General features: G+C 46.7%; 101 protein-coding genes and 1 riboswitch. Of the genes, 78 read left to right on the top strand and 23 right to left on the bottom strand.

Features of this window, described 5'->3' with window-relative positions:
• Window positions 1–1,127 precede the first annotated feature (1,127 nt).
• The 4 genes from AC6CIF_RS28555 to AC6CIF_RS28540 form a co-directional block, all read right to left on the bottom strand.
• Window positions 1,128–2,780: a methyl-accepting chemotaxis protein gene (locus tag AC6CIF_RS28555; RefSeq protein ID WP_498202433.1), complete on the bottom strand. Its 1,653-nt coding sequence runs from the start codon at window positions 2,778–2,780 to the stop codon at window positions 1,128–1,130.
• A 26-nt stretch (window positions 2,781–2,806) separates the two neighbouring features.
• Window positions 2,807–3,820 carry a BMP family lipoprotein gene (locus AC6CIF_RS28550; RefSeq protein WP_498202432.1) on the bottom strand — a complete coding sequence of 338 codons (1,014 nt, stop codon included), beginning with the start codon at window positions 3,818–3,820 and terminating at the stop codon, window positions 2,807–2,809.
• Window positions 3,821–4,186: 366 nt separating this feature from the next.
• Window positions 4,187–5,797: a gamma-glutamyltransferase family protein gene (locus AC6CIF_RS28545; RefSeq protein WP_498202436.1), complete on the bottom strand. Its 1,611-nt coding sequence runs from the start codon at window positions 5,795–5,797 to the stop codon at window positions 4,187–4,189.
• Window positions 5,798–5,920: 123 nt separating this feature from the next.
• Entirely contained in the window at window positions 5,921–6,820 is a 900-nt protein-coding gene (locus tag AC6CIF_RS28540; RefSeq protein ID WP_036607429.1) for a glucose 1-dehydrogenase, read from the bottom strand.
• 157 nt (window positions 6,821–6,977) lie between these two features.
• Between AC6CIF_RS28540 and fosB the strand changes: the two genes are divergently transcribed.
• Together fosB and AC6CIF_RS28530 are read left to right on the top strand one after the other, a co-directional pair.
• On the top strand, window positions 6,978–7,397 hold the full coding sequence (fosB, locus tag AC6CIF_RS28535; RefSeq protein ID WP_498202431.1) for a metallothiol transferase FosB: 420 nt from the start codon (window positions 6,978–6,980) through the stop codon (window positions 7,395–7,397).
• Window positions 7,398–7,534: 137 nt separating this feature from the next.
• The gene (locus AC6CIF_RS28530; protein ID WP_143760385.1) at window positions 7,535–7,729 is read left to right on the top strand and encodes a hypothetical protein; all 195 of its coding nucleotides are present in this window, start codon (window positions 7,535–7,537) and stop codon (window positions 7,727–7,729) included.
• A gap of 26 nt (window positions 7,730–7,755) precedes the next feature.
• On the opposite strand, the gene AC6CIF_RS28525 is transcribed toward AC6CIF_RS28530, so the two are convergent.
• Window positions 7,756–9,006, bottom strand: coding sequence for a helix-turn-helix domain-containing protein (locus AC6CIF_RS28525; protein WP_179088573.1), 1,251 nt, complete (start codon window positions 9,004–9,006; stop codon window positions 7,756–7,758).
• A gap of 188 nt (window positions 9,007–9,194) precedes the next feature.
• Here AC6CIF_RS28525 and AC6CIF_RS28520 point away from each other — a divergent pair, with 188 nt between their 5' ends.
• The 29 genes from AC6CIF_RS28520 to AC6CIF_RS28380 all read left to right on the top strand — a co-directional run bounded on the left by AC6CIF_RS28520 (window position 9,195) and on the right by AC6CIF_RS28380 (window position 37,647).
• Complete coding sequence (locus tag AC6CIF_RS28520; protein WP_498202429.1) at window positions 9,195–9,431, top strand: hypothetical protein; 237 nt, start codon at window positions 9,195–9,197, stop codon at window positions 9,429–9,431.
• 116 nt (window positions 9,432–9,547) lie between these two features.
• Entirely contained in the window at window positions 9,548–10,555 is a 1,008-nt protein-coding gene (locus AC6CIF_RS28515; protein ID WP_498202428.1) for a 3-oxoacyl-[acyl-carrier-protein] synthase III C-terminal domain-containing protein, read from the top strand.
• Window positions 10,491–11,885 carry a preATP grasp domain-containing protein gene (locus tag AC6CIF_RS28510; RefSeq protein WP_498202427.1) on the top strand — a complete coding sequence of 465 codons (1,395 nt, stop codon included), beginning with the start codon at window positions 10,491–10,493 and terminating at the stop codon, window positions 11,883–11,885. The genes AC6CIF_RS28515 and AC6CIF_RS28510 overlap by 65 nt, the downstream gene beginning before the upstream one ends.
• Window positions 11,886–13,175, top strand: a complete 1,290-nt coding sequence (gene lysA, locus AC6CIF_RS28505; RefSeq protein WP_498202426.1) for a diaminopimelate decarboxylase — start codon at window positions 11,886–11,888, stop codon at window positions 13,173–13,175. It abuts the gene before it with no gap.
• Window positions 13,176–13,190: 15 nt separating this feature from the next.
• Entirely contained in the window at window positions 13,191–13,451 is a 261-nt protein-coding gene (locus AC6CIF_RS28500) for an acyl carrier protein (protein ID WP_215074751.1), read from the top strand.
• A 116-nt stretch (window positions 13,452–13,567) separates the two neighbouring features.
• On the top strand, window positions 13,568–14,323 hold the full coding sequence (locus tag AC6CIF_RS28495) for a hypothetical protein (protein ID WP_143760384.1): 756 nt from the start codon (window positions 13,568–13,570) through the stop codon (window positions 14,321–14,323).
• Window positions 14,324–14,342: 19 nt separating this feature from the next.
• Complete coding sequence (locus AC6CIF_RS28490) at window positions 14,343–15,290, top strand: ketoacyl-ACP synthase III family protein (protein ID WP_498202425.1); 948 nt, start codon at window positions 14,343–14,345, stop codon at window positions 15,288–15,290.
• Between the two features lie 25 nt (window positions 15,291–15,315).
• A complete protein-coding gene (locus AC6CIF_RS28485) occupies window positions 15,316–16,050 on the top strand; it encodes a hypothetical protein (protein ID WP_498202424.1) in 735 nt (244 codons plus the stop codon).
• Window positions 16,050–17,207 carry an acyl-CoA dehydrogenase family protein gene (locus tag AC6CIF_RS28480; RefSeq protein WP_498202423.1) on the top strand — a complete coding sequence of 386 codons (1,158 nt, stop codon included), beginning with the start codon at window positions 16,050–16,052 and terminating at the stop codon, window positions 17,205–17,207. The genes AC6CIF_RS28485 and AC6CIF_RS28480 overlap by 1 nt, the downstream gene beginning before the upstream one ends.
• Entirely contained in the window at window positions 17,200–18,153 is a 954-nt protein-coding gene (locus AC6CIF_RS28475) for a hypothetical protein (RefSeq protein ID WP_498202422.1), read from the top strand. Before AC6CIF_RS28480 ends, AC6CIF_RS28475 begins: the two co-directional genes overlap by 8 nt.
• Before the next feature lie 19 nt (window positions 18,154–18,172).
• A complete protein-coding gene (locus AC6CIF_RS28470) occupies window positions 18,173–19,552 on the top strand; it encodes an MATE family efflux transporter (RefSeq protein WP_498202421.1) in 1,380 nt (459 codons plus the stop codon).
• A 33-nt stretch (window positions 19,553–19,585) separates the two neighbouring features.
• A complete protein-coding gene (locus AC6CIF_RS28465) occupies window positions 19,586–20,719 on the top strand; it encodes an arginase family protein (RefSeq protein WP_498202420.1) in 1,134 nt (377 codons plus the stop codon).
• Window positions 20,716–21,693, top strand: a complete 978-nt coding sequence (locus AC6CIF_RS28460) for an LpxL/LpxP family acyltransferase (RefSeq protein WP_498202419.1) — start codon at window positions 20,716–20,718, stop codon at window positions 21,691–21,693. Before AC6CIF_RS28465 ends, AC6CIF_RS28460 begins: the two co-directional genes overlap by 4 nt.
• Before the next feature lie 25 nt (window positions 21,694–21,718).
• Window positions 21,719–23,026, top strand: coding sequence for an insulinase family protein (locus AC6CIF_RS28455; protein ID WP_498202418.1), 1,308 nt, complete (start codon window positions 21,719–21,721; stop codon window positions 23,024–23,026).
• A gap of 15 nt (window positions 23,027–23,041) precedes the next feature.
• Window positions 23,042–24,259 (top strand): M16 family metallopeptidase, encoded by a 1,218-nt coding sequence (locus AC6CIF_RS28450; RefSeq protein ID WP_498202417.1) that lies wholly within the window; start codon window positions 23,042–23,044, stop codon window positions 24,257–24,259.
• Between the two features lie 135 nt (window positions 24,260–24,394).
• Window positions 24,395–25,045 (top strand): 4'-phosphopantetheinyl transferase family protein, encoded by a 651-nt coding sequence (locus AC6CIF_RS28445; protein ID WP_498202416.1) that lies wholly within the window; start codon window positions 24,395–24,397, stop codon window positions 25,043–25,045.
• Window positions 25,046–25,169: 124 nt separating this feature from the next.
• Complete coding sequence (locus AC6CIF_RS28440) at window positions 25,170–26,981, top strand: S9 family peptidase (protein WP_498202415.1); 1,812 nt, start codon at window positions 25,170–25,172, stop codon at window positions 26,979–26,981.
• A 323-nt stretch (window positions 26,982–27,304) separates the two neighbouring features.
• Window positions 27,305–28,435, top strand: a complete 1,131-nt coding sequence (locus AC6CIF_RS28435) for a homocitrate synthase family protein (protein ID WP_498202413.1) — start codon at window positions 27,305–27,307, stop codon at window positions 28,433–28,435.
• A 14-nt stretch (window positions 28,436–28,449) separates the two neighbouring features.
• Complete coding sequence (locus AC6CIF_RS28430) at window positions 28,450–29,733, top strand: 3-isopropylmalate dehydratase large subunit (protein ID WP_076215629.1); 1,284 nt, start codon at window positions 28,450–28,452, stop codon at window positions 29,731–29,733.
• Window positions 29,723–30,220: a LeuD/DmdB family oxidoreductase small subunit gene (locus AC6CIF_RS28425; protein ID WP_498202412.1), complete on the top strand. Its 498-nt coding sequence runs from the start codon at window positions 29,723–29,725 to the stop codon at window positions 30,218–30,220. Before AC6CIF_RS28430 ends, AC6CIF_RS28425 begins: the two co-directional genes overlap by 11 nt.
• On the top strand, window positions 30,213–31,217 hold the full coding sequence (locus AC6CIF_RS28420) for an isocitrate/isopropylmalate family dehydrogenase (protein ID WP_076215624.1): 1,005 nt from the start codon (window positions 30,213–30,215) through the stop codon (window positions 31,215–31,217). The genes AC6CIF_RS28425 and AC6CIF_RS28420 overlap by 8 nt, the downstream gene beginning before the upstream one ends.
• Entirely contained in the window at window positions 31,210–31,779 is a 570-nt protein-coding gene (locus AC6CIF_RS28415; protein WP_498202411.1) for a hypothetical protein, read from the top strand. The genes AC6CIF_RS28420 and AC6CIF_RS28415 overlap by 8 nt, the downstream gene beginning before the upstream one ends.
• A 12-nt stretch (window positions 31,780–31,791) precedes the next feature.
• Window positions 31,792–32,817 carry a type II glyceraldehyde-3-phosphate dehydrogenase gene (locus AC6CIF_RS28410; RefSeq protein ID WP_076215620.1) on the top strand — a complete coding sequence of 342 codons (1,026 nt, stop codon included), beginning with the start codon at window positions 31,792–31,794 and terminating at the stop codon, window positions 32,815–32,817.
• 16 nt (window positions 32,818–32,833) lie between these two features.
• Window positions 32,834–33,754 carry a phosphoenolpyruvate mutase gene (aepX, locus tag AC6CIF_RS28405; RefSeq protein ID WP_076215617.1) on the top strand — a complete coding sequence of 307 codons (921 nt, stop codon included), beginning with the start codon at window positions 32,834–32,836 and terminating at the stop codon, window positions 33,752–33,754.
• A complete protein-coding gene (locus AC6CIF_RS28400; protein ID WP_076215614.1) occupies window positions 33,751–34,257 on the top strand; it encodes a phosphoribosyltransferase in 507 nt (168 codons plus the stop codon). The genes aepX and AC6CIF_RS28400 overlap by 4 nt, the downstream gene beginning before the upstream one ends.
• Window positions 34,250–35,134, top strand: a complete 885-nt coding sequence (locus AC6CIF_RS28395) for a ribose-phosphate diphosphokinase (protein WP_076215612.1) — start codon at window positions 34,250–34,252, stop codon at window positions 35,132–35,134. The genes AC6CIF_RS28400 and AC6CIF_RS28395 overlap by 8 nt, the downstream gene beginning before the upstream one ends.
• Window positions 35,131–35,799 (top strand): ribulose-phosphate 3-epimerase, encoded by a 669-nt coding sequence (locus AC6CIF_RS28390; RefSeq protein ID WP_083657325.1) that lies wholly within the window; start codon window positions 35,131–35,133, stop codon window positions 35,797–35,799. Before AC6CIF_RS28395 ends, AC6CIF_RS28390 begins: the two co-directional genes overlap by 4 nt.
• Window positions 35,800–35,813: 14 nt before the next feature.
• Window positions 35,814–36,416: a non-canonical purine NTP pyrophosphatase gene (locus tag AC6CIF_RS28385; protein WP_498202410.1), complete on the top strand. Its 603-nt coding sequence runs from the start codon at window positions 35,814–35,816 to the stop codon at window positions 36,414–36,416.
• The gene (locus tag AC6CIF_RS28380; RefSeq protein ID WP_076215607.1) at window positions 36,394–37,647 is read left to right on the top strand and encodes an MFS transporter; all 1,254 of its coding nucleotides are present in this window, start codon (window positions 36,394–36,396) and stop codon (window positions 37,645–37,647) included. The genes AC6CIF_RS28385 and AC6CIF_RS28380 overlap by 23 nt, the downstream gene beginning before the upstream one ends.
• 127 nt (window positions 37,648–37,774) lie before the next feature.
• Here the strand turns inward: AC6CIF_RS28380 and AC6CIF_RS28375 are convergent, their stop codons facing one another.
• Both AC6CIF_RS28375 and AC6CIF_RS28370 read right to left on the bottom strand, forming a co-directional pair.
• Window positions 37,775–38,809, bottom strand: a complete 1,035-nt coding sequence (locus AC6CIF_RS28375; RefSeq protein ID WP_498202409.1) for a phosphotransferase family protein — start codon at window positions 38,807–38,809, stop codon at window positions 37,775–37,777.
• A gap of 21 nt (window positions 38,810–38,830) precedes the next feature.
• Window positions 38,831–39,805: an SMI1/KNR4 family protein gene (locus AC6CIF_RS28370; RefSeq protein ID WP_498202408.1), complete on the bottom strand. Its 975-nt coding sequence runs from the start codon at window positions 39,803–39,805 to the stop codon at window positions 38,831–38,833.
• A 378-nt stretch (window positions 39,806–40,183) separates the two neighbouring features.
• Between AC6CIF_RS28370 and AC6CIF_RS28365 the strand changes: the two genes are divergently transcribed.
• Window positions 40,184–40,372, top strand: a complete 189-nt coding sequence (locus tag AC6CIF_RS28365) for a hypothetical protein (RefSeq protein WP_498202407.1) — start codon at window positions 40,184–40,186, stop codon at window positions 40,370–40,372.
• Window positions 40,373–40,378: 6 nt separating this feature from the next.
• On the opposite strand, the gene AC6CIF_RS28360 is transcribed toward AC6CIF_RS28365, so the two are convergent.
• From AC6CIF_RS28360 to AC6CIF_RS28350, 3 genes are all read right to left on the bottom strand, one after another.
• Window positions 40,379–40,972 (bottom strand): hypothetical protein, encoded by a 594-nt coding sequence (locus tag AC6CIF_RS28360; RefSeq protein WP_498202406.1) that lies wholly within the window; start codon window positions 40,970–40,972, stop codon window positions 40,379–40,381.
• 280 nt (window positions 40,973–41,252) lie between these two features.
• A complete protein-coding gene (locus AC6CIF_RS28355; protein ID WP_036607380.1) occupies window positions 41,253–42,284 on the bottom strand; it encodes a ribonucleotide-diphosphate reductase subunit beta in 1,032 nt (343 codons plus the stop codon).
• 209 nt (window positions 42,285–42,493) lie between these two features.
• The gene (locus AC6CIF_RS28350) at window positions 42,494–44,812 is read right to left on the bottom strand and encodes a ribonucleoside-diphosphate reductase subunit alpha (protein WP_076215595.1); all 2,319 of its coding nucleotides are present in this window, start codon (window positions 44,810–44,812) and stop codon (window positions 42,494–42,496) included.
• Window positions 44,813–45,586: 774 nt separating this feature from the next.
• Between AC6CIF_RS28350 and AC6CIF_RS28345 the strand changes: the two genes are divergently transcribed.
• Window positions 45,587–45,913 (top strand): MTH1187 family thiamine-binding protein, encoded by a 327-nt coding sequence (locus AC6CIF_RS28345; RefSeq protein WP_076215593.1) that lies wholly within the window; start codon window positions 45,587–45,589, stop codon window positions 45,911–45,913.
• Between the two features lie 180 nt (window positions 45,914–46,093).
• On the opposite strand, the gene AC6CIF_RS28340 is transcribed toward AC6CIF_RS28345, so the two are convergent.
• A complete protein-coding gene (locus AC6CIF_RS28340; protein WP_498202405.1) occupies window positions 46,094–47,002 on the bottom strand; it encodes a hypothetical protein in 909 nt (302 codons plus the stop codon).
• 410 nt (window positions 47,003–47,412) lie between these two features.
• Here AC6CIF_RS28340 and AC6CIF_RS28335 point away from each other — a divergent pair, with 410 nt between their 5' ends.
• The 6 genes from AC6CIF_RS28335 to AC6CIF_RS28310 all read left to right on the top strand — a co-directional run bounded on the left by AC6CIF_RS28335 (window position 47,413) and on the right by AC6CIF_RS28310 (window position 52,490).
• Window positions 47,413–47,517 (top strand): hypothetical protein, encoded by a 105-nt coding sequence (locus AC6CIF_RS28335; RefSeq protein ID WP_017690880.1) that lies wholly within the window; start codon window positions 47,413–47,415, stop codon window positions 47,515–47,517.
• 43 nt (window positions 47,518–47,560) lie between these two features.
• Window positions 47,561–47,668 carry a sporulation protein YjcZ gene (locus AC6CIF_RS28330; protein WP_201028111.1) on the top strand — a complete coding sequence of 36 codons (108 nt, stop codon included), beginning with the start codon at window positions 47,561–47,563 and terminating at the stop codon, window positions 47,666–47,668.
• Between the two features lie 263 nt (window positions 47,669–47,931).
• Complete coding sequence (locus tag AC6CIF_RS28325; protein WP_076215587.1) at window positions 47,932–48,243, top strand: hypothetical protein; 312 nt, start codon at window positions 47,932–47,934, stop codon at window positions 48,241–48,243.
• Window positions 48,244–49,210: 967 nt separating this feature from the next.
• Entirely contained in the window at window positions 49,211–49,807 is a 597-nt protein-coding gene (locus AC6CIF_RS28320; protein WP_036607374.1) for an RNA polymerase sigma factor, read from the top strand.
• On the top strand, window positions 49,804–50,787 hold the full coding sequence (locus tag AC6CIF_RS28315; protein WP_498202403.1) for an anti-sigma factor domain-containing protein: 984 nt from the start codon (window positions 49,804–49,806) through the stop codon (window positions 50,785–50,787). Before AC6CIF_RS28320 ends, AC6CIF_RS28315 begins: the two co-directional genes overlap by 4 nt.
• Window positions 50,788–50,978: 191 nt before the next feature.
• Window positions 50,979–52,490 carry an HD domain-containing phosphohydrolase gene (locus AC6CIF_RS28310; RefSeq protein WP_133386881.1) on the top strand — a complete coding sequence of 504 codons (1,512 nt, stop codon included), beginning with the start codon at window positions 50,979–50,981 and terminating at the stop codon, window positions 52,488–52,490.
• Window positions 52,491–52,494: 4 nt separating this feature from the next.
• On the opposite strand, the gene AC6CIF_RS28305 is transcribed toward AC6CIF_RS28310, so the two are convergent.
• Complete coding sequence (locus tag AC6CIF_RS28305) at window positions 52,495–53,148, bottom strand: phosphatase PAP2 family protein (RefSeq protein WP_498202402.1); 654 nt, start codon at window positions 53,146–53,148, stop codon at window positions 52,495–52,497.
• Window positions 53,149–53,625: 477 nt separating this feature from the next.
• On the opposite strand from AC6CIF_RS28305, the gene AC6CIF_RS28300 reads away from it, so the two are divergent.
• The 4 genes from AC6CIF_RS28300 to AC6CIF_RS28285 all read left to right on the top strand — a co-directional run bounded on the left by AC6CIF_RS28300 (window position 53,626) and on the right by AC6CIF_RS28285 (window position 57,851).
• Window positions 53,626–55,041, top strand: a complete 1,416-nt coding sequence (locus AC6CIF_RS28300; RefSeq protein ID WP_498202401.1) for a sensor histidine kinase — start codon at window positions 53,626–53,628, stop codon at window positions 55,039–55,041.
• Window positions 55,042–55,249: 208 nt separating this feature from the next.
• The gene (locus AC6CIF_RS28295; RefSeq protein ID WP_498202400.1) at window positions 55,250–56,407 is read left to right on the top strand and encodes an MFS transporter; all 1,158 of its coding nucleotides are present in this window, start codon (window positions 55,250–55,252) and stop codon (window positions 56,405–56,407) included.
• Window positions 56,408–56,671: 264 nt separating this feature from the next.
• Window positions 56,672–57,328, top strand: a complete 657-nt coding sequence (locus tag AC6CIF_RS28290) for an oxidoreductase (protein ID WP_498202435.1) — start codon at window positions 56,672–56,674, stop codon at window positions 57,326–57,328.
• A 148-nt stretch (window positions 57,329–57,476) separates the two neighbouring features.
• The gene (locus tag AC6CIF_RS28285) at window positions 57,477–57,851 is read left to right on the top strand and encodes a RidA family protein (RefSeq protein WP_017690870.1); all 375 of its coding nucleotides are present in this window, start codon (window positions 57,477–57,479) and stop codon (window positions 57,849–57,851) included.
• Between the two features lie 104 nt (window positions 57,852–57,955).
• Here the strand turns inward: AC6CIF_RS28285 and AC6CIF_RS28280 are convergent, their stop codons facing one another.
• Complete coding sequence (locus AC6CIF_RS28280; protein WP_498202398.1) at window positions 57,956–58,714, bottom strand: TspO-related membrane protein; 759 nt, start codon at window positions 58,712–58,714, stop codon at window positions 57,956–57,958.
• 226 nt (window positions 58,715–58,940) lie between these two features.
• Here AC6CIF_RS28280 and AC6CIF_RS28275 point away from each other — a divergent pair, with 226 nt between their 5' ends.
• Window positions 58,941–59,906: an arsenic resistance protein gene (locus AC6CIF_RS28275; protein ID WP_498202397.1), complete on the top strand. Its 966-nt coding sequence runs from the start codon at window positions 58,941–58,943 to the stop codon at window positions 59,904–59,906.
• 360 nt (window positions 59,907–60,266) lie between these two features.
• Here AC6CIF_RS28275 and AC6CIF_RS28270 read toward each other — a convergent pair whose 3' ends face one another.
• A complete protein-coding gene (locus AC6CIF_RS28270) occupies window positions 60,267–61,895 on the bottom strand; it encodes a response regulator (protein WP_498202396.1) in 1,629 nt (542 codons plus the stop codon).
• Between the two features lie 5 nt (window positions 61,896–61,900).
• On the bottom strand, window positions 61,901–63,730 hold the full coding sequence (locus AC6CIF_RS28265) for a cache domain-containing sensor histidine kinase (RefSeq protein WP_498202395.1): 1,830 nt from the start codon (window positions 63,728–63,730) through the stop codon (window positions 61,901–61,903).
• Between the two features lie 143 nt (window positions 63,731–63,873).
• Between AC6CIF_RS28265 and AC6CIF_RS28260 the strand changes: the two genes are divergently transcribed.
• The 11 genes from AC6CIF_RS28260 to AC6CIF_RS28210 all read left to right on the top strand — a co-directional run bounded on the left by AC6CIF_RS28260 (window position 63,874) and on the right by AC6CIF_RS28210 (window position 78,838).
• Entirely contained in the window at window positions 63,874–64,755 is an 882-nt protein-coding gene (locus AC6CIF_RS28260) for a carbohydrate ABC transporter permease (protein WP_036607341.1), read from the top strand.
• A complete protein-coding gene (locus tag AC6CIF_RS28255; RefSeq protein WP_498202394.1) occupies window positions 64,755–65,591 on the top strand; it encodes a carbohydrate ABC transporter permease in 837 nt (278 codons plus the stop codon). The genes AC6CIF_RS28260 and AC6CIF_RS28255 overlap by 1 nt, the downstream gene beginning before the upstream one ends.
• Window positions 65,592–66,124: 533 nt before the next feature.
• Complete coding sequence (locus AC6CIF_RS28250; RefSeq protein WP_036607334.1) at window positions 66,125–67,423, top strand: ABC transporter substrate-binding protein; 1,299 nt, start codon at window positions 66,125–66,127, stop codon at window positions 67,421–67,423.
• Between the two features lie 434 nt (window positions 67,424–67,857).
• Window positions 67,858–68,424: a TetR/AcrR family transcriptional regulator gene (locus tag AC6CIF_RS28245; protein WP_498202393.1), complete on the top strand. Its 567-nt coding sequence runs from the start codon at window positions 67,858–67,860 to the stop codon at window positions 68,422–68,424.
• A gap of 60 nt (window positions 68,425–68,484) precedes the next feature.
• Entirely contained in the window at window positions 68,485–70,437 is a 1,953-nt protein-coding gene (locus AC6CIF_RS28240) for an alpha/beta fold hydrolase (protein ID WP_498202392.1), read from the top strand.
• Between the two features lie 93 nt (window positions 70,438–70,530).
• Window positions 70,531–71,478, top strand: a complete 948-nt coding sequence (locus AC6CIF_RS28235) for an aminopeptidase (protein ID WP_498202390.1) — start codon at window positions 70,531–70,533, stop codon at window positions 71,476–71,478.
• A gap of 601 nt (window positions 71,479–72,079) precedes the next feature.
• Complete coding sequence (locus AC6CIF_RS28230; protein WP_081595056.1) at window positions 72,080–72,523, top strand: chemotaxis protein CheW; 444 nt, start codon at window positions 72,080–72,082, stop codon at window positions 72,521–72,523.
• Window positions 72,524–72,750: 227 nt separating this feature from the next.
• The gene (locus tag AC6CIF_RS28225) at window positions 72,751–75,954 is read left to right on the top strand and encodes a DEAD/DEAH box helicase (RefSeq protein WP_498202389.1); all 3,204 of its coding nucleotides are present in this window, start codon (window positions 72,751–72,753) and stop codon (window positions 75,952–75,954) included.
• A 46-nt stretch (window positions 75,955–76,000) separates the two neighbouring features.
• Entirely contained in the window at window positions 76,001–76,813 is an 813-nt protein-coding gene (locus AC6CIF_RS28220) for a hypothetical protein (protein ID WP_498202388.1), read from the top strand.
• Between the two features lie 426 nt (window positions 76,814–77,239).
• Entirely contained in the window at window positions 77,240–78,208 is a 969-nt protein-coding gene (locus tag AC6CIF_RS28215; protein ID WP_498202387.1) for a M15 family metallopeptidase, read from the top strand.
• Between the two features lie 228 nt (window positions 78,209–78,436).
• Window positions 78,437–78,838: a RidA family protein gene (locus AC6CIF_RS28210; protein ID WP_498202386.1), complete on the top strand. Its 402-nt coding sequence runs from the start codon at window positions 78,437–78,439 to the stop codon at window positions 78,836–78,838.
• A gap of 627 nt (window positions 78,839–79,465) precedes the next feature.
• Here AC6CIF_RS28210 and AC6CIF_RS28205 read toward each other — a convergent pair.
• Window positions 79,466–80,530, bottom strand: a complete 1,065-nt coding sequence (locus AC6CIF_RS28205) for a copper amine oxidase N-terminal domain-containing protein (protein ID WP_498202385.1) — start codon at window positions 80,528–80,530, stop codon at window positions 79,466–79,468.
• Window positions 80,531–80,779: 249 nt separating this feature from the next.
• Between AC6CIF_RS28205 and AC6CIF_RS28200 the strand changes: the two genes are divergently transcribed.
• Window positions 80,780–81,256, top strand: coding sequence for a GNAT family N-acetyltransferase (locus AC6CIF_RS28200; RefSeq protein ID WP_017690853.1), 477 nt, complete (start codon window positions 80,780–80,782; stop codon window positions 81,254–81,256).
• 47 nt (window positions 81,257–81,303) lie between these two features.
• Window positions 81,304–82,374 carry a Gfo/Idh/MocA family protein gene (locus AC6CIF_RS28195; RefSeq protein WP_498202434.1) on the top strand — a complete coding sequence of 357 codons (1,071 nt, stop codon included), beginning with the start codon at window positions 81,304–81,306 and terminating at the stop codon, window positions 82,372–82,374.
• A gap of 90 nt (window positions 82,375–82,464) precedes the next feature.
• Here the strand turns inward: AC6CIF_RS28195 and AC6CIF_RS28190 are convergent, their stop codons facing one another.
• Together AC6CIF_RS28190 and AC6CIF_RS28185 are read right to left on the bottom strand one after the other, a co-directional pair.
• Window positions 82,465–82,833, bottom strand: a complete 369-nt coding sequence (locus AC6CIF_RS28190; protein ID WP_124117824.1) for a hypothetical protein — start codon at window positions 82,831–82,833, stop codon at window positions 82,465–82,467.
• A 149-nt stretch (window positions 82,834–82,982) separates the two neighbouring features.
• Window positions 82,983–85,565 carry a UvrD-helicase domain-containing protein gene (locus AC6CIF_RS28185; RefSeq protein ID WP_237177723.1) on the bottom strand — a complete coding sequence of 861 codons (2,583 nt, stop codon included), beginning with the start codon at window positions 85,563–85,565 and terminating at the stop codon, window positions 82,983–82,985.
• Window positions 85,566–85,914: 349 nt separating this feature from the next.
• Between AC6CIF_RS28185 and AC6CIF_RS28180 the strand changes: the two genes are divergently transcribed.
• Both AC6CIF_RS28180 and AC6CIF_RS28175 read left to right on the top strand, forming a co-directional pair.
• Window positions 85,915–86,730, top strand: coding sequence for a zinc ribbon domain-containing protein (locus AC6CIF_RS28180; RefSeq protein WP_498202384.1), 816 nt, complete (start codon window positions 85,915–85,917; stop codon window positions 86,728–86,730).
• A gap of 73 nt (window positions 86,731–86,803) precedes the next feature.
• Window positions 86,804–87,610 (top strand): TrmB family transcriptional regulator, encoded by an 807-nt coding sequence (locus AC6CIF_RS28175; protein WP_101315035.1) that lies wholly within the window; start codon window positions 86,804–86,806, stop codon window positions 87,608–87,610.
• A 268-nt stretch (window positions 87,611–87,878) separates the two neighbouring features.
• Here AC6CIF_RS28175 and AC6CIF_RS28170 read toward each other — a convergent pair whose 3' ends face one another.
• Window positions 87,879–88,574 (bottom strand): NUDIX hydrolase, encoded by a 696-nt coding sequence (locus tag AC6CIF_RS28170; RefSeq protein ID WP_498202383.1) that lies wholly within the window; start codon window positions 88,572–88,574, stop codon window positions 87,879–87,881.
• A 79-nt stretch (window positions 88,575–88,653) separates the two neighbouring features.
• Between AC6CIF_RS28170 and AC6CIF_RS28165 the strand changes: the two genes are divergently transcribed.
• Window positions 88,654–88,956 (top strand): hypothetical protein, encoded by a 303-nt coding sequence (locus tag AC6CIF_RS28165; protein ID WP_017690846.1) that lies wholly within the window; start codon window positions 88,654–88,656, stop codon window positions 88,954–88,956.
• 241 nt (window positions 88,957–89,197) lie between these two features.
• On the opposite strand, the gene mscL is transcribed toward AC6CIF_RS28165, so the two are convergent.
• Complete coding sequence (mscL, locus tag AC6CIF_RS28160) at window positions 89,198–89,692, bottom strand: large conductance mechanosensitive channel protein MscL (protein WP_036613199.1); 495 nt, start codon at window positions 89,690–89,692, stop codon at window positions 89,198–89,200.
• Between the two features lie 270 nt (window positions 89,693–89,962).
• Window positions 89,963–90,062: riboswitch (purine riboswitch) on the top strand.
• 297 nt (window positions 90,063–90,359) lie between these two features.
• Between mscL and AC6CIF_RS28155 the strand changes: the two genes are divergently transcribed.
• The 3 genes from AC6CIF_RS28155 (at window position 90,360) to AC6CIF_RS28145 (ending at window position 93,859) form a co-directional block, all read left to right on the top strand.
• Complete coding sequence (locus AC6CIF_RS28155; protein WP_036613196.1) at window positions 90,360–90,947, top strand: xanthine phosphoribosyltransferase; 588 nt, start codon at window positions 90,360–90,362, stop codon at window positions 90,945–90,947.
• Between the two features lies 1 nt (window position 90,948).
• A complete protein-coding gene (locus AC6CIF_RS28150) occupies window positions 90,949–92,310 on the top strand; it encodes a nucleobase:cation symporter-2 family protein (RefSeq protein ID WP_498202382.1) in 1,362 nt (453 codons plus the stop codon).
• 457 nt (window positions 92,311–92,767) lie between these two features.
• Complete coding sequence (locus AC6CIF_RS28145; protein WP_498202381.1) at window positions 92,768–93,859, top strand: DUF418 domain-containing protein; 1,092 nt, start codon at window positions 92,768–92,770, stop codon at window positions 93,857–93,859.
• 96 nt (window positions 93,860–93,955) lie between these two features.
• Here AC6CIF_RS28145 and AC6CIF_RS28140 read toward each other — a convergent pair whose 3' ends face one another.
• Entirely contained in the window at window positions 93,956–94,294 is a 339-nt protein-coding gene (locus AC6CIF_RS28140) for a DUF4870 domain-containing protein (RefSeq protein WP_498202380.1), read from the bottom strand.
• A gap of 197 nt (window positions 94,295–94,491) precedes the next feature.
• Window positions 94,492–94,767 (bottom strand): transposase, encoded by a 276-nt coding sequence (locus tag AC6CIF_RS28135; protein ID WP_076215507.1) that lies wholly within the window; start codon window positions 94,765–94,767, stop codon window positions 94,492–94,494.
• Window positions 94,768–95,166: 399 nt separating this feature from the next.
• On the opposite strand from AC6CIF_RS28135, the gene AC6CIF_RS28130 reads away from it, so the two are divergent.
• From AC6CIF_RS28130 to AC6CIF_RS28090, 9 genes are all read left to right on the top strand, one after another.
• On the top strand, window positions 95,167–95,355 hold the full coding sequence (locus AC6CIF_RS28130; RefSeq protein WP_017690840.1) for a hypothetical protein: 189 nt from the start codon (window positions 95,167–95,169) through the stop codon (window positions 95,353–95,355).
• 133 nt (window positions 95,356–95,488) lie between these two features.
• Window positions 95,489–96,250 (top strand): type I methionyl aminopeptidase, encoded by a 762-nt coding sequence (map, locus tag AC6CIF_RS28125; protein ID WP_498202379.1) that lies wholly within the window; start codon window positions 95,489–95,491, stop codon window positions 96,248–96,250.
• 565 nt (window positions 96,251–96,815) lie between these two features.
• A complete protein-coding gene (gene coxB / locus AC6CIF_RS28120; protein ID WP_047840266.1) occupies window positions 96,816–97,868 on the top strand; it encodes a cytochrome c oxidase subunit II in 1,053 nt (350 codons plus the stop codon).
• 71 nt (window positions 97,869–97,939) lie between these two features.
• The gene (gene ctaD / locus AC6CIF_RS28115) at window positions 97,940–99,790 is read left to right on the top strand and encodes a cytochrome c oxidase subunit I (protein ID WP_371129104.1); all 1,851 of its coding nucleotides are present in this window, start codon (window positions 97,940–97,942) and stop codon (window positions 99,788–99,790) included.
• Window positions 99,787–100,413, top strand: coding sequence for a cytochrome c oxidase subunit 3 (locus AC6CIF_RS28110; RefSeq protein WP_047840264.1), 627 nt, complete (start codon window positions 99,787–99,789; stop codon window positions 100,411–100,413). The genes ctaD and AC6CIF_RS28110 overlap by 4 nt, the downstream gene beginning before the upstream one ends.
• Before the next feature lie 3 nt (window positions 100,414–100,416).
• Window positions 100,417–100,737 carry a cytochrome C oxidase subunit IV family protein gene (locus tag AC6CIF_RS28105; protein ID WP_036613178.1) on the top strand — a complete coding sequence of 107 codons (321 nt, stop codon included), beginning with the start codon at window positions 100,417–100,419 and terminating at the stop codon, window positions 100,735–100,737.
• 108 nt (window positions 100,738–100,845) lie between these two features.
• Window positions 100,846–101,769: a cytochrome c oxidase assembly factor CtaG gene (gene ctaG / locus AC6CIF_RS28100; protein ID WP_498202378.1), complete on the top strand. Its 924-nt coding sequence runs from the start codon at window positions 100,846–100,848 to the stop codon at window positions 101,767–101,769.
• A 34-nt stretch (window positions 101,770–101,803) separates the two neighbouring features.
• Complete coding sequence (locus AC6CIF_RS28095; protein WP_036613174.1) at window positions 101,804–102,268, top strand: DUF420 domain-containing protein; 465 nt, start codon at window positions 101,804–101,806, stop codon at window positions 102,266–102,268.
• A gap of 142 nt (window positions 102,269–102,410) precedes the next feature.
• Window positions 102,411–102,782 (top strand): hypothetical protein, encoded by a 372-nt coding sequence (locus AC6CIF_RS28090; RefSeq protein WP_498202377.1) that lies wholly within the window; start codon window positions 102,411–102,413, stop codon window positions 102,780–102,782.
• 110 nt (window positions 102,783–102,892) lie between these two features.
• On the opposite strand, the gene AC6CIF_RS28085 is transcribed toward AC6CIF_RS28090, so the two are convergent.
• Entirely contained in the window at window positions 102,893–103,222 is a 330-nt protein-coding gene (locus AC6CIF_RS28085; protein WP_091018642.1) for a hypothetical protein, read from the bottom strand.
• A gap of 209 nt (window positions 103,223–103,431) precedes the next feature.
• On the opposite strand from AC6CIF_RS28085, the gene AC6CIF_RS28080 reads away from it, so the two are divergent.
• The 6 genes from AC6CIF_RS28080 to AC6CIF_RS28055 all read left to right on the top strand — a co-directional run bounded on the left by AC6CIF_RS28080 (window position 103,432) and on the right by AC6CIF_RS28055 (window position 109,112).
• Complete coding sequence (locus AC6CIF_RS28080; protein WP_076215682.1) at window positions 103,432–104,145, top strand: hypothetical protein; 714 nt, start codon at window positions 103,432–103,434, stop codon at window positions 104,143–104,145.
• A gap of 89 nt (window positions 104,146–104,234) precedes the next feature.
• On the top strand, window positions 104,235–104,624 hold the full coding sequence (locus AC6CIF_RS28075) for a GntR family transcriptional regulator (RefSeq protein WP_036613231.1): 390 nt from the start codon (window positions 104,235–104,237) through the stop codon (window positions 104,622–104,624).
• A gap of 14 nt (window positions 104,625–104,638) precedes the next feature.
• On the top strand, window positions 104,639–105,535 hold the full coding sequence (locus tag AC6CIF_RS28070) for an ATP-binding cassette domain-containing protein (RefSeq protein ID WP_076215484.1): 897 nt from the start codon (window positions 104,639–104,641) through the stop codon (window positions 105,533–105,535).
• Window positions 105,536–105,555: 20 nt separating this feature from the next.
• Complete coding sequence (locus AC6CIF_RS28065; RefSeq protein WP_036668607.1) at window positions 105,556–106,458, top strand: ABC transporter ATP-binding protein; 903 nt, start codon at window positions 105,556–105,558, stop codon at window positions 106,456–106,458.
• Window positions 106,451–107,746: an ABC transporter permease gene (locus AC6CIF_RS28060; protein ID WP_498202376.1), complete on the top strand. Its 1,296-nt coding sequence runs from the start codon at window positions 106,451–106,453 to the stop codon at window positions 107,744–107,746. Before AC6CIF_RS28065 ends, AC6CIF_RS28060 begins: the two co-directional genes overlap by 8 nt.
• Before the next feature lie 145 nt (window positions 107,747–107,891).
• Window positions 107,892–109,112, top strand: coding sequence for a TraB/GumN family protein (locus tag AC6CIF_RS28055; protein ID WP_498202375.1), 1,221 nt, complete (start codon window positions 107,892–107,894; stop codon window positions 109,110–109,112).
• The last annotated feature ends 440 nt before the right edge of the window (window positions 109,113–109,552 follow it).

The following is a 109,552-nucleotide window of genomic DNA, read 5'->3' as shown; positions in this document are numbered from 1 at the left end:
GCTGCATCGAAAATTCCGCCGTTTAGTGTATGGATTGAACAAGCATAAAAATGTGGCCGTTACCGCAGTGGCCAGGGAATTGACCGGGTTTATTTGGGCGGTTGCCCGAACGTTGGAGCTACCGAACGCTCAGTAAACTGTTTTTCATCTTAAAGAGACGGATGGTTTAAAAGGAAAAAGGGGAAAACCCGGAGCCTTAGGCCCGGGAGTTCATGGAAGGTTCGGGAGAGAATGTACGAGATTCGTTTGCACTAGGCTTCTAATGGGCTGAACGTGCGTGGCTAGCTTGTAACAGCTCTCCTTGACGAAGGCATACCATGTGGTAACCAATCCACGGATAGCAGCGTGCCAACCGTCGCTCGCATATGGACTCCCGCGCTTAGGGCTTCGGAGAAAAGCAGCTTTTTGTGATGGGCTTGACAAAAAACGTTCATAGCAACGAATCTCATCCACGTTATTTCTGTGTATTTCAGAGAAAACACCTGAAAAACCAGACTAAATTAGGAAATAGAGTGCCTGAGATTCGTTAGATTTTATAATCTGCAATTAATGGCCCAATAAGGTTTGCACGGTTCGTTAAACGTTTGGATCTGAAACGCTGATGCCTTGTTATCTATATAAGTTGAACTAAAGAATATTTACTCTGGACACTCCGGTGACAGAACAACCTTCCGATCGCTGTTATCCCAAGTTTTTTATAAATTAGGAAATCTGGGATAGCGTATGCTTCCGAAGCAGCTTTCTTTCAAAAAGCTCTTAGGCGAAGCGTATGCTTCCGAGGCGGATTTCTTTCAAAAAGCTTTTAGGCGAAGCATATGCTTCCGAGGCAGCTTCTTTCAGACAACTTTTAGCTCCGCTTCTTCAGGTTATTTCTGTCCTCTCCGTTTTGTGTAAATGTTTAGTTCAATTTATATACTTTCATATCTTTGAAACGAATTAATGGTTAGATGAAACAATGATTAGTTACTGAAAAGGGGAGCCCTGTCATGATTCATGACGGAGGCTCCCCTTTATTTTTTTGTTTGTATGTTCACGCTACCTGATCCTGGCTCGCCTATAACCTGCATCTAACCTGCATCTCAACGACATCCGAACTACGCCCGGTCCGAATTCTCCCGGCACCCTGCTTACAACCGGAATCGCAGCAGTTCTTGATGCATCTCTGCACTGATATCACGCAATGACTTCACCTTGATACTTGCATCAGCGAAGGAACGTTGTTGTTCCGACGTGGAGGCGGTGATCTCTTCACTGCTGGCAGCCGACTGCTCGGTGATGGCACTGATATTTTCGATGGCCTGTTGCACCTGTGTACTGAGTTCATTAGAGTGTTGCATGTCCTCAGCAAGCTGATGGATGCCGGTACTAATGCGCTCCACACTTTCACGAATAGCAGAGAAAGATTCGCGAGTCTGGCCAGTGGCTTGTTCTTGTTCGCCGAATAACTGCATGCTTTGTGCTACAGAGTTCTTCACCTTGTCCATGGAGGTTGTGATCTCGCCAACAGCCGCATAGATATGTTTGACCGATTGCGCAGATTGTTCGGCGAGTTTGTTCACCTCGCCCGCAACAACAGCGAAGCCACGTCCTGCTTCTCCAGCACGAGCAGCCTCTATGGAGGCATTTAACGAGAGCATGGTCGTTTGTTTGGCAATCTCCGATACATATGCCGTCATCGTAGTGATTCGAACCGCGCTTTCTTCCAGTTCCCGCACCGTTTGTTCCACCTCGGCCATCGCCATACGATTCACTTCGGCCAGGCGGAGTTGCTCTGCTACAGCCTTATTACCTTCCTCAACGGTAGTTAATACTTCACGACCATCGATCACCGATTGGGAAGTGGACTCCAGATTGCTATTGAAGGTAGACTGCATTTTGTCCACAACCATCACCGTCTCACTCAGATCCTCGGCAATCTTTTGACTGCCAATCGACAGTTCCTCCGTGGTGCGGGATACTTGCTGCACGATCGCTTGGGCTGTATCGTTACCGCGGTCAATATCTTGTGCCATTAGATCGACACGATGACCCGCTTCACCAATCGATTGAATAATGCCGCGGATATTATGAGTCATGATACCGAAGGAGCGACTCAGGTCATCGAGTTCATCTTTGCCCCGAGATTCCGGTAATTGTCCGGTCAGGTCACCGTCCGCAATTTGTCCCGCAGCGTCTTTGAGTGTTCGAATACGCTTGGCGATCTGACGTGAAGTATACATATTAAACAGCATTACGGCGACAAGCAATACGATGGCTCCTACCAGAGCGGTTTGCCACGTTTGCTGAATGTCATGTTCCAAATCGACGGTGTATTGATCATAACGATCCCGAGTCATCTCATCTAACGAATAGATATCATTCTGTATGCCCCGAACCCGAGTGCTGTAACGTTTCGCTTCCGCACTGTTCATCGCACTCATCGCTTCGGTGGCTCCCTGGTTGAGAGCTTCTAATTTTGTTTCGATGGACTGAATAAGTTGTAACTGCTGATCTGTTTCGAGCAATCCGTCCGTAAGTTCCTGAATCGTCGTTTGACCTTCATCCAGCAAGCGAAGTACGGCGTCCTGGTTTCCTGCTGTCATGGAGAACGAGTAGACATCCAGCGCCTGCTGGGTCTGAATCTGATTGGCGTTCAGTTCACTCACCTTGAGCATGGCAGGTACCAGATTTTGATTTTTGGCGTTCATACCGAGCAATTGCATGATGATATAAGCGACCAGCGCAAGGCATAGAAGTAGTGAAATTAGAGCATTAAGTATCAGTTTTCCCTGTAGTTTCATGTGCGTACCTCCTTGTATCCGATGGGTTATTGATCAAGCGTAATTTTGATTTGACCGGAAGAGATCCTTGCCTTCAGATCTTCGAAGGTTTGCTGTTGTTCATCACTGAGCGTGATATTATGTAGAGCAGTCAGACCCACGGCGTTCTCCGCTAGCCCCTCCACGATTTCCTTTTGAGGGAAGGTATGATTGTTTTGAATAAACGTGTTAACGGCATTATAGATAGAGACATCCACATTTTTTAGCATGGACGTAAGAATGGCTTTTTCCGCCAAAAAGAATTGATCGGTATCTACACCGATGGCGTATTTCCCTAATTTCTGAATCTCCGTCAGTGCGCCTACGCCTGTGAGACCGGCAGCTACGTAGATCACGTCAGCGCCCTTTTCCTGAATCATCTGTGCAGCCAGTTGTTCACCGAGCTCGGCATTACCGAAGTCCCCTGCGTAGACGGCATCAACGGTTGCATCCGGCTTGACAGCCAGAACACCTTGCTTAAAACCCTGCTCGAAATTACGAAGGACCGGTATCTCCATTCCACCAAGAAAGCCCACATGATTTTCCGTTGAAGCCATAGCGGCAATAACGCCTGCCAGATAACTTCCTTCTTCCGCCCGGAATGAAATGGAGGCAATGTTGGGAAGTTCAGACTTACTGTCAATCATGAGGAACTGCTGATCAGGATATTTGGCTGCAACTTTCTCCATATCCGCTTGGACCGTATCACTCAGGCCGATAATCAGATCGAATTTGGCTTCTGCAAACTCTTCAAATGCAGCTTCGGCAGTTGAATTCTCGCCCGGTTCACGATAGTCAAAGACAATGCTTTTCTCATTTCTGGCCTGAACCAGTCCATCAAAAGCAGCATCATTAAAAGAGCGGTCACCCAGACCCACTTCCGTAAGCACGATCCCAACCTTTGTTCTTGTGTCTGTTGCCGTTGTTGTATTATTGGCTGAACATGCCCCCAGGATCAGTACCGTCAGGATCATCATTATGGTGAGACCTAGACCTGCACGTCTGTTCTTGTTTGTTTTCATGTGTGGTACCCTCATTTCCGTAGTCACATTTTTCTGTTTTGAATGGTTCTTTAGCTCTAGGGAAGTACGTGTACATCATGACACGTATGGTTAGCATTTCCCTTTATCTATATCGGTCAGAAAGGCACTGTGATTTATGATATGTAGTGAAAATTTACGAAAAAATAAGTATTTTTCATGAATTATACATTATTTTTACATTTCTCTGGTTAAAAGGGTACATAAATAACTACAGTATGCTGTTTACTGACGTTAAAAGTCGAAAAAAAACACAACAGTGATGATGACATGAATCATCTCTGTTGTGTCTTTGAATATGAACATATACGGATCAAAGGGTGATCCCTATATGGAGATGACATGAGTTTACCAAGCCGCAATCGAGCCATCGGCTCGGGTTTCCGTACCCCCGCATAATACGCCATTGTCCGGGTTGCGCCAGATGATCTGACCACGTCCAAACTGGGATGGATCAAGTGCCACTTGAATATCATGTCCTTTGCGGGCGAGTGCCTGAGCGATATGCTGCGGGAAACCCGGTTCCACGAGAATTGTTTTGCCCTTCGTCCACTGCCAGCGCGGAGAATCCAAGGCGGCCTGTGGGTTCAGGTGATAATCGATCGTATTCATGACCACCTGCACATGACCTTGCGGTTGCATGAAACCACCCATGACACCGAATGGCCCAACCGCTTCGCTGCCACGGGTAAGGAACCCCGGAATGATCGTGTGATACGTTCGTTTGCCCGGCTCCAAGGCGTTGACATGATTCGGGTCCAGTGAGAAGTTATGTCCACGATTCTGCAATGCAATGCCTGTCCCCGGAACAACCAATCCAGACCCGAAGCCCATATAGTTACTCTGGATAAACGAAACCATATTGCCTTCACCATCCGCCGTAGCCAGATAGACTGTTCCACTTGCACGTGGATCACCTGCCTCAGGTGCTCGTGCGGCATCACCAATGAGTTTGCGCCGTTCTTCCGCGTATGCCTCGGACAGCAGTTCCTCCACCGTCACACCCATTTTGCGTTCTTCAGTAATATATTTCTCCCCATCGGCAAATGCCAGCTTCATTGCTTCTAGTTGCTGATGATATGCCTGAACAGATTCTTTCTCGTCGAACTCGTAACCTTTCAACAGATTAAGCGCCGCGAGAGCAATCAATCCTTGTCCATTCGGCGGAATCTCCCATACATCGTAACCACGATAGGAGACGGAGATGGGATCAACCCACTCCGGCTGAAAAACCTTCAGATCTTCGCGAGTCAGATAACCACCGTGCTCTGCCATAAAGGAATGAATGCGCTCTGCCAGTTCTCCTTCGTAAAAGTCTCGTGCTTCGCTCTCGCCAATCTGGCGCAAAGTCGCCGCATGATCCGGCGAGCGCCACATCTCTCCAGCTGCGGGAACACGCCCGCCTGGAGCAAATGTCTCAAACCACGCACGCCCTGCCTCCGCATCACCCTGGCGTGCATAGATCTCGGCTGCCCTTGCCCAGTGGCGGGCCAGCCCAGGCGCAAGCGGATAACCTTCCTCCGCGTAGCGGATGGCCTGTTCCAGCGCTTCCGCCAGCGTGAGCCGCCCAAAACGGCGGCTCAGCTCAGCCCACCCCGCCGGTGCGCCAGGCACCGTCACCGGAACAACCCCAAGCTTCGGCATCTCCGTATAGCCTGCCGCTTGAAGCGCCTCAATGGATATGCCCTGAGGCGCAGGGCCGCTGGCATTCAGGCCATGCAGTTTGCCCTCGGTCCAGACGAGGGCAAAAGCATCGCCTCCAATGCCATTAGACGTGGGCTCCAGCACCGTGAGTGCTGCCGCAGTTGCAATGGCGGCATCAATGGCATTGCCGCCTTTTTTCAATACATCGAGCCCAGCTTGTGCAGCCAGCGGCTGAGACGTGGCGACCATGCCTTGCTTGGCATACACAGGCACGCGGTAAGATGGGTACGGTTGGTAGAGTGGATCGAAGTTCATCAGGTTGTTCAGCTCCTTGTCGCTAGATGTCAGGCTCCGGTATAACCGGATCATACTCCTAACCCTCTTCGCAATGGGACAACCGATATCCTGCCACACTGCCAAATCCAACCTGACATCAGCCTATGTCGTTACCATATCGCCGCCATTTACATGAATGCATTCACCTGTGACGTAGGATGAATCGCGGGAAGCGAGATAAACGTAGGCTGCCGCCAGTTCGTAAGGCTGACCAGCCCGCCCCATGGGCGTATCTGTTCCAAATACCTGTACATCCTCCGCAGAGAAACTGGCAGGGATGAGCGGTGTCCAGATGGGTCCCGGGGCAACGGAATTCACACGGATTCCCTGTGCAGCGAGCGATTGGGCGAGTACACGAGTCAGCGATACGACGGCTCCTTTGGTAGAAGAGTAGTCGATCAGCTGGGTATTGCCTTTATATGCCGTAATGGAAGCTGTATTGATGATGGAGGCACCTCTGCACAGATGGGGGAGAGCGGCCTGAATCAGAAAGAAATAGGCGAACACATTGGTCTGAAAGGTGTGATACAGTTGTTCTTCTGTAATATCAACGATGCTTGGCTGCACATACTGTACGCCATGATTGTTGACCAGAATATCGATCTTCCCGTACGTTTCCATGGTTGTGCGAATGACGGCTTCACAGTTTTTCTTTAAGCGGAGATCAATCTCGATTAAGAGACAGCGCTGTCCCAGTTCTTCGATCCGTTCACGAGTCCTTTCGGCATCTGTCCGTTCATATAGATAAGCAATGACGATATCCGCACCTTCCTTGGCAAAAGCGATGGCGGCCGCCCGGCCGATTCCACTGTCACCACCCGTAATAATGGCAACTTTACCTTGGAGTTTGCAGCTGCCGATATAGGCAGGATCTTCACTGATCGGTTCAGGCACCATCAGAGTTTCCAGACCGGGTTGCTGGTCCTGATGCTGGGGTGGAAATGCCAGCTTTTGCTCCTTGCATACCGTTTTCTCACCATAAAAAGGATAGACAGGATTCATTCGCTTTACATCCTCCTCGAACGTTCATTGATACGGATAACCTATGCATTCGCCCAGAAGAAGGTGCGGGAGGAAACAGCAGAGCGGTTGTTTTTATTGCACAGAATATACCATAATAAGGATAGATCCTTAAATTGATGGAGGTGTCAGGAGCCACATGAATATTCAAGGAATTAATCATTTGTGTTTTTCCGTATCCAATCTGGAGCGGGCCATTACCTTTTATGAGCAGGCTCTCGGTGCCCGAATTCAGGTGAAAGGACGCAAACTGGCTTATTTTGAGCTGTCCGGTCTGTGGATTGCCCTGAATCAGGAGGATGTTATTCGCAACTATACGGAACGAACCTATACCCATATTGCATTTACCGTTACAGAAGAGGAGTTCGACGCGTCTGTGCAGCAGCTGCGAGCAGCGGGGGCAGACATTCTTCCCGGAAGGCCAAGAGATCCGCGGGATGCATTATCCGTTTATTTCACCGATCCGGATGGTCATTTGTTTGAACTGCATACAGGTACGATGAAGCAAAGGCTGGATTATTATCGCGAAGACAAAGATCATATGACCTTTTATACATGAGTTTCATGTGCAAGTAGAGGTAAATGGTAATTAACGTATTTAAAGTCATTGCAATTATCCGTACAATACATCTTAGGTTCGCTGAAGTGTACACGGTATGTTCGGCTGCCAAACCATATGCACAAGGAGAGATGGACGTGGATAATAAAAGATTCAAGCTTCGGATTGTTGCGAGCGGGTTGTCTATGGCCATTGTCATGTTGTTTTCATTGTACAATGGACATCTTCAAAATTCAGGGGAAGCTCTTCAGTCCCGTGTATCATTGGGCTATTCGTCAGATAAACAAATAACGGTGCACCCGCTTGATCTGAATGATCCTGTTCCTGAATAGTTGTTAGGAGAAGATGGGGGCCGTATTTATTTGATATAGGATTTATAGTCATCATAATTCATTTTCTGTTCTTGTCCGCTAAGAATTAAAAGTTTGTGGCTAATATCAGCCTCACGATCTGCATGGATGCGTTTAAGCAGATCGTAACTCATTCGAAGGAAGTAATAGCCTTCATTGGTGTTGTCTTTCTCATGAAATACAATGCCGAGAAGACGATATAGTTTTGCACGGAGCATGCCTTCATCTCGTTGATCCAGCAGTTGAAGAGCTTCCTTGATGGCTGTTTCAGCCAGTAAAGGTTGCCGTTCTTCGAGATAGATTTTGCTGATTTCCTCTAATATAGAAGCCTTCTTGTGAGGCAGATTGCGTTTGTCGTAGATATCGGCGCATTCTGACAGCAAGGGAAGGGCTTCTTTTTTTTGTCCCATATGAAGTTGAATGACAGCCAGATTGTGAAGAGCAAGTACATAGGATTTACTATTTGCCTGTTTATATGAATCTACCGATTTCTTGGTCCAGTCATAACTTAAGAGCAAGTGTCCGTCCTGTTCGGACATATAATAGGCCTTGCCCAAACCCAACGTAATTTCGCCATATAACTCCGGTTGCCCGATCATTTGGGCTTCTTTTTCGGCTTTGAGATAATAATCCAGTCCCTTATCCACGTTACCGAGCCGCAAATGGGTTGTTCCGAGAAAGGTTAACGAACGGATATGTTTATCTTGCAGATGTTTGAGTTTGCTGCTGTACGTATAAGACTGTTCGTAGTATTTTCGGGCAGCGTGAAACAGTTCTGCATGAAATGCAGCTCTTCCCATTTCCAGGTAATAGTCGACAATGCGCTCCCGGTCTCCTGTTCGGGTGACTGTAAAAGCCGCAGTTTCCCCATCATCCAGAGCTTGGCGGTAATCGCCAAGCCTATTGTGGCTTCGCATGATGAGCAGATAGGCTTCCGTTTGATCCAGTGAGTCTTCCGTCAGAGTCAGAACTTTGTGAGCCATACGGATACAGGCAGGATCATTCTGCTCAGCATAGTAGGCTTTGGCTTTGTCCAGGACAGCTTCACCAATATCGGTGTCCGTTGTTGCACTTCCTCCCAAGAAGTACTCCATTGGTGTATTGAGTCTGCGAGCAATGATTTTCAACATACGCTGAGAGGGAACGGCTCTGCCTTTTTCGATGAGGCTGATGTATGAGCGTGTCATATCCTCACCTGCCAGTTGTTTCTGAGACAGTCCAAGTTGTTCCCGGATTTCCCGAATTTTGGGTCCGATCATGATCATTCACCGTCCCTTGAATTAGTTTGTAATTACGTTGTGAAATGTGAGTTGTATATTGAATGCTGGGATTTGGTATGAGCAAGGGGTAAGGCGTGCGAGAAATCCATTTACCTCCTTTTACAGTTTAAATCCAAATTGGGAGATTATAGAATGATAGTATCCAAGACGAAAGGAGGAATAAATCAATGATCATTAAAGCGACTCCCATTACATTGGAACAATTGAAGAACAAAGAGTTGGAAGCAGTACAATCGGAAGTGAACGTGCTGGGCGAAACGCGTGAAGTTAGTGCTCGTGCAGTCTCTGCTCGTGCAGTCTCTGCTCGTGCAGTCTCTGCCCGTGCAGTAGCAGCTCGCGCAGTATCGGCTCGCGCAGTAGCAGCTCGTGCGGTATCTGCTCGTGCAGTAGCGGCTCGTGCATAATCCCTTGTATCTACTATGGCATTATGGTTAGTCCAATAGATGAGAGCTTCGGATGAAGCTCTCTCCCTATATTGAGAGTGCTCCGTATGATGGGTATAACGAGGTGTCCTAAACCGATGCATATCAAGCAAATATGGTCATACATTCCCAAGTTCTTCGTTCCTGTCCGGGAGTTAAACGAACATCTGGGACTCAAACAAGCCCAGACCAAAGTGTTGGAGAAAATTCACGGTCTGAAACAGGTTCCGCAAGACAAAGACGGTGATCTGACTAAGCTGTTAGGACGTGTACTCGCCCAGGTGGTAAACAGTCCGACAGTTGTTCCATCTTCTATTAAGTATATCATTTATTGCCACACAATTCAGGAAAATTTCCCCTTTCCAATGAAGGTATTGCAAGGTCTGAAGCAGGCTTACGGTATGCATCATGCCATTGCGTTTTCACTGACACAGCAGAACTGTGCCTCCGGTCTGATTGCGCTAGATGTTGCTGCAACTTTGCTGCCCTCTTTGGAAGAGGATGATCATATTTTAATCGTAACAGGTGAAAAAACATTCAGTCCCATTGTACAGCTCATCCCCAATACAACTGTTATGGGCGAAGCTGCGGCCGCCATACTGGTTGGTAAATCCGGCCCGGGAAGCAGGATGATGGGGCTTACGAACGTAACCCTTGGACAATTCTGCAACGTGCTGACAGGTGATCCCGAGACGCTCAAGGAATTTCAGGAAATCTATACACCCCAGCTCTGTGATGTCATTCACGAGGCAGTAGATGGGGCGGGCCTGACGTTGGAGGATATCCGTTATATTGTCCCGCACAATGTGAATCTGTCTTCATGGAAAAAGGTTGCTGCACGATTGTCCTATCCATTGGAGCGGGTGTACACATCCAATGTGGGAGAAATCGGGCACTGCTTCTGTTCCGATCCCTATATTAATCTGAAAGAGATTTCAGATCAGGGGCTTTTGCAGAAGGACGACTACTATTTGCTTGTCACGGTTGGGCTGGGAGCAACATTCAGCGTGGCGGTGATGCAGTTCGCAGAAGAACGAGGTGATGAGATTGACCACACTGTTGACCGGATTTTCGAGAAAGCTGAAGCGGGCGCTTACAGGTCATGATGAAGCTGTTTTTATTTATATAAACAATTTTGAAGTCGAAGAATATTGGAATGAGCAGGGGGTACTGAAGTTGCCTTCCCTGAGTGTTGGTTCGGCTGCTGACGTTGTAAACCGGATGGAGGAGCTGGGGATTTTCCTGGCAGGTGAACAGGATGTCGTATTGCTCAAGGAACTGCCGGATTCCGGGTTTATAGCAGATGCACAGGCCATCGGTTTTGGTCGATCACGTTTAATTGCTACTGAATATAATGAACCAGGATTGAACATTACAGCTAACATCCTGCATTGTCAGCGTACGCTGGACAGGCTGCGTGAACTTGCAGATAGACAGGATATACAGGCTTATCTGGTTCCCTTCGGAGCCTCGGGTCAGGAAGAAGAACTATCCCAACGCACAGGTATTCCCCTTGCCGTACCACCGGCTGACATTTTCCGCAAAGTCAATGATAAGGGCTACTCCCGAAGGCTTAATGCCGAACTGGGTATCCGCCAGATTCCTGGCTGTGAGTGTTACTCCCTGGAGGAACTTACGTCCGGATTTGAACGTATGAAATCCGTGTTGGAACAGGGCGGGCGCATTGTCATGAAGGATTCGATGGGCGTCTCGGGCAAGGGAATCACCGTCATTGCAGATGAAGCCCGTTTCCACAAATGCATGAAATTACTGGAGAAACAGGCAAGCAAGAATGGGACAAGAGCTGTGAATTATGTGCTGGAGCAGTGGATCAACAAAACATGTGATCTGAATTACCAGATTTTAATTCATCGGAGTGGTGAGGTTGGATTTCTTGGTGTAAAGGAATCATTGGTCGAACAAGGCGTTCATCAGGGGCATCTCATGCCACCACATCTTGGTGATTCGCAGATCGCGGTAATCCGGGACGCTGCGTTGCAAATAGGTGCTGCGCTCCATCGGGATGGATACTACGGTGTAGCCGGTATCGATGCCATTCTGGATGAAGACGGAAGTGTGTGGCCTAATCTGGAGATCAATGCAAGGTTTAACATGTCGACGTATCAGACTGAGATCCAGAACCAGTGGATTCCTGAGGGGATGTTAGCTTTGGCCAAAAAATATACACTTCGTTTGAATCACCGCCTGGATTATGAAAAGTTAAGGTCAACACTTGGTCCTCTGTTATTTGATCAGCTGAAGGGCGAGGGGATACTTATCAACAATTTTGCAACGGTCAATGCGGCCTTCAAAGGTGAAGATCGTGTGTTCTCTGGTCGTCTCTATGGTGTCATTATTGCTCATTCGGCTGAGCAGCTACGGGCGACGGATGCTGCGGTTGAAGCCAAGTTATCATTCATAAACGAGGTGAAGTAGATGTCTGGAGATTATCAGATTCAAGGGCTTGCGATTTCGGCCATCGCTGCACGATTCGGTACACCATTATACGTCTATGACGCTGAGGTATTAGAGCGAGTATATGAAGAACTTCGCAGCCTGCTGACTCCAAAGGTGGAATTGTTCTACTCATTAAAGGCTAATCCCAATATTTCAATTGTTCACCTGCTTCAGGGGCTTGGAGCCCAGGCAGAGGTCTGTTCCATGGCCGAATTACATACCGCACTACAGGCGGGTACAAATCCGGAGCGTATAATCTTCCTCGGACCAGGCAAGACCGACGCGGAGATAACCGCATGCATTCGTCATGGCATTTACGCAATCGTCTGTGAATCGTTTCAGGAGCTTAACCGTATTGAAGCCATTGCAGCTGAAGAGGGACGGATTGTCCCCGTGGCACTGAGAATCAATCCTTCTTTTACCGTGAAGGGCTCACGGCTCACGATGGGTGGCAAACCACGCCAGTTTGGCATGGATGAGGATACTGTGATGCAGGGGCGACAGCAATTGGAACGATTCTCACATGTGGATATTATCGGTCTGCATGTATACATGGGGACCCGTATGCTTGACGTGGAACCTATTGTGGAGAACACACGTCACATTTTGGAGCTTGCCGAACGGCTGGAGGAGAAACTGGGTATTCGGCTGCAGATGGTAGATGTGGGCGGTGGTCTTGGAGTTCCGTATTACGAGGGAGAACAGCCGCTGTCTGTGAGTGCCCTGTCTGCACAGTTGAACCCTTTGTTCGAACAATTCAAGGAAAAGCATCCTGACATCAGACTGTTCATGGAACTGGGAAGGTATCTGGTGGGAACCAGTGGGATGTTGGTTAGCCGAGCCTTATATGTTAAGGAGTCGTATGGAGAGACGTTTGTCGTGACCGATGGTGGTACCAATTGTCATATGGCTGCGGTCGGAATCGGTTCGTATGTGAAGCGCAATTTCCCGATTGCATCTTTGTCACGATACGGAGAATCCCCGGTTGCAGAGTTTAATATTACTGGCCCTTTGTGTACCCCGAATGATGTTATTGGCAAAAAAGTAAACCTGCCTCCCGTTGAACAAGGGGATTTAATTGGTGTATTTCATTCCGGTGCCTACGGCCCTACTGCTTCACCGACCCATTTTCTCAGTCATGGAAGTCCGGCTGAAGTGATGATTAGTGGTGGAGAAGCCCATCTGATTCGGGAAAGGGATACTCCCGAAGATCTACTGGGCAAACAGCGTTTGATTCCTGTTTCACATTCCGCAGTAACCAACAGATGAGGAGAGATGATGATCATGACAACCGCAGTATTGCTTGAAGAAATCAAAGGTGCCCTTGCCGAAGTGCTGAATATGGAAGAGAACCAAGCTGTTACATGGGACACATCCTTATTTGATGAACTTCATCTGGATTCAACGTCTGTTCTGGAACTATTGATGACGTTGGAAGACCGTATTGACGGGCTGGAGATCGACCCGGATGAACTGGAGCCAGATGTATTTAACACAGTGGGTTCGCTAGCTGTATATATCGAAAAGCAACTCGTTGCTGCCTGATGGCGGCGCCTGTTACCATCCGGGACATGAAGGTCAGGCTGTTTAAGGACAAGCAGCCTCCGTTCGAACATCCGGAGTTGTTAAGATTTCACAGTGATTTGTTGGCGGGGTCCCCCGTGGTACCCCGGTTTCATCTGCTGGAGGGTCGTTATAACAATGCCTATCATGATATGAGTGTACTACTGCTCGAAGAGTCGGGGCTGGATCAGATCATGGGAGACGTGGATGTTCTCCTGCTGGCCTATCATTTTCCCAATATTCGTCCAGATATCTCCATTGTCAACTATCTGATGGACCGTTATCAGGCACGGTTCCTGAGTTTTGCCGTGAACGATATGGGGTTCGGGGCACCGTTCGCGGCACTTCATATGCTCCAGCATTATCTGAACAGCGGCAACTACGATCGGGGAATGTTGCTTGTGCTTGATCAGACGTCTCTTCCCTACGAGACGGAAGGAGTGGGCGAGATTGTAGAACCCGACACGGGAGCTGTTCTGGTTCTGGATCGGTTGGCAGAAGGCGGTTCATCCCTTGTCGGTGTGGAAATACAATATGCCGAGAGTTCGATTGCCGAGACAGCAGAATTGCTGCTGGACAGGCTTTGCGTTCAGGTATCCGTTAATCTGGCTCAGATCAGTCTTCTTGTCCATCCGCTGTTGGAGCAGGAAGTGTCCGGTACCGAATGGTTTCATGCTACAGGCTGGCAAGGGAGTTACGATCCTGCTCACTGGAGCGCTGCACCATTCTTTGGTCTGAAGCAACTTCTTGAAGATCGGTGCACAGATGAATACATATGTCTGATGCACCTGGAGCCAGATGACAAGTTTATCTATGCACTTCTCATTCATGCAGGTGGATACGAAGAGCTGTAATCAGGAGGAGGGGAACGTGATGGGGCTGGGTATAGTGGATATCGGTGTATATTTGCCTGATCAGATCGAAGAGCCTGAGGTTATCCTCGAATCCTTGGGACTGGGTAAAGGAGAGCTTCAATTACTGCGCAAATATCATCGTCTGAACGGTGTTCCCGTTACCCCTCCGGGTCAGCATCTGGATCATTCTATCGTTCGCGCTATTGGACAGCTTGTTGACAGACAACCCTTGCCTGCCATTGACCTTGTGCTCTATGCCCATTCAGCACATGTACAAGCACCAGGGGATTATAGGCCCTTGCAGCGGGCTCTGAGTGAATATGGGCTCGAGCATATCCCCTTTTATAGTATTTCACAGATGAACTGTGCGTCCTCGATAGCCGCTCTTCAATGGCTTGAACGAATCTCCCGTACACAGCCTGATATTCGTAATGTTTTATTGGTATGTGCCGATCAGTTTAATTTCATGCCACCCGACTGGAGATATATTCGAAAGTCTACGATTCTGGGTGACTCGGCTGTTGCCATGCTTCTATCCAGAAACCATGGTCAGCACGTCTTACAGGCTGCTCATGTTCTTCGGGATACGAGGTTCCATACCGGATATTATGCCGAAGTGGAAGAGATGACGTCATTTAACAAGTTGTATGTGGATCATATCATTCGAGGCATGGAAGAGCTGCTGTCAGCAGAGGGCCTGACACTTCATGATGTAGATCATATCTTTCCCCACAACGTCAATTGGACTACGTGGAAGGAGTTTTCAAAGCGTACAGGCGTGGATCAAAAACAAATTTACCTGGATAATATCCCGCGGATTGGACATACCTTCTCCACGGATGCGTTCATCAATCTAAGCTCCGGGCTAGAGAATGAATGGGTGCATAAGGGGGAGAGGTCCGTACTGGTCAGCATTGGGCTGGGCAGTTTTTTTGGTTTTGCGTTAATTGAGCATGGAGATTGTTGATCATCAGTCAATAGGAGGAGTGCATATGTCAGTCTTGAATTCTGATGAGGTAGGTACTGTGCCGGTTGGTACAGAGGCCGCAGGTCGTCCGGTACCCACTGTAACAGATCTGCTGGAAGCAGCAGTGTTGCGTTTGGATACACGTCCCGTGTTGTTATGCCAAGGGGGGATAATACTGGTGACACCTGAACTCGTGAAAAGTGGGCCATGGATATGTCATGCAGAGACAGGCCATATCTACGAATGGAAACAGGTACGTGCGGATCGGGTGGAAGATCGGATGTTGGAGCCTTCAGGTCTTTTACTCTACCGAATATCGGAACTTCGGAATGAAGATGTGGCATTTTTTGAAAAACAAGATGATGTCACAGGTGATATAGCTGATCTCCGAAAACGGTTGCTTTATTTCCGTACTGAACTGTGCAGCGCAGGATTGGAGCAAGTGCGTAATCATCTATCCAGTCGCAACTCAGGGGGGCAATCCACACTTCAGCATCAACTGGTCAAGGGCATGATTGCAGATGTTTTGACTGTACTATATATGGCTGAGACTATTCAATCGGATGAATTCGTATTAGAGCAGTCAGGCATTTCGGAGGCTCGCACAAGCGCATGGGTCCATCAAGAACTGGACGAGGCCTTCCGTCAATTGCAGCGTCTTGGAGGAGGATTTGGCTATTTGCGACATGCGATCTCGGCTTACGTGTATGCAGGTCAAATGGTCAAAAATATGCTGCTCATTCCGAAGGAGGCCTTCTGATGATTACACGATCTACCATTGCTGTTTTTGAGCAGGAAATGAAACAATATGCCACGGAATTACGTGATATTGGCCTGGTCATTGACCGTGAACCTGAGCGTATAGCTGAGTTCACACATCTGGCATCTCTGCGAACCATCAATCGCATGATGATTCCGCCGGAATATGGCGGTGAACCGATCGTCACTGTAGGTCAGGAACGATATTATGGTCTTTCCTGTCTGGAAAGAGTTATCGCGATTGAGGAACTGTCAGCAGGTGACGCCGGTGTATTTCTCGGGAGTCCGGGTCCATCGATGTCCAGTGTAATCATATCAGCTCTGGCTGACTCACAACAGAAGGAGCGGTACTATTCTCATTTTCTCAAGGGACCCGCATGGTCATTCTTCGCTCTTACTGAACCGGAAAAGGGCTCGGATGCTACGGGTATTGGCACACGAATTTCGCGGAACAAGGAAGGCAGACTGAACCTTGACGGACAGAAGTTCTATATCGGTAATGGTAGTCGTGCCAGCATCGGATTGGTATTTGCTCAGACCAATCGTACACCTCTCGGCATCCAGATCGCGCTGGTAGATACGTCTGTGCAAGGATTCAGAGCCATACCTCTGGATACGATGGGGGTTAGAGGTGTGCAATTGAGTCACCTCACGTTGGATGGTTTTCCGCTGGCAGAGGAAGATATTATCGGGCGTCATCTCAGTCCAACCAAGCGTGGATTATGGGGCGCGCTTCAGACCTTTCATCGTATGCGGCCAGGTGTCGCTGCACTTGCGCTTGGAGTCGCACGGGCAGCATATGATTATGTGAAGGAGCAGAGGTCTGTTTTCTCGGAGAGGGAGAAGGTGGAGTTAGAGCGACTGGAGATGCGCCTGCATTCACTCCGTAGTATGATTCGCAGCGCAGCGGCGGAGATTGATGCGGATGTGCAGAAAGGGTATCTGGCTTCCCTGAGCAAAATTCGTGCTGGAGCACTGGCTGAGGAGGCCACGGAACTGGCGCTTGACCTGATGGGACCTGGTTCCATGATTGACCATCCTTTATTGAATAAATGGTATCGGGATGCGCGTGCCTTCGAATTCATGGAAGGAACTACCTCCATTCAGAAGATCAACGTTTTCCAAGCCTATGCCAATGGAAAAATGAAGCATGCCTGATACGCTGAATAACCCTCGTGCGATGTCTGTCTATGTTAATCATATCTGTTGGGTTACGGCCGAAGATCACTTGTATACCACGGACATGCTCGATGTGGAAGATTACTATTACTTATCCCCACACATATATATGGAAGAGAACTATTATGACAGGTCTACTGTGCGAACCCGCTCTTTGCGATCCGATGATCAACGGGTAACTGCCGGTGATCTTGCGCTATTTGTCATGGAACCTTTGGCTTCTGATACAAGTGAGCGCTGGGATCTGCTGATTCTGGCCCAGACCTATCCTGAACGTTACGCCATGAATCCACCTTTGGCCCGAATTCTGGAGTCTACCTCCTGGAAGGTGGACTATCCACTGGCACTTTCCCATATGGGACCACTCGCTGCTACGGAAGGAATGCAGGCTGCAGCATGGACACTAGGGAGAGAGGAACGGGGGATGTTTGTTTTGGCGGAACAACGTGTGATTGAAGAGCATGATTCTCCCGGAGATCTGTCTGATATGGCTGTTGCCTTGGAGTTAAACAGACAGTCCGGTGCTCTTGCCGTGAATTATATAGGAAAGAGAACGGTTGACGATATCGAAGGGAGTGTTATGGCTTCAGAGATTATATCCATTATAGATGAGTTCATGGATGCTGGTCAGACGGAGAATATTCTTCTTCAATCCCGTCTACGTAGACACATAATCTCTTATTTGAAGCCAGGCATGTCCTTGATCAAGTCAGTCTACCACGTACCTGAAACTATCGATTACCAAAGTGGCGACGTGTGGATACAGCTCGCTGAACAATTACAGAACGGAAACATAAAGGTAGATGATCGTGTTCTATTGATATCCTGGGACGGCGAACGGCTGTTATCAGCCTGTTGTGTACATGTAATACATATGCCTGTCCTGAGTCGTCTCACACTACATCAGGAAGTGAAGACATCATGAATAGAGGAGGGGATTGAATTTGAAAGGTCTGGATTACACTTCGGGATCGGTGAACCGGCTGTTAATCCGCACTGCAATACCGATGCTGCTTGCTTCTATGGTTAACGTAACAACGCAGCTGGTCAATGTTTTTTTTATGGGTCATACCAGTCAGACCGTATTATATGTGCTATCACTGTATATTCCCATTTCCTTTATCATGATTGCGCTCGTGGAAGCCATGCAATTGTCGGTTCAGGTTGCTGTCTCACGGAGCAGGGCGGAGGGTTCGAGGGCTTTTACCTCGCTACTGGGGCATATGCTTGGCAGCGCAGCTATTTTTTCAATTGTTGCTGGCGGTGTGGTTATGCTGGTGTCGCCACTTCTCTCCTGGTTTTATGCCGTCCCTATGGATGTAAGGCCCATGTTTACCATTTATGTGGCGGGCATGATGGCAGCAGGTGTGCCCGCTGTGCTCGCAGCGGTGGGTGGTGCCGCATTGCGTGGGTTGGGCCGGGCTCAAGCGGCAGCGTGGAATTCCGTAGGTACGGCATCGCTCAACATTATGCTGGTGTACTGGTTCGTTTCGGTGGCTGGAATGGAATTGAGAGGAATTGTATACGCCAATCTTATTTCTTCAACACTCTCTTTGCTCATAAGCCTTCTGATTCTGATATTGAGGAAGGAATTTGTGTATGAACGGATAACATTGGTGTGGAAACATCTCATTGCACTTCAGCAGGTAGGCATTCCCGTATTTATTTCGTACTGTCTTATCTTTTTGAGTACTTTCTTTTTCAACAAAATTGTCAGTCGATTTGGGGAAGGGGTAGTTGCTGGATTCGGAGTTGGATACCGAATTCAGACGATGGCTATACTGCCCGGAATCGTTATTGGATCGGCTATCGGGATCATGATTAATCATAACCTCAAAGAGGCTCATCGACCACGTGCATACGAGAGCTATCGCAGAGGCCTGGTACAGTCATTCATTCTTTATGCCATAATTGCTGTATCCATCTGGGTATGGCGGGAACCGTTGACAGCTTTTCTGATTGCGGATCCCGTATCCCGTGCAGAAGCGGCCCGATATCTGGCAGTGGTTTCCCTTTCCTATCTCACCATGGGTCCTATGATGACAACGCTGCTTACCATGGAACAGAGCGGACGCGGCTATCAGGCCCTGCTTATGAATGCTGCATATTTTCTGCTTATTATTGTTGCAGGGTGGGGACTGACACGAATCTTTGATCATGTGGGATACTTCTATGGCGTCATTGCTTTTGTTAATGCAGCGAGTTTATTATGCATCTTACCCGTGATCAGGCTGTTCAAAAAGGACTATACAGATTCATCCGGGCATAAACCAACTGACGCGGATGAGCAGGAGGGTCTAGCTGCTCAGAGTTATTCGACCTAGATATAACCTATATCAAATAGAGGAGGTCTCATTATGAAAGCTCCGGAACCTGTATACCTGGTACGCCGCATCGGCGATACGTTGATTGCAGCCGATGAGACGTTCAGCCAGTTCTATCAGATTGAACCCGCTGAAGAATTGGAGACACGTCCGATCCCCCAGCTAGATGGCATTGACCCTCCAGATGAGCCTTATTTCTCACTGAAACCTCTTGTAGGTCAAGATTCACCGCATCTCTATATGCTGGGTATTCCCTATTCGGGAGGTTCAGGTATGGAGGGATCAAAAGTCGCGGGATTTGAGCAATCTCTTCGGGCCGAATCATGGAAAAAGGTAATGTATCCAGCTCTGACGCAATCCCGCATATCAGGACTATATGACATTGGCAGTGGCCAGAGATTGCTTGAATCAGTAATGATGCAGGACTTGGGTACTTGCCAAACAGATGATACGGATTCTTCCTACTCGAAGGGTCTTAACTCAGCTCTGGTATATACGGAAAGGGAAGAGGCGCTGCTGTGCTGCATTGGTGGGGATCATTCCATTACGTATTCCATCCTGAAATCCATATTGAGTCGATCCAATGCAAGAATCATACTCGTCCAGTTTGATGCTCACCATGATTGCGGGGTGGATGCTATTCATCAGAATGAGATGCATCATGCCAATTTTGTGAGGCATCTACTGACAGAGGACGGTATCGCCGCAGTCGTTCAGATTGGTCTGCGCGGCCTTCGTTCTGTAGATCAGATGTACAACCATCCCAAATTGGTTCAGATTCCTGCAGAACAGATGACCCCGGAACGAGTGCGGACAACCCTGCTTGATATACAGCACAAGTTTCAGGCGGAGGCGGCCTATTTATCGTTTGACTTAGATTGTCTTGATCCTGGGAGTTTTCCTTATGTTGATTTTCCTATCAGTGGAGGCCCCTCATGGTTTAACACCCGAAACTGTGTGGTCGCAGCGCTGGAATCCTCCTTGCCCTACGTGGGCTTTGATATGGTGGAAGGGCAGGAAGCAGAATCGGATGAACGCATTCCGGGGCAATATGAGATGGCCCTCAGAATGCTTACGTATATGATGGATGGCATGCATCGAAATTACCTGCGACATGGAAAGGATGCTCTAAGAGTTTCTCAAGCCTTGGAGGGGACACGTAGATGATGAACTTTAGATCTTTGTATGATATGTACCGTGAACAGGTCAGAGATGAACTTCATAAGGAGCGGCAGGATGGCATTCATTTGGGGTCCTTTTATGCACTGATGAACATTATCAAGGAGATGGCTCCGCTTAAGCCGAAACAGTCTGCTGAGTCCATCTGGATGGACTATCTCGCATTTCTTCGTACAATTAATGAGCACAAGAAAAGCCCCTATTCGTTTATGGAGTGGGATGAGGTAGAGGGGCGGGAACATCTGCAGGCAACGTTGCGTGAAGGTGGGGCATTATTAACCTGGCATTATGGTTTTGTGAGGCACAATATGATTACGATTGGACAGGAAATACGTGCAGGCCATATGTCTGCCAAGCTTCCATTCTATCTGATCGCCGAGCAGGAAACAGTGGAACAGGAGAAGAAGCTGTCCGGTTGGGAGGCCATCCGTAAGTATGCAGGTGCGGAACTGCTCAATGCGGAGGATGAGATGATTGGCATCAGGCTGTATTCCCATTTGCGGAAAGGTGGATCATTCAGTCTTTTTGTAGATGGACAGACCGGATTCAATACGGATAACCATGCTGTTGAACTACCTTTTCTAAGTTCGAAAATTCGCACTCGAAGTGGTATTTTTCGTATTTTGGCCAAAACACAAAAGCCAGTATGTGTATACTTTATGACCCTTACAGAGGACTTTCGTTCCAAGATCGTTTTTCTGCCACCGGTTGTATTGGATCAGGATATTCAGGCTTCTGCTGATAGGATATACGAGCCATTTCGCGAGCAACTGTTAAGCCAGCCAGCATTGTGGCGTTTCTGGGACAGGCATCACCAGCAGGTCATTCACTGGCGAGATGATGAAACGTCAATTACTGATGAAGCAATCAGCCGTGTGGACTGGATTTCCAAGCCACTTGATGGTTTTGGACAGCTCGGTCTAAACACGGACAGTGGAGCAGTCTATAACATCAGTTCGTAGATGGAAGTGAGAGGAGGGGCGAAAGATGCAGTCTTTTACTACGGAGAGGCGTAACAATCTATCGGTGCATGTGCTGCCAACTCAACAATATGCCAATGATTACGTGCAGATTAATCTGATCAATGCACAGCAAACCATACCCTCAGCAATATTTGTCATGATCGTCCGTTTGTTAATGAACAGCTGTCGTCGCTTTCCATCGAACCGGCTAATCCAGCAACAGTTATGGTCCCTGTATGGTGCAGAACTGACCTGTCGTTTTGATTACAAAGGCGATACTCAGATTGCCTCGATCACGATGCGCATACCTCGTATAACACAAGATAAGTTAATAACTGGAACGCAGATGGAAGCCATACATAGCGCTTTGCAATTACTCGCAGGCTTGTTGTATGACCCGGCGGTTGATGATCATGGCATGTTCGATGAGATGCAGGTACAGGATGAAATGGCTTGGACTGAACATCATTTCGCGCATGATGGAACAGATTGGGACAAGGTGGTGCAGAGCCGTTGTCTGGAATGGATGGGGTATGAAGGGCAGAACCGTCAATTGGCTCTGGATGAATTACGGCATTGTGTCATATCTCATGAGTTGTGTCGGCACTATCAGGCATTGATCCACATTCCGATCCATGTTCATGTTCTTGGTGATATTCATCCTGGGCGAATTATGGATCTGATCTGGGAACAATTTGAATGTGGGAACAGGGAAGTGTTCAAACGATGTTGTTCGGAAGTAGAGGGGAGACAAGGTAATCCTGCCCAGCAGCGGGAGGCTGAAGCCATGATGATGGAACTGTTGGACATTCAACAGTGCAAGATCAATGTGACTTATAGTACAGGTATTCGATATGGCTCTGCTTTATATCCGGCTTTGTTTGTATTCCATACCTTATTTGGGGCGACACCCGCGTCCCGGTTGCAGGTCGAATTACGTGAACGTTCCCAGTTGGTATATCAAGTTACCAGCACATTGGATGATTTTCGGGAAATGCTTCACATTACAACGGGCACCAGCAGTGCTAATGTGACGGCTGTTCTCGAAGGGATCGATATGGAATGGAAGAGAATCTGTGACGGAGATGTATCCGAGAGGGAGTTATTTACCGCTGTGCAAAATGTGATGCATTATGTTCAGGTCGGATTCGATCTGCCACATCAGGTCATTACTAATCATATGGATCAGGTGTTGAGCGAAAGTCAGATGACGACTGTACAATTCCTTGAAGAAATAGCAGAAGTAACGCCTGAAAGGGTGGCTTCCGTTGCTACCGGGTTGAGGAAAGAAGTCACATGGATTCTGTACCCTGAGAGTGAATATTCCGCATAGTACAGGAGGGAAATCATGAGTAGTACCACATTAAATTCATGTGTCTGCAAGCGTTTATCCAACGGCCTGAACGTGAGTATACTGCCACAACCCAAATATAGTCATACATTTGTATCCTGTTCTGTACCCTATGGGTCCATTCACGATATTACGCTTGCGGGTACGGCACATTTCCTCGAACACATGATGTTTTATAATCCCGATGGTCAGTCCGTCAAATCACTTCTTCATGCCGAAGGGGCCTCAACGTCGGCGCTGACGCGTTATGATGTAACGACGTACCAACTTGCTTGTACAGGCAATCTAAGGAACAGCCTTCAACTTTTTATGAATATGATTGCAACCCCCTATTTCACGAAAGGAAACATTGAGCGTGAGCGGGCGGCGATTCATCAGGAACTGGAAATGTACAAGGATCAACCCTCCTGGCTGGCTCTTCAGCAATTGTTGCAGATGATGTATGGTAACGACCATCCAATCACACAGGATGTTGCGGGCACACCGGAGAGTATTGCCGACATTACCGTAGAATTGCTGAGCAATGCCTATACAAGTCATTATGCGGCTTCTCGAATGTCTGTGGCAGTAGTGGGACCTGTTGAACCGACGGAGATATTCGAATGGTTAGAGAACTTTTCGATGGATCAACCCAAGATCATGTCCCCTACTCCATTCATTCAGCCGTTGCAGGAACAGGACGAGACTTATAAGGAAATGAATGGTGGATCTTCGATATCTCTTGTCCGGTTTGGTTTTCAGGAAGAGAGGTCGGTTACGCAATTGGAGACTCAGGTTGCAACCATGATTGGTATTGAAGCTCTTCTAGGAGAGACTTCAACATTCTTTACAGAGAGTGTGAAGTCAGGTTTGCTCGGGAAGGGGAGTCATTGGGATCACTATTACAGGCAGGAATTTGCTTTCTCCAATGTCTGTGGGTATTCCGTTGATCCCGTTGAATTACATCAACGAGTTAAGGAAGAATGCAGTCGCATTCAGGACCGTATGCTCTCTTCCGAAGATATACACTTTGCTCGGATGAAGTGGATCAGTAACCACTATGCAGATATGGATTCATTGAAAAAACGTTGCATGCACATCTCTGAATATGGCGTTATCGGGCTGGATTACATGCAAATGAGCGAATGTGCTATGAAACTGACGGATGAGGAGATCGGAATCCACCTAAAACGTATAGCGAAACCGAGTCATCTGAGGATGTCCGTTGTTCGTTGAGCAAGAAGAGTAGGGAGAGGGGGTGGCCTTGTGATACCTGCATTTACAGGATGGAAGGGATCCGCTGAGGTTCATTTTGTGGCAAATGAAGTACATATCTGGGCGCAGCCTCTTCCGCACAAGGGAGAGGTTTTTTTGTCTAGGTTGGATATAGACACCTGTGTACTGAGCGAGGATGAAATTGAACGTGTACAGAGAAAACAGAAACAATCCATGCATGATGCTCAGAATCTGGTTATGTCGCGTACATTTCTGAGAGAAGTACTGGCAATGTACACGGGTCAATCAGCGTCAGATATTTATATTGAATATGGAGCTTCAGGCAAACCCTATGTTCGGTGTGGACCGCAGTTTAACCTTTCTCATACCGAAGGATGTTGTGTACTGGCATTAGCGGCTCATACAGAGCTGGGAATTGATCTTGAGTATGTACGTCCGTTGCTGCGGATGAGCGCGGTGATCAGGCGATTTTTGACGGAAGATGAGAAGTGTTATGTACTGAATCACAGGGAGGAAGAACAGGTAACGATCCGGCGTGTTTGGCAAGTCCTCACACAAAAAGAGGCTTGGATTAAGGCGTGTGGTCAATCTCTGTCCGGACAGTGGCGAAAACTGAATACGATGGGAGAAGGGTTAGATGGGCATCACGTTGTGGAACGGGAAGGGCAACATTATAATTTGCAGTCTTTGAACGTAGGTCCGAATTACTCCGCCACCTTATGCACTACAGGGAAGACAAGACCACTTGTACGCTGGATGAATGTTGCTGATGATAAACAAAGCTAAGGATAATTTTAAATTATAACTCACATATCTATTGTCTAAACATTGGCATTACCTATAATATGGACAAATGGTACCTTAATTTACCAATGTTAAATTCATTGGTTCAATTCCAAGGAGGTTTGTCATGATTCAGTTCCCTAAACCGGATGTCGAGCAATATTTTCAGACGTACCGTATTTCGCATTTTGCCGTATCGGCCGACGAGAAACGTTTGTTCATGGACAGCAATCTGAACGGTCAGCCGAATATTTGGGCGATGGATTTGCCTGGAGGATACCCGTATCCTTTAACGTACTTGAATCAGAGCAGTCAATTTATCAAAGCAGACCCGCAGGGGCGTCATCTTCTTACCGCGTTTGATCGGGATGGAGATGAGAACTATCATCTATATGCACTCCCACCCGAGGGTGGTGTTCCACTGCCTGTGGTTCCGGCGGAACCGAATGATCGCTGTTATTTCGCTGAGTTGTCCGAGGATGGACAGCGTCTCTATTATGTTACCAGCGCGGGTAATCCGAATTATCTGAATTCACGCCGCATCGATCTGGAGACAGGGGAAGATGAACTGTTATACAGTGGAGAAGAGGTTACGAGCAGCCTGGTTGCTGTAAGTCCTGACGAGAAGAGTTATGTTATTTTAAAAATGTACTCCAATACGTATCAGACGGCGCATCTGCATCGTAACAATGAAGAAATGGTGATTCTGCCAGCTTCAGAACGTCATAGTCAGGTTTCCGATCTGATTTTTGCAGATGATAATCGCCTTCTGTTCATTACCAATGATGACTCCGCATACGCCTATGTGGCTGAATACCGTATTGATACCCGCGAATTCCGCTTATTGTGCAAAATCGAAGGGGAAGATGTGGAGTTTATCCGCTGGCATCAGGCTTCCGAGACGTTATATTTCTGGACACTTACAGGGCCGGAGAATCGTATGTACGTATTGGGCAAAAATGCCGATGAGCCTCGGCGCATAGAGATGCCGCTGGATACGATAGAGCAGGTGAACGTTACGAAGGCTGGCAATGTGTATATCCTCGGACGTGGAGCGATCCAACCGCATAACATTTATCGCAAAATAGCAGGTGCTGAGTCCTGGGAGCCGCTGACTGCCAATCGGGTAACCGGACTGGACCCAAGTGATCTCGTGTACCCTGACGTAATTCGGTATAACTCCTACGACGGACTGGAGATCGAAGCTCTCTTGTTCAAAGCAAAGCCAGAGCAGGCCAATGGCTACACCGTATTTTGGCCTCATGGTGGGCCGCAAGCATCCGAAGCGAAGTTTTTTCGGCCGATGTTCCAGATGATGCTCGCTCAGGGCTATCATGTCTTTGCACCGAATTTCCGGGGCAGTACCGGATATGGTGCGGAATTCGTCAAGATGGTTGAGCGTGATTGGGGTGAGGGTCCAAGGCTGGACTGTGTTGCCGGGATCAACTGGTTGTTTGATCAGGGAATTACATCGCCAGAGCGGTTGTTTGTGGTAGGTGGAAGTTACGGGGGATATATGACCCTGTTATTGGCAGGTCGCCATCCGGAGCTGTTCCGGGCTGCGGTCGATATTTTTGGGCCAAGTAACCTGTTCACATTCCTGGAATCCGTACCGGAAGACTGGAAGCCGATGATGGATAACTGGCTGGGTGATCCGGTCCGTGACCGCGAACGCTTAACGAAGGATTCACCGATTACGTATCTCGATCAGATGGTGAACCCAATGTTGGTCATTCAGGGTGCTAATGATCCAAGGGTCGTGAAGGCTGAATCCGATCAGATCGTGGCTGCGCTCCAGTCGAAGGGACTTGATGTGGAATACATCGTTCTGGATGATGAGGGTCATGGCTTCTCCAGAAAGACAAATGAGATTCTCGTGTACCGCCGGATGCTGGAGTTTTTGCAGAAACATCAGGAGAAACCGGCCTTGCACGTTTGATTGGTAGTTTATAGCTCTAATATACGTATAGTAAGTATCCGAGTCGTTAGATGATAACGGCTCCTTTTTAATTCTTAAAAGAATAATAAGGAAACAATCGATTTTTTGAGGATATCTTACCCAAACATCCCATCATTTTAGATTTCGTGTCTTATCATTTGTGCAATATGGCTGACGGGAACTTTTATTTTAAAATAAGTAAATTATTTACATTAAGAGAAGGTTTGTTTAACACTACGATGATGAAACTGTTTTATTCTATGTATATTACTTTTTTGGGATAAAAAGTAATATACATAGAATAAAACGAACGGAGTGAGAAAATGAATGAATTATGGCTGGAAGATACTACTTTGCGTGAAGGTGAACAATCCCCAGGGGTTTCCTTCAATCTTGAAGAGAAAGTTCAAATTGCAAAATATCTCGATTCTGTTGGTGTTACTGCGATTGAAGTGGGAACTCCTGCAATGGGAGGACCAGAAACAGAAGCTATTTCTGCCATTCTCAATGCAGGCATTTCTGCGCGTTTGATAGGATGGAATCGTGGAAGAAAGTCTGACTTGGAAGCTTCGTTTGCATGTGGATTGAATTCTGTACATATCGGTCTCCCTGCTTCAGACCACCATTTACAAAACAAGTTTGAGAAATCTAGAGAATGGGTAGTCGAAACGATGCAAGAGTTGGTTCAGTATGCTAAAAGCCAAGGAGCATGGGTATCGGTCAGTGCAGAGGATAGTGGCAGAGCCGAAGAAGATTTTTTGGTTCATTATGCGAAGGCCGCCAAAGAGGCAGGAGCAGACCGAATGAGATGCTCAGACACCATCGGAATATTAACTCCCTTTAAGGCACATGATCTGTTTAGAAAAATTTCGATAGAGTCTGGATTGCCTATTATGGCACATATGCATAATGACTTCGGACTAGCTACTGCGAATACACTTGCTGCAGTCAAAGGCGGTGCTACCCATGTTCACTTTACAGTGAATGGTTTAGGCGAAAGGGCAGGGTTAGCTCCGATCGACGAGGTATTGTTAGGACTTATCAAACATAATCAGATTGATTTAAATGTGAATTTGTCCCTTTTAAAGGAACTCAGTGAATATGTTTCTGTTGCTTCTGGAAGACCTATTTCCAAAAATAAAGCTGTCACCGGGGATGCTATGTTTGCACATGAATCAGGCATTCACGTAGACGGTGTTCTTAAAATCCCGGAAGCGTTTGAGCCTTATCCACCGGAATTAGTCGGAGGTGAGAGGAAAATTGTAATAGGGAAACATAGTGGCAGTAATGCAATTCTTTATATCCTCCATAAACATAATGTGAATGCCCAAAGAGATGAGTTGGAGAAAGTTGTAGAACAGGTTAGATATAAAGCCGTTACTTCCAAGCAAGAAATAACAGATGAAGAAGTGATCTCAATCTATGAAGAGTACAAACAAGTCAGATTAACGTGAAGAGAGGCTTGAAGATGGGGAAAACGGTAATCGAGAAAATTTTATCAAACAAATCGAACACGGATGTGACTGCGGGAGATATCGTGATTGCCAATTTGGATTTGGTAATGGCACAGGATGGAAATGCACCCTTGGCAATCAAAATGCTGAAAGAGGAATTTAATACAAATAAAGTTTTTGATAATGAAAAAGTGGTAATGGTGATAGATCATTGTGGCCCAGCACCAAACCAAGGAGCTGCTAACTTGCAGCAGATTATGAGGAGTTTTGCATCAGAAGCGGATATTAAGTTGTTTGATTCTGGCGAAGGTGTGTCCCATGTATTGTTGCCAGAACAAGGGTGGGTTAAGCCTGGTGACTTTGTCATCGGGTCTGATTCTCATACCGTAACCTATGGGGCTCTAAATTGTTTAGGAACCGGAATGGGCTCAACTGACATAACAGTTGGGATGTATACAGGGCAAGCTTGGGTAAGGGTACCTGAAAGTATCAAAATCAATTTAATTGGTATATTACCTCATTCTGCAAGCGCCAAAGACCTTGCTTTAGAGCTGGTTAGACTAATTGGTGTAAGTGGGGCAACAAATATGTGTTTGGAAATAGCAGGTGAAGGGCTGCAGAGCTTAAATATGGATCATCGTTTTACAATTTGTAATATGGCCATTGAGATGGGGGGCAAATGTGCAATTATGCCTCTTGATGAAGTGTGTCAAGATTATCTCCATAAAAGATTAGGCCACCAATTAAGTGGCATTTGGTCTGACAGTGATGCAGATTACGTCGCAGAACACACGATTGATCTGTCTACTTTGGAGCCATTGGTTGCACTTCCTCATAATCTGGAAAATATAGTGCCTCTAAAAGAGGTTGAAGGTAAACCGGTTAATATATGTTTTCTGGGAACTTGTACGAATGGGCGAATATCTGATATGGAAGCAGCTGCCAATATATTGAAGGGGCAGAAGGTACATTCTGATATTCGTCTCAATATCACTCCAGGGTCTAGAGAAGTTTATAAAAAATCCCTTGAATTGGGCTACATTGAAATTTTCATTGAAGCAGGTGCGGTTATCACTCCTCCAGGATGTGGTGCCTGTATAGGTACACATTTAGGTGTGCCGGGAGACGGGGAGTATGTACTCTCGACAGCCAATCGTAACTTTAAAGGGAGAATGGGGAATGCGAATTCTTTCATTATTTTAGGGTCTCCGGAAACTGTGGCTGCTACTGCCATTAAGGGCTATTTAACAGCAAGTTCGGATGTTGGGAAGGAGTCAGCGGCTTATTATGAATTTTAAAGGGAAGGCTCATTGGTTTGGAGATCATATTAATACCGATGATATTATTGCTGGAAAGTATAAACATGAATCCATTGATCCTGATGTACTTGTGAAACATATAATGGAAAACATTAGACCTCATTTCTATGATGAGATTACTTCTGGAGATTTTATTGTGGCTGGCGAAAATTTCGGTTGTGGCTCTTCCAGAGAACAAGCTCCCATTATTATCAAACATGCGGGGATTACGGCTGTGATTGCAAAGTCATTTGCCAGGATCTTTTACAGAAACGCAATCAATATCGGATTGCTTCTCATTACTTGTGATACTTCTAAAATCAGAGAACATGATCAAATTGTATACGATCCTGAAAACAGGACGCTAACTGTTGTGGAACGATATTTACATATAAAAACCCCGGCGCTTCCTCGAGAGATTCTTGATATTTCAAAAAGTGGAGGGCTATTAAACTACATCAAAAAAAATGGAGGCTTTTATGCATAGATCAATTGATGGGGTTTTAATTAAAGGGGACGGAATTGGAACTGAACTAATAAATGCTACTACTGAAATATTATCTGCGTTAACTACGGTCTCATTCAACTGGGAGGAGCATCACGCTGGTCTGGAGTATTATGAAAAGCATAATGAAATTGTACCGGAAGAGACCTTGAGAGCAATTAAGAGTAAAGGTATTGCGCTCAAGGGTCCGTTCACAACCTATGCAGGGAAAGGGCAAAGAAGCGCAAATTGGGTCATACGCAGGGAACTTGATTTGTATGTATGCATGAGACCTATCGTTTCTCATCATAGAGAGATTGATATTTTATTAATTCGTGAAAATACAGAAGATTTATATGGTGCTATAGAATGGGAGGCAGGTGATGCAGCCTATGCTGTTAAAGTTGCAACTGCGGCTGGCTGTAAGCGAATAGCCTCCTATGCATTTAAAAAAGCTTATGAAAAAAAGCGAAATAAAGTAACAATAGCTCATAAAGCAAATAATCTAAAAAAAACGGAAGGCATGTTTCTGGAAACAGCACAACGTATAGGGGAACAGTATTCTTTATTGCAGACGGAGGATCAATTAATTGACAGTCTGACAGCAGATTTGGTGATGCATCCTGAAAATTATGACGTTATCCTGACAACAAATACGTTCGGAGATATACTTTCGAGTTTAGGAGCCGGGTTGTTGGGGAGTCATGCATTAGTACCAAGTGCAAGTATTAATCGTGATATTGTTTTAGTTGAAGCCGCACATGGAAGTGCACCGGAACTAAAGGGGAAGAACATAGCCAATCCAACAGGTTTAATTCTTGCAAGTGCTCTTTTGTTAGAAGAAATTGAACTGCATGAGGAAGCCAAAATGATAAGGCTAGCTATTGAAAATGTTTCAAAAAAAAACATCACGACATTTGATAGTGGGGGACAAGCTTCCACAATGGAATTTGCACAAGAAATCAAAAAAGAAATTAAGGAAATGAGTCTTTATGCATGAGTCGAATATGATTGGACTTCCAGGTCAGCATATGGAAGGTATGTTTTCTGATTTTAGTCGTGACCCTGACTTTAGAAATGCAGTTATTACCCGCTTTATCTCTACCTTTTTTAACACATTTGATGATGTAAAGGGAGCTGTATGTACTCTTTGTGTTGCAGCAGGAGACTATTTGAACTCCAATGTTGGTCCAGTCGACGCCATGAAATTTTTGGAAGTGCACGAAGTGATTCATAAAGGACATGTTATATGTGTAAATACATGTGTTGTTCCACACACCAGAATGAATATTATGAACGTTGTAGTAAGTTTCAAAAAGAATATGCCAGCGGAGTACATCGTTGATTTGTTTCAAGAAAAGTTAAATTCAGTTATCGTACCTGAACCTTTTAGTCTGGATGATACTGCGAAATTCTTCGAGTTTTTTAGGGATAACTCCGAGTATGGCTATACTTCAAATTATATTTTTTTGTTCACAAGCACGATTACCACCCTTTCTGATCATACAGTCAGTTTCTGGATTGCTATTGATAATCAATACTTATTAATTAATCGTAAATGAGGCAACAGTATAATGAAAAAAACTAAAGTCGGGATTGTTGGTTATGGCACGATTGGAAAAAGAGTTGCGGAGGCTGTCAGACTTCAAGATGACATGGAACTGGTAGGTGTCGTGTTTAGAAGATTAAATACTAATGCTCTTACTGCTCAAATTCAAGGCATTCCTATATATTTAAGTGATATTAATTTAAATGATGATTTCCTTCAAGTGGATATTGAACCACTGGGAGATATTAAAGATCTCTTAGAAAATGTAAGTATTATTGTGGATTGTACACCCAGAGGACAAGCCGAGAAGAACTTACTTTTATACCGCGAGTACAACGTTTCCGTTATTCTTCAAGGAGGAGAGAGTGAAAGGCTGGGTGTGACCTACAATTCTTTTATCAACACCACTGATGTTAAAAATGAAACATTGATCAGAGTTGCGAGCTGCAACACTACAGGTATAGTGAGGATTTTACATGCGTTATTACAAGTGTTTGATATAAAACATGTATTTGTCACCCTGGTGAGATGCGGCACAGATCCGGATAAAAGCTCAAAAGGGATAGTTAATGGATTGTCCATAACTACAGACAAGTCTCACCATGCTAATGATGTAAATCTCTTGCTTCCTGATATAGAGATATATACGAAGGCGGTTGCTGCACCCATGACGCATGGACATCTTCTTATATTCTCTATTGATATCGATAGAGAATATCATTCAGAAGGTGTAAAAAAGAGATTTGCAGAGCATCCCAGAATTCAACTGCTGCCTCAAAAATATAGTCAGAGTACTTCGAGCATTGAACAATCTTATTCTCATAGAAAGAGAGGGGATCGACCATTTGTAATTATACTTGAAGACTCTATTGAAGTTGTAGGTCAGAAATTATACTTTATGGCCTCTATTCATATGGAATCCATTGTGGTCCCGGAAACGATCGACTCCATTAGGGCGAAATTTTCAAATTTGATGGCAGAAGAAATCATCTATAAGACAGATAAGGCCCTGGGCATTAATAAAGGAATGGAATCCTACCAAGTGAAATAAGGGAGAGGTGCTTCATATGTACAATAAACAAAAAAAATTGCGAGACGCTTTGTATTCCCGGAATATTGTGAAAGTTGTCGGAGCTCATGATGCTTTGTCCGCTATCATTGGTGAACAAGTTGGTTTTGATGCTATTTGGGCTAGTGGACTGGGAATTTCAGCAACTCATGGCGTACCTGATGCGAGCATTCTTAATATGACAGAATTTTTAGAGGCAGCTGAAGTTATGGATAAAGCAACCAGTATACCGGTAATAGCTGATTGTGATACTGGTTTTGGTGAAGTGAATAATGTTAAAAGGATGATTACCGAGTACGAGAGAAGAGGGATTGCTGCCGTTTGTATAGAAGACAAGCTTTTCCCTAAGAGAAACAGTTTTTTAGCGGGCGGCCAACATCTTGCGGATATTGACGAGTTTTCTACCAAAATTGAGGTTGCTAAACGCACACAACGTACAGAAGATTTTATGGTCATTGCCCGACTTGAATCGTTTATTGCAGGAACTGGTTTGGAAGATGCGTTGAGAAGGGCAAGATCGTATACAGATGCTGGGGCGGACGCTCTTTTAGTACATTCCAAATCCAAGGATACAGAAGAGGTTTTCTCATTTTCTTCTCGATGGCAACAAGAAAACAGAAACGTTCCTCTAATCGTTGTACCGACTACCTATTGTAGTGTTGAGATAGAGGAACTCGTTCGGCATCACTACAGTATGGTGATTTATGCTAATCAGGCATTAAGGGCTTCCGTGAGCTCTATACAAAATGTATTGAGTAATATCATTGAATCGGGTACGAGTAGGTACATCGAGGATGAAGTGGCGGAAGTGAAAAAGGTTTTTAACCTTATAGGTACAGATGACTTAAATCAAACTCAGCAATGGTATGAAGGGCGTCTTGTAGAATACAGGGAAAGTGGTGTGGAAATACCAAGATGATTAAAAAATATGACTGGGATGCGTTCGAACAAGACATGGATCGTATTTGTCACAAGATGGGTGATACGGAATGGGATTTGATCATAGGGATTGCAAGAGGGGGATTGCCATTAGCTGTAGCGTTATCTCACAGATTCAATTGCAAAAATTTTGGAGTTGTTGTTGCGAGAAAAACGAATAGTGAGGATGCTTTTGATTTGGATTCAACTATGAAAGTGATTGCTGAGCCTGCTCTTCCTGAATTGAAGCAAGTTTACAATGTGCTTATCGTTGATGATATTGTTGCACTTGGCGATGGATTTTCTATAGTTGAGAACCTTATCATTAATAAGTATGGGGACAATATTAATGTTCAGTTTGTGTCATTGTTTGCAGATTTCGAACAAATTAAACAAGATAAATACAGCGGAATTATAAGTCGCATGTTTTCTCCTAATCCTATTAACAATAAATTAGTTTGGGTGGAATTTCCTTGGGAGAGAGAAGGTGTGACTCATGTTTAAAGTGTGGCTAGGCCCGGCGTCTACTCATCTCGCAGATAAATTGAACCAATATCCAAATATTCATCAATTAAAAAGCAGCATCCGTTTTTTCCCTGATGGGGAATCCTGCATCAAACTTGAAGAAGATATAACAAATGAAGATGTCATTATCATTCAAAATACCAGTCCACCTCAAGATGAGAATCTTCGCCACTTGTTTCAGATGGTTGATGTTCTAAGGTTTAATAGAGCAAGGACTATAACTTGCATTGTTCCTTATCTGGCCTACTCTAGACAAGACAGAAGAACACATCCGGGCGAGCCTTTCTCTTTGGAAATAGTAGTAAAGATATTGGAATTATTAGGAGTAAACACATTGGTCACTTTTGAGCTTCATAATTCGAATATTAATGTTGAAACGCATGTAGAAATTATAAATATAAGTACAGACGATTTATTCGTCGATTGGATTCGTGGAATAGAGATCGAACGACCGATTTTGATTTGCCCGGATAAAGGAAGCCGAAATCGTATTCAGAAAATTGCAGGTATTCTAGATATTCCATTTCTTGCTTTAAACAAATATAAGAACCTGAATGGGGAGACATGGTATGAAAACGAGGTGGAGGTAGAAGGAACCACAGCAATCATAATAGACGATCTATGTTCCTCTGGCTCAACTCTCATTCCCTTATGTCAGCATTTAATGAGCAATGGTGCTTCTCGTATTAAGTATGGTGTCACTCATTTCTTTGCAGACTCTTCTTATATTCAAGAGAAAGTGGATGCAGATTTAGAGATTTATTGTACAGATACTATTCCTTCCTGTCAGAGTTCTGTTAGTATAGAAAAATTAATTTATTCATTTATAACACTTGAAAGAAGTGATGTGCTGTGAAAATTGGTCCTTCTATAATGTGTGCGAACCCGCTAAAACTTCAAGACGAATTAGATGCTGTAGCAGCAGCAGACTGGTTGCATATCGATATTATGGACGGCCATCTTGTTCCTAATTTCACCTTCGGAATAGAAGCAACTCAAAGAATTATAAACTATACCCCTCTGAAATGTGAAATTCATCTAATGAGTGATAAGCCGTTTGAACATTTAGATCTCTTTATTAGTTTAGCACCCGACATAATTACTATTCACCCCGAGGTCATCCATGACCCTCTAAGAGTTATTTATAAAATAAAGAGTGCTGGAATAAAGGCCGGTATCGCCATTAATCCTAGCATATCTCTAAATAATTTGAGTGAACTCCTTAGAGAAGTGGACCAATTTATTATTATGGGCGTAAATCCAGGCTTTATTGGTCAAAAATTATTAAAGCCTTCATTGACAAAAGCATTACATTTAGCAAACATTCTTAAACATCAGAATTTAAACCAAGATATTATACTGGATGGTGGAGTGAAGTTGGATAATCTCCATGTAATTTACGAGAGTCAGGTCGACGGGATTGTAGTTGGAACAGGTATTTTTCATCATAGTGGCGGAACAGAAGAGGCTGTTAAACAATTCAAACAAACAACTAGAAATCTACATAAGACCTTAACTTAAAAAGGAGAAGGGAAATGAAAATCGTATTAGCAACATGGAACAAGTCGAAAAAGCAGTGGTTAAGTAAGGGGCTGAAATCATTAAATTTCCCAGTATTCACCTTAGAGAATTATCATCATACGGATATTAGTGATGTTGAGGAAACCGGGGATACGTGTGAGGACAATGCTTTATTGAAAGTACAAGCGATCCCTAACGATGGTGAATCAATCATTATTGGTGAAGACTCGGGGCTCTTTGTGAATGCGTTGAATGGTTTTCCAGGTGTTAAAACTGCAAGATGGATGGAAGGTACGGATGATGACAGAGCGGAGCAAATCGTAACGAAAATGAATAATGAAAGCAATAGAGAGGCGTATTTTCAAAGTGCAATTGCGGCGATTTTTCCCAACGGTCAATCTGTTGTAGTGGAGGCTAAACTGCATGGAGAGATAACAACTGAAAAAAGAGGAGATAAAGATTCAGGATATTCTCAAATTTTCGAGCTCTCCAGCGGGAAAACCATAGCCGAAATGGAACCTGGTGAATTTGAACAAAATGACCACAGGCGAATGGCTATTGAGAAGCTAAAAGCAATGATAGAAGGGAATGCGTATGCAGCCAAATCTGAATATTAGTAACAAAGTAAGAGGAATTGCGATCCTGACCGGAGTCGCCGTGTTGGGAGATGCGATGCTCTTTGTTGTTCTTCCTATTTATTGGAAGGAATTTGGATTAAGTGCTGTATGGCAGATTGGTCTTCTACTTTCAATTAACCGTCTAATTCGACTTCCCGTTAATCCTCTTGTTGGGTTGTTTTATAAGCACTTTCAGTTGAGGACTGGAGTGCTGTTGGCTTTAGGTATTGCTATAGTTACAACAGCGTCCTATGGCTTGCTACAGGAGTTTTGGAGCCTGTTGATTATGCGTGCTTGCTGGGGAGTTGGATGGTCACTCCTTCGACTTGGAGGTTTCCTGAGTATTGTAAATATAACGGATGATACGAACAGAGGCAAGTATATCGGCCTTTATAATGGTTTGTGGGGGCTTGGTTCTCTTGCAGGTATGTTAAGTGGGGGGATACTTGTAGACCAGACATCCGTTTTATTTGTAACTACGTTATTCTCAGTCATTGGTTTGTGCTTTTTTCCATTTATCTGGTTATTCATTCCTCAACAGGACAACCATCAGGAACAGGCTAACGCTCATTTAACAGGTACTCGCATACGATCTCCTTATTTTGTTCTCGTCTTGATAACTGGAGGAAGTGTAGGCTTGGTTATTTTCGGCCTGTTTTCTTCCACTTTAAGCCCGTTGATTGGACGGATTTATGCAGGTGACTGGAGCTTCCTTACACTGGTTATTGGGGCAGCAACCCTTACTGGGATGATTCAAGCGATAAGATGGGGATGGGAGCCTTTTGTGGCACCATTCTTCGGGAAGAAAATCGATTCCAGTCGTTCCAAACATCCCTTGCTACTGATTCCTTTATTTCTAGCGGGGTGTCTATTTATTGTTTTAGGGAATCTCCAATCCATCGGTCTTCTTCTTATGTTTTTATTGATTTTCCAAATAAGTTCTACTTTATTGGTAACTGCCACAGATACCTTTGCTGCTAATAATGCAGCGGCACAGACAGATCGAGTAAAGGCAATGACATTATATACTATTTTTGTTGATGTTGGCGCAGCTTTGGGACCATTACTATCCTATATAATTATGAGTGTGTATGAGGTTTCAATTGTTTATTTTATTGCAGGAGGCCTTTTACTTGTCATTTCACTTGTATGGCTTATATTTATGAGATCCAATCCATTCTCACATCATTCCTCTGCTGTTTCAACTGCTTATACGGCTAAAAAAGAGTGATGTATTCACATAAGTTCTAGTTGTAGCAAATATCAGGAGGTCAAATACATGAATGGGAAATCAGGATCGTGTACACCAAAAGGCATTTGGGTACATGATCCTTTTTTTGTAACCTACGGACACTCTACTAATCCAGCAATGCGACAATCGAATTAATGGACTGCTGAGCCCACTTTGCAAAAGGCAGGTCGGCTGCCCATGTCACTTGTCCTGTCGCTTTGGCTTCCCCCCACCACAAGATACGTTGATAGAGCAGATGCATGCTGAGACGTGTGCGGAAGTGTTGGCATTTCTCCTCATCTGCGGCACAGACCAGATCCCGGTAGCAGCGAAGGAACTGTGCGGCCAGTTCTGGTTGCCCCTCACGAACATACCTGGTGGATATTTTGGTTAGGTCGGCTGTTCCGTCTCCGAAATAGGCCGTTGTAAAATCGAACAGACCACTAATCTGCCACCCTGAAGATCGACCGTCCAGATGTTGAATCAGAATATTCTCGACCTTGAAGTCTCCCATAACAAAACACGGAACAGCCCTTGACCGAAATGCCGGTTCAGCATTCTTGAATTGCTCGTCCACCCACTGAACATCTTCATCCGTAATCACCGAGTACTGTTCAGCATCATGTAACCAGTGACGAATGGTTCCGTACAACCAGTCCAGATAATCGCCTGCAAAGGATACAATCTGCTGCGCTACAGGGTCATATTCCCCGGCATCAGGCACCTTCCAGCGGTGCAATTCAGCCAGAGTATGGGCAAACATACAGGCGATCTCTTCCTGATCTTGCTGTGACAGTGAAGCCTGGAATGCTGGATCATACAGGTGATTCCCGGGCAGGCGGGGCATTATGGCATAACTCCAGCCTAGCAGATGGGTATCTTCATGTAATAAATATGGATCAGGGACAGGAATGGACGTATGTTTTGCCAGTTGTTCTACAAAGAACTTTTCTTCCTGTAACTGTCCTGCATATAAAGGATTGCCTTTCAGAATATATTCTCCACGGGAAGAGCGAATGAGCAGTGTCTGACCCATAACCCCTTTATCTGTTCGTCGATAATCTTCAAGGGTTCCCAGGTCAAACTCATTCAGCGCATCCTGCAATGAAACTGCGGCCACTTCGCCAAGTTGATTGGAACCAAAATATATACGTGTTGTCATATGGCCGGACCCTCCTGGATATTAGTCCTCATTCTCTTCGTCAGACAGGTCATACGTATCCTCATCGACCAATCCACGGATGAAAGCTTCAAAATTCGGCGCAAGATATGTAATCTCATAATCATTTTCCTGATCTACATGAACTACACAGGGTTCACCTTCAGGGCCGCAGAAGCGATAATCCAGCATAACAACATCATGACCAGCGGATGGACAATCACAGATTACAATCCCCAAGTCGGGGTATCCCCAATCCTCGATCATGAACCGACTTCCCAGCTCACCAGCGAGTGCGTATATTTTATCGTGTCCAATTCCCATAATGCTTGAAATGGCAATGTGATCCTCAGCCCAGGAAGTCGCTTCTTTGGTGGGAAATACAGTGAGCGCAGGGATACCGCCGTTTTGCGTATTCATCAGTTGTATATAGGAAGCGGGCAGTTTGTAACCCAATTCCTTCTCAATAGACACAATTTCTTCTTCATCAAAAGGTTCTGATACATGATTGTCCTGCGCATAATCACTCTGTACCCAGAACATTGCGGGATCATAAGTCCCTGAAGCGGCTCTTAGATGGTTCTGTGTACCGCTCTGCTCGAATGCGGCAAGCTCCTCTTCATGACGCTGGCGATCTTGACGCATCTTGTCCGCTTCGGGACGAATCTCGCGAAGGAATTCAAGGGTAGATTCATCATGGGGCAGAAGTTCATCAGCTCTCTCAAAAGCCAGTAATGCCTGTTCATAACTCGCTATATGACAGTATGCATAACCCAAACGGTATTGCCAGAGCGGGTCGTTTACCCCTTGCTCCTCGACAGACAACAGTTGTTTAATGGCTTCGCGGTAACGTGCATCATTGTTATAGGCTCTGGCGAGTTGACCAATCAGATCATAATCCCGCTCTGAGACGGGGATTCGTTCAATATGTTCAATAATGAGACTGAATTGGTCCTGCTCATGCCACAAGTTGATTTGTTCCAGCAGTTCTCTTTCCATGAATAGGCCTCACTTCCGTAGGAGGGGTATGAATCTCTTTCATTATATCTCCAGAGTTTAAGAGGAGAAATTAAAAAAAAGTAAAGTTTTTAAATAATATATTGACTGTAAATAATCACTTATTGATAACAGTGTTTTTTGATTAATAGTATATAATTCTATTTGACGGTTATTTTTAACTATGCTAAGTTTAAAGAATAATTAGGAACAACTCATGATGTATAAGAGAATTTATTATTTGGATCAAAGAACAAGCATCTGTGTAGTATATTTTCTTGATATGTTGAATATAATAAAGGACTAAAGAAGGGTAGTGTTTTTATGCATCCATTACTCGAAAGGAAAAAAGGTATTATGAGAAAGTTCGACGAGGTTCCAATGGAAGTGGAACTTAAAGGACAACTACGTATTATAAACGTACCTCATATTAGACATGATTTCTCATCGGCAGGATTTGATTACACCGTACGATCAAGCGTAGAGGCAAAGTTAGCTGATATTTACGAATATATGCTACACAATGGCTTAAAAGAATTTGATTATAAGCAATATGAGATAATTGAATAAGCAGCCCTATCTATTTGATGGGTTGCTTATTTTTTTGTGATTTATGATATCTCCAATTGTAAATCCTGGGTCTTTTTTTGAAGGACCGCCTTTAGAGAGTACGATCGTGATAATAACAATTGTATCTTTAAAAGCCAGAGACATTTCTATGGGTTTGTTGTTGTATGTTGTTAGGAAAGTGTATGTTAGGGTCCGTCTTGCCTTCCATTGAGCTTTTTTTACCTGATTTGCGTCAATAATAGCTTGAGCTAGTTTAATTAATTTAGTTCTATTAAGCGGGGTATCAGAGTCATGCCCCTCAAGTCTATAATTCACACGTTTTTTAGCGTGTGGAAGAACTTCAATAACATCATTATCAACTATTTCACTTGCTGTGAGGCCAGAGATACAGTTATTTTTAAAATTCAAAATAGTAGATTTCTGAGTTGGGGTAAGAGAAATGTTAATACCATTTTCTGCTTTTAACCACTCTTCTTGAGTTTTTTTGGGTGATGATTTGAATATTTCTCTCAATTGGCTGTTTTCAAGTTCAATAATATCCTCAAAAACAACTTCTTCTCCATTTTTTAATGGAATGGTTACTGGCTTTTCCTGACCCATAAGAAACGCCCCTCTGTTAGTTGTTTTCTATCTTTTGTGGTTTATACTTTTAGCGCTTTCAAACCACGGATATATTCTCTGAAACTTAACTGTGCACGCCTCTAGTGAGTAATCACTCCGTATAGATAAGTTTTCTCTTTTTATGAATAATTGTTGTAGTGAATTATAAAAAATATCAAATTGATACTATTCACATGAAAAAAGCGGATGATTATCCTTATTCAAGGGATGAACATCCGCTTTTATATAAGAGCAGGAGTACCTTTATATTTAGCTGACCTTACAAATCGTCAAATCCGTTATCGTCGCCAACTTTACCGTAGTTACGGGATTTAGCTTCGAAGAAGTCGGTTTTGGTTGCATTCAATGCTTCATCGGAGAATGGCTTAATCCAAGGCATGCAGTTTACATCCACACCTTCATATGCTTTTTCCATACCCATCAGACGCAGACGTTTGTTGGCGATGTACTTGATGTAATCTTCCAACTCGTTCAGGTCAATACCGCGCACGTTGCTGAGTGTGTAATGTGCCCAGTTGGTTTCAAGCTCAACAGCACGATGGATGGTTGTGTATACGTAGTCCATGTTCTCAGGTGTATTCAGTTCAGGGAAGTCCACCAGCAACTGTTTGTACACTTCAGCGAAGAAGTAACAGTGTTGATTTTCGTCACGCTGGATATACGAGATCATCTGGCTGGTTGCCATCATTTTCTGGTCACGGGCCAGATTGTAGAAGAAGGCAAACGTACTATAGAAGAAGATACCTTCGAGTACCAGATCGGCTACCATAGCCTGGAAGAACGTCTGTGGAGACGGCTCGTCCCGGAAAGTTTGGTAGATGTCTGCGATGAAACGGTTGCGGTCAAGCAGGACTGGATCATGTTTCCAGTATTCAAAAATTTCCTTTTGCTCCCGATCAGATACGATCGAAGACAGGACGTAGGAGTAGGATTGGTTATGAACAACTTCCTGTTGTCCGATAATGGCCGAGATCGCTTCGAGTGAAGAATCGGTAAAGTAACGTTTTACATCACCAACAAACATCGTCTGCATGGAATCAAGTACAGCGAGCAGGGAGATGTTGATTTTGAATGTACGTTGTTCTTCCTCGTCCAGTTGAGCAAACTGGGAAGCATCTTTGGACATTGGAATCTCGTCTGCGATCCAGTGGTTAAGCAGCAGTACTTTGTACAATTTGTACATATGAGGCATGCGAATGTCGTTCCAGTTCAGGATACCGGAGCATTCACCTTCAATAATACGGGTTGATTGGTTAGGGGCTTCGGTGTTGAAAATTTTCTGTACTTGCATTGTTCCGTTCACTCCTTGAAATTTCATAATGTTCTGCCGACAGAACTTTGGGGAATCATCTATATCAACGTCTTGCGATGCTGTGATCGTGTTTTAGGCAAAAAAGAACCAGGGCAACGCCATTTTGCAATCAAAACAGGATGCCCTGGTGGTCACCTCGAATCTAGTAAATCTTCTCTATCATGGATAAAGCGTAAATTGCGCAAAAATCAAGATTCTTCAATCGTTAATGCACGGCTACGAACATAATAAGTTGATTTCATGCCGGCTCTCCAGGCGTGCAGATGCAATTCCAGGAATTCTGTTGCTTTAATATCTGGTCGAACGTAGAAGTTGAAACTTTGTCCCTGATCGACGTGGCGCTGACGGGCAGCCGCCATATTAATGGAAGCATGTTGATCCACCTGGAACGCCGTTTGGTAATAAGGGCTTGTTTTTTCGGACAGATCCGGAGCCGGATTGGCAATTTTGTAAGTTGTTTTCTCTTCATAAGATAACAGCTCATAGAGCGGATCAATACTAGCCGTTGAACCAGCAATAATGGACGTGGAACCGTTAGGTGCAATGGCGAACAACCAGGCATTACGTACACCGTTTTGTCGTACTTCGGCTTGTAGTTCTTTCCACTGTTCGGTTGTCACGAACTCGCCTACGCGCTCACCTGATGTGTACTCGCGTTGATCGAAGTAATGACCACTTTCCCAATCGGAACCTTTGAATTTCGGATAATGTCCTTTTTCTTTGGACAGCTCCATACTGGATTTCACAAGCAGGTAGTTAATTTTTTCATACAGATTATCGTTATACGCTACAGCTTCGTCAGACTCCCAATGAATGCCTTCGAGAGCAAGCAGGTGGTGAAGTCCAAACGTTCCCAGACCGACTGCGCGATATTGGCTGTTGGTATATTGAGCTTGCAGCACTTCAATATTGTTAATGTCGATAACGTTGTCCAGCATGCGCACCTGAATTGGAATGAGACGTTCCAATACATTATGAGGTATAGCACGTGCCAGATGGATGGAGTTCAGGTTACAGACAACAAAGTCGCCAGGCACTTTGGAAATCACGATGCGAGTTTGTCCATCCTTGGTTACGAGTTCTTCCTTTTCAATCACAGTGGCAGACTGGTTCTGCATAATTTCGGTACACAGGTTGGAGGAGTATACCATACCGTGTGCACGGTTAGGATTCGAGCGGTTAACCGTATCCCGGTAGAACATGTATGGCGTACCTGTCTCCAGTTGGGATTTCAGTACGCGCTTCATGATGTCAATCGCCTGTACTGTAATCCGGGACAGCAGTGGGTGATTCACTGCTTCTTCGTATTTATCACGGAACGCACCTTCGCCAAAGGACTCATCATAGAAATCTTCCAGTCCGAGTGCACGACCATTCTCGTCCTTCCAGCCCATCACTTTCTTTGTTTCGTGCGGACAGAACAGGCTCCATTCGCCACGAGTGGATACCCGCTCCATGAACAAGTCAGGCAGACAGATGCCGTGGAATACGTCATGCGCACGCATACGCTCGTCGCCGTTGTTCAGCTTCAGATCGAGGAAGGCCAGAATGTCTTTGTGGAAGACGTCCAAGTACACGGCAATAGCACCTTTACGCGTACCGAGCTGGTCTACGCTGACCGCTGTATTATTCAGTTGGCGAATCCAAGGGATTACACCGGAACTTGTATTTTGGTGACCACGGATATCCGATCCACGAGCTCTGACTTTGCCGAGGTAAACGCCGATGCCGCCACCCATTTTGCTCAGACGAGCTACATCCGTGTTGGAATCGAAGATACCTTCGAGTGAGTCGTCCACCGTATCAATGAAGCAGCTGGAGAGCTGACCGGCTACTTTTTTACCTGCATTGGACATCGTAGGAGTAGCTGCGGTCATATACATGTTGCTCATTGCCCAGTATGCTTCCTTGACGAGATCCATACGTTTCTCGGCAGGCTCTTGGTGCATTAGGAACATGGCGATAACCATATAACGCTCTTGCGGCAATTCCATTACTTTTCCATCAAAATCGTGTGCGAGGTAACGTTCTGCCAGTGTGAGCAAGCCGATGTAATCGAAGAGCAGGTCGTTGCGGTAGTCAATGCACTCAGCAAGTTCGTCGATCTGTTCTTTGGTGTAACATTCCAGCAGTTCTTCACGGTAGATGCCTTTTTTCACGAGATCTACAAGAAGGGGGTGGAATGCGCCATAAGGCTCGTCCGGGTAAGACTTGTATCTGCGGTTGGTAGCCGCTTTTTTGTACAGGGAAGTGAGCAGGGAGCGTGCCGCTGCAAATTTCCAATTAGGCTCCTCTTTAGTTACCAATTCCAGTGCGCTCATGATAAAAGCGTTGCTGATTTCGTCTCCGGTAACTTCATCACGGCGGAGCTTGCTGTTTACCCCACGTACCAGACGTTCCTTATCCAGCATTTCCAGTCCTTCCAGAATACGGTCGGCATATACCGAGATGCGCATATCATCAAAGGCAAGCTGGCGGTTGTTCGGCTTGGTCACAACTTGTGGCATGAATATTCCTCGCTTTCGCATGTTTAAGAGATAAATTGGAGAAATTCTTTATATAAAGAATTGAGTGTCTTCTTACGGTGAGAAAAAGAAAATAGGTTACGTTTTGCGGACTGAAACGGCGGTGACAAGTTCATGTCTTAAATCGCTCAACTTGAGGAGCACAAAGCAGCACAATGCAGAACATGCTCATATAAAAAGCATTCTCCCGCCTCGCGGCTGAAAATGCCCATGGATGCTCTGGCTTCCTTACTGTCTTGGAGTTTCGGGATATCGACAGAAAAGAGTGCTTATGTAAGCTTTTGTCTATATGCAGATGTGCCTGTAGTTTAAGGATACCGGATGCAGTCCAAACAGCCCCGTTAACCTCCGTGTCAACTCTGTTTCGAGAAAGCGATTTACACCTACAGGGACGTGCCTTTGGAGGTGATTTCATCCTGTTTTTCGCGAGATTGCAGAAGGTGACTATTAGAAGCGGAGAAATCTAGTGTTACTACATTTTGTAGCTGTCAACATACTGTAACCCAACATATTGTGTTTGTAAAGTGGGCAGAACCAGTAAAACGTAATTCCGAGTATACCATTTAAGCCAGGAATCCGCAAAGGAAAAGGACTGGAAGATTTGAAGATTTATCAAAAAAAATTTTGAACAATTTGAATGACGTCTTCACGTCAGTTTGAATTGTAACACATTCAACTGGTAGAATAATAATAGTCAAAAATCGACTAAAATCAGCGGCAGCGGTTGTTCACGGGGCCCAGAGGAGGCGGAGCAAAATGGCAATAGCAGAAGTGACTGTAATTCCAATCGGAACGGGTACAACCAGTCTAAGCAGTTATGTGGCGGAGATGCAAAAGGTATTGGAACATCAACGGGGCATTACATATCAGTTAACTTCCATGAGCACCATTATTGAGGGACCACTTAACGATATCTTTACAGCAATTGCGGCTCTACATGAAGCGCCGTTTTTGTCAGGAGCTCAGCGTGTTTCCACATCCGTCAAAATTGACGACCGTCGTGATAAACCGGATGCCTCAAGTATACAGAAGTTACAATCGGTTCAGGATAAACTGACGTCACATCAGGCGAGACCTAACTAATGGATTAGTGTAAACATCCGTATATTCGGTTATTCAGTATGTTATAAGTCATTAATTAAAGCTTAGATTGTGTATATTGTGTAGCTAACGTGAATTTCTGACATTTATAAACTGAAAGACAAAAAAGGACCAGCTTAGCGTTCATAAGCTGGTCCTTTGTGTACACACATTTATCATCAATTAATCTGCAACTACCAATGAGGCTCCAATCAAAGTGGCGTTGGTGTAACCACCGCCAACATTTTCAAAAGAGAAGTTGGTAATTGGTGCACCGATAACCGTGGCATAATCACCATCAAGCAAATCTCCGGTCGTTGCAGGATATAACGCTATAATATCGTTTCCGTTCTCATCCATGACATGAACGATAGAGAAGGTTGCTCCGAGCGAGCTATCTTCCTCAACTGAAATGACTTCACCGCTAACTTGCACGAATTGATCATAATAGTTAGCCACATTTTTATTCAGATGGCGGGTCGTCACATTGGTGTCAACGAGATCCTTCGCCTTTTTGCGGAGTTCTGCTGTGCTGGCAGGGAATACATCGCTATGCTTGCCAAAGAAATCATAGGAAGCCTGCTCCATGAAGGCTGTATCTTCCGTAATGTACGGAGTTAACTCATTAAAGAAATCGGCAGCTGATGCTGTGGCAGATGAATTTCCAGTCGTTGCAGTTGGTGCTGTTTGTTCCAGAGAAGCAGTAATGCTTAGGGAATCAAGAATATCTTTGATCTCATCCTGATTATAAGTTTCCTTGGCGTAGGTTAACGTCATGGTATAGAGTTCTGTATTGGTCGGAATCAGATACTGCACAAGGATAACATCTGTACCAGAGGAATGCTTATAGGATCCTTCCAAGACACCAGCGCTATATTCTTTATAAGGCTTGTTCGTGTAGCTGGTTTTTGTATAATCGGAAATGCCGATGCTTGAACCGTTTTGTGTGTAATAATCAACTATATTATTGGCGTATTCTTCAGGATTGATTGAACCGCTTGAGCTGGCCTCAATCGTCAGATTCATATTATCTGCAAATGTGGCTGATGAAGATTGGTTTGAAAAAGCAGCTTTAATGGATGGAGCATTCATTTGACTTGTATCTACGCTTTTCCAGGATTCAGGATATGCAAAAGAAAATCCTTCTCCACTATATGTAGTGTATTTCGTAGCTTTTGCTTCTGTTGAGACAATAAAGATTTCAGTATTCATAATTACTAAAAAGGTAATTTATTTGTATTTAACAAGTTAAAAGCTAATAATATACCGTATGGGTATCCATTTTGAGCGATAGTACATACATTTGGTTGATATAACCGTAGGATTTATGTATGACTTAAACATATTTGAACATAACATTCCGACTTAAGAACTAACCCTTTATGTAGGTGCAATTAGCGAATAGTCGGTGAAAAAAAACAGCCCATTTTCGACCTGAGCCCGGTCCCATGTGTGATTGGTGCATATAGTGAACTGTACCTCAAATCAAAGGAGGGGTTTACATGAGTGGAGTAGTAGGTGGATACGGCGGCGCATGGACATCGACTGGCGCGATCTTGGTTCTCTTTATCTTGTTGGTCATCATCTCTAAAGCATTCTTGATCTAATAAACCACTTGGACCCTAATATATTCGTAAAGGAGGGTTCTGCATGAGCAAAGTAGTTGAAGGCGTAGGATACGGCGGCTGGACATCGACTGGAGCAATCCTGGTTCTGTTCATTCTTCTCGTAATCATCACTAAATCATTCTGGGTATAATATGACGAGCTCTGCCGGGCAACCGGTGGGGTTTTTTTACTAGAGGACAAGCATGGTGTAGAGCCAGGAAGATAAGATAGCGCGTGGTTGAACGGAAGAAATGGTGCAATTCAAGAAATGGAATGACTGAGTATGTTTCGAAAATGGGGAAGGTACCTCATGGCTAAACGCCCATTTTGTCAAAATGAGGGCGATAGCCCGGTCCAGAGGTAGGCTGAATACATAGCTTAGGGGTGTAGGCAAATGTTAAGGAGGAATGAACAATGAGCGAAGTAAAACCGAATTCACCGAACGGACAGGGACACGTATACGGACATACGGGAGGTTATGAGCATATGCAAGGATACCAATACACAGGTCATGAAATGCATGGGTATGGATATGGTTGTGGAACAATGCCAATGGGATATGGCTATGGATACGGACACCATGCCAATCAGGCTCCAATGATGCATGGTTATCACCAGGGTTGTGGGGTATCCTATGGTCATGGCGGCGGGAGCTGGGGTTCCATGGGCACGATCCTTGTACTGTTCATCTTGCTGGTTATCATCTCCAAAACGATGTTTATCTAAGGATTTGTGAATGCAAGGAGACTTTGCTGATCATGGATCGTTGCGATAGGTGCTCTAAATAAACTCCGATTGAGTTCCATGTTGAGGCAGAACGTACCTATGATTCAGAAAGGGACGGCGTAGGATTTCATCCTGCGGTGTCCCTTTTTTATTAGAAGTGAAGGAACGTTGGGATTACTTTCTTTAACGAACTCCACAGGCGCTATTCCATGCATTTTTGCTATTTCAAAAGTTTAACGAATCGTAGACGTCTTATTATCTGAACCTGGGCATGTTTGGAGCCTATATTCATGAAGTGACATGGATTAACGTGGCTGAGATTCGTTAGATTTTACATAGCACAGAAATCCATAATATAAAGTGTGCATGATTCGTTAGCGTCTGGTGAGTGGAAGGAAGACTTTTCTCAATGGTGGGGGCGATTGTCTGTAGATGTTGCTGAATTGAATATGTAGACATGGATAAACACCCGGAACCCAATTCCGGGTGCTTTGTGTATGTTTTCAATCTTCTCAAGAATAAGTGATATCCAAAACAACAAAAGCCCTACCTCTCTTTTGTCCTTGCGGCTCCGATGACCGCGCCAGTGTGAATGGGAACATCTTGTGAAACTCTGTACTACCGGGTTATTGTGATTCAGGTTCTTCAATCTTCATAGGTTAGTTGTGCTTAAAAATTCGCTGCGGTCGCAGCATGAAGAAAATATTCCGGGGTTTAAAGAAGACAGAAATCATATGAGGTTGTTTAATACAACTTTTATAGTATACCACAGGCTGTAATTATTTGCAATAAAAAGGAAAGCGTAAGCAAAACAACATGTTTACGGGCTTTCTTTCAGACGAAAGTTGAGTGGCTAGTTTGAAAACATACAGAAAATTTTTCAAACTATTTCTTCATAGGGGTAATCCTCTTCAAAAGATTCTGCGTAGGTTATAATAAGAGGGAAGAAACAGAAAGGGGCCCTCGCATGACTGAATCGATGGAGGACAGCAGGTTAATGCGGCAGATCGCGGAACGTGATGCCTCCGCACTGGAGCTTTTATATGACCGTTATGAGCGAGCGGTGTATTCTTTTGCCTACCGGATCGTTGGTGATCCCATGACGGCAGAAGAGACCGTTCAGGAACTTTTTATGCGGGTCTGGAATAATGCTGAACGTTACGATGCCTCACAGGGGAAGCTGACCACATGGATGTTTGCGATTACGCGTAACATTGCAGTGGACATGCTGAGGCGGAAATCAAAAGGGGCAGCGACTACTTCAGTTGAACACGAGACACTGGCGGCCTATGCCGATGAACATACGAACACGGAAGAAGAAGTGCAGCGTAAATGGGAAGGCACCCGGATTAAAGAGGCGTTGTCCCAATTGAACGGTGATCAGCAACAAGTTATAGAATCGATTTATTATGCGGGATTAACCCAGCAGGAAGTATCCAGCCGATTCGGGATTCCGCTGGGTACAGTAAAGAGCCGTGTCAGGCTTGCCATGCGACAGCTCCAAAAGTTGCTGGCCGATGCTGAATTGCATCCGGACGCGGGAAGGGAGGGCATACATCCATGATAGAACGACATGAGGAGTGGTCTGATCTGGCACCGATGTATGTGCTGGGCGGACTGGAAGCAGAGGAAGTGGCGGCGTTTGAAGCGCATATGGCAACTTGCGAACCTTGCCGCCAAGAGGTGAGGGAATTGCAGGAAGTGACTGGCTTCCTGCCACTTGCGGCGGAACCTGTAGCACCGCCGCCAGGCATGCGAGCACGTGTGCTGGGCAACGTGCTCGGACATGCGCAGGAGAGCGCCGAGGCGAAGCCAGCGGCTGCTCCTGCGGAGCCTGAAGCACCCGTGGTGCTTCAGGAGGATCTTGCGCCGCAGCACGAACGTGCGGCGCAGCCCGGGCCAGGCCTGCCGCCGGCAACGGCGGTGCCTGCGGCCCGGGTGGAAGAGGCTGCCCAGGCACAGCCATGGCAGCCACAAGCGCGCGCGCGCGTGCGCAGCAGCAGCGCCTGGCGCATAGCCAGTGCCGGCCTTGCGGCCGCGGCACTGTTGCTGGGCGTGTACACGGCGCAGCTGCAGAGCAAGATCGACTCGCTGACGCAGCAAGCGGCGGGCTCGTCGGCTACACAAGAGCAACTGGTACAGGCACAGGCACAGAATGCACAGCTGCAAGAGCAGCTGGCATCAGCTCTGGAACCTGCACAGGGCATGCAGACTGGCGAGGCAGTGAAGCTGAATCCTGCAACGCAGGACATTGTAGCTCAGGGTCTCGCAACCATCGTTATTGACAGCAAAGGCACTCACCTGGTTGTGCAGGCTGAGAACCTGCCGAACCTGGAAGGCAACGAGGCTTTTCAGGTCTGGTTGATCAAAGGAGATACCCCTCAGAATGCGGGTACTTTCCTTAGTCGTGACGGAACGGGAGCGGTATATTACACATTGGATTCGGCCAACGACTATGATACGGTTGCCATCACGCTTGAACCGGATGCAATGGGAGATGAGCCGCGCGGTACAATGATTCTGGCTGCCAAGATTAAAGGATAAATATAGGATATATCAGCAAAGGCTGCTCCGTCGTGGAGCAGCCTTTTTGTGTTTTCCAGTTCTGGTGCCCACCCATTGGATTTTATTAATTTTTTTAGTCGGAGCAACCGATAAACAAATAGAAGGCAATACCCTTAATCTCCCTGTGTCTCAAGGGAGAACTGGTTGCACATAGAGAGTGAGGGGTTCAGTTGGAAGCATACCGTTCATTTATCTTTCGCCTGATACGCAATTATCTGATCGGTTCACTGGCAGCTGTTTTTGTTGTCGGTACAGTAGTTATGGTATCTACTCTGCAAATACCCAATATTCAATTTGTTCGACTCATCTTCATTGTACTGATTTCACTCTTGTTCATGCTGGTTGCTGAATTAATTACGCTGTGGGTGCAGCTTGGCCCCATAAGACAATTTTTCACTTCCGAGCATCATGAGAGAGACGAATTAAACCACATGTATGAAAAAATTCATCGTTTCCCGGGACAGACCATATATCGGATCATGGGTCCGCACATGCTTGGCTTCTCACTTCCGGCAGCCGGATTAACAATATGGATGATATCCACAGGGTGGCTTGAATTCCCTTACTTGTATATTGTCGTGGCCGCCGCGTGTGCCTTTCTGATTGCCATCATGCATGCGCTGATTGAGTATTACCTAACGGTGCGAGCGATTAGACCCCTGTTACTTGAGATTCGTCATCGAGGCAAAGTCCAATATGGGATGGAGCCTTCACTGGGAGGACGCATTCTGGTATCGATTCAACGTAAATTTCAGCTAAGTACGGCACTGATCGGTTTATTTCCTCTATTTCTATTTTTCCTGGCTACATATATCCGGCTTCAGTATATGGACAGTGAATTTGCGAAAGAGTACATTCTGTGGGGAATTCTCATCGTGGTTCTGGGCGCGGGGTTTGCGCTGGTGGGAAGCTGGCTGTTGATTCGTGATGTTCGTGATCCAGTTGCTGAACTGACACATGAGATGAACCGAATTCAGGGGGGAGATCTTGGCAGACGAGCTCCGGATCTGTATGCGGATGAATTTTCGGCACTGATCTCTGGCTTCAATATGATGATTAATCGGCTGGAGATGAGACAGGAACGCAATCGGCAGCTGTTGCAAAGTTATTTTTCTACGCTGGCAGCTGCATTAGATGCCAGAGACAAGTACACAGCAGGGCATTCCATGCGGGTGGCGGAGTATTCGCTGATGATTGGCAAGCTAAGTGGAATGAATGAGGAACAGGCGGATTTGTTGTACAAATCAGCCCTGCTTCATGATATCGGGAAAATCGGTATACCTGATGAGGTACTGCTGAAGGATGGAAAACTAAGCGATGAAGAATTCGCGATTATTCGCACACATCCCGTGCAGGGAGAAAGTATTTTGTTGCAGATAGAGCCTATTGATGCCATGGCCGACTTTCTGCCAGGTGTACGATCTCACCATGAGAGATATGATGGCAAAGGATACCCGGATGGGATGGCTGGTGATGATATTCCCCTTTTTGGCCGCATCATTGCAGTAGCAGATGCCTTTGATGCCATGACGTCTGATCGACCATATCGGAATGGGATGAGTCACGAGAAAGCGCTAACGATTTTGGAAGAAGGAAAAGGGACCCAATGGGACCCCTATTTTGCAGGTTTGTTTATTGATGAATGGAGAAGACAACATCATCTTCAGAAACCATCGAAGTGAGGGATCAGTTGATCCCCTCTGTCCACTTCGATTCTTTTCTGCGTCTCCGGTGTAGAGCGAGGCCTGTTATGATGGTGAGAACACATTCGCCGAGTATGACTGCACCCAAGGCGTCATAGATCACATGTTGTTTGATCATTAGTGTGGATACAATAATGGTTGCTGCCCCGGCGGCCACCAAAATCTTGATGGGTTTGCGGATGCTTGGAACCGAGAGAACGGCACGCATAACCAGATAAGAGTGAAGAGAATGAATACTTGGAAAACAATTATACGGGCGGTCCTGGCTGTAGAGCCATCCGAGAACAGATGCTCCCAGGCCGGTACCCGTCAGTTCCGGGCGCGGTACCATGGTCTGAAAGTTAAAGTAGATGAGGTAACAGATCCAAACACAGATATTCATGGATAACAAGACGCGGTAATACGTCAGTCGATCCTTGGCACACAGGTAGGCGAGCACACCAAATACAAACGGGTACCAACCTAAGTATGGAATGGACATGGCAGGCACGTAGGGAATGATCCGGTCAAGCGGCGAATCAAGTACTGCGAACCCGCGTTCCGGACTATTAAGAATATCATAGAAGAGCCCCATGACGGCCAAAGACAGCATCAAACTCAATGACAGCCAATAGGATTTGCTTTTTAACAATTGCACAACACCTTACTCCTTTCATTCATGTTCTGACGAACATGCCCCCAGCAAATATCTATATAAGTTGCACTATACATTCATTTACACGAGAACGTAGAGGACAGAAATAACCTGAAGAAGCAGAGCTAAAAGCTTTCTGAAAGAAAGCTGCATCGGAAGCATATGCTTCGCCTTTATCCACGGATTTTCCCTTTCAGAAAAGGGAATCGAAAAAATCTGGGGATAACAGCGATCAGAAGGTTGTTCTGTCATCGGAGTGGCAAGTGTAATTATTCTTTAGTTCAATCTATATAGTAGTTCAAATTTAAACAACAATATATTTTACTACGTTCAGCGCACAAATTGAATCCTGAATTGTGTATTTTTGTGTATTTTTTTGACGAAGAAGGAATGCCGAAGCTTCAATGGGCATGATATGATAGAGACACATACGGACGAAGGCACTTTGGCCAGTAAAGTCGGGACAACAGGAGTGAGTGAATGCAATTTTCAAAAATGTTCGTATTGAATATGGGGATGCTTATTACCATTGCATATCTTGCTAGTGTGTTCTATAAATATGTCGTAATACGTACCTCTTCCCGAGTGAAGCAGATCAGTTCAGTGCTTGTCCTTATATTTGCAGGTTGGATCAGCACCGTTTTTGGGTTTCAACTCACCGATGAAGTGGTCTTTGATCTGCGTTATGTTCCTTTAATTGTTGCCGTTCTAACGTATAGACAACCTTATAGCGTAATTATCGTGGGTATTGGAATTGGGCTGTCGAGGCTGACTTTTGGCATCACGGATGCTACATTGGCGGCAGTACTTAACATGTCTATTCTGGGTGTGATATGTGCAGGTTTGAATATATGGATGAGACGCAGCAACTACAGGCTGATTATTAAAGGCATACTTGTTACAGTTATCGTCAATGTGGTCAACAGTATAAACATCGCAATCGTTGGCGTTATTCCGGCTACATATTTCTTTTCACATATTATGCCTTACACACTTCCTACAGGCATTTTGTTAAGTCTTATTTTTGCATTTATTTTACGTGATTTTCAGAATGAACAGAATCGAATCTTGCTTATCCAAAGTACAAACCGCCTATTGTCTGTGCAAAAGGAAGAGTTACAGAAAGCCCAGATTGTACTGGAGGATCGAGCAAAACAATTGATGATTGCCTCACAGTACAAATCCGAATTTCTCGCCAATATGTCACATGAACTGCGTACACCACTGAACAGTGTCATTAACTTTGCCCAGATGATCAGCGAGAATGCCGACACGATGGATCAGGAGGATATTGTACGTTTTGCCAATATGATCGACCACTCCGGGCAGGAACTGCTCACGCTCATTAACGATATTCTGGATCTCTCCAAAGTAGAAGCCGGGCGGCTGGATATTGTACTGGAGGATATCAGTGTCGCACAACTTACAGAAGATGCCATGAGCCACTTTCAGCTCGTTGCCGAGAAAAAAGGTATTCAGTTGGTTCTGGACCAAAAACAGGGACTGCCCGAGACGCTTTGGTCTGATCCCCAGCGGGTTCAACAGATTTTGCGGAATCTGATGTCCAATGCCATCAAGTTCACTCACCGGGGGAAGGTCACGCTGACCGTAAGCACCAAGCAGATTAAGAATGCAGGTATTCAGAATCGATGGCTTATTTTCTCTGTTCAGGACACAGGCATTGGCATTGCTGAGGACAAGCATCATTCCATATTTGAAGCATTTCAGCAGGCTGACGGGTCGATTAGTCGAAAATTTGGCGGTACCGGACTAGGCCTGTCGATCAGTCGGGATTTAGCGAGATTACTGGGGGGATCGATTGAACTTGAGAGCACTGAAGGTAAAGGAAGCACCTTCCATCTCTATCTTCCGTTGGACCGTGAAAAAATGAGTTGACAACCTTCGCGCCGTGAGTAGAATTTGGGATGACAACTAGCATCGACCGGCTTTTGAGACCCGGTCTAAGGAGTGTATCCCCATACAGAAGACGGTCAACGTTAACCCTCCCCCGTTAGCAAGCAAACCACGGCGCAAGGGTTCGACACAACGCACGAATTTATCGATTGCAACATGGGAGGGTGTACCGGCAATTATTTTACAGACCTTGCTGGGAGGCCCGTTTTTAACCGGATTTCTGCTGTACCTTGGGGCCGGGTCGAGACATATCGGCTTTGTGCTCGCGATTACGACGTTTGTAAACATTGCCCAGATCGGAGCAGCTTACTGGATGCAGCGTATTCGCAGCCGTAAACGCATGCTGCTGCTGTTCGTGGGCACACATCGTATCTTGTGGAGTGCAACGGGACTGATTCCGTTTATATTCCCCAAAGAGTGGTGGGTAAGTGTATATATTGGCGTGTATATGGTTGCTTTTATATCAAATACCATCGGCGGTATGATCTGGACTTCACTAATTGGCGATATCGTACCTGCCAAGGTGAGAGGGCGTTATTTTGGAATTCGAAATACGATTCTGAATGCTCTTGGAAGCGTATGCTTATTTGCAGGCGGTATTGTTTTGGACCGTTACCCCGGAGAAATGGGCTTTCTAATCCTGTTTATTCCGGTCTGGATCTGTGCCATTGCCAATACAGTCATCTATTTTTTCTATCCGGACGTTCCCTTTGAACGTTCTACCGAAAAGGTTTTCTGGCGCATGTTCATCAAGCCGTTCCAGGATCGTTCTTTCCTGAAAGCAACGCTGTTCCTGGCTGTCTGGTTATTGATCCAAACCTTGATTGTTCCGCTCTATTCCTATGTTATGCTCGATTTATTGAACATCAATTATCAGACGGTATCCCTGATCACGGTAGTCCAGACGCTGGTCATGATGGCCGGTTTCTATGTTTGGGGCAATCTGAATGCCAGATTCAGCAACAAAACCCTCCTATTTTGGACATTGCCAGTCATTGCACTCTCCTGTTTGTCGTGGGGCTTAATGTCGTTCATGCCCGTAGTGATCGCACTATTTCTATCTCATATTTTCCTTGGGATCGGTGTAGGTGGATTCAATCAGCTGGCATTTAACTTTACGATTGGAGACACACCCAAAAGTGAAAGACCGATGTTTGTCGCGGTGTATTCGGCTCTGACCGGAGTCACTTCGTTTCTTGGGCCGTTGTTGGGTGGCTGGCTGTATGAAAAGATGGAAACCTGGTCCGATGCGCTGGCCTGGATCTCAGCCTATGGATTTCAGGTGGGGGTTGGTGTCGTGATGCTGATTCTAACATTTACCCTTGGACGTCGTGTACTGTTAAAATAGAAACGATATAATTTCAACTAATGAATATTTACACTGGCACTTCGATGACAGAACAACCTTCCGATCGCTGTTATCCCCAGATTTTTTTGATTCCTTTTAGAAAAGGGAAAATCCGGGGATAAAGGCGAACGCTTCGCTTCTTCAGGTTATTTCTGTCCTCTCCGTTATCGTGTAAATGATTAGATTGATCATATCTATCTGGTATGACTTCAAAAAAGATGGCGAAGTGGAGGGATGTATTTGAATCGTCTCGAAAGGAAAGCCATGGTGATTGGAGCCACCGGGCTTGTAGGCGAATTACTGGTTCATCATCTGCTGGAACACTCGGCATACAGCCTGGTTCGGGTTCTGGTTAGACGTCCGCTTGAGCTGCAACATCCCAAACTGGAACAGCATGTGGTGGACTGGGAACAGCTGGAGAGCCAAGACCACTTATTCGATGGAATCGATGACCTGTATTGTTGTTTGGGTACAACGATCAAAAAAGCAGGCAGTCAGGACAGTTTCCGTCAGGTGGATTATCATTACCCGGTTCGTGCAGCTACGATTGCGAAGCGACATGGTGTATCACAGATGCTGGTGATCTCCTCCATGGGAGCGAGTGCAGGTTCCAGAGTCTTTTACAGTCGGACCAAAGGGGAAATGGAGGAGGCATTGTCCGATATCGGTTTACCGTCATTGCATATCTTCCGCCCTTCCTTAATTCTGGGAGATCGAAACGAGAAGCGGTTTGGTGAGCAGATGGCTGCCTATGCGATGAAGTTTCTGGATCGCTGGATGAAAGGCAGAGCGGACAAATACCGGGCGGTCCACGCCGCAACCATTGCACAGGCCATGACCAATATTGCGCTGGTGCAAGCCAAGGGAAACCATGTGTATTCAAATGAAGTCATTCATGTCCTTGGTGTGGACGGGGGCTAAGAAACCTTTGAACGAGCTGTTTACTTTATGTGGCTAGTGAGGAGCGTTTCTCGCTTGAGGTAGATCGTGGTATAATAGGCAACAAAAATGAGTTCGAACCCTGACTCCATGCGGCAGCAGGATAACGAACACAAAGGAGAACTCGTCCATGAAAAAACCAATCTCTACCGATCAGGCGCCAGGCGCCATTGGTCCATACAGTCAAGCCGTTGATGCAGGCGATTTCATCTACACTTCCGGACAGCTTGGCCTGAATCCCCAAACGGGAGAATTCGGTGCAGATGTACAGGAGCAGACACGTCTGTCTTTGAGCAATGTGAAGGCTATTCTTGAAGCAGCAGGTACAAGTATGGATAAAATCGTGAAAACGACGGTGTTCCTGAAAGACATGAACGATTTTGTTCCTGTGAATGAAGTCTATAGCACGTTCTTCGAACAGCCTTATCCTGCACGCAGTGCAGTGGAAGTTGCTCGTTTGCCAAAAGATGCACTGGTGGAGATTGAAGTTATTGCCCTGAAATAGGACAACCTTTTTTGTTCTTTCATACATAAACAGCCGATTTCAGGTCGAAGACCAGAATCGGCTGTTTGCGTTACGTTTTTGCATTAATATTGAAGTTGAGTCGCTCAATCACGATCCTGATTACGGGCGAAGAACAACCATACCGCATAGATCGTTAGTACGATCGCAATGATGATTGCCGTATAATATACGGAAGTGACATCCTTTTGTTTAAGTGCAATGGCGATATACGCCCATGTGAATACAAGTGGGTATATGCTATCGCGATAACGGAAACTAACGAGTACAGCCAGCACCATACCCACAATCAGCATGATGATCGTCCAGGTCGGTTCGCTGAGACCAAAACCATCCCAGCCAATTTTATATAACAGAACAGCTGCATTGACAATCGTTGCCACGCTAACCCATCCGAGATAGATGCTGAAGGGCAGCTTCACAAGCCAGATCTCAGCAGTGGTTGGCACGGTGATAGTACGTGTTTTTACATACAGCATGATCAAGGACAATAGAAGCAGTACAATAATCAGTAAGGCGAGACCAGTTTGCAAGTTTTGAAAAGCAAAAATCCATGCGACGTTGAAGGCACAACTTGCCAGGAACCAGTACCCGAGACGGGTAATCGAGTCCCTTTTCCAGGAAGCAGGCACGAACTGATAGATCACAAACCCTGCCAACAGCAAGTAGATCAAACCCCATATAGCGAATGCATAGCCAGAAGGTGTGAGCAGCACAGGGTACATATCTGATACTTCTTTATTGGTCTTGCCCCCGATCGGCAGAGCGTTGGAGAGGTAATTCACGATAATTACAGCGATAAAACCAATGGCGTTTAACCACTTGTACGGATTGTTACGTGACATTGTGTTTCCTCCTTGGTTTAACGAATGAATGAACCACGGGTCAGTCTACAATGAATATACCCAGTTCTTGCACATTCTAATAACAGCCGCAAAAAATTCACAAGTTGGATCTTTCAAATCCTTGTGCTCTGCCACTACGTTGGAACGGTACTCTGTCCCAATGTACGCGAAACGAAGCAGAAATATGTCCATGCCCACGATGTCCCACCAGAAGAGGAGGAAGAGAATGCTCACAAGAGAAACGATGGAGCGACAGCAAACCTGGTTCTATGTAATTGCATTGTTTTTAGGAGCAGCGATAGGGCTGAGTAATCCGATATGGGGGGATATTTTACACTACACTCTTTCCCCGGTTCTTGCCGTTCTATTATACAGCATGTTTGTACAGATTCCCTTTTTACAGTTAAAAGAGTCCTGGTCGAATCTTCGATTTATGGGGGCGCTACTGGTGGCTAATTTTATCGTAGTACCTGTAGTTGTATGGTTGCTCACACTTGTCTTTCCGCAATCACCAGGCGTTCTGATCGGAGTCTATCTGGTACTGTTAACGCCTTGTATTGATTACGTCATTGTGTTCACACAACTCGGCAGGGGCAATGAGAAGCTGATGCTCGCCGCAACACCTCTTTTATTTGTTATACAAATGATCTTGTTGCCGTTATATTTATGGCTATTGATGGGTACTGAGGTGGCGCAGATCATGCAGGTAGGGCCGTTTGTGGAGGCTTTTCTGTTCCTGATCGTTATTCCACTGCTGCTTGCTGTCGTTACACAAGTTCTCTCAAGAGGTAAAGCGAGCGGGGAGCAGGTCGTGAATGCAACGGCATGGCTCCCGGTTCCGATGATGGCACTTGCGCTGATCGTGGTTGTCGCTTCCCAGATTGGCAAAGTCTACAATGATATGGCAATTATCGTGAACGTGATCCCGATCTACGTTGCTTTTCTGATCATTATGCCTTGGATATCTCGGATCATTGCTAATGGGTTTCGATTGAATCCAGCCACCGGGCGGGCGTTGATTTTCAGTTCAGCCACACGGAATTCGCTGGTTGTTCTGCCGTTGGCGCTGGCACTCCCACCAGAATGGGCAACCATTGCTGCGGCTGTTATTGTTACACAGACGATGGTGGAGCTTGTAGGGGAGCTAATCTACATTCGACTTGTACCTGCGGTGATTTTGCGGGATCGGTGAGCGGACTAGGACGTATCTATGTTATGATCTATTATAATTAATAAAACCATTTATGGTAAATAAAAGGGGGGTGAGAATCCCTATTTATCGGAAGATTATGTTCTACCTGGATATTGTCCTATTACTGTTCAGCCTCATCTATTTCCCCGTAGTAGCTCATAAGACAGGAAATAATATGGCTTATGGATTTATGGCTGTAATTTTAATAGGTACAATCTCTCGGATCGTATCCTATCTTAGAAAAGAAAGAGTCAACAAATCGTCATGATATAGGCTGTTTTCTGTAAAAGTAAAATAAAAAGAGTACTTCCGATGGGCCATGCCGGGAGTACTCTTTTTTTAATTAGGATCAGGTACTCGTTACGTGCCCGCCTCCAATAATGTTTTACGATATTCTGCTGGCGTGATGCCCTCCATTTTTTTGAACACTTTGCTGAAATACTTTTCATCCTGGAATCCAACCATCTCCGAGATTTTTGCGACACGAAGAGAAGGATTTTGCAGTAACAGCTTGGCGTTGTTGATCCGCAGTTTGCCCAGATATTCCGACCAATTCAGACCAAATTGCTGTTTGAATTTGCGTGAGATATACTCCCGGCTCAGATAGAAACGTGCGGCAATCTGCTGTAAGGACAGGTCCTCCTGATAATGGGCGTCCATATAACGTGCAATCTCACTCATGGGATCAGGATTGGCGTGGTGATGAGCGGTGAGCGCCTTTCCTGCGGCAAGCAGCCGTTGTTCCAATAATGAACGAAGCAGGGGGAAGGATAACAGTCCTTCAGCGTCCAAAGGTAACTCGGCAAAGGGAATAGACTGTTCCTCCGTCACTTCTTCCTCTTGGAATGACGAACCTGCCGTATCATCAAGCCAGCGGCTCAGCATCCATTCCAGCTCGTCGATCCATTGCTGGATCTGCTCAGCACTGACAACCTCAAGATCAGTAATCGGGTCAATCCACTCGGCGACCGCAGCAGATACACTGGAAGCCCGGCAGCTCATGGCTGCCATACGCAGGGGTTCTTCATGGGCGGTTAAACGCCTGATTTTATTCCCATTTGATGATTCCACTGAGGCATGGATTCGCTGTTTAATTTGCACAGCATTACGTCGCCACAGCCTTGAACTTGCTTCCAGATAGGCTGCTGATATTCCGCCAGGGTAGGACTCACAGGTGGAGATGCCAAAATGAAGCCGGCGTTGAATCGTCTGCTCCAATCCATGATTGACCTTCTCCAGAATATGTTCCAATGAAGTGGATGGACCCCAATGCAGCAGAACAATCTCGTCCGGTTGATCCAACTGACGAAACATTACGCCTTCGTCTGGTGTGGATAACATCTCGGCACAGATATTGAGGACCGAGAACACTAGCAGGTCCGGTTGACTGCGGTATTTTGCCAGACAATCTGCATCCAGATGGGACAGGCTGGTGACAGCGACACTACAGACAGGGATTAGACAGGGGAGATTTAACTCATCCTGCAATCGCTGCATGTGTGATGGGCTGCTGCCTCTTCCAACGGCAAGTTCGGTGAGCAGACGATCCTGGTAGTGTGGGCGCATTCGATTAACAACAATGGATTGCCTGGTGGATTGTATCCGAATGGCGTCTTCCTCTTCCCAAGCTGTAACGGCCTTTAATAGAGATGCATTCAGCTCATCTGCTTCCACAGGTTTCAGGAGGTAGTCCATGCCACCATGCCTGATTGCATGCCTCACAAGTTCAAAATCATCATATCCGCTGATAACCAGCACCTTGCTGTGCGGGGTATGAGCCGATATCCATTCAAGCAATGCCATACCGTCCTTGCCCTGCATACGCATGTCACTGAGTATGATTTGAGGTTGATGTGCCGTGATGGCGGCGATGGCTTCATCCCCGTCTGCTGCTTCAAGTAATGTATCAATGCCAAAGTCTTTCCAATGACCAAGCAACCTTATGGCATCGCGGACATGTTTTTCATCATCTACAAGCAGTACCTTCATGTTGTTCACTCTCCCGCGTATAGTTTAACCGTGATCTTCACACCATTGGGTTCCTGATTGTTGATCTCCAGCCTGGCTGAGTGACCGGGATGTGAGTTCAATTGAAGTCGGCGTATTACATTTCGTAGACCGATGGATTCAGACTCGTTGGATTCTTGGGTGGATAACCCGGTTGTTGTATGACTCTGATGCAGCCATCCGCGGATCTCCAGTAATTTATCTTCAGGTATGGAGGGGCCGTTATTATTCAGTTCTATTTCAATCCAATGATCATTGATCCGGCGGCTGGATAGGGATATGTGACCTTTGCCAGGCTGAATATCTGCTCCATGTTTGAAATAGTTCTCAATTAAAGGTTGTAACGTCATTCTTGGCATTTCGACAGACAGGGTATCTTCGGCAAAATCCAAATCCACCTCAAGGCGGTCACCAAACCGCTCCTGCTGCAGTTCCAGATATAATCGGGCATGCTCCGCCTCTTCGCGTAAGGTCACGCAGGTCTGATCCCGCATGCTGTAGCGCAGCATTTTGGACAGGGAAGATAGTAGGGTATACGCCCGTTGTCCTTGCTGTTGAAGGGCAAGTGTACCGATCGATTGCAGTGTGTTATATAGAAAATGCGGATGAATCTGCGCTTGCAACGCTTTAAGTTGATTTGTTTTATTGGCAATTTCGAGCCGATATTCCCGCAAAATAAGATTATTTACCGTATCCATCATATCCCGGAAATGACGAGCGAGCACCCCGAATTCATCTCGACTGGATAGATGGATATCCACATGCAGACGCCCGGCTTGAATTTGGTTCATATACCGCATGAGTTGCTTGAGCGGACCGGTGATTCGGATGGAGATGAACAAGGTTGCAACAATGACCAACACTAGTGCTGCAATGGCAATCATCGCGTTATTCCACGTAAGTGTGGTCGCTCTGGCATATAACGTCTCATTCGGAATCTGTTTGACGATGGTCCAGTCAGCGTACGTGCTGCCAAGTTGCTGGTATACATACATGGAACGATCCTGTTCAAAATGTCCTGCGACATTCTGGGCTGTACCTGCGCTAGATCGCGCGATATTCAGTTCACTAGCCGTTTCCTCTCGTAGTGCATCCGTATGATTGACCTCGGAACGTCCCTGGTAAATGATCTGATTCTGACCATCCACCACATAGATCTGTTCCTTAGCCGGATCATACAGCCTGCCACAGATTGCTGCAATGGTATTCATATTCAGATCAATGGCGAGTACACCCAGACGCTCGGTGGACGGAATATCCTTGATCACCCGATGCAAGGTAATGACTGATCTTGCAGGATCATCGGGGGAGGCAGCCTTGAATCCGTACGTGTGACTCATGTGGGCCGATTCCACCCAGATATCCGGGCTGTCACCACTTGTTTTTCCATGAAGCGAGCCGGAATAGGCCTGTTTGCGTTCCTCCCGCTTCGGAAAGGGATTGGTAATTAAGGTGGATTGATTAGCGGCAAAAGAGTGCAAATACAGCTGGAATACATCCGGCACAGCCGCGCGGATCGTCTGCAAAGTGGTGTACACCTCGGCAACCGCACGATAATCACCAGGAATCTTTGCCAGGTTACGCAGAAAGTTCGGGTCGTTATACACAGCGAGCGACGCTCTGGCCACGTTATCCACATAGTTATTGAGATTGGTGGACGCTTGGTAGATCAGGCGTTTGTTCTCTTCAACAGCCTGTTCCCGCAAGGCCGTTTTGGTCTGGATAAACGTCATGCTGATCGATGCGAGCAGCGGAAGGGTGGTAGCAATGAGCATAAAGGCAATCAATTTGGTGCGTATACTGTAGTATTTGGACATCGGAACACCCCTTCTGGTTGCAGGTTAAGAGAGGACAATATTTTACCCCCAACTGTTCACAAGGGTCGGTGTTTCCCTCGGCGATAATGGGGTTTAATAGAAAAAGAGACCAATTTCATCCATCTATAGAAGGGGAGAACGATATGAAGCATCGCAAATCTTCACAGCTGTTACAGCAGCTTGTGTTCGTGGGTCCCTCCATCGTGTTTTTTATTCTCATCATCGTGGTCCCTTTCCTGCTTGGCATGGTGTATTCCTTCACGGACTGGAACGGGGTATCCGAGAACATTAATTGGGTAGGTTTTGATAACTTCGTGCATGTTTTTGCGAATGATCCCAAGTTCCAAACGGCGTTTTGGTTTACGGTGCGCTTCACCGTGGTTGGTGTAGTACTGACCAATGTGATCGGTTTTTTCCTGGCGTATTTCCTGACCAAACCGCTTAAGACGAGAAACATTCTGCGTACGATCTTTTTTATGCCTAACGTGATCGGTGGGTTGTTGCTCGGCTTTATCTGGCAGTTCATATTTGTGAAAGGGTTTTCAGCAGTAGGCGATGTAACCGGCTGGTCCTTCTTCAACCTTCCTTGGCTGGGAGATGAACCAACTGCCTTCTGGGGAATCGTGATTGTGTTTGTATGGCAGACCGCAGGATATCTGATGGTCATCTACATCTCATCTCTGACAAATGTATCCCCTGATCTGCTGGAAGCCGCCGAGATTGATGGCGCAAGTCGCTGGCAGGTACTGCGGAGCATCATTCTTCCGCTCATTATGCCGGGTGTAACGATCTGTCTGTTCCTGGCGATCTCTTGGTCGTTCAAAATGTTCGATCTCAATCTGTCGCTAACCAAAGGTGGACCGTTCGGATCGACAGAGTCGGTTGCACTTAATATTTACAATGAAGCTTTTGTGAATAACAGATATGGCATCGGAACCGCCAAAGCGCTCGTGTTCTTCGTAATCGTTGCCATTATCACCATGATTCAGGTACGTCTGACGAAGAGCAAGGAGGTAGAAGCCTAATGGAGACGACAAAAAATTACCGCTTGAGTACCATTGTAACCGAAATTGTCATGGTACTCATTGGACTTTTATTCCTGGTTCCGTTCTACTTCCTGTTTGTGAATTCAGTCAAAACCTTCGGTGATCTGCTCACCAATTCGGCTGCATGGCCGGAAGTATTCCAGTGGGGCAACTATGCGAACGCTTGGGAGAAAATTAACTTCCCGTCGGCGCTGATGAACTCGCTTATCGTTACGGTAGTCAGCAATCTGTTGCTTGTGCTGATCAGTTCCATGGCCGCGTACCGAATGGTTCGCAGCGATACCCGGTTCAACCGGATTTTGTTCGGCATGTTCATTGCCGCCATGGTGATTCCGTTCCAGTCTATCATGATTCCACTTGTTACTGTAACCAGTAATCTGGGATTGATCGACAGCCTTGGTGGCCTCATTATCTGTTATCTCGGTTTCGGGGCACCGATGTCGGTCTTCCTGTTCCACGGATTCGTAAAATCCGTCCCACTGGAGATTGAGGAGGCAGCCCGGGTGGATGGAAGCTCAGTCTACGGAGTGTTCTTCCGGATTGTATTTCCACTCATGAAACCGATGTATGTAACCGTCATTATTCTGAACACGCTTTGGATCTGGAATGATTATCTGCTACCATCCCTGATCCTGCAAAGCTCCAACCTGCGTACAATCCCGATTGCGACCTTTGCACTCTTCGGTCAGTACACGAAGCAATGGGATCTGGCTTTGCCAGCACTTGTACTTGGAATTATGCCGATCATTATTTTCTTCCTGTTGATGCAGAAGTATATCATTCAGGGGATTACCGCTGGATCAGTTAAAGGGTGAGGGTGCGAGTGCAGGTCGCTAGCGGGATCAAGTTGCGCTTTCGGTCGCTGTTGCTCCTCGGTGGCCTGAATGGATTAGGGCAAGGAAGCCACCGAGTATCAAAGGCGAACGCTCCGCTCCTGCATCGCATCCTTGATCCCTTTGCTCCCACCTCGCACGGAGGTGTGCAAAGGGGAGTCATGCCCGCATAGCTTGGGCATGACTCCTGGGGTAGAGAAAGCATCGATAAAGAGAAAAGAGCAATATGGGAAAAGACCAAGAAAAAAAGATTTAAAGATCAGATCGGTGAGGTAGAAGGGGAGTGTGCGAGGGAAGGGGCGCTGTGGCGGAGTGCGAGGCAGGGTCGCTACCGGGATCAAGTTGCGCTTTCGGTCGCTGTTGCTCCTCGGTGGCCTGAATGTATTGGGGCAAGGAAGCCACCGAGTAGAATGAAAACGAGCTTCAAGGGAAGGTTATTCTGTCATCGGAGTGCCCAGTGTAAATATTCATTAGTGGAACTGTTATACTGAAACTACTATAGGGAGAGTGTATGTATGAAAAGAATGACAAAGTTGACGTTGCTTATGCTGATTGCTTTTTCGGTAATGCTCGCGGGTTGTGGCAATGGAGATAAGAGTGGCAGTCCGGTCAACACGGATGCTCAAGGTGGTGGCGAGGCTGCTGCTGGAGATAAAACCATTAAGATCTTCCAATTCAAAGTCGAAATCGCGGAAGCGCTCAATCGTCTCAAAGCGGAATATGAATCCTCCCATCCAGGAGTCAAACTGGACATTCAAACTGTAGGTGGCGGCAGTGACTACGGTGCTGCATTAAAAGCCAAGTTTGCCGCTGGCGAACAACCGGACATTTTCAACGTAGGTGGTTATCGTGAATTGGATACATGGCTTGAATATCTGGAAGATCTGTCTGGAGAATCATGGGCCAAGGATGCACTCGAAGTAGCCAAAGAGCCAATGACCAAAGACGGCAAGCTCTACGGACAGCCGCTCGCGCTGGAGGGTTATGGTTTCATCTATAACAAAGACCTCTTCCAAAAAGCAGGTATTACCGAAATTCCAACGACACTGGAACAATTGGATCAAGCGGCACAGAAACTTCAAGCTGCAGGCATTACCCCTTTCTCGAACGGATATCAGGAGTGGTGGGTGCTGGGCAATCATAACGTAAACGTCGCATTTGCAAATCAGGCAGATCCGGTGAAATTCATCCAAGGACTTAACGAAAGTACGGAGAAAATTCCTGGCAACCAAGTGTTCGCCGACTGGATCAACTTGCTCGACTTAACGCTGAAATACAGCAACAAAAACCCGCTGACAACCGACTACAATACGCAAGTTACGTTGTTTGCGAGTGGAGAAGCGGCGATGATGCAGCAAGGTAACTGGACTCAAGTACAGATCGATGGAATCGATCCGGATCTGAATCTGGGTATCCTGCCGATGCCAATTAACAATGAACCTAATGACAAATTGTTTGTCGGCGTGCCGAACTATTGGGTTGTGAACAAGAACTCTCAAGTGAAACCGGAAGCAAAAGAGTTTTTGGAGTGGCTCGTAACTTCGGATATCGGGAAACAATACATGACGAAAGAATTCAAATTCATCCCGGCGTTCAGTTCCATCACGGCATCCGAAGAGGATCTGGGTGACCTCGCCACAGAGATCATGAAGTATAGCCAGGAAAATAAAACACTCAGCTGGAACTTCAACCGTTTCCCTGAAGGGGTTCCACAAGAGTATGGCAGCACAATTCAGGCTTACGTTGCAGGCAAATCGGATAAAGCCGGATTGCTCGACGCATTGCAACAGAACTGGGATAGTCTGAAAAAATAATCCGGATCATGGACGGTATCCACAGGTTACCGAAAACTGTTCAGAAATTTTCGGATAGAAAAGTTAGTCTATCGGATATATAAGTTAATTGAAACGGGCCAACCAGAAATTTTATTCTGGTTGGCCTGTTTTTGTTTTTACGAGGAGTTAAAAAGTGCTCACTGGAAAAATGATAGATGGTAATATCTCTGAAATGTGGATAACCCGAAAGCGGTTTAACGATCTAATGACTTATTTAACACAGAGTTAATACTATATGTGGATATCCTGTGTGTATAACACTCTAAATGTGGACAAGTATGGAGTGGTTTGAGTGGGCGCTCCTCTTTTGTTAACAGAAATACTTGTTTTCAACTGACTAGTACTGTATAGTTCTAAATATGACAAATCCAAAAATGAACACGGGACCTGCTAAATCCAAGAGTCCCAATCCGGTGAACCGAACCAAGGCGGTTGAAGTGGCGGCACAATTATTTCTGCGTCAGGGGTACAGCTACGTTAGCATGGATGAAGTCGTGCGAGTGAGTGGGGTATCCAAGTCAAATATTTATTATCATTTTAAAAACAAGGAGGAACTGCTCCAGGCCGTGGTACAATACTGGATTGCCCAGTATGAGTCGGAGCTATACCTGCTGCTCAGTCAGCGTGAACGAGGAGTGGAGGAGCGTATCTACTCATTTATGGCATTGCTGTCGGCAGGTATTGAGGGCCGAAATTACGAAGGGAGCTGTCCTTTTGTTACGATATATATGCAGACGCCAGACAGTGCACCCCAAGTGAAGGAAAGCATATCCAGATTTTTTCGTGAGCTTAGACCTATGGTGGAGAAGTTGTTTCAGCAAGGTTTGGATCGCGGTGAATTTCGCAAAGAAATTGAGCCAGGTCCGGCTGCGTTGTTGTTTATTGCAGCACTGGAGGGTTCACTAATCCTAGCAGGAACTGCCCGTGATGTTGGGATTATAGAACAATCGGCACGTACGTTTTGTCAGATGCTTCGTTAATCGAAGCTCTTTTTTTGAATATAACTAGTACTATATAGTACTAAAAGGAGCCGTAACACAATGATTGTACATACAACAAACATGAATCAGGTAATAAGCAAGTCTGATATTGCAGCTACGACCATTTTTATGACAGGTAGTACAGGTTTTATTGGCAAAGAAACGGTCAAACAACTCACGCAGGGAGACGCACAATTGCTCTTGCTGGTTCGTTCGGAACAGCGAGCCAGAACTGTGCTGAAGGCTTATGGAGTGAAGGATTTCGACCGGATTACCATTATTTCAGGTGATTTGTCCATGTCGGGTCTTGGCCTTACCGCAGCGGATCGGGAGCGTGCTCTTGAAGCGAATGTGATCATTCATGCGGGAGGAACGATGGACGTCACTTTGGAACGAAAAGTAGCCGAGCAGATATTCATGAACGGGGCCAGAGAACTGGCACAGCTAGCACAGGAAATCCATCGTACTCATGGATTGAGACACTTTATCCACGTTGTTGGTTATATGAGTCCTTATGGAGAGCGGAATGAACAGGGGAATTATCTACAGGTTGAGCATGTGGATAACAATGAAAGTGCGTATGAAGAGATGAAGTTCCATGCCGATCTGCATATTCGCGAACATGCAGAACAGCATCACTATCCCTTATCCGTTGTAAATCCGAGTACAGTGGTTGGACCGCGTCCCACCGGTGAAACCGAGCAAACGGGTGGGATTGGACTGCTCATTCAGGCGATTCAGAAAGGACTTATGCCAGTAGTGCCGGGAGGTTCATCCTATTGGTTACCGCTTGTGGAGAATGACCTTGTTGCACAGACGCTTGTTTTTCTATCCAGGGAAGCTGCTCCAGTCGGAGGAACTTATCCACTGTTGGCGCGGAAGGAAGACAGTCCCAATATGAAGGAACTGCTGCAACTCTTGGCGCAGCAATTGGATGTACCCAAGCCGAAAGGGGCTGTGCCACTACCATGGATTCAATGGATCATGAAATCAGGTGGTTCACGTATCAGTGGTGTTCCAGCGGAGTCGGTTGCTTTTATTACCAATAGGTCATTCCCGGTTGCAGAGACGGAGGCTCTGTTCACACGTATGGGGCAATCCTGGCCGGACATCCGGGAACAGCTTCCGCTGGTTACAGCCGATCTGGACTATCGTTTTCGGTATACGCCGTTACCTGAGGGTTTTCCGACAGATTATATTAGGTCACGGAGCGGAAATATCGCTATGCTTGGTTGGGAGGGCGAGGGAGAGCCTTGGATTATTGTGCATGGTTTGCTTCAATCTGCGGATGAGATGTTACCGTTAGGAAAACAGCTTAGGGACCGGACCGGGAACCCGGTATGGTTAATCGATCTCGCCGGATTCGGACGGTCCCCGGTGCATCAGGGGGATGAAGCATTTGAAGGTCAGGTGGATGCACTGCTTACGGCTCTTGGTGAGTTTGAAGGTCCGGTGAAGCTGGTTGGTCATTCGATCGGTGCTGCTATTGCAACTGCGGCACAGATGCATAGCGGACGGACAGACATTCGACTGGGGTTGCTTCAGCCAGTAGCCAACAATTCGAATCCGAATGTGCTGAGATGGATTTCTCGTTTGCCAAGAGGGGTGATGCGTTCCCTGCTGCGTGGCAGATCGGAGAAAAGTTGGAATCAAATGTTCAGTTCACATAGCGGCGTAGGCGACAGCAGTGTTATGGCCGAGGCCATGGGCAAGAGAATACGCTCCAGTCTCCAGTCCCCTCGTATTGCAGGAGCACATGCAGACTTGTTGCGCTGGATCCACTCGGGTCAGAGGAAAGGCGCCAGATCAACGTTGTGGGCGAAAATGGAAAGTCAGCATTATGCCAAGAATGTATTAGTTGTGTGGGCCAATCAAGATCAGGAATATCACTATCCCCAGGATATGAACTCACAGGTCAAACGGATAGATGTCCCCTATGGACATTACTTTCCGACGTTTCGGTATAAGGAAACAGCTGCAATCCTCGCCCAATGGGCCGATACCTTGAGGTGAGTTCAGGTTTGGACATGCAGGAATCCCGTGCCAATTGTCGAAAGGGTCAAGTCGACTTTTGAGAGCTGAACCAAAGACAGGAGAGATGAATGTATGAGCAAGCAACGTGTGGAAATCAGTAAAAATGTGCTAACCGAATGTCTCGGACTGCGCAGCGGAGAGAATCTGGTAGTTATCGCAGACGATATGAAACGGGATCTGGCTGAATCCATCTATGAGGCAGGCAAAGCACTTGGAGCAGAATCAGTCCTGTTAATCATGGAGGAACGCAGCAGATCCGGCGAAGAGCCACCTGCGCCAATTGCAGAGGCCATGATTCGAGCAGATGTAGCCGTGTGTGTAACGCGATATTCATTAACACATACCCAGGCACGCAAAAAAGCCGCTGCTTCAGGGACCCGAGTGGCAACCATGCCCGGCATGACAGAGGATATGTTTATGAACGGAGCCATTACAGCTGAATATTCGCAAGTAAAGGCGTTGACCGAGAAGGTAACGGCTCTATTAACCGCAGGTCGCCATGTGCGAATAGAGAAGCAGGGCCATAGCCTTTCCTTTTCCATTGAAGATCGTAACGGTGTACCAAGCACAGGTATGTATTTGAACCCCGGTGAATCGGGCAACTTGCCGTCAGGAGAAGCCTATATTGCTCCCGTTGAGGGCAAGGGCGAGGGTAGTATTGTTGTAGATGGTTCCGTTGCTGGAATTGGGGCACTCCGTGAACCGATGCTATTAACCGTTAGTGAAGGACGGTTGGTGTCAGCCGAAGGACCAGATGGGGCTTATTTACTGGAAACGCTTGGTGAGGGCGATGGTCGTTTTCTCGGCGAATTCGGGATCGGTACCAATAACAAGGCACGAATCACGGGTGTGGTGCTGGAAGATGAGAAGGTGTACGGCACAATTCATGTGGCCTTTGGCAGCAATAACACATTTGGTGGAACGATTGCCGCAGGTGTTCATATTGATGCAGTTGTACAAAAGCCGGACGTGTACATCGATGACAAGCTGATCATGCGTCAGGGTGAATTGGTCGAATAACTACAGCGAAGGAAATTGGGCATGTCCACAACGTGTCCACAGTAATGGATAACTGAAGCGGAAATTAAGATTTTACGTCAGATTTACAAACAAATACACAACATGTCCACATTAAATTAATGAATATCCACATGAAATGCTAAAGATATCCACAGCATGTGTGCAATATGTGCACAACTTATCCACAAATCAGGTATAACTCGTGTTTTCATGTGATAAAACAGTCGTTTTGGAGTAATTAAACAAGTTATCCACAGGAATAACGCTTTTTTGTTCCAAGTATTTGAAAACATAGAAACAGATCCATAATATATGGGGATAAAAAAGACCCGAAATCGGCATAAAGCTGATCTTGGGTCTTTTTTATGAATATAATTTTTCAATCCTATGTCAGGTTACTTACGCTCAATTCTAAAACGACTGACTTCCACCACCCTCCACAACAGGGCAAATGAGCAGAGCGGAGACAGCAACCGTAATGCAACGTCTGTTGAAGTTGGCAAAATTGATCTGAAGCCTAAACATTTGGTCAAAAATAACCGATACACCAAAGTAACATCTAATGGGACGAAAGTAGTCTGATTATAAGGAATGAGAGGATATGGGGATAACTATGGACGAGGGAATGCAATATATTAATTTTTCGGTAGGAGACCAGATCTTTGCACTACGAATTGATGAAGTTCATGAGATCATCAGAATGGTGCAGGTGACAACAGTTCCATTTGGAAGCCCTGAGATCCGAGGTTTTGCTTCGCTGTACGGTAAGGTCGTTTCGGTGGTGAGTCTTCGTGTATTGTTAGGCATGCCAGACCAGGAGGATACCTCTTCTACACGTATTATTGTGGTGCCTTACAAAGGTGGATTTGTACCGCTGATCGTAGATATGGTCGATTCTGTCGTAAGTTATGATCGTTTCGAGGAACCAGCTGAGGAACACCGTCGTTTCATGCTTGGCGTTTTTGACAAAATCGGGTTCTGTGAAGATCATCGTGCAGGTATTTTGAACCTCGATGTATTACTGGGCAGCTTGATCAGATCATAGGAGTATAACGATCCGTAATTCTTTCAATATTCAGTATTATCCTTCGGTTGACCCAAATGTTCCTCATCCGCTTTTCGGGAGAAGGGACATTTTTTTGTGCCGCTAGGGCGTTTTCAGACACGCCCTAACCATCGAAATAACCACTTTTTATGGGCAAAGGTTTTTAAATCCGGTCATTTTCGTATATGATGGAGAGTAACAATGCGAAGGGATGACGGGAGACTTTAATGATGCAATCGCTGTATGGAGTATGGCTTGGTGACGTATTTTTTTGTTTTTCCGGTGAAACATCGGAACCACGTGTGGATGCATGGAGCCACGTGGTAAGAAGGTTGAATTTTGGCGACGGGGGTCGTCTGTTTCAGCCTGCCGCTCTGCGTCTTGCGGAGCTGCGCTGGCCGAATCCGCTAAGGAACACGGCTGAAGCGAAGAACACGAAGCGGCGTCAACTGCTGGGACGCACATTGGAAGGATTGGCAGTCTCGCCTAAGGATGCCTTCAGGCTGCTGCTGCAATGGGATGACCGTTTGTTAAATGCAGCCGGAATTCAGGTTGGAGAAGAGATGCGTTACTGGATCAAGGCGGCGCAGTTCACACAGGAGCTGCTGTTGCGGGGAGCAATTGCTCCATCGGCTGAATTCGCAGCAAAGACCGGAGCACGGCGACGGACCGGGCAAGAGACATTAACAGGTGTATGGCGGCCACGCTTGCAGCAGGAGGAGGACATCGAACGCTTCCGCGATCTTGCTGAAGCGATGCCTCCGATTGGATTGGCTGCTCCTGGAGCTTATGCTTCATTGGAACCGGAAACGCGTGAAGAAGCAGGGGCTGCGGTATTATTTTCATTCATGAGTGGCATGATTCATGCTGTAGTGACAAGTGAACTGGAGGGCATGGACAGTGAACTGTCCCGTTACCGCACCCCATATCGACGCGGATCTTCGCCAGTAGCCGAACTCTGGTGGAACAGTCTGATCTCGATGTTCCGTCCTGTGACGGTGCAAGGGCCGACGGACGATATGACAGCGTTTATTCATACGCTGCAAGAAGTTGGTGGAACGTCAATGCCAATCGTGGGAGCAGAAGAGATGGCGCCTGCTGAAGGCCAATTGAAGCTGGTGCTCCGCTTGGAGCCTCCACTGGGCGAACATGAAACGATCTGGGGAATAAGCTTTTGGGCGGACAGTGAGCAGGAACCAAGCTTGAGGTTGCCTGCACGGACTATCTGGGCACATCCAGAGCGAGATCTGGACCGGGGGAAGGTGTTATATACCTCGGCGGCAGAGCAATTATTGATGGCACTCGGGCAAGCAGCAGAACTGGCACCTGAATTGGAGACGGCGCTGCTTACCGCTCGTCCGGAGGAAATTAAGCTGGAGCAGCAGGGTTTCTTTGAGTTTCTCACGCATGCGGTTCCCCGTTTGCAGAAGGCCGGGATAACCGTTCTCATGCCTTCAAGGTGGAGTCGTGCCGGGAAACGTCGTGCGGGACTGCGTCTGCAGATGTTGAATCGGGGAACAGAACGGTTGCCTGGAGCCACATCGGCACTTGGCATGGAACAATTGGTTGCTTTCAAAGCGGAGCCTATGCTGGATGGGAAACCGGTAACGGCGGAGGAACTGGCAGCACTGGCTGAATCCACAGTTCCGTATGTTATGTTCCGTGGCGAATGGATTGAAGTGGATACAAAAGAGATTCGCCAAGTCCTGCGTTACATGAAAAAAGAAGAAGAACAATATATGCCTCTCTCCGAATGGCTGCATCTGGCAGCGGATGAAGGGGAGGATTCCGCATGGAAGGGCCTTTCCGTCTTTGGTGCCGAATCTGATGGGATGCTTGCTTTCCTGCTCGATGGACAGGTGCTTCGCAGCATTGAGCCTCGTCAGGTTCCGGCAGAATTGCATGGTGAACTCAGACCTTATCAGGAACGAGGTTACCAATGGTTATCCGCTATGCGCGAGTTGGGCTTTGGCGTATGTCTTGCGGACGATATGGGACTTGGGAAGACGATTCAGGTAATTACCTGTCTGCTGGACCGCAAACACGAGGAACGCCAGGCGGCTGAAGAGGAAGCCCGTGAGAATGAGCTGTTGAATGGATCAGATGATTCTTTCCCGGCGGATCAGCACGCGAATGAGCAGCCTGTTCATCTGCCTGCACTTATTGTGTGTCCTACCTCGCTGCTTGGAAACTGGCAGCGTGAGCTGAAGCGGTTTGCCCCGGATCTGTCGCTGTACATTCATCATGGCGGACAACGGTTGCACGGGAACGAATTCCAGGCAGAAGCGCAGACGCATGACATTGTACTGACGACCTATCATCTGGCAGGCAGAGATGGCCCGGATCTGGCTTCGTTGCACTGGTCCACCATTGTGCTGGATGAGGCACAATATATTAAGAATTACCGTACCAAACAAGCGCAAAGCGTGATGCGACTGTCTACACTTCATCGTATTGCGATGACAGGAACGCCTGTGGAGAACCGACTGAGCGAACTTTGGTCGATTTTCCAGTTTCTCAATCCGGGGTATCTGGGCACAGCTTCATCGTTCCGCCAGCGGTATACAGGACTGGGGCCATCCGAAGAAAATGCAGCATCCTTGCGTGAGCTTCATCGACTGGTATCTCCATTCATGCTGCGCAGGCTGAAAAGTGATCCGGATATTCGCAAGGATCTGCCAGAGAAGCTTGAACTGAAATCCTATTGTTCCCTGACGCCGGAGCAGACGGTGTTGTACCAGCGTGTGGTGGATGATCTGATGGGTGGTCTGGACGGCAGAAATGGCATTGCCCGGAAGGGGATTGTTCTGTCCTCCCTGACCAAGCTCAAGCAGATCTGTGATCATCCGGTGCTGGCGGACAGTAATCGGAAAGACCACGGCAAGGCTGAGGCATCTGGTAAGATGGAACGTTTGCTTGAACTGTTGGACGCCATCCGTGATAACGGGGAATCGGCCCTGATCTTCACGCAGTATGTTGCTATGGGAGATCTGTTGGTATCGAGGTTGAAACAGCGATATGAGGAAGAACCTTATTTCCTGCATGGTGGTGTGTCGAAGGCGCAAAGAGATGATATGGTGGAGACTTTCCAAAAAGGAGAGGGGCCGTCCATGTTTGTTCTATCTCTTCGTGCAGGAGGTGTGGGTCTGAATCTGACACGAGCGAGTCATGTCGTTCACTATGATCGGTGGTGGAATCCTGCGGTTGAGAACCAGGCGACGGACCGTGTATTCCGAATTGGGCAGAATCGCAACGTGCAGGTGCACAAGCTGATCTGTCAGGGAACACTGGAGGAACGGATTGATGAGCTGATCGAAAGCAAGAAGGCACTGTCCGAGCAGGTCGTCGGTTCGGGTGAGAACTGGCTGACCGAGATGTCGGATGATGAGCTGCGTGGCCTGATCTCTCTTCAGGGTGAGACGTGGCTGTGACTTTGAACATTCAGAGGAATATAGATGTGGAGAAAGGGGGATTGTTGTGAGCGAAAAATGGAAGATCGAGCTGCATATGTCCCCCGGTGGATGGACAGCAGAAGTAAATACAGCAGCGGAAGCGGACCAGGAAGTTTCCGTTTCCGCTTCCGCTGCTGAGGGCAAGACCGGATCGGCCGCAGGCATGTTCACGGTCACGGGAACGCCCGCGCGACTGAGCGCAGCGCAGCGCGAGGCTGTACTGGCTCAGCTGCGCAAGCGCCCGCTGACGCTGTACGCCCTGCTGCGCGGCGGCCCGGCGTCCGAGGAGCTCACCGGGCTGCTGCCGGCTGCGCAAGCGCCCGAGGGCTCGCCAGGCGCAGCAACGGCCAGTGCGGCCGTGGCATGCACCTGCGGCCGCCCGGGCTGCGCGCATGCCGCGGCCGCTGAGCGCGCCGTAGCCGCGCGCCTCGCGGCCGAGCCGCTGCTGCAGCTGGCGCACGCCGGCCTGCCGCGCGAAGCGCTGCTCGCCGGCGTGCTGGGGGCATGGGCGGAGGAACTCGCCCATGATCCCAGCGGCCCCGGCCGCGCAGCGGAAACGGCTGGCCGCCCGCAAGTGCGGGGCGGCGAAGGCGGCGCGGCCGTCGGCGAGTGGATCGCCGAGGCTGCCGCGGACGGCGCCATGCACCAGCCGGGGCCGGGCTTTGGGGCCGTTGAGGTGCGCCTCACGCAGCCGGGCAAGCCGCCGGCGTTGCCGGAGCTGACGGCGCTGCTGCCGGGCGTGCCGGCCACCGCAGGGCTGGATTTGATCCGCGAGCGTGTAGCCGCGCGGATGTGGCAGGCTGTCCAGAAGAAGACGGACAGCCCGGCAACCAAATGATGCACCCATCAGAGCGGGGGAGATCTCAGATCACCCCTGCTTGTTTTTATTGCAGCATGTTGCTCTAAAAGTCCAAAAAACGATCATACAGGCTGTACAGCCCGTATATGTTCATTCGGATCTCTTTTAAAGGACGTCTTTACTGGTGGAGCTTCGCTCCCAATTAAGGTATACTGTCGCAGGGAACACTGCACGTAGACAACTATATAATTGAACTAAACATTTACACAAAACGGAGAGGACAGAAATAACCTGAAGAAGCGGAGCGTTCGCCTTTATCCACGGATTTTCCCTTTATAAAAAGGAATCAAAGAAATTTGGGGATAACAGCGATCAGAAGGTTGTTCTGTCATCGGAGTGACTAGTGTAAATATTCTTTAGTCATTTATTAGACAGCATTTATATTATTGCGATAGGAGTTTTTACATGAAATCAACTACAGGAAGACAGCGCCGCATGGTGGTTATGCTGTCCTCATTGATGATATGCGGAGCATTGCTTACCGCGTGCCAGAACGGCACAGAGGAGAGCCAGAATCCGAATGGAACAGGTAACACACAACAGGAGACGGACGGCACAACGGTTCATTTTACGGAGGATAAAGGAACGGATGGCGACAATGCTGGGGGGGATGACACATCGTCTTCTGGCAACAGCGGTGAAGGCACGGATAGCGAGTCTGGGAATGCTTCAGCGGGCGAAGGGCAGGGCTCTTCGGACAATGGGAATGGCGCGACAGCGGAAGATCCGTTGCTGGAGAAACGCAGTATCAGCGCACTGCAAACAACGATTGATGCACAATCCGTGGTAACCAATGCGGAGTCTATGACCGTCATTGTGAACAAACAACGGAGTCTGCCTGACGGTTACGAGCCGGACGATCTGGTAGAGCCGAATGTACCGTTCTCCTTCGACGAACCACACGAGAAGCGGCATATGCGCAAGGAAGCAGCGGAGGCACTGGAGAAGTTGTTTGCAGGTGCAAAAGCGGATGGCATTGAGCTTCGTGCGGTGTCCGGTTATCGTTCATATCAGCGCCAGGTATCCATCTATAACAACAATGTCAAAACCAAAGGCCAAGAATACACGGATCGCGTGAGCTCTGTGCCAGGCCGAAGCGAACATCAGACGGGTCTTGCCATCGATGTATCGAGTCCGAGTGTGGGCAATGTGCTGGAAGAGGTATTTGGCACATCGAAGGAAGGCCAGTGGTTGGCTGAACATGCTGCAGAATACGGATATGTCATCCGTTATCTGCAAGGTGAAGAAGATACCACAGGTTACGTCTATGAGCCTTGGCATATCCGGTACATCGGTACAGATTTGGCACCGGATGTGGCGAAGAGTGGGTTAACTCTGGAAGAATACTTCGATGAGGCTAATATCAAGTTGTAAATTGGATGTTTCATCCTTAAAGAAAAGATACTAATTCTCATAAATCCCCGAATGAACCGTCCTTGATCTAACCAATGGGCAGTCATTCAGGGGATTTTTTTCTGTGCAAAAATGTTAATGAAGTTAAGATAGAATTAAACTTGATTCCATTGTCCGAGATGATGGGAGACTGATATAATTCATGTTTAATCAGATGAGATAAATACAACCAAAGCGAGGGACGAGAGAATGAGCAGACAGCAGGTTTTTACCGGCTCCCCATGGGAACCGTTGGTGGGATATTGCCGTGCCATCCGTGTAGGTAACCGAATTGAAGTGGCGGGTACAACCGCGATGCAAGATGGTGTAGTTGTTGGAGCAGGTGATCCGTATGAACAGACAAGGTTCGTTTTGCAGACGATCGAGAATGCACTGAAAGAACTGGGGGCTGACATGTCACATGTGGTGAGAACAAGGATGTTTGTGACCGATATCTCCAGATGGGAGGAAGTTGGCAAGGCGCACGGTGAATTTTTTGGACAGATCCAGCCTGTAGCCACCATGGTTGAAGTTAGCGCACTCATTGATCCCTTGTTGATGGTTGAGATTGAAGTGGAAGCGATTGTTGAAGATGACTTCCAAGCTGGTTGAACTGGCGAATGGTCTGAGGATTTTCTAAGGAACACAGGACGTCTTATTTGGCCCTCAGGTCCTCTTCTTAAAATGTAAAGAACACCAGACACGTTATTTCTCGAATTCATCTGATAAAAACACTGTAAACAGCTGTTTATTCTAAGATAGCGTGTCTCAGATTCCTTAGATTTTTGCGGGTGCTTCAAATCCTTGAATAAGACGCCCCAGATTCATTAGCGCTAAATCCAATTGCTCTCACATTCAGTATGCAACCTATTTCGTATGCAGCGCACATCGCACGTGTCTGCTCTGGACAAGTTTCAGGTACGCTTCGGTTTGAAGCAGTTTGTACACACGCTCTAAAAAACTAAAAACTAAAAACTAAAAACCAACAAACTAAAAAAAATAACCTTACCCGTGCTTGTCAGAAGACAAGCGGATAAGGTTATTTTGAATTGACTTCGCCGCCTGGCCGCACGGCTGAGCTCCTTGATGCGCCAAACTCATGACACTGCGCGCCAAGAGCTACATGCGGATGGCTGGTCATTATGATGCTCCACACTCATGACCCCGCGTTAAGCGATGCACACGGTCGTCTGCAACAACATATAACATGTGTTTCAGCCAGACGTTTTTCCAACCGTATTATTTCGCTTCCAGCTCTGCTGCAGGTGCTTCAACAACCACTTTCCAAGCTGTTCCGATTGGAGGCAGGCTACGTGTCAACATAGGGCTGTAGAACCCAATGACTTTAGCGCCTTTGTTCAGTTCTTCAGCTTTCACCGTTTCACCTTCGTGGTTCACGATCAGCGTGTCTTTAGCAATGTTCAGCACGACATGGTCAGGAGCTGTTTCTGTTAACCGTGTACCTGTGATCTCAATCTGTGAGATGCTGCCTTCAGCTGTTGTTACATTTTCAATCGTACCCGCTGTCCCCAGAACGTCTTTCAATTGTGATTCCGCAGCGTCATCCAGTACAGTGACTTTGTAAGTCGGCGTTTGTGGTGGCAGACTGCGGGTGGTGATCAGGGAATGTTCAGCTTCCACGTTCATGCCAATGGCCAGATCAGTCAGTGCAATTTCTTTCCCTTCAACTGAGATGAATTTCGTCTCATCGCTCAGATTGAGCACAATACCATCCGTACCTGCACCGCCAATCTGGATGGACTTATATTTATCTTGGTTCGAGATTCTGGTAATTACACCACGTTCAGTAACCGTCTTCACGTCCTCTTCACTGGAGATCGTCACCTGATTTCCTGTTGTGTTCACTTGTCCATGCAGTACCTTTTCGGCAAAAGAAGCAGGTACATACAAAGTGCCGCCTGTGATTTCAGGCGCTGTGCCCAGCGTGAGCAGCATTTTATTCACGGAATATTGATCCTTGCCTGTGATTACCTGTGTCCAGAGAGCACCACGAGTCAGCTCTGCAGTTTTAGTTTCTTTATTCCATTCCAGTTCAATACCCAGTGCGTCAGTAAGATCACGCAGCGGGATCATGGCTACTTTGCCATCTTTGTTCCAATAACCATCAGAAATGGTTGCACCATTCACGGATACGTTTACTACACTCACTGCGTTACTATCTGCTGAAACGGATGTTTGATGGACTGGTTGTGTGTTGTCCAGTGTTGCTGCATAAGCGGCTCCACCACCCAATGCCATGGATAGGGCCATCAGTGCACTTACTTTTTTCATGTTGTTGTTCATCAATATTCATCCCTTCTAATCTGTGTACTGACGCGGTAAAATCTTCCTTAGGGCCGCGCTTCAAGTTAATAGACGGGACAAATCGTCTAAGTGTTGCAGTTGAAATGCAATGAATGTAAGCGGTAGATTATTTTAAATTAGAAATATCGCTTGTATTGCAGGTTATCCGCAGCAGGATCAGGTTAATTTCAGGTAAGTGGCCAAACCTTTGTCCTATTTCACATTCAAGTACGAGGAGGAACGGATTAGATGAGTGATATGTTGGTAGCGCTCTATCGTTTACCGGAGCAAGAGAGTGGACTGAGAGCGTTGGAGGAATCCTCCATTGTGATTCGAAGAGCCATTGCCCCAGAGAAACAGCTTGTACTGGATTGGGTGAGGTCACATTTTAGTCAGGCTTGGGTGGATGAATGTGAGGTCGCTTTTGCGCGTCAGCCGGTGTCCTGTTATATTGCGGTTGAGCATGGGAAAATGATTGGATTTGCCTGTTACGAAGCGACATGTCGCAACTTCTTCGGACCGACAGGTGTGAGCCAGGATGCAAGGGGCAAAGGTGTAGGCACAGCCTTGTTACTGGCCTGTATGCATGCGATGAAGGCGGACGGTTACGGGTATGCGATTATCGGATCAGCGGGACCTGTGGATTTCTATGCCCGGACGCTGGGTGCCGTGAAGATTGAAAATTCAACGCCGGGTATTTACGAAGGCATGCTGCGGGCAGACTAGACGATAATGATGTTGTGGAAGTTGTGCAAAAGGAAGGGAGGACGATGATGAGCACAAAACAAATGTTGCACATCGGAATGATTGGTACAGGATCAATCTCGGATCTTCATATGAGGTGTTATGCCAAAAACGAGGATGCCGTCATCTATGCCATCTGTGATCTGAACGAAGAACGGGCTAAAGCTGCGGCACAGAAGTATGATGCTCAATCCGTGTACACCGATTATCGGGAGATGCTGGAGGACCCGCATGTGGATGCTGTCAGTATCTGTACCTGGAATAATACACATGCGGAATTTGCCATTGCTGCATTGGAGGCAGGCAAGCATGTGTTGCTGGAGAAACCGGTCGCAACCAATGTGGAAGATGCACTGCGGATTGAAGAAGCGGTGAAGAAGAGCGGACGTACCTTTATTGTTGGATTTGTGCGGCGTTATGATAACAATATGCAGATGATGCGCAGATTCATTGATGCCGGGGAGTTTGGTGAACTGTATTATGCCAAAGCCTCCATTCTGCGGCGTCACGGCAATCCAGGCGGTTGGTTTGCGGACAAAAGCCGTTCCGGCGGTGGCCCCCTGATTGATCTCGGCGTACATATTATCGACCAATGTTGGTACCTCATGGGCAGGCCGAAACCTGTTTCGGTCAGTGGTAATACGTATCGGAAGTTGGGCAATCGTGCCCATATCGAACATCTTTCTTTTTACAAAGCAGCCGACTACAGCGCAGCTGTGAATGACGTGGAAGATATGGCGAATGCGCTCATTCGGTTTGAAAACGGGGCTTCGCTGGCGGTGGATGTGAGCTTTACCCTGCATGCACGCGGAGATGAATCTTCTGTGAAATTATACGGCGAGCGTGGTGGGTTCGAACTGGAGCCGGAGACACTGATCGTCACGGAGAAAAATAGTACCATCCTGAATATTGAACCCCAGACGGATAACACGGGTCTCCATATTCATAGTGCATTCCAGAACCAGATTGACCACTTTGTGGATTGCTGCCTGAACGGTACAGAGCCGATCAGTCCAATTGCGGATGGGGTGGCTTCCACACGCATGCTGTGCGGGATCTACGAATCCGCCGAGAAAGGGCAGGAGATTCGTCTGGATTGAGTTCATTTTACATGGCAGTTGTCCTTCATTATATTAAAAAGCATGCGTCTTCCGCGTGATCTGCGGTTACGCATGCTTTTTGGCATCAGGTCATTTATTCAGTGGTGAATTCTCGTACCCAGGGTCATCGTAATCCGTATCTTGCAGCCTTGGAAGCACGTTCATGCTCTCAATTGCCTGCCGGGTATCCGGCGTGCCATGGTCATACAGAAAGGTATACAGCAAGGTCATGCCATCCGAAAATTGCTCCGTTGCCTCATCGTGGTCTGCCGACTTGTAGGGTACCGGGGCCCGTTGCAAGGTATAGGCATCGTCATCCTCCAGCACCTTCATCAGATCTTTCAATCGGCCCAACTGTTCGTCATCCACCAACACCTCAAAAGGTGTAGATTCGTTCTTTGTTTGCTCAATAAGATTATGTGTTACCGATACATACAGATGTTGTTTGCCGTCCTGCATAATCCAACCCCCATTCTGAAATGGAAAAAAGACGCTTCTACTGTTAATAAACAGCAAAAAGCGCCCTGAAACGAGCTACTGTGCTCGTGTGTTATTTACTCATCCACATGTTCAGTCACATATGACCAGCCATTACCTCTTCCTTTGAGTTATTTCCCAAATCTCCCCGTTACGGGAACCTGGCGGGTACCGGCCTCCATCGATCCTGAACACAGGGGACAGGCGGGAGGGCCTGAGGATGCCTTCTTGGTTGCTTTTGAAGGCACAGCCGGCTTCTGTCTTAGCCAAGCTTTACAGGTGGATGAACTACACTTCCAGACCGCAACGGTCTCCGTACGCTCAGCATTACCTGAACCTGAAGTGTGCGAATGTGAACTGGAGGAACTTGCAGCTGTTGGACTCAGACCTGTGGTGCTGAATGCCTTATGGTTGCGAATCTCCCCACTACCACGCCGTTCACCGAGGCGATCCTCATCACGTTCGTTGTGGACCTCGTAGTCACGACGGTCACTGTGGCTGATGGCACGACGCTGTGCCGCATCCCGACCTTCTGAACGGGCACCTGAGCCGGACGAGCGGGCATACTGTCCGTTGCCTTTACCATATGAAGCCTGACTGCTCGTCCGGCTCTCCTCACGAGGTTTGCGTTTGTCCGGTACTTCCATGCCGAAGGCTTCAAGCAGGAAACGGGAGACATCCGCTGGTTTTCCGTGATGGCTCGCCGGTGAGGTGACATACAAGTACTGCTTGGCCCGTGTGATGGCAACGTAGGCGAGCCTGCGTTCTTCCTCCAGCGCCATGTCCAGTTCGGCATCTGTCTGCTGCATAGCAAGCGCAGCTTTCTGATCCTCAGGAATATCCTGACGCAGGGCTGTACTGTGAGGCACAATGCCTTCACTGGCTCCAATCCAGTACACACAAGGGAACTCCAATCCTTTGGCCCGGTGGATCGTCATCAGCTGTACCGCGTCACTATCCTGCGCACGACGCAAAGATTCCATCTCACGGTGTCTGCGGGACAGCTCATCCGCGAATTGGATGAACTCTTCTACCGTTTCGAATTTTTTGACAGCAGCTTCGAATTCATCCAGAGTTTCCAGCATCGTTTCCTTATAGTGGGTGAAGATGCTGGGATCACCACTTTCCATATACTTGTCGTAGAACTGCCTGCGCATCTCCTGAATGGCGATGATGGGTTTTAGTTTGTGCAGTGATTTGATCAGCTTGATGCGTTCCTTGACCTGTTCCTGCTGGAACGGTTTCAGCTTGTCCCATTTCACCAGATGGATGAGTGGGTATTTCTTCGCCTGTTGTTGTTCACAGCGCTGAATCCACTCCAGCCCTGCATCCCGTGAAACGTAGAGTGGTCCCAGCGCACTTGGGAGAGCATCCATGGCACGTGGATCAAGAGACAGACGCAAATGATCCATCAGGGGTCTGATGAGAGACTGGTCATAAAAGACCGGAGAAGCACCATGCTGTACAAAAGGCACATCTTTCAACACAAGCTGCTCAAATACAGCCCGGCTGCTGCTGGCTGTCCTGTGAAGAATTGCAATGTCACGATAGGTGTGTTGCCCTTCTTCAACCTGTTGACACAGCTGGTTTACGACCCACGCCGCTTCTTCCTCCGCATTGGAGGGTGTAGCGAAACGGGGCGCATCGCCGCGGTTTCCGGCGGCACGCAGCCGTTTGTCACGTCTGCGTTTATTGCGGGCGACCAGTTCACTTCCGAGTCCCAGAATGCGTGCATCACTGCGATAATTGATATCCAGCGTCACAATGCGTGCACCGGGGTATACTTTATCGAATTCCAAAATCGATTCCTGGCGTGCGCCATTAAAGGTATAGATCGTCTGGTCGTCGTCTCCCACAACCATCAGGTTGCGGTGGGCGGAAGCCAGTTTTTGCACAATTTCATACTGCAGATGATTGGTATCCTGGAACTCATCCACCATAATGTACTGGAAACGCTTCTGAAGCGGCCCCAGAACAGCAGGATCACGAAGCAGCGCGGCTGCCCGTAGTAAAATATCATCAAAATCCATTTTGCCGCGATCCTGCTTCCAGGCTTCGTAACCAAGCAGAACACGTTTGGCATCGCGTTCTTCCTGCGATTTTTCAGGCAGATCAGTTGTTTCCGATCCTTGCATCTTCCATGCGGACAGCATGGCCAGCAGACTTTCAGGCTGGAAGGCTTCACTCATGCCATTTTGGCGAAGAAGCATCTTCAGCACCGTATGCTGGGCTCGCGACTCGCCAAAGATCTCTTCCTGCACACCGTAATGACGCAATAATGTCAGCGCAAAAGAGTGGAAGGTTCGAGCCTGTACGGCTCTCGCAGCTGCTGGGCGTATACCTGGCAATGCGGCAATCCGGTCTTTCATCTCCGTGGCGGCTTTGTTCGTGAACGTCACCAGCAGGATACTGCCTGCATGTACGCCGCTGACCTCTATGAGGTAACCGGCTCTTGCAGCCAGCACAGTTGTTTTGCCACAACCGGCTCCGGCGAGCGTCAGAATCGGTCCTCTGCCGTGACGGACTGCCGAGATTTGTGGTGCGTTTAACTTGATGCCGGCCTCTTCCAGAGAACGAAAATAAAAGGCATCCTGTTGATCATTGCCCACGAGTTGCCGACTGGTCTCCAGCGGAGCAGACGGGGACTGGGGCAGGGACGCCGCCGGGGTAACCCCGAGCGGACGGGGGTAGAACGTTGAGTTCGGACTTAACATGTTTCATCCACCTCTGTATGCATTCAGGGATAGGACTATCCCGGCTAAAAGTAAACCATTTGCCCTTTTCACAATCGCATTGTAAATTGGTATGATAGAGTTAGTCGCCTAATTAGGCGGTTAAGTATGGTCAAAGCTTCATTATACCCGAACATATGGTCTTGACGAAAGCCCCCGATTTCATCCAGTATCGGTATAAAACGGGCACCTGCACAAGATTACGCAACTTTTTGGCATGATATCGTATAAGTTATATGCCTGAGCATTTTGCATGAAAGATGTAATATGCTAATTTACTACTAAATAGAAATGATAATATTGGTTTTGACGGGACAGAGGAGGAATGGTCATGAAACTGCTTCAGCGCATCAAAGACGGAGCGAACAAAGCAACAGAGCGTGCCCAACACGCCGTTGAGATTGGGAAACTGAACAACCAGATTGTGGGCTTGCAACAGGAACAGGAAGTCCATTTTACAGATATGGGTCGCATCTTCTATGAGGGTTATCGGACACAGGATATGACACGTGCGGAAAAAGAAATGGTGGATCTTTCGCAGCTCTGCGACGAATTGCAGGACGAGATTGATGGTCTGCGCAACAAGATTGCACAGCTTAAGAACGAACGGTTGTGCGAGTGTGGACACGTCGCTTCCCTGGATGCCAACTTCTGCCCTAAATGCGGACGCAAGTTGGGTGAACTCAAGACAGCAGCGCCTAAAGTAGCAGCAGCAGGAGTCGCAGGAGCCACCACAGCCGCAAGACAGGAGGCAGCTGTAGCTCAGACCCAGACTCCAGAGCCGGACTTCTACGATGCGCCACCTGAGTTGGAACTGGAGGAAGACGAGCCGTATCATACGGTCATTCCGTCCATAGCGGATCTGGAAACGGAATCGGAATATAACAGTACGGAATTTACCCAGGAAGAAAAGGAAGCGTTTGATGCGGAGTGGGAACGTCGCAGAGACGAAGAGATGCAACGGGAACGTGAGCGTCAACAGGAACTGGACGAACGCATTCGCTACTGGAAAGAAAACAACCCGATCGTGAACACGGTGGACGTGCAGACCGAAGTATCACGTGAAATGGTGAATTGTCAGATTTGTGCAGCCGAGCTATCCAAAGGGTCGAAGTGGTGCCCGCGCTGTGGTGCCGAACAGATCTGATCTGATGCAGTAGAAGCACTGCCGCATCAGTGTGAGGCAGTGCGGGTTGCTGACAGCATGGGGGGACGGGAATATGGACCAACTGCTGCATCATTTGCGTCATCTCGGGTTTACCGAGATGGAATCTAAAATTATGGTGGAACTCGCCCGTCAGGGATCAGCCTCAGGATATGAGGTTGCGAAGCGGCTGGGCGTGTCCCGTTCCAATGTATATGCGACCCTGCAACGGCTGGAACAGCGGGGGTTCTTGCGGTGTAGTCCGGGGGAACCAGCGAAGTATAGTGTGCTGAAGCCAGAGGAGATGACACGTATGATCTCCGATCAAATGCGTACCTCGCTGGATTATGTCCAGAGCAGCATGCCCAAGAGTGAACCGGAGAAGCCTGTCTTCTATAACGTCGAAGGTGACAAGAATGTGTTTGAGAATCTGAGCCGTGAATTGGCCGAGGCTCAGCATGAGATTGTCGTAGACGTTTGGCGTGAAGAGGCAGAGTTGCTGCGTAATGACTTACAGCAGGCTGAAGCTCGGGGTGTGCGGCTGTTATGGTCGTGTGATGGTGGCGAAGGCATGCTTGATCAGCCTGTCCCTTGGCCGGGTTTGCCTATGTATGGTACAGGTAATGGTCGGAAATTTTCCCTGGTGGTCGATCGCCGCTGGTGCATGCTGGGCATGCGCGGTGAATCCTGTGCCACACAAGCAGTGGTGACGGAGCATCCGGTGATGACTGGACTGCTGCTGAATCATTTTGCTCAAGAGCTGGTGTTGTACGAACTGGAACAGGATATGGGGGAGGAACTGGAGTCCCGCTATGGGCACCGGTACGAAGAACTCTCTGCGCGTTATTGGTCTTCTCCTTCAGGAGAAGGTGACCAGAGCTAGACAGATCGGCGACTAATCACCTCTGATGGAGTGAACATGCCAGCACATAGGTACCTATCTTGACGAAACGAATACGTGTGTACATAAAGCAGGCGCTGCCCGAAGGCAGACGCCTGTTTGTGCTGGTTTGAGATATGACAGTGATGTTCGTCACAGCATCTGTTTCCAGTCAAGTCGATAGTAAAGGTATGAAGTTATGCTATTTTTGAGAAAATGAAGCTATGAACATTCGATTGAACTGGATCGGGTTGAACAGGATCCTACATGATCACTCTTTGGGCACGTGATATAGAGCTTCGAGCACATCCGTATAATAAGCTGTACCATGGGGTACAAATTCCGTTGCCCGAATCTCGCGAACGATACGTTCCGGCTCATTAGCTGCATGATCGCTGCTTGACGGGTCCTTATGACCGATGGAATGTGGCGGTGATGTCAACGGCTGAGTCTGAACTCCGGTAGCTTGAATGACGTCGATCTCATTACGAAACAAAGCGAGTAGATCATTCAGCGGCACTTCATACAGGCTATCCACCTCGCTAGGCTGCAGAACGTAGGCTTCGAGCGGCTGGTTCAGACATAATCCATATACGGCGCTGAATTCCCGATCTATGAATGGGACACCACGCACCTCTCCTTGGAGCTGCTGTGTAGCCGTGAGTAGATAGATTAGTGCCTCGAATGGAGTATTCACACCCAGTTCTTCCTCCAGCTCACGACTGGCGTCTTGCAGTTGTTCACCTGCGGTAAGATGGCCTGCTGCTGTAATGTCGTAACATCCGGGAAAGGTATCCTTAATATCACGCCGCCGCTGAAAAAGAACCCGTCGCTGCTCGCCTTCGTCACGCACGATCCAGCAGTGGAATGAACGGTGCCAATATCCTTTGGCATGGACCTCGCTGCGTAGTGAAGTGCCGATCCAATTTTGCTGATCGTCATAAATGTCGAAACGTTCTGGGGTCATGAAACGTATCTCCTTATATAGCAGATTTTAAAGTTCAAAATTTCACAAAGTATGTTTTAAACGAAAGGGGAACCATCGTATGGAATGCATTGTACACTTTCAGGTGATTTATCCGCAACCTCAGGAACGTAAAAGTCTTAGAGGACTTATATTTGTAGGGCAAGGTCAGGAACCGGCTAACAGTCAGTTAAGCAGCATGTTTAAGGATATGGGATTTAATGTACGTTTGGAAGATGAGGCCCAGTTGTTGTTCAAGCCAGTGGATGCTTCGGCAAACTTTGAATATATTCGTGTGACAGAGCTTGATACTGGAGAAGAAGTTTACAAAGAAGATAAAGATCTGAAGTCGATCCTGGAGCATTTGCTGCCACGCCGCTTCTAATTCATGAGCATGGCCGCGAATGAAATTCATGGGGGAGCATATGTAATACATGTATGTTAGGCACAAAAAAAGGCCCCACCTTTACGGTGGAACCTTCAAACCTTTAAGCTACGCAACCATTGTTAATGAAGCCCATATGGCTAGCTTTTCATACATAAACCCTAGCAAGTAAGAGGTTGTCCCCCGCATCAGGATTTAGATCCGTAATTCAACTCGGTGCGTCTTTAAATGTTTATTGTGATTATGCTAGAGCGCCTGTGCCTTCTGCTTCCAGTTCTGAAGTACAGTGCGAGCAGCGGGTAGCTGCGGCTGGAATTTCCGATAGGCAATACTTGCAAGCCTTGGTCGTTTTTTGCGGCTCGGGCTTTTTGTGTTCTTTGCTTTTCAGATAGTTGATGCCCTTCACAAGCATGAAGATACAGAACGCAACGATAAGAAAATCAATCATGACGTTGATGAACTGACCATAAGCAATCACGGTAGCCCCAGCTTCGTTGGCTTGAGCGAGGGTGGTGATGTCCTGTCCGTTTGCTGTTTTGATATCCCGGTCCAGGTTGATGATTTTCTGACTGAAGTCGATTCCACCCATCAGTTTTCCAACCGGGGGCATGATGATATCATTCACAAGGGATGTGACGATTTTACCAAAAGCAGCCCCAATAATGACACCGACCGCCAGATCGATGACGTTGCCGCGGACGGCAAATTCTTTGAATTCGTTAAGTACGCCTTTCATGTTTGCATATCTCCTTTGATCATTCAATTCAAAATATAGGCCGCGTTTCCATCTATTCTCCGTTCAGATCCGCGCTTCCGTTCTCATATTGTACATAAAAAACACGCTGCAATCACCCCCTGTTTGCAAATTAAGACAAGTTTCCGCAATTTCCATGAAAATACTTCTTTATTTCACGCCGCCGATTCGGTATACTTCTAACATTGTCAGTTATGTTTAACCATTTATATTCAGGTTCGCGATCATACATTGTAACGAATCATGGAGCCAAAAATTAAATATGCCGTTACTCGTATATGTGCAGGAATAGGCCTGCATGTCTCTACCCGATCACCGGAATGATCGGACTACGGGAAAGATATTGCAATGTTTGTATGGTTGGCATGAGATCATTCTCAGGCAGTTTGACTGAAGAGCAGGTTCAAGTGGTTTTTATCTGTTTCCGATTACACTGTTTGAGGTTTCTCAAAACAGGATTGATATCTTGTCATCGTCCATCCAGCACACTTGCAGCATCCATACGGCTTGTCCATATACGTACAAGTCCGTCTTTCCCGTCTCCGGTTATTCCGCAGCGTGTGAAAAGGCGGGCTTTTTGCTTTTTTACCATGCGATTGGAAGAGCATGTGAGCTTCTGTGCGGAGGGCATTCAGGGGGAAGAATTACAATGCAATTGTTAAAAGACAAGGTAAGACAGGAAGGTATCGTCCTGTCCGAGCAAGTACTCAAAGTGGATTCGTTCCTGAACCACCAGATGGACCCGGTTTTGATGAAGGAAGTGGGTAAGGAATTCATTCGCCGCTTTGAAGGTGAGAATATCACACGTGTGCTGACAATTGAGTCGTCAGGGATCGCACCGGGCATCATGACGGCGTTGGAGCTGAACGTGCCGCTCATCTTTGCACGGAAACAGAAGTCGCTCACACTGACGGAAGACATTCTAGTGGAGAAGGTCTACTCCTTCACGAAGCAGGAGACGAATGAAATTACCGTTGCCAAGAAGTTCATGAAGCCTGGGGATCGGGTGTTGATCATTGATGATTTTCTGGCGAATGGTGAAGCAGCATTTGGTCTGGCTCGAATTGTGGAGCAGGTTGGAGCCGAAGTGGTCGGTATCGGTATTGTTATTGAAAAAGCATTCCAGCCGGGAGGTCGCTTGCTGAAAGAAGCAGGATACCGTGTGGAATCGCTGGTTCGCATCGGGGCACTGTCGGATGGACAGGTTACATTTGCGGACGAGGAGGGCACGAACTAATATGGCACGCGAACGTATTTTTCAACGGCATCGGCATCCAATCAAAACGTTCTCCCTCGGACTACAGCACGTGCTTGCGATGTATGCAGGAGCTGTCGTTGTCCCATTGATCGTTAGTAACGCATTGGGTTTTACACAGGAACAACTAACCTATCTCATTGCCATTGACCTGCTCGCATGTGGTGTGGCTACATTGCTTCAGGTATGGGGAAATAAATATTTCGGCGTAGGCCTGCCTGTCATGCTCGGCTGTGCATTCCAGGCCGTGTCTCCGATGATCCTAATCGGGATGAACAGTGGAGTATCTGCCATTTACGGAGCGATTATTGCCTCAGGGCTATTTGTATTGATCTTCTCCGGAATCTTTGGGAAGCTTATTCGGCTCTTTCCACCAGTGGTTACGGGTTCGGTGGTTACAATCATCGGTTTGACCTTGATTCCGGTTGCTTTCCACGATCTGGGCGGCGGCCAGGGATCAGAAGATTTCGGCAGCGGAGTTAATCTTATGCTCGGTTTCGGCGTGCTGCTCTTTATCATTTTAATGACTCGATTCACTACAGGTTTTATTCGTTCCATCTCGGTACTGATTGGTCTGCTGGCAGGTACGGTGGCAGCAGGGTTCATGGGTGAAGTTAATTTTGCACCTATTCGCGATGCAAGTTGGTTCCATGTTGTTCAGCCGTTTTACTTCGGCAGACCGACGTTTGAGATTGTACCTATTCTGACGATGATTCTGGTGGCGATTGTCAGCGTGGCCGAGTCCACAGGTGTATTTATGGCTCTTGGCAAAATCCTGGACAAGGACTTGTCCTCCAAGGATCTGGCCCGTGGTTATCGTGCGGAAGGTCTGGCTATAGTGTTAGGCGGTATTTTCAACTCATTCCCGTATACAACGTATTCGCAAAATGTAGGACTGGTACAGATGACACGTGTGAAGACACGTGATGTCATTGTGGTGGCTGGTGGAATCCTGGTGGTCATTGGATTTGTACCCAAAATTGCAGCCCTCGCACAGCTCGTTCCAGGGGCAGTACTTGGCGGAGCCATGGTGGCCTTGTTTGGCATGGTGGTATCATCAGGCATTCGGATTATCGGCAGTCAGGTCGATCTGAACCGACATGAGAATCTGTTTGTCATCGCTTGTTCTGTAGGTATGGGGCTTGGGGTTACCGTTGTGCCTGAGTTGTTCGCAGGTGCACCGGCTTGGGCTCAGATTATGCTCGGTAACGGTATCATTGCAGGCAGTTTCACAGCGATCTTCATGAACCTGCTGTTTAACGGTCTGGGTACCAAGGAAACAGCCGCCAAAATGGCTGAACAACAGGCAGATGCCATCCTTGGAGAGACGGGCAAGTCAGCTTAATTAGCCGAAGTAGGCCAGGCTTATCATCCAGCAGGATTGTTATGTTAACTGTTATAAATAGACGATTCACAAGATAAATACTGAATCAGGTTAATCATGGTGATATACAGCGTGAATGATTTATGACATACATCATTTATGCTATGAATATTCAATCACATGAACAAATGAAAGAGACACTTTTAGATGCGAAACACCGAAGATACAGACTCAACAGAGTCGTGTCTTCGGTGTTTTTTTATTTTATTTATCATCAGCATAGCGTCCAATGTGCCGCTGTACAGGAACAATACGGGAACAAGACCTTATGCCGGATGTAAGAAGTTATTCACCTAATTCGATGGCAAGCCATGTTGTATGAAGGATAGACTGTTATCATGCACGGGGATATACACCCACGAGATAAGCGATCCAATCGCTTTTTGATTACATAACAATAATTTCACTGGGAGGAACGATGAATTATCAACCTGTATTAAAACAAGATCGAATGAAGTTTCTGGATTTGTTTCGAGGGTTTTCCTTGATAGGTCTACCTTTCGTAAATATATTGGCATTGTGGGTTATGTTGAAGCCGGATACTCGTGTAGATTTTTGGATCCAACGAGCATTATATTTTTTGGTGGAGGCACGTTTTTACGATATCTTCTGTTTTTTATTTGGCCTTGGATTTTATCTTTTTCTAAGCCGGTCAGCTGCCAAAGGTCAAACCAAGCTGTTTCTCTATATCCGCAGGATGCTTATTTTATTAGCGCTGGGATATATTCATCAACAGTATCAGTCTGGAGAAGCTTTATTTCTTTATGCCATCATAGGGCTGGTTGTCATTCCGTTATATTGGGCACCTCGAACTGTGAATTTGGTGATCGGTGTGGTGGGATTTATTGCAGCCGCCGCGATAGGTGTCAAAATGCTAACGATTCCTTTTTTAATTATACTGGGATTGTCTGCAGGCCAATATCAACTGATGGAGAAGATCCAGAAAGGACTTCCGTATCTGGGCAGAATCTGGTTCATCTCATTCATCGCTTCTATTGTGGGGATCGGTATCATGTGGTGGATTGCTCCTACGGATGCGATGAGTCCATTTCTATACGAAGTGATTGGTGCGAGCCTGCCTGCCGCTGAGCAAGCCAATATGGATGCCGCTTTTCGATTAGAACATATCGGTGTGGCGATTGGTCCGGTGGTATCCATCTTTTATCTAAGTACATTACTGAGATTGAACCAGAACATGACCTTTGCCAAAATGTTAAGTCCCCTGCATGCATTCGGACGAATGGCCCTGACCAATTATATTGCACAGACCATCATTTTGTTGGTGGTATACCAACTCATATTTGCAGATGCTGCTGTATCGTATACGGTGTCTACCCTTGTGTGCATTGGCATGGTTATTGTACAAGTCATCGCGAGTAATCTGTGGATGCGCTGGTTCCAGTATGGGCCGCTGGAATGGGTATGGAGATGTGGTACCTATCTAAGTTTCATTCCGATCCGTAAAAAGCATTCTGAGCCACGTGTTCATGACACAAGGGCTAGAGGTTGACTCGTTTCCCTCGTTATAATCAAAGACGATCCACATCCGGTTGAACGGAAATGGATCGTCTTTTCTTTTTGGAACACGTATACCTTCTGCCTGAAGTTACAGATGACGTAACTGTTTCTCTGCAAAATCGCCAACCCACGGCAGTTTTAGCCATTTCCCCTGCAGGCTGGTAACGACCATAATAAGCCAGACCACTACACCAAGCAGGGATAACAGCGATGCCACCAGTGGTCCGAACAACGGAAGGAAAGTTGATAATACATGCCCGACCATAATGATGCCAAAGACCGTTACAGATTGCAGCGCATGGAATAGCACAAACCGGCTCCGCTTCTCCACAGCGAGAAAGACAATTCCTCCTACAAAGGTAAACAGATAACAAAGCATGCCAGAAATATTTTCATCCAGACCGCTAGATGATTTCATGGGGGACATCCGGTCCAGCCTCCTTTGACCTTTTTAACTAGGTTATGAGGGAGGTGGACAGAACTGAACCGATGAATTTATTTGCCTATAATAGGATGGAGTGAAAGAACAGTCAAAAACATGAAACAGGGACAGGATCAGCTGAGTTACAGCATGATCTGCCCCAGTCCGGATGAAGAATTCGGTACTTCTAACAAAAATAATCACTACCCACCCTGAAACTGTCTGCGTGGGCTGTCGATCTTGCCTTTTTTATCGGTGTCGTTTTCTTTGGGAACCAAACGTTCATCGGTTCTTCCTTCATGATGATTATCAAATGCATATTCGGTCAGTTTCCATTCCGACTTGCCTAGAACGGGGTCAGCCGGGAAGTGTTGCCCCCGGTGCAGATGTTCCTCACGTCCGGCTTCGTTAATGTAAACTCCGTCTACTTCCACCTTTTCATGCGAAAGGGGCAGCATATCCTGTTCTTTGCGGTCCATGAGACGACGCCTCCTTTGGATACCAGTAATTTAACTGTATGGGTTGTCCGTGATAATATCCCCCGAATAGTTCAGTGTTATGCTGGATATATTAATTCCGTATAGAATGGCGGCATTCATAACATATGATTCGGAATTAAACTTTTTGGGCATGAAAACCGTTATATTTATTAGAGGAAATCGTCAAGTCGTAAGATACTTCCGAATATGCTACAATAAGATTATGATTCATTCCGAATCATATCGGGTATTTATAGTGTCAGGTACTTGCTTTCTAGCGAGGTTCCCGACCTAAAGCTTGCTTTAAGCCGCGCACACAACTTCATGGATGGCATTTAAGACTTATTCGGCATTCTCTAAACGGAGCATTCACTTTCAACGTTTTGGGAGGGAATTACAATGGCAACGAAAGGTCACAATGAGGTCAAAGAAAGTTTGAGGGAAATGACTCGGATTTTCCGTCCTAAAGATCCAAAAAAATTCGTGAAGGAGTACGTGAGAAAATACCGGATTACGGGTGGATACGAGGAAGAATTGACTTCTGTGGTGGAGCATGAGCTTGTCAAGATGGATTCTTCCGTGTCCTGAAACAACACACAACTCTGATTATACTGTTCCGATAATGAATAGAACCGTCTCCCGGGCGATAAGCTCCGGCAGGCGGTTTTTTTTGCGTTCCTGTTGCATATATATGGGAGTACACCTACAGCGGGAAGGATGAATGCATGTGGACCCTATTTTGAAAACCAAAGAAGAGATTGGCTACATGCGGGAAGCTGGACGAATTTTGCGAAGTTGTCACCAGCATATTGAGCAGTGGATGATCCCCGGTATCACGACAGCAGAGATTAATGAGCGGGTGGAAGAGTTTCTGGCAGCACGAGGAGCCACACCGGAGCAAAAAGGGTACAAAGGATATCCGTACGCGACGTGTGCCTCTGTTAATGAAGTGGTTTGCCACGGATTTCCTGGGGAAGAGGAGCTGGCGAGCGGGGATGTAGTGACCATCGATATGGTGGTGAACAAAGACGGCTGGCTTGCTGACTCGGCCTGGACATATGGAATTGGCGAAACAAGCAGATCCATTCGCAAGCTGATGAGACGAACGGAGAAGGCCCTTGAGCGGGCGATTGCCCAGGCAGTTCCAGGAAATACACTCGGAGATATTGGAAGTGCCATTGAACGAACAGCCAGGTTGCATCGGTACGGTATTGTGAAGCCTCTCATTGGTCATGGAATTGGTCAATATATTCATGAACCCCCAAATGTGTTGCCTTATGGCAAACGCAGAACGGGCACGATGCTGACAGAAGGCATGGTTATTACGATTGAACCAATCTTTACAAAAGGCAGTTCCGGGGCCGTTGTGTGGGATGAAGATGGATGGACGGTAAGGACGGTAGATGGCAGCTGGGGGGTCCAGTATGAGCATACGGTTGCGATTACTGGGAATGGCCCCTTGATTCTGACCGATGGCACGTGAGATGAAGTCAGTGAAGAAGAGGACTTGAGTTGAACTTTCTCCGACATGCTCCATGCTGTTTTGAGCTTGAAGATAGCGGTATGGAGCGATTGGCATGTCTTCTGAATGGATATGGAAGAGGTTTTCCATAAATTCTGATCTTTTTTTTGCATAATAACACATGTTTTCAATGTGAGAAAAATCACCAATAAATCGAGTTTTATCACCGAAATTTGGCAAAAATTTTCAAATGTAGAGTGTAATACTTTTAACTGAAATCGTTTGCAAATCAAGTTGCAGAGCGGTTTTTTACATAAAGTGAACAATTTGTGAACATGTGTCCAAAGATTGACAAAATCATACCCTCAACTTATATTTAATAAGTGATTGAAGCATATAGAATGAATTGGAAGAATGCGCAGACATGCCCTGAGCAGGAAATCACGGGAGTACTGGAAGCGTTATTTTTGTAAGCGTTCTGTATGATGAAGAGGATTATGCGTATCGTGCTGAAACGTACCTTTTGTTGCCTTTCTACCGAACGACAACGGTAATCTACGAAAACGTAAAAAAGTGGGGTAGATCAATGATGAAACAGTGGCAGGTTGCAAAGCGAATTCTCCCCTTGCTGGCGGTGTTCTCTTTGCTGCTATCCGCATGCGGGCGGGAAGACTTGTCGGTAATGAAACCTCAGGGTCCTGTAGCGCAAGGCCAATATGATCTGATGAAGTTATCCATCGCGATTATGATCGTGGTGCTCATCATTGTATTCGCCATAGCGGCCTATGTTCTGATCCGGTTTCGTAGACGAGCCGGGCAGACTGAGATGCCCGAACAGGTTGAGGGTAATTTCAAGCTGGAAGTAATATGGACAGCCATTCCGTTATTGCTGGTTATTGTTCTGGCAGTACCGACGGTCCAAACGATTTTTGCCCAAGGCGAAGATCTGTCCAATGACAAAAATGCACTTAAGGTCCAAGTCACCTCGCATCAGTACTGGTGGGAATTCACTTATCCTCAATATGACGTAACCACCGCTCAAGATCTCATCATCCCGACCGGAACAAAAATCGCATTCGAATTAAAAACCGCTGACGTGCTTCACTCCTTCTGGGTGCCGTCACTTGCGGGCAAAATGGACACAAACCCGGATGGAACACTTAACAAGTTCAGTTTCTCTGCACCGAATGAAGGCGTTTACCGCGGTAAATGTGCCGAATTATGTGGCAGATCGCATGCTTTCATGGAGTTTAAGGTAAAAGCAGTGAGTCAGGAATCCTTTGACAGATGGGTGAACCAGATGAAAGCACCCGCAGTCCTTCCTGAAGACACTCAATTGGCCGAAAAGTTCAAAACAAACTGCCTTTCTTGCCACGCTGTTGGTGATCAAGGTGGACCGGTTGCACCTAACCTGACGGGAATCGGCGGCAAGGAATCTGTCGCAGGCATTTTGCTGAATTCTCGCGAGGGACAGGAAGAAGGTAGTCCGGTGCTGGATAACATGAAAGAATGGCTCCATGATCCACAATCCGTGAAGCCGGGCAATACCATGCCGAATCCCAAAGATCTTGGGTTGACGGATGAAGAAATCGACGGAATTGCCGAATATCTGGCCAACTACAAATTGGACTATGAATAGAACAGCAAGGACGAAGAAGGGGGTACACAACCTTGGCTCATGCGCATAGCGTCAAGAGGTACAGGGGCTTGATGGATTGGATCACCACCGTCGATCACAAAAAAATCGCTATTCTCTATTTGGTTGCGGGTGGATTTTTCTTTGGAATCGGCGGCATTGAAGCCATTTTGATTCGGATTCAACTGATGAAGCCTATGAATGATTTTGTATCGGCACAGGTCTTCAACGAATTGATTACAATGCATGGAACAACGATGATTTTCCTTGGTGTCATGCCACTTATTTTTGCCATTATGAATGCTGTCGTGCCTTTGCAGATTGGGGCACGGGACGTTGCTTTCCCGTTTCTTAACGCGCTGGGTTTCTGGACGTTCCTGTTTGGTGGATTGTTGCTGAACCTGAGCTGGGTTATGGGCGGAGCACCGGATGCGGGCTGGACCTCATATACGCCGCTTTCGGGCAGTGAGTACAGTGGAACGCATGGTGTGGATTTCTACACCATCGGCCTTCAGATCGCGGGTCTGGGAACGCTCATCGGGGGCATTAACTTTCTCGCAACGATTATTACAATGCGTGCTCCAGGCATGTCCTACATGCGGATGCCGATGTTTACATGGACGACATTTATTACATCTGCCATTATCCTTTTTGCTTTTCCTGCCATCACGGTAGGGCTTGTACTTTTGACGTTTGACCGTATACTGGGAGCGAATTTCTTCGATGTAGCAGGTGGCGGTAACCCGGTACTCTGGCAGCACATCTTCTGGATCTTCGGGCACCCGGAAGTATACATTCTGATTTTGCCGGCATTTGGTATCATATCGGAGGTTATCCCGACCTTCTCGCGTAAAAGGTTGTTTGGATACAGCTCCATGGTATTTGCCACCATCCTGATTGCCTTCCTGGGCTTCATGGTATGGGCGCATCACATGTTTACAACAGGTCTGGGTAATGTAGCCAACGCGCTTTTCTCCATCTCCACGATGTTGATTGCCGTACCTACCGGGATCAAAATCTTTAACTGGCTCTTTACGATGTGGGGTGGACAGATCCGCTTTACAGCGGCAAATCTGTTTGCTGTTGGATTCGTTCCAACCTTCGTTATGGGTGGCGTTACAGGCGTCATGCTGGCATCTGCTCCAGCGGATTTCCAGTTCCATGATACGTACTTTGTTGTAGCCCACTTTCACTACGTTATTGTAGGGGGACTGGTGCTCGGCTTGTTCTCGGGACTGCATTACTGGTGGCCGAAGATGTTCGGACGTATTCTGAGTGAAACACTGGGCAAATGGACGTTCTGGACATTTATGATCGGTTTCCAATTAACGTTCTTTGTACAGCATTTCCTCGGTCTGATGGGGATGCAGCGCCGGATCGTTACATACTTGCCGAATCAGGACTTTGACCTGCTCAATCTGGTCAGCTCCGTCGGTGCGTTTCTAATGGGTGTTGGGGTTATCATGTTCCTCGTGAACATCGTAATCACAATGAGAAAACCGGCTGGCGCGCCAAACGATCCGTGGGAAGATGGCCGTACACTGGAATGGTCTATTCCATCTCCGCCGCCGGAATATAACTTCAAGCAGACGCCGCTGGTACGCGGAATTGATGCATATTGGAAGGAAAAAATGGCAGGACATACGGAGATGACACCGGCAGAACCTGTAGGTTCGATTCATATGCCTTCAGCAACGCCGTTGCCGTTTGTAATGTCAGTAGGTATCTTTATCGCCGGACTTGGCTTGATGTTCAGCAAGGATGAATTTGGTAATGCATTTATGAATGTCATTTTTAACAATTATATTGTAGTTATTATTGGTCTCGTAATCACATTTGGCGCAATGGCACTTCGTTCACTTTATGATGATCATGGCTGGCATATTGAACCGGAGGATCAGGATGAGAAGGGGGCTAGAACATGACAACCTCACATGCCGAACCGGTGAACGACAAATTGCCACATGAACCGGAGAAAGCAACGCTGGAAGGCCGTAACAAGCTTATCGCCTTCTGGTTGTTCCTTGGCGGCGAGACGGTACTGTTCGGTACACTCTTTGCTACCTTCCTGGCTCTTCGTGGCCAAACCAATGATGGACCTACGGCGAATGAACTGTTCCACCTGCCACTTGTGGCCGCTGCAACGTTTATTCTCCTGGTCAGTAGTTTGACAAGTGTATTTGCGATTCAGGCCATGCATAAGGGCAAGCGAGATGCATTGGCGTTGTGGCTTGGCATCACGGTAGTACTGGGTATGGGATTTCTCGCACTGGAAATTTACGAGTTCTACGAGTATGTGAAACATAAAGAATTTGGCATGACCACGAGTGCATTCAGTTCAGCATTCTATACACTGGTCGGGTTCCACGGAGCCCACGTTGCTTTTGGTATTGTGTGGATCGGAATCATTATCGGTCAGCTGTTCAAAAAAGGATTGACGGTCGTAACCGCACCTAAAGTATACGTCTCCGCAATGTACTGGCACTTTATTGACGTGGTCTGGGTGTTCATCTTTACGGTCGTGTACCTGCTCGGAAAGGTGGGGTAGCACATGTCGGCACAGGATAAGACAGATCAACAGCCTGTGAAACACCGTCACCGGACGGAAGGGCCACAGAAACACGTCGTGGTGTTTATCTTCTCCATTATTCTCACGCTGATTGCGTTTGCGGCGGCTTCTGCCGGAGGGGTCAACACAACCTTTATCATTATTATTTTGCTCGTCATGGCTATTCTTCAAGTATTCGTTCAATTGGGTTATTGGATGCACTTGAAGGACAAAGGGCACTTGATGCCGATTCTGTTCATGGCCTTTGGCTTTTTTGTAGCCTTTACGTGCATCATTATGGCACTCTATTGGGTCTGGTGGTAAAAGAGATGGCGGCGGCGCATTGCCGCCGTCTTTTCCCCTTTTTGGCGAATGAATCTTCACAAAGTAATGAAGGCAACAACCAAATCAGGTCACGGGGAGGTTTCCCGTATGCTCGGGTTGCAATATTTTAGCTTCAACGACTTATGGAGTCCGCTTATATTGGCTTTATTTCTGATCATTGCTGCGGCTTATTTGGTGCTTGTGGGACCGTTAAGCGAGCAAATAAAGGATGCAGAACCTGCGACTGCTGCACAGAAAATCATGTTTATCACAGGGCTGTTTGTCCTGTATCTGGCTCAAGCTGGACCATTTAATTTGCTTGGTCACGTGATGTTTAGCTTCCACATGGTGAGCATGGCGTTCTCCTATCTGGTAGCCCCACCGCTGATGATGAAAGGCTTGCCGATCTGGGTATGGCGCAGAATCGTACGCTGGTTGCCTACACGCCAGCTATCGTTCCTGGCTCATCCAATCGTTGCGGCAGTGCTCTTTAACGGGCTGTTCTCGCTGTATCACTTACCGATTGTACATGATTACGTCATGCTGAATTTTACCGTTCACCGGTTGTATTATATTGCATTGTTCATCACCTCGATGCTCATGTGGTGGACATTGCTGAATCCATTGCCAGAAGGCAGACAAGCATCGGGGTTATCCAAGATCGGTTTTATTTTTCTGAATATGGTACTGCTCACGCCTGCGTGTGGATTGATTATTTTTGCGGCCGAGCCGTTGTATCAAACGTACAGCAACCCGGCAGTATGGGCTGAAGCAATGCGGTATTGTGTGTCTGGAGATTCTACGGCGTTACTTCGCTCATTCGGTGGGCCTGCGTTCTTCAACTTCCTGTCTTCTGCGAAAGAAGATCAGCAGGTCGGTGGCATTGTCATGAAGTTTATTCAGGAAGGAATCTTTGCCTCCATGCTGGCCTATGTCTTTTTCCAATGGTATCGGAAAGAGAAGCAGGAAGATGATGATGATACGTATCCTGCAGGGGGCGCAGGGGGGCCGCTCAATCCGGCTGCCAAATAATGAAGTAATGTTCTGACAAGAGGGGGAACACACGATGGATATGTATTTTTGGCTACCAACGATCAGTACTTCTTTCATTGTGATTAGTGCAGTACTGGTGGGGATTGGATGGGTACTGATTATTCGGGGTAAACGTGAGGCTCATCAGTCCGCCATGGTAGCAGGTGCGATTGCAGCTCTAATCTTCTTTGTGATCTATATGTCTCGTACAGTGTTCGTGGGTAATACGGCTTGGGGCGGGGACCCGGATCTGGAGATCTTTTATCGGATATTTCTGATCTTTCATATTATCCTCGCTACCGTGGCAGCGATATTCGGCATCTCCACACTGGTGCTGGGTTTCAAAAAGAAGTTCGGAACACATCGCCGCTGGGGCAAGTTCACGTCCATGATCTGGTTTGGATCAGCGCTAACAGGTGTTGTCGTGTATGTTCTTTTATATCTCTTATATCCTGGTGGTCATACACGTCCGGTATGGGAAGTTATCCTCGGCGTATAAAAGTATAGATATAACCTCCGGCTACTCGGGCGTGCGTCACTATAACCTTCTGAAAATATGAAAATGGACGAATCTAATAGACGATTCGTCCACGCTTCCTCTCTCATTCATTCATAGGATGAGTTCGAGAGGGGGAAACAAAATGACAAAAACAGTCAATGTCAGTCAAACGTATCCACGTCTTACCGTGTATTCCGAAGAGAACTACAGAGGGAGAAGCCGCATTTATCGTGGCAATACGGGGCTCCGCAACCTTGACAATATTTTGGATGGGGTGGAGAGCCTGCGCTTTTTCTCAACAAGTTCGAATGCAACGCTGGTTGTGTTTACGCGTCCTAACTTTCAAGGTGGATTCCGTGTCTTCCGTGGCAACACCAACTTGAGAGATTTGGATGATCTGATCCGTGGCAATGATGTGGAATCCTTGATCTCCACCAATCAACGGTTAACGCTGGCTCAGATTCGCGCAATCCGCAGGGATCGCAGTCTGCCTAGTGGCTACAACCTCGTTTAATCGTAAGGCCTCTTCTTCTAACAGGTGCTAGAGAGCGGCAAAGGGCTGTACCCGAATTGTGTTTACACAATAACGGGTACAGCCCTTCTTTTGTGATTGGGGAATGATGTTTAATCCCCGCCACCCCCACTGTCTCCGCCGCCACTATCTCCACTGCTGTCATTGCTGCTACCACTATCGCTGTTGTGATGAGAATGTGTGTCTGATGAAGAATCCGACTCATGATGTTTGTGATCCGGTGTGTGTCTGGAATGTCGATCATAGGAGTCATCTCCTGTAATGACCGGATATCCCGAAGCAGAGTCGGTATAACCGTTGTTACGGCGGATGCGGTGTCTGCCTTTTTTGGCAGAATGACGATGAGGCTCATCCCGGAGGACCAACCATATTACGACGATAAGGAAAAGGAGGACAAATCCGATCTCTACCAGCCAATCCATAGCTGTAACCTTCCTTTCTTTGATTCGTTACTATAATTTATTTTAACGTAAATTGGTACTGTGTCCCATCCCGTTTTCCTGATTCAGGAAAATTAGGGGTTGACGGGATGAGAAATAGGTCTGTATACTGTGTATATTGATATATACAGTAAACACAGTGAACACAGTAAGCAAGATGAGTGAGTGAAAGGTGAAAGGCAGGCATGCATATGAACGAATGGAAGCAGGCGTGGTGGTTGACCCGTAGCCAGACGAGTAAGGATAAGCTCCAATGGCTATGGTCTGCAATATTCATGATATACACTGGCGGCATGAGCGGTGTGATGTTAGTAGGACAACAACAGACAGATTTCATTAATCCAGTAGTGGATTCCTTCTTTTTGATTATGTTGCCATTTCAAGGGTTTATGTTCTGCAGGCGCTCCTTCCGTTACATACACGAAGATTCTTATACGCAGATGCTGGCCTACTATCGCAGAATCCCCATCCCTGAACAAGTGGTGATGTGGTCCAGGCTACAGCAGTCTCTGATGGCGTTTACGTACAATGGAATCTTTTTCTACGGATCGTTATACGTGGTTAACCTTCATGCCGAAGGATTCCGATGGGATCAGTATCTGGCCTTTAGCCTTACCTGTACAGGTTATGGCCTATTGGTAACAGGATTCTATATTTACGGAGAGTTTCTGAACAGTGGCAAGAAATACTTGCTTCTCAGTACGCTTTTTATACCCATCGCCATTGGCATATCCATACTGATTCGAATGTCAGGCAGTTACGGCTTGCGGATTGTGATGGATGGAAGTAAATCATGGGGGCTGCTTTCCCCGATCATGTGGATTTCTCTGGTAGCTGGCGTAGCGGGATTATGGCTGTCTAGTCGTTTTACGCTGAAGAAGCTGGTTCATCGGGATTTGAATTAAAATGAGAATTGAGCTTATGTACGAATACAGGATGAAACCGGCACGGTCAGGTAACAGACTGGAGTGTACCGGAGGGCGAGGTGCAAGATGTGAAAATACCCATTCAAATTAATGAAAATAGCGCTGAACCTTTATACCACCAAATTGAAAATCAGTTAAGATCGTTAATTATTACGGGTCAGTTGGGGGAGGGAACACATTTGCCGTCCATTCGTGAGTTCGCCGGAGCACTGAATTGCAGTGTTATTACGGTTAGACGGGTCTATCAGGATCTGGAGAATGAAGGCTTGCTTCGTACGAAGCAGGGGACAGGTACATTTGTGGCCCAAGTAGAAGCCGGCGACAGAGAAAATTATAGATTAAAGGCCGCACAAGAAGCGATGCAGGCAGCGGTGCAGTCTGGGAAATCGGTAGGCTGTACGGAAGAAGAGATGGAGAGCCTGTTCCGGGAAGTCCTGAAGGCTATTTACGTGAAGTAGGGAGTGATTCATACGTGGAACCCATAGCAATCCAGTTGAATGGCGTATCCAAAATGCGAAAACGCAGAGTTATTGGCCCAATTGATCTGACCATCCCGGAAGGGTATATAGTGGCTATTCTCGGTCACAACGGTTCAGGCAAAAGCACTCTTCTTAACATGTTGCAGCAAGTGGTGCTGCCAGATGCTGGGCAGATTATATGGTTTGGTCAGGAACATGATGGGCCACTTCCCATTGAACTGAGACAACAGATTGGTTTTGTGGCAGATAACGCTGGTGTGGAAGAGAACCGGATAACAGCACAAGAAGCAGCCCATTTCCGGGCGTACTGGTACCCACGTTGGGATATGAAGTTGTTTGACCAACTGATTCAGGATATGGAAGTACCTGTTGATGTGAAGCTGAACAAGATGTCCAAGGGAGAACGGCGCAAATTTGAGATTGCAGCTGCAATTGCAGCTCGCCCAAGACTATTACTTTTGGATGAGCCTTCATCAGGACTGGACCCCTTTGCCTGGAAAGTGATGGTTGAGCAGTTCCGTACCTTCATGGCGGGGGGAGACACCACGATTCTGATTGCCACACATATTGCGGACGAAGTCAAAAGGCTTGCGGATTACATCGTATTGATGCACCGTGGTCAGTCACTGGGGATGGCTGAGAAAGATATGGTGCTCGATCAGTGGAAGGAAGTCTGGTATGAAGGAGACTTAAGGCCAGAGAGTATCCCCGGTGTTGTTGAATCTTCTTTGGAAGAGGGAGGTCTGGTTCGCGTAATTACAACCCGGGTCAGCGAAGCGCAGGAAAGGCTGGAGCTGTCGAATAACCGAGTATTGAAAATCCGTAACTTGGAATTGGATGAAGTGCTGGCATTCTGGATTGCCGGGTATGCACCCGTACAGTGGAAATAACCGAAGGGAGACGATAAATGATGAACCGATTGGAATTGAAGCAAGTCGTCAAGCAATATGCAGACAAAACAGCCGTTAATGGAGTCACGCTCAATGTAAAAGAGGGGGAGATTTACGGACTGCTCGGAGCCAATGGTGCAGGTAAAACAACAACAATGCGCATGGTGCTCGGACTGATTCACCCGGACGGAGGGAATATCCTGTACAACGGCAAGCCCTATAATACGGAGCTGCAACAGATTATGGGTTATCTTCCGGAAGAGCGCGGATTGTACCCGAAGGTGAAAGTCAGCGAACAGATTAATTACCTGGCACGACTTCGTGGCATGAATGGCAAGGACGCAGATCAGAGCCTCAAGTACTGGCTGAATCGGTTTGAGGTACCTGAGTATTACGATAAGAAGATTGAGGAGTTATCCAAAGGTAATCAGCAGAAAATGGGCTTTATCGCTGCTGTGGTGCATAGACCGCAGATTCTCATTCTGGATGAAGCGTTCAGTGGACTGGATCCTGTGAACGTGGAATTACTCAAGTCCACCGTCAAAGAATTGCGTGACGAAGGTACAGCAATCCTGTTCTCAACACACCGTATGGAGCACGTTGAAGAGTTGTGTCGTCAGATTACTATTCTGCATCGTTCCAACACGGTCGTACAAGGAGAGATCAAGGAGATCAAGAGTCGGTATCCGCGTGAACAGGTATTCCTGGGTACGATTGGTAGTGTGGAAGGACTCGAACAGTTGTCTGGTGTAAAGAAAGTCGAGCGGAATGAGCGCGGTTACCTGATACATATTAGTCAGGTGGAAGCGGCTCAAGAGATTCTGAGAACAGCCATGACCCAGACGACAGTGGAACACTTTGAACTGAAGGAACCAACGCTTAACCAAATCTTTATTCGTGAGGTAGGTGAGTCGAATGAATAAAATGGGAACGATTACGGGTTTTACATTTAAAAACAAAGTTAAAACGAAATCATTCATGGTGACGACCATTGTACTTGCACTTTTAATTTCAATCGGACTCAATGTCCCGTATTTCATTACCTTATTTAATGGGGGTTCCATTGGTGGAGCTTCAAGCAGTAATCCTGTAAATATTGGTCTTTTGAGTACAGGGCAGCCTGAAGTTTCCGAGAAACTGGAGAGCTTCTCTGCGGCTCAAGGAGATCAGGCCTATCGATTCATTGCCAGTGGTGACAAAGATGAAGTTGCTCTTGCGGCGGATGTGGAAGCAGGGCTTACCGATGGTTATCTGAAGTTTGAAGCTGTTTCCGGGCAAGAGTTCCCGCAGCCCATTCTATATTCAGCAGAAGACGTCTCACCTCATATCATTGCATCCATCGAAGCTGCATTACAGAGTGTGAAGCTGGATGTGGTTGTGAAGGATGTACTCACAGCGGAGCAGAAGGAACTGATTACAACACCTGTGAAGCTCACCGAGCAAAGTTTGAGTACAGATGAGAGCGGAGCAGGTACTGAGTCTGAAGGTGCAATGAGCCCGATTAACTATATTGTAGTGTACTTGCTGATCATCCTGCTGTTTACCTCAACGATGATGACAGGTAACATGATTGCCTCCGAGATCACAGCTGAGAAGAGCTCACGTATTATGGAGATTTTGATTACGAGTGTATCACCGCTCAGTCAGATGTTTGGTAAAATCATCGGGATTTTCATGGTGGGGATGCTGCAAATCGGGATCTTCGGAGCGGTGGTTGCCGGAAATATCTTGCTGCCGCATAACCGTGCAGTATTAGGTGATTTCAATATGAGTGTAAGTGATGTGAATATTGCGGTTATTGTGTACGGACTCATATTCTACATTCTGGGTTACTTCCTATATGCCGTGTTGTTTGCTGCCATTGGTTCAATGGTAAGCCGTACTGAAGAACTCGGTCAGGCTGTTCTGCCGATTACGATGTTGTCGCTTGTTTCCTTCTATATTGCGATCTTCAGTATTTCTACGCCGAACATTCTCTTGTTGAAAATCGCAAGCTTCATTCCATTCACGTCGCCGACCGCGATTCTGGTACGAATCGGCGCAGGAGTTGCGCCAACTTGGGAGATTCTAACGTCCTTAGCGATTCTCATCGTATCCATTATCATCTTCGGATGGCTTGCAGCCAAAATCTATCGCACAGGTGTGCTGATGTACGGTAAACGTCCGACCTTTAAGGAATTGTTCAAAGCCATGAAGGCATATAAGATCTAGGTTGAGTGTTTGAAGGGGAGGGATTGGATAAGTGCTGCTCCGTTTTGGAGTGGCACCAATTCCCATCTTTAACCGTAGTATCTAAGTATGTCTATTCTATTAAAAATTGGATTGGCAACTATATTAATAAAGGAGATTACATAATATGAAGAATTGGAAACGCATGCTCTTATCTCTTACCATCTCAGTAGGTTTGCTTGCCTCTGCAGTGCCAGCTATGGCTGCTCCACAAGGAACTTCTGTCAAGGTTAATGACCAAGCTGTGAAATATGCTACAGGAGCGCCGATCCTGGAGAAAGGTACAACATTGGTTCCACTGCGGACTACGCTGGATGCTATGGATGTGAAGCTAACAACTGCGACAGATGATACGATCACGGCTGTAGTAGATGGCAAAACGATTACACTCAAAAGCAAGCTTACACGGATCAACGGTGTAACGTATGCGCCAATCCGCATCGTTGGTGATGCAGCAGGTTACGAAGTTCGCTGGGATGCTGCAACGCGCACGGTGCTGTTGGTATCCAAAGGTGGAACAACCGAAACTGCTCAAACCGGTGGACGTGGATTCATGTGGGAAGTTGAAAGCAATGGCAACACGGTCTATCTGGTAGGGTCCATGCATATTGCGGATGAGAGCTTCTATCCATTGCGTCCGGAGTTTGAAGAAGCCTTTGCGGAAGCTGACTATCTCGGGGTAGAGATTGATATTAGCAAAGCCGCTGATGAAGATCAGCAAAAGCTGGTTCTAAGTCTGGGTTCGTATCAAGATGGAACAACACTGAAAGACCACATCTCCAGTGAAACGTATACTAAGCTGGGTGATGTATTGAAGAAAAATGGTCTGGAGTCTAACGCCTTGGATGCATTTAAGCCTTGGGTAGTAGAGAGTACACTTGCAAGTTTGAAGTCCACAACGGCAGGATACGAAGCGTCAGCAGGAGTGGATCTGTATTTCATCCAGAAAGCGATCGAGCGCAAACTTCCAGTTATTGAGTTGGAGAGTTATCAATCTCAACTTGGTATGTTTAACGACTTTTCCAAAGAAACACAAGAGGAAACACTGAAAGCGACAATCGAAAACTTCGACGTGCTGGATAACAGTGTGAAAGAAATGGCTGAGATGTGGAAAACGGGTAATGACGAGCAACTGCTTGAACTGACAAACAGCTTCTCCACTAACGAGGAATATAACAAAGCAATGCTGGTTGATCGTAACATTGGTATGGCGGACAAAATCGATGGTTACTTGAAAAACGGCAAAGGTGAGGAGTATTTCATTGTTGTTGGTGCGGCACACTACTTGGGCGATCACGGCATCGTGAAACTGCTTGAGGATAAAGGATATAAAGTAGAACGGAAATAAATATAGATTACTATAGAAGGTAACCTTTTCGTCTCGAATATAAGAGTTGAGAGGGTTACCTTCTTATTATATAGAAGAAAGACAGATTTAATAAAGAAGATCAAGCTGCAGGATAACACAATTGAACCTAAGAGTTCATTGTAGATTGCAGGTCCTCAATATGGTTAGATCGTGGATTTGATATGTTTTGAAATTAACTCTTTACAAGTGTGTGTTCTACATGGTATATTCTATTTCCGGCCAAAAAAAACACGAGATACACGGTGCGGCAAGCAAATGAAATAAGCTTCGAAAGAAACTTAAAAAAAAGAGCTTGCAAAGTTGGTTCGGACATGATATTATATAAGAGTTGCTGAAGAGAACGACATTCGGTAACGAAACAAGTTTGATCTTTGAAAACTGAACAACGAGTGAGTGAACATTCTGCTTGCAGAATGAAT

This window comes from Paenibacillus sp. GQ49 (assembly GCF_059759055.1).
The sequence above is the reverse complement of the archived record's forward strand: the minus strand, read 5'-3'. Positions and strand labels throughout refer to the sequence as shown.

Coding starts and splice junctions, on each gene's coding strand:
- AC6CIF_RS28555 (WP_498202433.1), bottom strand. CDS start 2,780: ATGAAACTACAGGGAAAACTGATACTTAATGCTCTAATTTCACTACTT.
- AC6CIF_RS28550 (WP_498202432.1), bottom strand. CDS start 3,820: ATGAAAACAAACAAGAACAGACGTGCAGGTCTAGGTCTCACCATAATG.
- AC6CIF_RS28545 (WP_498202436.1), bottom strand. CDS start 5,797: ATGAACTTCGATCCACTCTACCAACCGTACCCATCTTACCGCGTGCCT.
- AC6CIF_RS28540 (WP_036607429.1), bottom strand. CDS start 6,820: ATGAATCCTGTCTATCCTTTTTATGGTGAGAAAACGGTATGCAAGGAG.
- fosB (WP_498202431.1), top strand. CDS start 6,978: ATGAATATTCAAGGAATTAATCATTTGTGTTTTTCCGTATCCAATCTG.
- AC6CIF_RS28525 (WP_179088573.1), bottom strand. CDS start 9,006: ATGATCGGACCCAAAATTCGGGAAATCCGGGAACAACTTGGACTGTCT.
- AC6CIF_RS28520 (WP_498202429.1), top strand. CDS start 9,195: ATGATCATTAAAGCGACTCCCATTACATTGGAACAATTGAAGAACAAA.
- AC6CIF_RS28515 (WP_498202428.1), top strand. CDS start 9,548: ATGCATATCAAGCAAATATGGTCATACATTCCCAAGTTCTTCGTTCCT.
- AC6CIF_RS28510 (WP_498202427.1), top strand. CDS start 10,491: ATGAGATTGACCACACTGTTGACCGGATTTTCGAGAAAGCTGAAGCGG.
- lysA (WP_498202426.1), top strand. CDS start 11,886: ATGTCTGGAGATTATCAGATTCAAGGGCTTGCGATTTCGGCCATCGCT.
- AC6CIF_RS28500 (WP_215074751.1), top strand. CDS start 13,191: ATGACAACCGCAGTATTGCTTGAAGAAATCAAAGGTGCCCTTGCCGAA.
- AC6CIF_RS28490 (WP_498202425.1), top strand. CDS start 14,343: ATGGGGCTGGGTATAGTGGATATCGGTGTATATTTGCCTGATCAGATC.
- AC6CIF_RS28485 (WP_498202424.1), top strand. CDS start 15,316: ATGTCAGTCTTGAATTCTGATGAGGTAGGTACTGTGCCGGTTGGTACA.
- AC6CIF_RS28480 (WP_498202423.1), top strand. CDS start 16,050: ATGATTACACGATCTACCATTGCTGTTTTTGAGCAGGAAATGAAACAA.
- AC6CIF_RS28475 (WP_498202422.1), top strand. CDS start 17,200: ATGCCTGATACGCTGAATAACCCTCGTGCGATGTCTGTCTATGTTAAT.
- AC6CIF_RS28465 (WP_498202420.1), top strand. CDS start 19,586: ATGAAAGCTCCGGAACCTGTATACCTGGTACGCCGCATCGGCGATACG.
- AC6CIF_RS28460 (WP_498202419.1), top strand. CDS start 20,716: ATGATGAACTTTAGATCTTTGTATGATATGTACCGTGAACAGGTCAGA.
- AC6CIF_RS28455 (WP_498202418.1), top strand. CDS start 21,719: ATGCAGTCTTTTACTACGGAGAGGCGTAACAATCTATCGGTGCATGTG.
- AC6CIF_RS28450 (WP_498202417.1), top strand. CDS start 23,042: ATGAGTAGTACCACATTAAATTCATGTGTCTGCAAGCGTTTATCCAAC.
- AC6CIF_RS28440 (WP_498202415.1), top strand. CDS start 25,170: ATGATTCAGTTCCCTAAACCGGATGTCGAGCAATATTTTCAGACGTAC.
- AC6CIF_RS28435 (WP_498202413.1), top strand. CDS start 27,305: ATGAATGAATTATGGCTGGAAGATACTACTTTGCGTGAAGGTGAACAA.
- AC6CIF_RS28430 (WP_076215629.1), top strand. CDS start 28,450: ATGGGGAAAACGGTAATCGAGAAAATTTTATCAAACAAATCGAACACG.
- AC6CIF_RS28425 (WP_498202412.1), top strand. CDS start 29,723: ATGAATTTTAAAGGGAAGGCTCATTGGTTTGGAGATCATATTAATACC.
- AC6CIF_RS28420 (WP_076215624.1), top strand. CDS start 30,213: ATGCATAGATCAATTGATGGGGTTTTAATTAAAGGGGACGGAATTGGA.
- AC6CIF_RS28415 (WP_498202411.1), top strand. CDS start 31,210: ATGCATGAGTCGAATATGATTGGACTTCCAGGTCAGCATATGGAAGGT.
- AC6CIF_RS28410 (WP_076215620.1), top strand. CDS start 31,792: ATGAAAAAAACTAAAGTCGGGATTGTTGGTTATGGCACGATTGGAAAA.
- aepX (WP_076215617.1), top strand. CDS start 32,834: ATGTACAATAAACAAAAAAAATTGCGAGACGCTTTGTATTCCCGGAAT.
- AC6CIF_RS28400 (WP_076215614.1), top strand. CDS start 33,751: ATGATTAAAAAATATGACTGGGATGCGTTCGAACAAGACATGGATCGT.
- AC6CIF_RS28395 (WP_076215612.1), top strand. CDS start 34,250: ATGTTTAAAGTGTGGCTAGGCCCGGCGTCTACTCATCTCGCAGATAAA.
- AC6CIF_RS28385 (WP_498202410.1), top strand. CDS start 35,814: ATGAAAATCGTATTAGCAACATGGAACAAGTCGAAAAAGCAGTGGTTA.
- AC6CIF_RS28380 (WP_076215607.1), top strand. CDS start 36,394: ATGCAGCCAAATCTGAATATTAGTAACAAAGTAAGAGGAATTGCGATC.
- AC6CIF_RS28375 (WP_498202409.1), bottom strand. CDS start 38,809: ATGACAACACGTATATATTTTGGTTCCAATCAACTTGGCGAAGTGGCC.
- AC6CIF_RS28370 (WP_498202408.1), bottom strand. CDS start 39,805: ATGGAAAGAGAACTGCTGGAACAAATCAACTTGTGGCATGAGCAGGAC.
- AC6CIF_RS28365 (WP_498202407.1), top strand. CDS start 40,184: ATGGAAGTGGAACTTAAAGGACAACTACGTATTATAAACGTACCTCAT.
- AC6CIF_RS28360 (WP_498202406.1), bottom strand. CDS start 40,972: ATGGGTCAGGAAAAGCCAGTAACCATTCCATTAAAAAATGGAGAAGAA.
- AC6CIF_RS28355 (WP_036607380.1), bottom strand. CDS start 42,284: ATGCAAGTACAGAAAATTTTCAACACCGAAGCCCCTAACCAATCAACC.
- AC6CIF_RS28350 (WP_076215595.1), bottom strand. CDS start 44,812: ATGCCACAAGTTGTGACCAAGCCGAACAACCGCCAGCTTGCCTTTGAT.
- AC6CIF_RS28345 (WP_076215593.1), top strand. CDS start 45,587: ATGGCAATAGCAGAAGTGACTGTAATTCCAATCGGAACGGGTACAACC.
- AC6CIF_RS28340 (WP_498202405.1), bottom strand. CDS start 47,002: ATGAATGCTCCATCCATTAAAGCTGCTTTTTCAAACCAATCTTCATCA.
- AC6CIF_RS28335 (WP_017690880.1), top strand. CDS start 47,413: ATGAGTGGAGTAGTAGGTGGATACGGCGGCGCATGGACATCGACTGGC.
- AC6CIF_RS28330 (WP_201028111.1), top strand. CDS start 47,561: ATGAGCAAAGTAGTTGAAGGCGTAGGATACGGCGGCTGGACATCGACT.
- AC6CIF_RS28325 (WP_076215587.1), top strand. CDS start 47,932: ATGAGCGAAGTAAAACCGAATTCACCGAACGGACAGGGACACGTATAC.
- AC6CIF_RS28320 (WP_036607374.1), top strand. CDS start 49,211: ATGACTGAATCGATGGAGGACAGCAGGTTAATGCGGCAGATCGCGGAA.
- AC6CIF_RS28315 (WP_498202403.1), top strand. CDS start 49,804: ATGATAGAACGACATGAGGAGTGGTCTGATCTGGCACCGATGTATGTG.
- AC6CIF_RS28300 (WP_498202401.1), top strand. CDS start 53,626: ATGCAATTTTCAAAAATGTTCGTATTGAATATGGGGATGCTTATTACC.
- AC6CIF_RS28290 (WP_498202435.1), top strand. CDS start 56,672: ATGGTGATTGGAGCCACCGGGCTTGTAGGCGAATTACTGGTTCATCAT.
- AC6CIF_RS28285 (WP_017690870.1), top strand. CDS start 57,477: ATGAAAAAACCAATCTCTACCGATCAGGCGCCAGGCGCCATTGGTCCA.
- AC6CIF_RS28280 (WP_498202398.1), bottom strand. CDS start 58,714: ATGTCACGTAACAATCCGTACAAGTGGTTAAACGCCATTGGTTTTATC.
- AC6CIF_RS28275 (WP_498202397.1), top strand. CDS start 58,941: ATGCTCACAAGAGAAACGATGGAGCGACAGCAAACCTGGTTCTATGTA.
- AC6CIF_RS28270 (WP_498202396.1), bottom strand. CDS start 61,895: ATGAAGGTACTGCTTGTAGATGATGAAAAACATGTCCGCGATGCCATA.
- AC6CIF_RS28265 (WP_498202395.1), bottom strand. CDS start 63,730: ATGTCCAAATACTACAGTATACGCACCAAATTGATTGCCTTTATGCTC.
- AC6CIF_RS28260 (WP_036607341.1), top strand. CDS start 63,874: ATGAAGCATCGCAAATCTTCACAGCTGTTACAGCAGCTTGTGTTCGTG.
- AC6CIF_RS28255 (WP_498202394.1), top strand. CDS start 64,755: ATGGAGACGACAAAAAATTACCGCTTGAGTACCATTGTAACCGAAATT.
- AC6CIF_RS28250 (WP_036607334.1), top strand. CDS start 66,125: ATGAAAAGAATGACAAAGTTGACGTTGCTTATGCTGATTGCTTTTTCG.
- AC6CIF_RS28240 (WP_498202392.1), top strand. CDS start 68,485: ATGATTGTACATACAACAAACATGAATCAGGTAATAAGCAAGTCTGAT.
- AC6CIF_RS28235 (WP_498202390.1), top strand. CDS start 70,531: ATGAGCAAGCAACGTGTGGAAATCAGTAAAAATGTGCTAACCGAATGT.
- AC6CIF_RS28230 (WP_081595056.1), top strand. CDS start 72,080: ATGGGGATAACTATGGACGAGGGAATGCAATATATTAATTTTTCGGTA.
- AC6CIF_RS28225 (WP_498202389.1), top strand. CDS start 72,751: ATGATGCAATCGCTGTATGGAGTATGGCTTGGTGACGTATTTTTTTGT.
- AC6CIF_RS28215 (WP_498202387.1), top strand. CDS start 77,240: ATGAAATCAACTACAGGAAGACAGCGCCGCATGGTGGTTATGCTGTCC.
- AC6CIF_RS28210 (WP_498202386.1), top strand. CDS start 78,437: ATGAGCAGACAGCAGGTTTTTACCGGCTCCCCATGGGAACCGTTGGTG.
- AC6CIF_RS28205 (WP_498202385.1), bottom strand. CDS start 80,530: ATGAACAACAACATGAAAAAAGTAAGTGCACTGATGGCCCTATCCATG.
- AC6CIF_RS28200 (WP_017690853.1), top strand. CDS start 80,780: ATGAGTGATATGTTGGTAGCGCTCTATCGTTTACCGGAGCAAGAGAGT.
- AC6CIF_RS28195 (WP_498202434.1), top strand. CDS start 81,304: ATGAGCACAAAACAAATGTTGCACATCGGAATGATTGGTACAGGATCA.
- AC6CIF_RS28190 (WP_124117824.1), bottom strand. CDS start 82,833: ATGCAGGACGGCAAACAACATCTGTATGTATCGGTAACACATAATCTT.
- AC6CIF_RS28185 (WP_237177723.1), bottom strand. CDS start 85,565: ATGTTAAGTCCGAACTCAACGTTCTACCCCCGTCCGCTCGGGGTTACC.
- AC6CIF_RS28180 (WP_498202384.1), top strand. CDS start 85,915: ATGAAACTGCTTCAGCGCATCAAAGACGGAGCGAACAAAGCAACAGAG.
- AC6CIF_RS28175 (WP_101315035.1), top strand. CDS start 86,804: ATGGACCAACTGCTGCATCATTTGCGTCATCTCGGGTTTACCGAGATG.
- AC6CIF_RS28170 (WP_498202383.1), bottom strand. CDS start 88,574: ATGACCCCAGAACGTTTCGACATTTATGACGATCAGCAAAATTGGATC.
- AC6CIF_RS28165 (WP_017690846.1), top strand. CDS start 88,654: ATGGAATGCATTGTACACTTTCAGGTGATTTATCCGCAACCTCAGGAA.
- mscL (WP_036613199.1), bottom strand. CDS start 89,692: ATGAAAGGCGTACTTAACGAATTCAAAGAATTTGCCGTCCGCGGCAAC.
- AC6CIF_RS28155 (WP_036613196.1), top strand. CDS start 90,360: ATGCAATTGTTAAAAGACAAGGTAAGACAGGAAGGTATCGTCCTGTCC.
- AC6CIF_RS28150 (WP_498202382.1), top strand. CDS start 90,949: ATGGCACGCGAACGTATTTTTCAACGGCATCGGCATCCAATCAAAACG.
- AC6CIF_RS28145 (WP_498202381.1), top strand. CDS start 92,768: ATGAATTATCAACCTGTATTAAAACAAGATCGAATGAAGTTTCTGGAT.
- AC6CIF_RS28140 (WP_498202380.1), bottom strand. CDS start 94,294: ATGTCCCCCATGAAATCATCTAGCGGTCTGGATGAAAATATTTCTGGC.
- AC6CIF_RS28135 (WP_076215507.1), bottom strand. CDS start 94,767: ATGGACCGCAAAGAACAGGATATGCTGCCCCTTTCGCATGAAAAGGTG.
- AC6CIF_RS28130 (WP_017690840.1), top strand. CDS start 95,167: ATGGCAACGAAAGGTCACAATGAGGTCAAAGAAAGTTTGAGGGAAATG.
- map (WP_498202379.1), top strand. CDS start 95,489: ATGCATGTGGACCCTATTTTGAAAACCAAAGAAGAGATTGGCTACATG.
- coxB (WP_047840266.1), top strand. CDS start 96,816: ATGATGAAACAGTGGCAGGTTGCAAAGCGAATTCTCCCCTTGCTGGCG.
- ctaD (WP_371129104.1), top strand. CDS start 97,940: ATGGATTGGATCACCACCGTCGATCACAAAAAAATCGCTATTCTCTAT.
- AC6CIF_RS28110 (WP_047840264.1), top strand. CDS start 99,787: ATGACAACCTCACATGCCGAACCGGTGAACGACAAATTGCCACATGAA.
- AC6CIF_RS28105 (WP_036613178.1), top strand. CDS start 100,417: ATGTCGGCACAGGATAAGACAGATCAACAGCCTGTGAAACACCGTCAC.
- ctaG (WP_498202378.1), top strand. CDS start 100,846: ATGCTCGGGTTGCAATATTTTAGCTTCAACGACTTATGGAGTCCGCTT.
- AC6CIF_RS28095 (WP_036613174.1), top strand. CDS start 101,804: ATGGATATGTATTTTTGGCTACCAACGATCAGTACTTCTTTCATTGTG.
- AC6CIF_RS28090 (WP_498202377.1), top strand. CDS start 102,411: ATGACAAAAACAGTCAATGTCAGTCAAACGTATCCACGTCTTACCGTG.
- AC6CIF_RS28085 (WP_091018642.1), bottom strand. CDS start 103,222: ATGGATTGGCTGGTAGAGATCGGATTTGTCCTCCTTTTCCTTATCGTC.
- AC6CIF_RS28080 (WP_076215682.1), top strand. CDS start 103,432: ATGAACGAATGGAAGCAGGCGTGGTGGTTGACCCGTAGCCAGACGAGT.
- AC6CIF_RS28065 (WP_036668607.1), top strand. CDS start 105,556: ATGAACCGATTGGAATTGAAGCAAGTCGTCAAGCAATATGCAGACAAA.
- AC6CIF_RS28060 (WP_498202376.1), top strand. CDS start 106,451: ATGAATAAAATGGGAACGATTACGGGTTTTACATTTAAAAACAAAGTT.
- AC6CIF_RS28055 (WP_498202375.1), top strand. CDS start 107,892: ATGAAGAATTGGAAACGCATGCTCTTATCTCTTACCATCTCAGTAGGT.